At 69.2% G+C, this 115343-nt stretch carries 64 protein-coding genes and 1 pseudogene (1 of these 65 running past the window's edge); 35 read left to right on the top strand and 30 right to left on the bottom strand.

From position 1 onward, the window contains the following. Positions 1 to 129: 129 nt before the first annotated feature. Positions 130 to 888, bottom strand: coding sequence for a 2OG-Fe(II) oxygenase (locus LZ199_RS32945; protein ID WP_253997717.1), 759 nt, complete (start codon positions 886 to 888; stop codon positions 130 to 132). Positions 889 to 1058: 170 nt separating this feature from the next. Here LZ199_RS32945 and LZ199_RS46800 point away from each other — a divergent pair, with 170 nt between their 5' ends. From LZ199_RS46800 to LZ199_RS33000, 11 genes are all read left to right on the top strand, one after another. Further along, complete coding sequence (locus LZ199_RS46800) at positions 1059 to 2240, top strand: sensor histidine kinase (RefSeq protein WP_253997718.1); 1182 nt, start codon at positions 1059 to 1061, stop codon at positions 2238 to 2240. Next, on the top strand, positions 2237 to 3043 hold the full coding sequence (locus LZ199_RS32955) for a LytR/AlgR family response regulator transcription factor (protein ID WP_253997719.1): 807 nt from the start codon (positions 2237 to 2239) through the stop codon (positions 3041 to 3043). The genes LZ199_RS46800 and LZ199_RS32955 overlap by 4 nt, the downstream gene beginning before the upstream one ends. Before the next feature lie 173 nt (positions 3044 to 3216). Then, positions 3217 to 3969 (top strand): outer membrane lipoprotein-sorting protein, encoded by a 753-nt coding sequence (locus LZ199_RS32960; RefSeq protein ID WP_253997720.1) that lies wholly within the window; start codon positions 3217 to 3219, stop codon positions 3967 to 3969. Positions 3970 to 4087: 118 nt separating this feature from the next. Beyond that, entirely contained in the window at positions 4088 to 5458 is a 1371-nt protein-coding gene (locus LZ199_RS32965; RefSeq protein ID WP_323390035.1) for a TolC family protein, read from the top strand. Then, entirely contained in the window at positions 5446 to 6603 is a 1158-nt protein-coding gene (locus tag LZ199_RS32970; RefSeq protein WP_253997722.1) for an efflux RND transporter periplasmic adaptor subunit, read from the top strand. Before LZ199_RS32965 ends, LZ199_RS32970 begins: the two co-directional genes overlap by 13 nt. 22 nt (positions 6604 to 6625) lie before the next feature. Further along, on the top strand, positions 6626 to 9778 hold the full coding sequence (locus LZ199_RS32975) for an efflux RND transporter permease subunit (protein WP_253997723.1): 3153 nt from the start codon (positions 6626 to 6628) through the stop codon (positions 9776 to 9778). 287 nt (positions 9779 to 10065) lie between these two features. Then, positions 10066 to 10488 carry a hypothetical protein gene (locus tag LZ199_RS32980; protein ID WP_253997724.1) on the top strand — a complete coding sequence of 141 codons (423 nt, stop codon included), beginning with the start codon at positions 10066 to 10068 and terminating at the stop codon, positions 10486 to 10488. A gap of 84 nt (positions 10489 to 10572) precedes the next feature. Then, on the top strand, positions 10573 to 11025 hold the full coding sequence (locus LZ199_RS32985) for a TPM domain-containing protein (RefSeq protein ID WP_253997725.1): 453 nt from the start codon (positions 10573 to 10575) through the stop codon (positions 11023 to 11025). After that, positions 11022 to 11651 carry a LemA family protein gene (locus tag LZ199_RS32990; protein WP_253997726.1) on the top strand — a complete coding sequence of 210 codons (630 nt, stop codon included), beginning with the start codon at positions 11022 to 11024 and terminating at the stop codon, positions 11649 to 11651. Before LZ199_RS32985 ends, LZ199_RS32990 begins: the two co-directional genes overlap by 4 nt. Further along, positions 11645 to 13024, top strand: a complete 1380-nt coding sequence (locus tag LZ199_RS32995; protein ID WP_253997727.1) for a TPM domain-containing protein — start codon at positions 11645 to 11647, stop codon at positions 13022 to 13024. The genes LZ199_RS32990 and LZ199_RS32995 overlap by 7 nt, the downstream gene beginning before the upstream one ends. A 75-nt stretch (positions 13025 to 13099) precedes the next feature. Continuing rightward, positions 13100 to 13468 (top strand): hypothetical protein, encoded by a 369-nt coding sequence (locus tag LZ199_RS33000; protein ID WP_253997728.1) that lies wholly within the window; start codon positions 13100 to 13102, stop codon positions 13466 to 13468. Positions 13469 to 13489: 21 nt separating this feature from the next. On the opposite strand, the gene LZ199_RS33005 is transcribed toward LZ199_RS33000, so the two are convergent. Continuing rightward, positions 13490 to 14518 (bottom strand): trigger factor, encoded by a 1029-nt coding sequence (locus LZ199_RS33005; protein WP_253997729.1) that lies wholly within the window; start codon positions 14516 to 14518, stop codon positions 13490 to 13492. A gap of 182 nt (positions 14519 to 14700) precedes the next feature. Beyond that, positions 14701 to 15762: a hypothetical protein gene (locus tag LZ199_RS33010; RefSeq protein ID WP_253997730.1), complete on the bottom strand. Its 1062-nt coding sequence runs from the start codon at positions 15760 to 15762 to the stop codon at positions 14701 to 14703. A 262-nt stretch (positions 15763 to 16024) separates the two neighbouring features. On the opposite strand from LZ199_RS33010, the gene LZ199_RS33015 reads away from it, so the two are divergent. The 6 genes from LZ199_RS33015 (at position 16025) to LZ199_RS33040 (ending at position 21680) form a co-directional block, all read left to right on the top strand. Beyond that, positions 16025 to 16636 carry a TetR/AcrR family transcriptional regulator gene (locus LZ199_RS33015; protein ID WP_253997860.1) on the top strand — a complete coding sequence of 204 codons (612 nt, stop codon included), beginning with the start codon at positions 16025 to 16027 and terminating at the stop codon, positions 16634 to 16636. Continuing rightward, positions 16633 to 17766 carry an FAD-dependent monooxygenase gene (locus LZ199_RS33020; protein WP_253997731.1) on the top strand — a complete coding sequence of 378 codons (1134 nt, stop codon included), beginning with the start codon at positions 16633 to 16635 and terminating at the stop codon, positions 17764 to 17766. The genes LZ199_RS33015 and LZ199_RS33020 overlap by 4 nt, the downstream gene beginning before the upstream one ends. A gap of 119 nt (positions 17767 to 17885) precedes the next feature. Next, on the top strand, positions 17886 to 18107 hold the full coding sequence (locus LZ199_RS33025) for a helix-turn-helix domain-containing protein (protein WP_253997732.1): 222 nt from the start codon (positions 17886 to 17888) through the stop codon (positions 18105 to 18107). Between the two features lie 104 nt (positions 18108 to 18211). Next, positions 18212 to 18598 carry a hypothetical protein gene (locus LZ199_RS33030; RefSeq protein WP_253997733.1) on the top strand — a complete coding sequence of 129 codons (387 nt, stop codon included), beginning with the start codon at positions 18212 to 18214 and terminating at the stop codon, positions 18596 to 18598. Next, on the top strand, positions 18595 to 20064 hold the full coding sequence (locus LZ199_RS33035) for an ATPase domain-containing protein (protein ID WP_253997734.1): 1470 nt from the start codon (positions 18595 to 18597) through the stop codon (positions 20062 to 20064). Before LZ199_RS33030 ends, LZ199_RS33035 begins: the two co-directional genes overlap by 4 nt. Then, positions 20061 to 21680, top strand: a complete 1620-nt coding sequence (locus LZ199_RS33040; protein ID WP_253997735.1) for a hybrid sensor histidine kinase/response regulator — start codon at positions 20061 to 20063, stop codon at positions 21678 to 21680. Before LZ199_RS33035 ends, LZ199_RS33040 begins: the two co-directional genes overlap by 4 nt. 48 nt (positions 21681 to 21728) lie before the next feature. Here LZ199_RS33040 and LZ199_RS33045 read toward each other — a convergent pair whose 3' ends face one another. After that, positions 21729 to 22145, bottom strand: a complete 417-nt coding sequence (locus LZ199_RS33045; RefSeq protein ID WP_253997736.1) for a VOC family protein — start codon at positions 22143 to 22145, stop codon at positions 21729 to 21731. A gap of 175 nt (positions 22146 to 22320) precedes the next feature. On the opposite strand from LZ199_RS33045, the gene LZ199_RS33050 reads away from it, so the two are divergent. After that, positions 22321 to 22662, top strand: a complete 342-nt coding sequence (locus tag LZ199_RS33050) for a PadR family transcriptional regulator (RefSeq protein ID WP_253997737.1) — start codon at positions 22321 to 22323, stop codon at positions 22660 to 22662. An 18-nt stretch (positions 22663 to 22680) separates the two neighbouring features. Next, the gene (locus tag LZ199_RS33055) at positions 22681 to 25386 is read left to right on the top strand and encodes an ABC transporter permease (RefSeq protein ID WP_253997738.1); all 2706 of its coding nucleotides are present in this window, start codon (positions 22681 to 22683) and stop codon (positions 25384 to 25386) included. Between the two features lie 28 nt (positions 25387 to 25414). Here LZ199_RS33055 and LZ199_RS33060 read toward each other — a convergent pair whose 3' ends face one another. Beyond that, a complete protein-coding gene (locus LZ199_RS33060; protein ID WP_253997739.1) occupies positions 25415 to 25906 on the bottom strand; it encodes a DUF1772 domain-containing protein in 492 nt (163 codons plus the stop codon). 78 nt (positions 25907 to 25984) lie between these two features. Here LZ199_RS33060 and LZ199_RS33065 point away from each other — a divergent pair, with 78 nt between their 5' ends. Then, positions 25985 to 26773: a helix-turn-helix domain-containing protein gene (locus tag LZ199_RS33065; RefSeq protein ID WP_253997740.1), complete on the top strand. Its 789-nt coding sequence runs from the start codon at positions 25985 to 25987 to the stop codon at positions 26771 to 26773. 66 nt (positions 26774 to 26839) lie between these two features. Here the strand turns inward: LZ199_RS33065 and cml are convergent, their stop codons facing one another. From cml to LZ199_RS33095, 6 genes are all read right to left on the bottom strand, one after another. Then, positions 26840 to 28075 carry a CmlA/FloR family chloramphenicol efflux MFS transporter gene (gene cml, locus LZ199_RS33070; RefSeq protein ID WP_323390038.1) on the bottom strand — a complete coding sequence of 412 codons (1236 nt, stop codon included), beginning with the start codon at positions 28073 to 28075 and terminating at the stop codon, positions 26840 to 26842. A 1360-nt stretch (positions 28076 to 29435) separates the two neighbouring features. After that, positions 29436 to 30308 (bottom strand): PEGA domain-containing protein, encoded by an 873-nt coding sequence (locus LZ199_RS33075; RefSeq protein ID WP_253997741.1) that lies wholly within the window; start codon positions 30306 to 30308, stop codon positions 29436 to 29438. A 10-nt stretch (positions 30309 to 30318) separates the two neighbouring features. Further along, complete coding sequence (locus tag LZ199_RS33080) at positions 30319 to 31722, bottom strand: serine/threonine-protein kinase (RefSeq protein ID WP_253997862.1); 1404 nt, start codon at positions 31720 to 31722, stop codon at positions 30319 to 30321. Positions 31723 to 31847: 125 nt separating this feature from the next. Further along, positions 31848 to 33188, bottom strand: a complete 1341-nt coding sequence (locus tag LZ199_RS33085; RefSeq protein WP_253997742.1) for a sigma 54-interacting transcriptional regulator — start codon at positions 33186 to 33188, stop codon at positions 31848 to 31850. 60 nt (positions 33189 to 33248) lie between these two features. After that, positions 33249 to 34256, bottom strand: coding sequence for a serine/threonine-protein kinase (locus LZ199_RS33090; RefSeq protein WP_323390040.1), 1008 nt, complete (start codon positions 34254 to 34256; stop codon positions 33249 to 33251). Positions 34257 to 34321: 65 nt separating this feature from the next. Beyond that, a complete protein-coding gene (locus LZ199_RS33095; RefSeq protein ID WP_253997744.1) occupies positions 34322 to 37030 on the bottom strand; it encodes a collagen-like triple helix repeat-containing protein in 2709 nt (902 codons plus the stop codon). Between the two features lie 323 nt (positions 37031 to 37353). Between LZ199_RS33095 and LZ199_RS33100 the strand changes: the two genes are divergently transcribed. The 4 genes from LZ199_RS33100 to LZ199_RS33115 all read left to right on the top strand — a co-directional run bounded on the left by LZ199_RS33100 (position 37354) and on the right by LZ199_RS33115 (position 40360). Continuing rightward, entirely contained in the window at positions 37354 to 37749 is a 396-nt protein-coding gene (locus LZ199_RS33100; protein WP_253997745.1) for a GlcG/HbpS family heme-binding protein, read from the top strand. Positions 37750 to 37962: 213 nt separating this feature from the next. Continuing rightward, positions 37963 to 38904: a DUF808 domain-containing protein gene (locus LZ199_RS33105; protein ID WP_253997746.1), complete on the top strand. Its 942-nt coding sequence runs from the start codon at positions 37963 to 37965 to the stop codon at positions 38902 to 38904. A gap of 443 nt (positions 38905 to 39347) precedes the next feature. Further along, the gene (locus LZ199_RS33110) at positions 39348 to 39920 is read left to right on the top strand and encodes a hypothetical protein (RefSeq protein WP_253997747.1); all 573 of its coding nucleotides are present in this window, start codon (positions 39348 to 39350) and stop codon (positions 39918 to 39920) included. A 179-nt stretch (positions 39921 to 40099) separates the two neighbouring features. Continuing rightward, positions 40100 to 40360 (top strand): DUF3892 domain-containing protein, encoded by a 261-nt coding sequence (locus LZ199_RS33115; protein WP_253997748.1) that lies wholly within the window; start codon positions 40100 to 40102, stop codon positions 40358 to 40360. 48 nt (positions 40361 to 40408) lie between these two features. Here the strand turns inward: LZ199_RS33115 and LZ199_RS33120 are convergent, their stop codons facing one another. Next, complete coding sequence (locus tag LZ199_RS33120; RefSeq protein ID WP_253997749.1) at positions 40409 to 41491, bottom strand: helix-turn-helix transcriptional regulator; 1083 nt, start codon at positions 41489 to 41491, stop codon at positions 40409 to 40411. Between the two features lie 320 nt (positions 41492 to 41811). On the opposite strand from LZ199_RS33120, the gene LZ199_RS33125 reads away from it, so the two are divergent. Then, positions 41812 to 42870 carry a hypothetical protein gene (locus tag LZ199_RS33125; protein ID WP_253997750.1) on the top strand — a complete coding sequence of 353 codons (1059 nt, stop codon included), beginning with the start codon at positions 41812 to 41814 and terminating at the stop codon, positions 42868 to 42870. Positions 42871 to 42935: 65 nt separating this feature from the next. On the opposite strand, the gene LZ199_RS33130 is transcribed toward LZ199_RS33125, so the two are convergent. Continuing rightward, positions 42936 to 44765, bottom strand: coding sequence for an aspartyl protease family protein (locus LZ199_RS33130; protein ID WP_253997751.1), 1830 nt, complete (start codon positions 44763 to 44765; stop codon positions 42936 to 42938). Further along, complete coding sequence (locus tag LZ199_RS33135) at positions 44762 to 45598, bottom strand: TrmB family transcriptional regulator (protein WP_253997752.1); 837 nt, start codon at positions 45596 to 45598, stop codon at positions 44762 to 44764. The genes LZ199_RS33130 and LZ199_RS33135 overlap by 4 nt, the downstream gene beginning before the upstream one ends. Before the next feature lie 429 nt (positions 45599 to 46027). Here LZ199_RS33135 and LZ199_RS33140 point away from each other — a divergent pair, with 429 nt between their 5' ends. Then, on the top strand, positions 46028 to 47323 hold the full coding sequence (locus LZ199_RS33140) for a hypothetical protein (RefSeq protein WP_253997753.1): 1296 nt from the start codon (positions 46028 to 46030) through the stop codon (positions 47321 to 47323). Positions 47324 to 47411: 88 nt separating this feature from the next. Here LZ199_RS33140 and LZ199_RS33145 read toward each other — a convergent pair whose 3' ends face one another. Both LZ199_RS33145 and LZ199_RS33150 read right to left on the bottom strand, forming a co-directional pair. Further along, on the bottom strand, positions 47412 to 49871 hold the full coding sequence (locus LZ199_RS33145; protein ID WP_253997754.1) for an ABC transporter permease: 2460 nt from the start codon (positions 49869 to 49871) through the stop codon (positions 47412 to 47414). A 156-nt stretch (positions 49872 to 50027) separates the two neighbouring features. Then, entirely contained in the window at positions 50028 to 50600 is a 573-nt protein-coding gene (locus LZ199_RS33150; RefSeq protein ID WP_253997755.1) for a hypothetical protein, read from the bottom strand. A 346-nt stretch (positions 50601 to 50946) separates the two neighbouring features. Between LZ199_RS33150 and LZ199_RS33155 the strand changes: the two genes are divergently transcribed. Continuing rightward, on the top strand, positions 50947 to 52737 hold the full coding sequence (locus tag LZ199_RS33155; RefSeq protein WP_253997756.1) for an invertase recombinase-like protein: 1791 nt from the start codon (positions 50947 to 50949) through the stop codon (positions 52735 to 52737). A gap of 80 nt (positions 52738 to 52817) precedes the next feature. On the opposite strand, the gene LZ199_RS33160 is transcribed toward LZ199_RS33155, so the two are convergent. Further along, positions 52818 to 53858, bottom strand: coding sequence for a hypothetical protein (locus LZ199_RS33160; protein WP_253997757.1), 1041 nt, complete (start codon positions 53856 to 53858; stop codon positions 52818 to 52820). Between the two features lie 206 nt (positions 53859 to 54064). After that, complete coding sequence (locus LZ199_RS33165; protein ID WP_253997758.1) at positions 54065 to 54844, bottom strand: fatty acid desaturase; 780 nt, start codon at positions 54842 to 54844, stop codon at positions 54065 to 54067. An 86-nt stretch (positions 54845 to 54930) separates the two neighbouring features. On the opposite strand from LZ199_RS33165, the gene LZ199_RS33170 reads away from it, so the two are divergent. Both LZ199_RS33170 and LZ199_RS33175 read left to right on the top strand, forming a co-directional pair. Next, a complete protein-coding gene (locus tag LZ199_RS33170) occupies positions 54931 to 55569 on the top strand; it encodes a TetR/AcrR family transcriptional regulator (RefSeq protein WP_253997759.1) in 639 nt (212 codons plus the stop codon). 167 nt (positions 55570 to 55736) lie between these two features. Next, entirely contained in the window at positions 55737 to 56996 is a 1260-nt protein-coding gene (locus LZ199_RS33175; protein WP_253997760.1) for a GAF domain-containing sensor histidine kinase, read from the top strand. Positions 56997 to 57013: 17 nt separating this feature from the next. Here LZ199_RS33175 and LZ199_RS33180 read toward each other — a convergent pair whose 3' ends face one another. The 3 genes from LZ199_RS33180 to LZ199_RS33190 are packed head-to-tail and all read right to left on the bottom strand — an operon-like array spanning position 57014 to position 59293. Continuing rightward, the gene (locus tag LZ199_RS33180; protein WP_253997761.1) at positions 57014 to 57949 is read right to left on the bottom strand and encodes an alpha/beta hydrolase; all 936 of its coding nucleotides are present in this window, start codon (positions 57947 to 57949) and stop codon (positions 57014 to 57016) included. Positions 57950 to 57956: 7 nt separating this feature from the next. Further along, positions 57957 to 58313 (bottom strand): MerR family transcriptional regulator, encoded by a 357-nt coding sequence (locus tag LZ199_RS33185; protein ID WP_253997762.1) that lies wholly within the window; start codon positions 58311 to 58313, stop codon positions 57957 to 57959. Positions 58314 to 58360: 47 nt separating this feature from the next. Beyond that, positions 58361 to 59293 carry a LysR family transcriptional regulator gene (locus tag LZ199_RS33190; protein ID WP_253997763.1) on the bottom strand — a complete coding sequence of 311 codons (933 nt, stop codon included), beginning with the start codon at positions 59291 to 59293 and terminating at the stop codon, positions 58361 to 58363. A 104-nt stretch (positions 59294 to 59397) separates the two neighbouring features. On the opposite strand from LZ199_RS33190, the gene LZ199_RS33195 reads away from it, so the two are divergent. Next, positions 59398 to 59802, top strand: coding sequence for a RidA family protein (locus LZ199_RS33195; protein WP_253997764.1), 405 nt, complete (start codon positions 59398 to 59400; stop codon positions 59800 to 59802). 72 nt (positions 59803 to 59874) lie between these two features. Here the strand turns inward: LZ199_RS33195 and LZ199_RS33200 are convergent, their stop codons facing one another. The 3 genes from LZ199_RS33200 to LZ199_RS33210 all read right to left on the bottom strand — a co-directional run bounded on the left by LZ199_RS33200 (position 59875) and on the right by LZ199_RS33210 (position 63303). Further along, the gene (locus LZ199_RS33200; RefSeq protein WP_253997765.1) at positions 59875 to 60864 is read right to left on the bottom strand and encodes an aldo/keto reductase; all 990 of its coding nucleotides are present in this window, start codon (positions 60862 to 60864) and stop codon (positions 59875 to 59877) included. A 93-nt stretch (positions 60865 to 60957) separates the two neighbouring features. Continuing rightward, a complete protein-coding gene (locus tag LZ199_RS33205) occupies positions 60958 to 61530 on the bottom strand; it encodes a DUF1801 domain-containing protein (protein WP_253997766.1) in 573 nt (190 codons plus the stop codon). 177 nt (positions 61531 to 61707) lie between these two features. After that, complete coding sequence (locus tag LZ199_RS33210) at positions 61708 to 63303, bottom strand: PKD domain-containing protein (RefSeq protein WP_253997767.1); 1596 nt, start codon at positions 63301 to 63303, stop codon at positions 61708 to 61710. Positions 63304 to 63620: 317 nt separating this feature from the next. On the opposite strand from LZ199_RS33210, the gene LZ199_RS33215 reads away from it, so the two are divergent. Beyond that, a complete protein-coding gene (locus tag LZ199_RS33215) occupies positions 63621 to 65372 on the top strand; it encodes an ATP-dependent nuclease (protein WP_253997768.1) in 1752 nt (583 codons plus the stop codon). A 64-nt stretch (positions 65373 to 65436) separates the two neighbouring features. Here LZ199_RS33215 and LZ199_RS33220 read toward each other — a convergent pair whose 3' ends face one another. After that, positions 65437 to 108093, bottom strand: a complete 42657-nt coding sequence (locus LZ199_RS33220) for a non-ribosomal peptide synthetase (protein WP_253997769.1) — start codon at positions 108091 to 108093, stop codon at positions 65437 to 65439. 668 nt (positions 108094 to 108761) lie between these two features. Further along, positions 108762 to 109668 (bottom strand): annotated as a pseudogene (locus LZ199_RS33225) (LysR family transcriptional regulator). A 309-nt stretch (positions 109669 to 109977) separates the two neighbouring features. On the opposite strand from LZ199_RS33225, the gene LZ199_RS33230 reads away from it, so the two are divergent. Next, the gene (locus LZ199_RS33230; RefSeq protein ID WP_253997770.1) at positions 109978 to 110340 is read left to right on the top strand and encodes a cytochrome c oxidase assembly factor Coa1 family protein; all 363 of its coding nucleotides are present in this window, start codon (positions 109978 to 109980) and stop codon (positions 110338 to 110340) included. A gap of 19 nt (positions 110341 to 110359) precedes the next feature. On the opposite strand, the gene LZ199_RS33235 is transcribed toward LZ199_RS33230, so the two are convergent. Then, positions 110360 to 111244, bottom strand: a complete 885-nt coding sequence (locus LZ199_RS33235) for an SDR family oxidoreductase (RefSeq protein ID WP_253997771.1) — start codon at positions 111242 to 111244, stop codon at positions 110360 to 110362. Positions 111245 to 111366: 122 nt separating this feature from the next. Between LZ199_RS33235 and LZ199_RS33240 the strand changes: the two genes are divergently transcribed. Together LZ199_RS33240 and LZ199_RS33245 are read left to right on the top strand one after the other, a co-directional pair. Continuing rightward, complete coding sequence (locus LZ199_RS33240) at positions 111367 to 112089, top strand: TetR/AcrR family transcriptional regulator (protein WP_253997772.1); 723 nt, start codon at positions 111367 to 111369, stop codon at positions 112087 to 112089. Between the two features lie 65 nt (positions 112090 to 112154). Continuing rightward, complete coding sequence (locus LZ199_RS33245) at positions 112155 to 112409, top strand: hypothetical protein (protein ID WP_253997773.1); 255 nt, start codon at positions 112155 to 112157, stop codon at positions 112407 to 112409. Positions 112410 to 112450: 41 nt separating this feature from the next. On the opposite strand, the gene LZ199_RS33250 is transcribed toward LZ199_RS33245, so the two are convergent. Beyond that, the gene (locus tag LZ199_RS33250; protein ID WP_253997774.1) at positions 112451 to 113485 is read right to left on the bottom strand and encodes a DUF3592 domain-containing protein; all 1035 of its coding nucleotides are present in this window, start codon (positions 113483 to 113485) and stop codon (positions 112451 to 112453) included. Positions 113486 to 113562: 77 nt separating this feature from the next. After that, positions 113563 to 114345: an SDR family oxidoreductase gene (locus LZ199_RS33255; protein WP_253997775.1), complete on the bottom strand. Its 783-nt coding sequence runs from the start codon at positions 114343 to 114345 to the stop codon at positions 113563 to 113565. Between the two features lie 124 nt (positions 114346 to 114469). Here LZ199_RS33255 and LZ199_RS46805 point away from each other — a divergent pair, with 124 nt between their 5' ends. Beyond that, on the top strand, positions 114470 to 115210 hold the full coding sequence (locus tag LZ199_RS46805) for a helix-turn-helix domain-containing protein (RefSeq protein WP_323390048.1): 741 nt from the start codon (positions 114470 to 114472) through the stop codon (positions 115208 to 115210). Positions 115211 to 115270: 60 nt separating this feature from the next. On the opposite strand, the gene LZ199_RS33265 is transcribed toward LZ199_RS46805, so the two are convergent. Next, positions 115271 to 115343: the final stretch of a PQQ-dependent sugar dehydrogenase gene (locus tag LZ199_RS33265; RefSeq protein WP_253997777.1), read on the bottom strand. 2876 nt of this gene lie beyond the right edge of the window; 73 of the gene's 2949 nt are visible here — the last part of the coding sequence; the start codon falls outside the window, past its right edge — the gene reads right to left on this strand; the stop codon is at positions 115271 to 115273.

A 115343-nucleotide genomic window follows, 5' to 3' on the forward strand; every position in this document is an offset into this window, starting at 1 on the left:
CACCTGGGACTGCTTCTACTCCCGGAACGAAGGAGCGAGAGGCGCTACCCACGAGTCGTAAAGATAAAAATGAGCAACTACGACAAGAAGTGGGTGAAACGCCCCCGCCCTAACTGACCGGCATTGGGCCTAGGGACGCGGCGGCGCCCAGATGGCGCTGTGGGCCTCTGGCGCGTCGGGTGACTCCTGCGCGGTGTAGAAGTAGGCCGCGACGGCCGCGCGCCCCCGCCCCTCGGGACACTCCAGCGGGGTGGGGTGGCCATGCCAGTGCGTGTCGCCATGGGCCATCACGACCAGGCGGTCCAGCAGCGGCGCGATGCGCGTCTCGCACTGGGAGAGGTCGGCGGTCCACAGCTCCAGGTCGCCGCCCCAGGCGGACTCCCAGCCGGGGTTCAGGTAGTAGAGGACGGTGAGCCGCCGTGAGAGCGCGCGGAAGCGGTCGCGGTTGAAGTCGGCGTGCAGCGCGAGGTGGCCTCCGCGCAACGTGAGGTGCAGCCCGGCGCCCCGGAAGTGGGGGTCCGCGATGAGCCCCTGCACGCCGGTGAGCGTCTCCAGGAAGTCGATGAACGACATGCTGGAGAACTCCGACAACAGATGTCGGAGCGCTCCAGGCACGTCCTCGAACGCCTTGCGCTGAAGCTGTCCCAGGCGAGCCGCCTGTTCCTGGTGGTCGCGTCGCTTCCAGTTGGCGTCCGTGGCGCCGGGGAAGACTCCGGCCAGTCCTGACGCCAGCGGCTCCCCCAGGAAGCCATCGATGACGACGTGGGGATGTGGCCGTGCGCCGCCGTAGCGGTCGCGATGGGCCAGCGCGAGCGCTCGCAGCGCTGTCCGGCTGAGAAAGAAACCAGGCCCCCGCAGCGGGCCTTCTTCGAGGGTCGCGACGCTCACGGATGCTCCTTCACTCCACCATGCCTCGAACGCAGACGGGCCGCCTGCCAGCCGAGCAGGATTTCCGCTCCCCAGGCAAGGCTGCAAGCAGGCCCGTTCGCTGCACGCCGGAGCCCGTTGGCTGCTCCCGCTCGGACGGGGCCTGGGTTCGGGCGTAGAATCCACTGGCCGTGGAATCCACCTCTCCCGTCGCGAGCTCCGTCCTGTTGTCCTCCGCCGCGACCCTCCGGCCGGCTCCCTCCGCGTCCGCGCTGCTCCAGCTGGTGCGCGGCCTGCCGTGGTTGATGCTCATCTTCGCCGTGCCGGGCATCATCACCGCGAGCCACACGTGGTTCTACGCCCAGGCCAAGGACCCCACGTACCCCTTTACCCGGGCGCTGGTGATGCAGGTGCCGCCCTGGCAGTACTGGGCGTTCGTCACGCCGCTCATCCTCGCGCTGGGACGGCGCTTTCGCCTGGAGCGCGGCGTCTGGCCCCGGAGCCTCGCGGTCCACCTGACGGCCCTCGCCGCGGTCATGGTTCCCTACGCGACGCTCATCTTCTTCCTCTCCCGGGCCGTGGGAGAGAAGCTGATCAGCGATGGCTCCCTGGGCCAGCTCCTGCCCCTGTTGATGGCCAAGTACGTCGTGACCAGCCTGCTCGTCTACGGCGTCATCGTCGCCAGCGGCTCCGCCGTCGAGTACCACCGCCGCTACCGCGAGGGCGAGCTGGCCCAGTCCCAGCTCGAGACGCGCCTGGTCCACGCGCAGCTCGATGCCCTGCGCGCCCAGCTCCACCCGCACTTCCTCTTCAACACGCTCAACGCCATCTCCGTCCTCGTGCGCAAGCAGGACACCGCGGGCTCCATCCGCATGCTCACCGGTGTGAGTGAGCTGCTGCGCATGGCGCTCAACAGCACCGGCCGCCAGCTCGTCCCCTTCCACGAGGACCTCGACTTCCTGGAGCGCTACCTCGACATCGAGCAGACCCGCTTCCAGGACCGGCTCCAGGTGGTGCGTGCCATCGACTCCGCGACGCTCAGCGCGCTCGTGCCCAGCCTCATCCTCCAGCCCTTGGTGGAGAACGCCATCAAGCACGGCCTCGCCACCCGCTCCGGAGCGGGACGCGTAGAGCTGCGCGCCTCGCGAGAGGGGGCGCGGCTGGTGCTGGAGGTGCTCGATGATGGCCCCGGGCTCGCTCCTGGCTGGGACCGTCATGATGGCTGCATCGGCGTCGCCAACGTGCGCGCCCGCCTGAACCAGCTCTATGGCGCGGGCCACGTCTTCACTTTGGAGAACCGCGCTGGGGGTGGGGTGCGCGCCAGGTTGGAGCTGCCCTTCCAGGCGGCTTCGGCGGAGGCGCTCGCGACATGAACGCCGCCGTCGCCATCCGCACGCTCGTCGTGGATGACGAGCCCCTGGCGCGCGAGGGACTGCGCCTGCTGTTGGCCGCGGACCCCGAGGTCAGCGTGGTGGGCGAGGCAGGCAATGGCCCGGAGGCCGTGCGCCTCATCCGCGAGCAGCGCCCGGACCTGGTCTTGCTGGACGTCCAGATGCCGGAGCTCAACGGCTTCGAGGTGCTCTCCCACCTGGGACCGGGCGAGGTGCCCGCCGTCATCTTCGTCACCGCGTATGACCGCTACGCCCTGCGCGCCTTCGACATCCACGCGCTCGACTACCTGCTCAAGCCGTTCCGGGACGACCGGTTCCACGACGCCATCGGACGCGCCAAGGCCCAGATTCGCCTGGCGCGGATGTCCGACCTCAGTCAGCGACTGATGTCCGTGCTCTCCACCTATGGCGAGCGTGATGGCGCTCCTGCGCCGACGCCGGCTCCCACGGCGACCGAGCGATGGGTGCGCCGGCTCGCCATCCGAGACTCGGGCCGCGTGGTGTTCCTGGACGTGGACGAAATCGAATACATCGAGGCGGCCGACTACTACGTGCAGATTCACGCGGGCGGAAAGGCCTACCTCCACCGCGAGACGATGCAGGGGCTGGAGGCGCGCCTGGACCCGGAGCGCTTCATGCGCATCCACCGCTCGGCCATCGTCAACTCGAGCCGCATCCGCGAGCTGCGCAGCGAGGGCCGCAGGGACCTGGTGGTGGTGCTCACCGGTGGCGCGGAGCTGCGCGTCGCTCGCAGTCACCGCGAGAAGTTCCAGCACCTGCGCTGAGCCGCGAGGCTCGCGGCACGGACGCTCTCCGGTCGCGCGAGCCACCTGGCCCGTTCGCCGCACGGTGGGGCCGGTTCGCCGCATGTCTGTCCCCACCGGCTGAACACTCCGCCCGCGCGGCGCTCGCGAGTGCACTGTGCCTCCCGTCACCCAGTCACCCACGGAGGCACTCCATGCCGCGCAGGTCTCTTGTTTCCTCGTTGCTCGCCCTCGGTCTGATGTTCGCCCCCGCCCTCGCCACCGCTGGCGAAGGTGCCGAGTGCACCCAGGGCAAGTTGTCGCTCCAGACGGTCATCGACAAACACCTCAAGGCCCTGGGCGGCAAGGAGCGGCTCAAGGCCGCGAAGTCCTATCAGTTCACCGTCGTCGCCACGGAGGGTGACACCGTCACCACCACCACCGTGCGCCGGGCTCGTCCCAACCTCGTGCGCCACGACACCGTCACCAACGGCACCCAGTTCACCAAGCTGTTCGACGGAAGCCAGCTCTGGATGGTGGAGGGCTCGGCCGCGCCTCGACGGGTAGAGGGGGAGAAGAACAAGGCGATGGCCGAGGGCGCGTTCTTCGACGACGCCCTGCTGGACCCGAAGGGCCGGGGCGTCGCGCTGGCGATGGACGGGGTGGAGGAGGTGAACGGCGCTCCCACGTTCAAGCTCGTCCTCACCCGTGGCTCCACCACCGAGGTCCGCTTCATCGACCAGAAGTCCTTCCTGGAGGTGCGCCGCACCTATGCGGGAATCCACGAGGGCAAGCCGTACAACAAGGCCATCTCCTACTCCGACTTCCGCACCGTGGACGGAATCGTGGTGAGCCACCGCCTGAAGTGGGAGGGCGACGGCCAGCACGGTGAGAAGGTCCTCCATGCCGCGCGCTACGACGCGCCCATCGACGCCTCCGTCTTCAAGCTGGCGCCCCCGCGCGGCTAGCCGCACCGCCTGCCCTCGCTCCCGAGCGTGTCCTCCGCGCGCTCGAGCGTGCCAACCCCACCAGGGAAGGGAGCGCGACTTCGAGCGGTGGTTCCCTTCCTCCATCCACGTCTGGCGTATGGCAACCTCTTCCGTCCTTCTCCTCGCGCTCGTCGCCGCGTCCGTTCAATCCGAGCCTCCTCCCGTCGCCGCCCCACCCAGGGTGGAGGACGCGATGCTCGCCCCCGTCCCCGCCGCCGCACAGCGGGTGACGACCTGGGAGGAGGCGCTGGCCCTGGTGCGCGAGCGGTCCACGGACCTGCGCGGCATGGAAGCCGGGGTGCACCGCGCGAGTGGCCGCTGGCGCCAGGCGCTGTCGGCGCTGCTGCCCAACGCACGTGTCCAGGCCAGCGTGGCCCTGGACGTGCTCAACCCCGACACGCCCGCGGTGGTGAACCCGGGCCTGGGGACCGGCGCTGGCGCGAGCGGGCGCATGCCCACGGTGCCGCTGGGCACCGTCACCGCGACGCTGACGCAGTCCGTGGTGGACCTGAGCGCGTGGCGAGGGCTGTCGTCGTCCAGGGCCTCGGAAGAGAGCGCGGTGGCGAGTCTCCAGGACGTCCGGCGTCGCCTCACGCTGGGGCTGGCGCAGGCGTTGGTGGCCACCGTGGCCGCCGAGCGCGCCGCCGAAATCAACCGCGTGGGCCTGCGGCGGGCCCTGGAGAGCGCGGCCCTCACCCAGCGCACCTTCGAGCTGGGCGCGGGCACGCCGTTGGACGTGGTGCGCGTGAGTCAGGACGTGGCGGTGGCGCGCGGCGTGCTCATCGCCGGTGACGAGCAGCTGCGCCAGGCCCGCGAGGCGCTGGGACTCTCGCTGGGCTTCGGCCACGCGGTGGGGGTGGACCCGACCTTCAACCTCCAGGGATTGGTGGAGCAGACACGCCAGGATTGCGCGCCGCTGGAGCGCCTGGATGCGCGGGCGGATCTGCTGGCGGCGCGCGCGCAGGTGGAGTCCGCGCGTGACAGCCGGCGTCAGGCGTCCGCGGGCTATCTGCCCACGCTGGGCCTCTCCAGCACCCTCTTGGGGCTCACCACGGACCCGGGCTTCGGCCGGTTCGCCACCTGGAACGTCGCCGCCGTGCTGTCGGTGCCCCTCTGGGAGGGTGGCGGACGCGAGGGCCTGGTGCGCGAGCGCACGGGCGTGGAGGCGCAAGCAGCGGCGGCGCTGGAGGGCGCGCATCGCGATGTCGCGCTGGAGGTGACCCAGGCGCGGCGCGGTGTGGAGGTCGCCGAGGCGCTGGTGAAGACGGCAGTGGAGTCGAGAGCGCTCGCGGAGCGGACCGACAAGCTCACCCGCCGGGCTTTTGAAGTGGGCCGTGGCAGCAGCCTCGAGCTGGTGCAGAGCGGAGCGGCCCTTCGCCAGGCGGAGCTGAACCTGGTGCTGCGTGAATTCGAGCGAGTCCAGGCCCGCCTGGCCGCATTCCTGACGGAGGCCCGGTGCGACTGGTGAAGTGGGTGCGTCCCCTCGAGGCGCTGAAGAAGTCGGTGTGGCGTGTGGCGGTGCTGGCGACGGTGGCGGGGTGTTCGGGGCAGAAGGCGGCCCCGGCGGCGCCTCCTCCTCGCGAGGTGGAGGTGGTGGTGCTGGCTCCCCAGGAGGTGCGGGACACCAGCGAGTACCTGGGCTCGCTGTTGTCGCGGCGAAGCGTCACGGTGCTGCCTCAGGTGGCGGGCGCCGTGCGCCGCATCCCCGTGCGTCCCGGACAGCAGGTGGAGGAAGGCGCGCCGCTGGTGGAGGTGGACGCGAGAGAGGAGTCGGCCGCGCTCGACAGCGCCCAGGCCCTGCTCAGCTCGTCACAGGTGAACCTGGAGCTGTCGCGCCGCACGCTGGCCCGCACACAGGCGCTCCATGGAGAGGGCCTCGCGAGCGAGCAGGAGCTGGAGGGGGCCCGCGCCCAGGTGCAGGCCTCCGAGGCCGCGGCGCGCTCCTCCGCGGCGCAGGTGACGCAGCGCCAGGTGCAGCTCCAGCTCAACGTGGTGCGTGCTCCCTTCGCCGGCACCGTCGGTGACGTGCTGGTGCGCGTGGGCGACTTCGTCGGCGCCTCCACGGAGCTGACCAGCGTGGCGCAGGCGGAGGTCCTGGAGGTGAGCGTCTCCGTGCCGTCGTTCCGCGCACGCTCGATGAAGCCCGACACGGTGCTGGAGGTCCTCGACGCCCAGGGCAGGGTGGCGCTCACCAGCACCGTCTTCTTCATCGCGCCCCAGGCCGACCCGCGCACCCAGTTGGTGGAGGTGAAGGCCGCCTTCCGCAACACCGTGGGCCTGCGTCCCAGCGAGCTGGTGCGCACGCGCATCGTCTACTCCCACCGTGACGCCCTGCAGATTCCGGCGCTCGCGGTGGTGCGCCAGAGCGGCCAGCCCTTCGCGCTGGTGGTGCACGAGGAGGAGGGCAGGACGGTGGTGGCTCGCCGCCCCATCACCCTGGGTCCGCTGGGGGACAGGACCTATGTCGTGGAGGGAGGGCTCAAGGCGGGAGACCGCGTGGCCGTCTCGGCCATCCAGGCGCTGCGAGACGGCATGCCCGTGACGGTGAAGGCCGCCGCATCCGCCCCCCGCGCCGAGGCCGCGCGAAACACCCCTCACGAGAACCCGCGCTGAGCGCAGGGGACCCAAGCGCACCATGTTCATCGACTTCTTCATCCGCAGGCCCGTCTTCGCCATCGTCTGCTCCATCCTGTTGACGTTGGTGGGGGCCATCGCCATCCCGACGCTGCCCATCGCCCAATACCCGGACCTGGCTCCACCGCAGGTGACGGTGACGGCCAACTATGTGGGCGCCAGCGCCGAGGTCGTGGAGAGCGCCGTCACGATACCCCTGGAGCAGGAGCTCAACGGCGTGGAGGGCATGCGCTACATCACCTCCACCAGCAGCAACGACGGCTCCAGCCAAATCATCATCACCTTCGAGTCCACGCGCGACATCGAAGTCGCCGCCGTCGATGTGCAGAACCGTGTCAGCCGCGCGGCCTCACGCCTGCCCTCGCAGGTGAACCAGACGGGCATCGTCGTCAACAAGGCCTCCAGCCAGATTCTGTTGTCCGTGGCGCTCTTCAGTCCGGATGACCGCTACGACGTGAGGTTCCTCAGCAACTACGCCGATGTGAATCTCAAGGACGCCATCAAGCGCGTGAAGGGCGTCGGTGAAGTCCGCATCTTCGGCGAGCGCAAGTTCTCCATGCGCCTGTGGTTGGACCCGACGGAGCTGGCGCGGCGCAAGCTCACCCCGCAGGACGTGACGCGCGCGTTGCAGGAGCAGAACCTCCAGGTGGCCGCGGGCCAGGTGGGCCAGCCTCCCTCCGCGGCGAACCAGCCCTACCAGCTCGCGGTGCGGGCCCGGGGGCGACTGGTGGAGCCGGAGGAGTTCGGGGACATCGTCCTGCTGCGCCAGGATGACGGCAGGAGCGTGCGGGTGAAGGACGTGGGCCGCGTGGAGATGGGCGCGGAGAACTACAGCACGCTCTTGCGCTTCGACGGCAAGCAGGCCGTGGGAATCGCCACCTTCCAGCTGCCCACCGCCAACGCGCTGGACGTGCGTGACGCCGTCTTCAAGGAGCTGGAGCGACTGTCCGCGCAGTTCCCCCCGGGCATGACGTACCGGACGGGCACGGACACCACGCTCGCGGTCCGCGCCACCGTCCACGAGGTGCTCCGGACGCTGGTGGAGGCCATTGTCCTCGTCATCCTGGTCATCTTCCTGTTCCTGCACGGCTGGCGCAGCGTGCTCATCACGGCGCTCACGCTCCCTGTCTCGCTGGTGGGCACCTTCGCCTTCGTGCGGTTGATGGACTTCTCCATCAACACCCTGACCCTGTTCGGCCTCACGCTGGCCACGGGGCTGGTGGTGGACGACGCCATCGTGGTCATCGAGAACATCGAGCGGCTCATGGTGGAGCGGAAACTGTCGGCCGAGGAGGCGGCTCGCGAAGGCATGAAGGAGGTGTTTGGCGCGGTCATCGCCATCTCCATCGTGCTGGTGGCGGTGTTCGTCCCGGTGGCGCTCTTTCCTGGCACCACGGGCGCCATCTACCGACAGTTCGCGCTGACCATCGCCGCGTCGGTGGCGCTCTCCACCTTCTGCGCGTGCACCCTCACTCCCACCTTGAGCGCGCGGATGCTCGTGCACCACTCCGGGGAGAAGTGGGGGGGCTTCCGGAAGGTGGACCAGGTGCTCGACGGGATTCGCGTCGTATACGGCCGGAGCCTGCGCGGGCTGCTCAAGCGCCCGGTCATCCTCCTGGTGGCGTTCTTCCTGTGCATCGGCGCCACGGTGGCGCTCGTCCGGGCCACGCCCAAGGGCTTCATCCCCGACGAGGACCAGGGCTATCTGCTCGTCTCCGTGCAGGGACCGGAGGGGACGTCGCTGGGCGAGACGGAGAAGGTGATGGAGCAGGTGGAGGAGGTGCTGAGGGCGCAGCCGGAGGTGCGCGCCATCTTCGCCAACGGGGGGTTCTCCTCCCATGGCACGGGCCCCAACATGGCCAACATCTTCGTCCCGCTGAAGTCGTGGGACGAGCGTCCGGGGAAGGACCAGTCGGTGGCCGCGCTGGTGGAGCGGTTGCGCGAGCCGTTCGGGCGCATCGAGGGGGCGCGGGTGATGCCCTTTCAGCCTCCGGCCATCCGGGGCGTGGGCAGCGTCGGTGGCTTCCAGTTCATGGTCGAGGACGTCGCCGGTACGTCTTCGTTGGATCAGCTCGCCGCCACGGTCCAGGAGCTGATGACGAGGGGCAACGAGGAAGGCCAGCTGCGCGGCGTCTTCACGGGCTTCAACGCGGACACGCCGCTGTTGGACGTGGAGGTGGACCGGCAGAAGGCCAAGGCGCTGGGGGTCCCCATCGAACAGATTTTCAGCACGATGCAGGTCTACATGGGCAGCCAGTACGTCAACGACTTCAACTACGCGAATCGCGCGTACCGCGTCTATGTCCAGGCCGAGCAACAGTTCCGCGACAGCCCGAATGACATTGGCGCCTTCTACGTGCGCAGCGACAGCGGGGACATGATTCCGCTGGAGTCGCTGGTGAAGGTGGTGCCCACCGTCTCCGCGCAGGGCATCCGGCACTACAACCGCTTCCGCGCGGTGGAGCTGAGCGGCCAGCCGGCGCCGGGTGTGTCCTCCGGTCAGGCCATGGACGCGATGGAGGCGCTCGCCGCGCAGGTCCTTCCGCAGGGCATGAGCGCGGAGTGGACGGGCATCAGCCTGGAGCAGCGACAGAGCGGGGGAGAGACGCTGGTCATGTTCGGCCTGGGGCTCTTGTTCGTGTTCCTGGTGCTCGCGGCGCAGTACGAGAGCTTCAGCCTGCCGCTGGTCATCATCCTCTCCGTGCCCCTGGCCATCCTGGGCGCGCTGGGCCTGCAGTGGATGCGGGGGTTCGCCAACGACGTGTTCTGTCAGTTGGGGCTCGTCATGCTGGTGGGCCTGGCGAGCAAGAACGCCATCCTCATCGTGGAGTTCGCGGAGCAGCTGCGAAAGAGCGGCAAGAGCGCCGTCGACGCGGTGGTGGAGGCGGCGGAGGTCCGCCTGCGCCCCATCCTCATGACGTCGCTGGCCTTCCTCCTGGGCGTGGTGCCGCTGATGACCGCCGAGGGCGCGGGCGCCGCGTCGCGCAACTCGCTGGGGACGGCCGTGTTCGGCGGAATGCTCGTGTCCACGGTGGTGAACTTCGCCTTCATCCCCGGCCTGTATGTGTTGATGCAGAAGCTGCGTGGCGAAGCGCGACGCCCTGTCGGTGTGGCCAATGGCGGCTCAGGGAATGCGCTGACGCAGGTCACCTGACGCCCTTGGGGTGTTCGTTTGATTGCATTGCACTTTTACCAGCCCTGCCCGGAGGGAATGTCTTGAGCTGATTGTGCTTTGGAATGAGAGGCTCCGCATGGATGCGGCGTGGCCTTGTTTCGATGGCCCTCTGGGAGGCAGTCATGGTGCGACGTGCTCTGTTGATTGGCTTGTGCTCTTTCGCTGCTGCCTGTGGCGGGCCTCAGGAGGCGCCCGTGAGTCCCGAAGCGAATCGTGTGGAGGCTCCCAGCGGGGACAGCGCCGCTCCCTCAGATGGGGTGGGGAGCATGGACGTCCCGGGGTGCAACAACACCGACTGGGACTCCGGCGTCACGGTCGTCCTGAATCCCCACAATGTTCCGGCCTATGCCAACCAGGTCGGTTGGACGGGCGCCGCGGCCCATGTCACCTCGAAAATCGAGTGCGAGCTGACGCCGTGGGGCTCGGACAACGATGACCTTTGGATCTACTGGGACAACGCCTACGTCGCGAACCCCGCGAACAAGAACAACATCCGCCTGCGCTATCAGGGGACGAACACCGCCTGTCGGAATCGAATCGCGAGTGGCGGCGCCGGGGTCTACTTCAACGATGGGGCGCCAGGCAGCGCCGACAACGTGTACATCAGCGGCCGCAAGCCCTACCTGCGCGTCGTCCTTGGCTACGCGTGCATCTACGAGGCCCACAACATCGTGATGGTCTGGCCGTGATTCAGCAGGGCACGGGAGGCACGGCACAGCGGTCGTGCCTCCCGTGCCCTGGTTGAGGGAGGCCCGCTGGCATATCGTTGCTGGATGGTCTGGCAGTGGTCTCGTTCGAAGCGGATTCTGGGGAAGGCGCAGGAGGCGGAGCTGGTGGACGCCATCCGCCGCGCCGAGTCGGGCAACCGGGGGGAGGTTCGCGTCCACCTGGAGCACACCTGCGAGGGCGGTGATGCCTTGTCTCGCGCCCGGCTCCTCTTCGCGCAGCTGGGAATGCGCCGCACCGCGAAGGACACGGGCGTCCTGCTCTACGTGGCCGTGAAGGACCGCAAGGTCGCCGTCTACGCGGGCCGGGGAGTGCATGGCGCCGCGCTGCCGGGCTTCTGGCAGGACGTGGTGGAGCTGGTGGCGAAGGGCTTCCGTGAGGACGCGGCCGTCCCCGGGATGGTGTCGGCGGTGGAGCGCATCGGCGAGCTGCTTCGCACGGCGGCCCCAGGGCTCGATGTCGCGGGGAACGAGCTGCCGGACCAGGTGAGCCAGTCATGAGCACGTCGCAGCGGACCCCCGGGGCGCCGCCGACACACGTGGCCTATGACGACGTCAACGAGCTCCTCGCCACCGCCACGCGGCTGATGCAGAAGGACGCCGCGCCGGAGACGCTCACGGCGGAGGACCTGCGGCGCATTGGCGCGGAGCTGGACATCCCCGCGCGCTATGTGGACCAGGCGTTGGAGACCCTGGCGCGCCGTCGCGAGGAGCAGGTCCAGGAGGCTCGCGCCCGCGAGGCGCAGGCCCGGCTTCGGTCGGTGAGGCTGCGTCGGGGCGCCTGGGTGGGGGCCGCGCTCATGGGGCTGCTCGCTGTGTCGGGGCTGGTGGTGCGCAACGGCCTGACGTCCTCGCTGTCGGAGGTGGCTCGGCAGCGGGCCCAGGTGCGCAACGTCCTGGAGCGTCGCGAGGCGCTGCGCGCGCGGCAGGACACCCTCACTCCCGGGCCTGAGCGCGACGCGGAGCTGACGGGGGCGGACAACCGCGTGTCCCTGGAGCGGCGCAGGTATGACGAGCGCGCCGCGGACTACAACGCCTCCGCCGCTTCGTTTCCTTCCGGCTGGGTGGGTCGCCTGAGCGGCCTGCCGTCCGCATTGCCTCTGTCGTCGGAGATCTCCACATGGTGAAGGCCGCCCTGCTGACGCTGTTGCTGCCCGCCGTGCTGCTGGGCTCCTCGCCGACCATCGAGCGGCCCGTGACGGATGAGCACGGGATGTTGAGCGCGCAGGAGAAGGAAGCCGTCGCCCAGTCCCTGGTGGCGTTGCGCTCCGCGGAGCAGGTGCAGCTCGCCGTCCTGCTCGTGCCCACGACGGAGGGGCAGCCCATCGACGACTTCGCGGCGCGGGTCTTCCAGGAGTGGAAGGGCGGGGAGGAGGGCAAGGACAATGGCGTCCTGCTCGTCGTGGCGCGCGATGACCGGAGGATGCGCCTGGAGGTGGGCTACGGCGTGGAGACGCGCCTGACGGATGGCGAGGCGCGGGCCCTGTTGGATGCCCAGGGGCCGCTCATGCGTGATGGCCGGCTCGCGGACGCGCTGTTGGCCATCGTCGCGGGGGTGCGGGAGCAGGTCTCGGAGGCCGAGCCGCTGGCACCTGTCGTGGGGGAGCACTCCGAGCATGCTCATGACCACGTGCACGAATCCGGGCCCGTGGATGCCCGCCCGCTCGTCTACGGCATGCTCCTGGTGAGCCTCGCGCTGGGCGGAGTGCTGGCCCGCTGGAAGCTCATCTCCGTCCTGGGCCGGTGGAAGGAGGGGGGCGTGTGGGCTGGGTGGAAGACGCTTGCGCGCAAGGACCGGAGCGTCGTCTCCAAGGGGGCGATGCTGGTGGCTGGGAGCGCGGTCCTCGCGGGCGTGCTCGCCATGGCCCAGCAGCTCTCGCCCGTGCTGGTCATGCTGGGCTGTGTCGGGATGCTGGCCCTCGCTGCCGGTGGGTGGCATCTGTGCCTGTCGGGGTACTGGGGCATGGGCGGCGCACTGTTGATTGCTCCGCTCATCACGGCCTTCATGAACGAGCAGGACACCCGGCCCGCCACCGAGCTGTTGGCGCTGTTGGTGGGAGGCGTGGCGCTGTCGATTCCCTCCGGACTTCCCCTGTTCTTTGTCCTGCACATCGCCCAGGAGGTCTTCGAAGGGTTGGGGAAGCACCTGCGTCGGGCGGCCGAGGTCTCGGCCCGCCATTCCCCGCCTGCCCACCATCGTCCCTCCAAGAAGCGCTACAAGAAGGGGAAGCGACGCTCCGGCTCGGGGAGGCGGCAGCAGTTCCAGCCCGCTGAGCCGTCTCGCCCTGGCGGCGGGAGCAGCCGGCCCTCGTTCCTCTCGGCCTTCTTCTCCTCCCTGGCTTCGACCTGGGGTTCTTCCTCGTCGTCCTCGTATTCTTCGTCGTCTTCCTCGTTCAGCAGCAGCTCGTCGTCCTCGTCGTCATCCTCTTCCTCCTCGTCCTCCTCCTGGAGTGGCGGAGGTGGCTCGTCGGGCGGAGGCGGGGCGAGCAGCTCCTGGTAGTCGCCCATGCACCGCCGCCGACTTCTTCAAATCAGCGTCGTGCCGCACTAGAAGGTGTCCCAGGAGTCCCCACGCGTGCATCCCACTGAACCCCGACGTCGTCGAGAGCAGCACCGCTCCGGGTGGATGAAGTTCCTGGACTTCATGGAGCTGGACTCGCCCGAGGGCCGGTGGGGCCTGGGGCTCGTCATTGGCCTGCTCGTCATCGGCTTCTGGCCATTGCTGCTGCTGGCCGTGCTGGATGTGAGCGGCACGCCGCGCAAGCTGCTGGTGGCCCTGGGGCCCGCCTCCATCTGCCTGGGGCTGGCCCTGCTCATCCTGGTGTGCGGCCACCGGTATGGCGAGTCGCTCCGGTGGTCGCGCGGCCAGACGTGGGGGCTCGCCGCGCTGTTCCTGGGGCTGGGCCTGCTGGGCGGCGTGGGCCTGTGGTTCAGCGAGAGCTGAGGCTCGCTCGCGCGAGGCGCCTCAGCCCTCCTCCGCGCCCTCGAAGGTGACCTTCGCCTTGTTCATGACGTGCTCCACGGCGAGCAGGTACCAGGCGAGCTCGGTCAGCCGCTTCGTCGTCTCCGGCGACTCGCGCAGGGCGGCGTGGACGTCCTCCGCCGTGAGTCCGAAGGGCGCCGTGTGGTCGCGGACGAGCTGCTCGAGCTTCTCCGGCGTGAGCTGAAGCTTCTCCGCCTCGGTGACGGCCTTCAGCACGATGCCGATGTGCAGCCGGCGCTCGGCGTCCGCGCGCGTGAAGGGGTCCGTGAGCCAGCCCTGGAGCGCCTCGCGCTGCTCATCGACGTCGAACTGGTACTCGACCATGGCCTGTCCCTCGGCCTGGACCCAGCGGCGGCGCAGCTCCTCGTCCACCAGGGCGGGGGGCAGCTCCACCGGCGCACGCCGGGCCACCTCGTCCAGCACCATGTCCCGGGCCTGCACCCAGAGCTCCGCGGCGCCCTCGTCCTCCAGCTCGTCACGCAGGCGGAGCATCACCTCGTCCAGGGTGGCGCCCATCCCGAGCTTCTCGAGGAACTCGGGGCTGGTCTCCGGCGACATCGTCACCTGGTGGGCGCCGATGATGTCCACGAGGAAGCGCGCGGGCTTCCCCCGCATCGACTCCACCGGATAGTTGTCAGGCAGCTCCAGGGCGACCTGCATGGACTCGCCCACCTTGCCACCCTCCGCGATGGCCTCGCAGAACCCGGGCAGCGCTTCGATGGGCGCCAGCTCCGTCTTCATGCCGAAGCGCGCGGAGAAGGGGATGAGGTGCCCGTCGCAGTAGCCCACGATGTTGAGCTGCACGTCGTCGCCTGGCTCCAGCGACTCGCCCGGTTGACGCTCGCGCGTGGTGGCCAGGTCCCGGCGCTTCTCGTGGAAGGCGCGCAGGAGCTCTTCTTCCGTCAGGTCGTCCGGGGTGGGGACGCGCACCGAGATTCCCTCCAGGGAGGGGGCCTCCACGCTGGGAAGCTTGAGGGCCTCCTCGGAGACGGTGCTCACCACCGGGCTCATCTTGAGAAGGCGCTCGACTCCGCGACCTGGTCCTTGAGTCCGTTGCTTGCTGCTCACGAATGCTCCCGGGAGATAGGCGTGCCAGCGTCCGCGCCAATGGGGGGAAAAGCGACGGCTCGGCATGGACTATTGCTTAGTCCAGCCGAGCCGCTCTGACAAACCCCGATGGGAGGGGTCGCTGCCTAGAAGAAGGCGCCCACGATGCTGGACACCGTGGAGACCGCGGCGCCGACCTGGCTGACAATCGGGATGTTGGTGGCCGCGGCGATGGAGCCCACGGCGGTGATGACGGACGTCACCTTCTTGCCCGTGCTCGCGTTCTTGTCCATCAGCGTCGCGCCCGCGTTGGCCACGTCGATGGCCGCGATGGCCACGTTCACGCCCGGAGCGAAGCGGCCCAGCGCCTTGGCGGCGGTGGTGCCAGCGGCCTTCGCGCCCTGCTTCAGGGCGGCCTCGCCGACCTCCGTGCCCACCTTGGTCAGCGCGGCCTTGGCGGCCTTGCGCGTGCCGGTGCCCAGGATGTTCTCGGCGATGGTGCCGCCGGTCTTCTTCGCCACGTCGAGCGCGGCTTCCTTGGCGCCCTTGGTGATGGCCTTCGCCGTGGCGCCCTCGAAGACGCCGTTGGTGGCGACGTTCTTGACGGCCTTGAGCACGTCGTCGCTGGCGTTGGGGAGCGTCTTCTTGAACGCGTCGACCGCCTTCTTGCCGGCCTCCAGCTTGTCCTTGAAGACGGTGCCGCCGAGCACGCCGCCCATCACCTTGCCGCCGACGATGCCGCCCGTCGCCGCGGTGATGCCCGCCTTGGCCGCGTCCAGGCTGGAGCGCGTGGCCGCGAGGATGTCGTCCTTGCTACCGGTGCGGATGGCCTGGCGGATGTCCTTGACGGCCGTGGCGCCCGACGCAATCGCGCCGGGGATGCCCGCGTAGCGCGCGACCGCCTTCAGGTTCGCGCCCATCTTGGTCAGGCCCTTGAACTCGCCCTTGGCGTAGGTGGGGTTGCTGACGAAGTCGAGGTTCTTGCCCGTCAGCAGGCCCTCGGCGCCCTTCTTGATGTTCTTGATCTGCTGGAAGGCGTCCTTGCCGAAGCCGAAGGCCTTCGCGCTCTGGGTCGCGACCGCCGTGCCGCCCTTGATGAGCTCCTTGTTCTCCGAAACAGTCTTCTGGACGGTGTTCTGGACGTCCTGGACCTTCTTCTGAACGGTGGCGCGGGCGGTGTTGAGCGTCTTGCGGATGTCGAAACCCATGGGGGGCCTCACGAAATATTGGATGGAACTTGCCTGGATTATCGCGATCACCCGGCGCGAGTTGCGTCGCACCTGTCACGCTCTCGAATTTAGCGAAGGGGGCGCGATGGGCTCAGCAAGCCATTGAAATCATTCGACTTCTGATGAAGCAAACGGGGTCGAAGTCCCCCCTGGCGAGTCCGCCAATCCCAGAATTCTCCCGTGGAATTGACGTCAGGGTGCGTCGTCGGTATGAACGCGTTCAAGTTTGAACGTGTTCAATATGTCCCTGCGCGAGCGAGCGAAGAGCGAGAAGTGGGAGCGGATCCGCGCGGCGGCGAAGCGGCTGTTCGTGGAGCGCGGCTACGCGGGCACGACGGTGCGCGCCATCGCGGAGGCGGCGGGCGTCGCGACGGGCACGGTGCTGGTGTACGGCGAGACGAAGGACGCGCTCCTGCACGAGCTGTGGCGCTCGGAGGCGATGCCGCTCGTGGAGGAGGCCGTGTCCTCCTTGCCGGAGGGGACGTTCGTGGACCGGTGCATGCACCTGTTCTCGCCGCTCCTGGCGCACTACGCCTCGCAGCCGGAGCTGGCCCGCGCCGTCGTGAAGGAGTTGCCGTGGCTCACGGGCGCCGCCGAGGCGCTGCACCGTCCCGCGCTGGCGCGACTGGTCGGCGCGCTGGCTCGGATTGTCGACGAGGCGAAGGCGAAGGGAGAGCTGCGCGCGGAGGTGGAGGGGGAGCTGGCGGCGGGGCTCGCCTTCTCCGTCTATTACGCGGCCGTCGTCCGCATGCTCTCGCCGCTGACGAGCTCGAGCGTGGACGAAGCGCGAGACGTCCTGCGCCGCACGCTGGCCACGGTGCTCGTGGGACTGGGTTCCGGGAGGTCGTCGTGAAGGTCCTGATTGTCGGCGGTGGAATCGGCGGGCTCGCGCTGGGCGCGGCCCTGGCGCGTCGCGACGTGGAGGCCGACCTCATCGAGCGGCGGTCCACCTCCGGTGACGAGGGGGCGGGCATCGTGCTCGGTCCCAACGTGATGTCGGTGATGAAGGGCCTCGCGTTGCACGAGGCCGTCGTCGCCGCCGGGCATCCGGTGGGCCTGGCCCGAATCACCGATGCTTCAGGACGCGTCCTCCAGCAGACGGCGTACGCGATGCCGGACCTGCCGCTCCCGGCGACGACGATTCACCGCAACCATCTGCTTCGCATCCTGCGTGCCGCGTCACCCGCGCCGCGTCTCGGTGTGACGCTCTCCCGCATGGAGAGCGGCGCGGACGGCGTGGACGTCGCGTTCTCCGACGGCACGGCGGGCCGCTACGATGTCGTGGTCGGCGCGGATGGCATCCGCTCCGCCGTGAGGAGCCAGGTCTGCGGGGCCGAAGTCTCCTCGCGCTACTCGGGCTACACGTGCTGGCGCTTCGTGGTCGACGGCCACTTCGAGGACGCCGTGGTGGAGATGTGGGGCCGTGGCAGGCGCGTGGGCGTGGTGCCGCTGGGTGAGGGAAAATCCTACGTCTTCCTCACGCTCAACGCCCCGCGTCGCGCGCCTCCGCCGTGGACGGACCTCGCCGGCCTCCGGGCCACCTATGCGGGGTTCGCGGACCCGGCCCGCTCCGCGCTGGCGGCGCTCGAGCGCATGGACGGCGTGCTGCACAACGACATCGAGGACTGCTCCGCGCCGCGCTGGTGGAGGCCTCGAGTCGTCCTGCTGGGTGATGCCGCGCACGCCGTGACGCCCAACCTGGGGCAGGGGGCGGGGCTGGCCATCGAGGACGCCGCCGCGCTCGCGCAGCTCCTCGCGACGATGGGCCCCTCCGACGCGGCGCTGGCCCGCTACGAAGGCCTCCGTCGCCCGCGCGCGGAGCGGATCCGCGACCGCTCGTGGACGCTCGGAAAGGTCGCCCAGTGGGAGAGCGGTCTCGCGCGGAGTTTGCGCGACGCGGCGCTGGTGTGGACACCGGAGTCGGTGGCCCGCAAGGAGCTGGAGAAGGTCGTTCGCGACATGCCCGGCGTGCCTGTCGGCTGATCCAGGGCGGCCTCCGGGCCTCCGAAGCTACATGCCCTCCCTTGCAGGATGGGCGTTCAGTGCCTAACTCCTCCCGGCATCCAGGAACCTGGATCTTCGCTCCGTGAGCGGGAGGCATCTTGTCGTCGAATCGCGACCCCGAAGAGCTCTTGACGCCGACGGAGGCCGGGCATGTCCTGGGCCTCTCGCCGGACACGGTGCGCGTGCTCTGTGACAAGGGCCGCCTGCCCGCGCTTCGCACCATGAGTGGCCGCCGGCTGGTGCGCCGGTGTGACGTCGAGCGCCTGGCCGAGGAGCGCCGCCGCAATGCTCCGCCCGCGAGGCCAGTGAACAGGACGTGACGCCCTCGCTCAGGTCACCCCGAGAGGCCCAGAGGCGAAGCTCCCGAAGATAGACAGCGAATCGTGGCACGGGGCTGCTCGTACGGGCCCGAAAAGGATGGCCCGTGAATTTGAAGAACGAGCGGCCCGAGACAGTCCCGCCGCCCGGCGGTGAAGCCGCGGTGTTGTTCGAGCTCATCTGGGCGTCGCTGGTCGACCTCCTGGGGACTCCGGCCACGGCGACCCTCCTGCGCCGCAGCCTGAAGCTCGCCGCGCGAAACGCGCCCGAACTCCAAGGCGTCTCCGTCAGCAGGGAGCGCTTCGAGTACTGCCTGGTCCTTCCCCCGGAGTGGCGGGACGGCACCCGTGGAACGCTGGACGGCCTGCGCGCGGTCGCACGTGAGCTGCAGCCGCTCCTGCAGGAGCTGACGGGTCCGGTGGTCATCCGCAGGCTCCGCGGGATTCCCGAAATCGAGCGCTGCCGCCTGTTTCCTCCAGAGGATGAGTCATGATTGCCAAGAAGACCTCTCTCGAGTTCGAGACCACGGGTGACGTGGCGCTGGACCGGATTCTCGGGGGCGGAATTCCCTCCCGCTCCATGGTGGTCATCGCCGGTGAGCCCGGGGCCGGGAAGACGGTGCTGACGCTCCAGATGCTCTTCCACGCGGCCCGGCAGGGAAAGAAGTGCCTCTACTTCACGACGCTCTCCGAGCCGGCCCTCAAGGTCATCCGCTACATGCAGCTGTTCGACTTCTTCGATGTCGAGCTGCTCGACAAGCAGGTCATCTTCGTGGACCTCGGCGCGTGCGTGCGCGAGGGGGCGGAGCGGACGCTCGCGGAGATTGAAGCGCGCGTCGAGAAGCATGAGCCGGGCTTCGTGGCCATCGACAGCTTTCGCGCCATTGGCGAGCTGCTCCAGCACCAGGGCATCGGGGCGCGGCCCTTCATCTATGACCTCGCGGTCCAGACGGCGAGCTGGGGCGCGACGACGCTGCTCGTCGGCGAATACACCCGGGACGAGTTCCCCGCCTTCGCCGAGTTCGCCGTGGCCGATGGCATCATCCGGCTGGGCAGTGAGCGACAGGAGCTCACCTCGGTGCGCGAGATGGAGGTCCTCAAGCTGCGCGGCGCGGGCTACACGTCGGGCCGGCACTTCTTCGACATCAGCAAGGCGGGCGTCTCTTTCTACCCGCGCGTGAGCACTCCCGAGGACACCCAGGTGCAGCCCAGCGCGGACGCGGGAGTGCGCGCCACCATGGGCGTCGAGGGCCTGGATGACCTGCTCGGCGGGGGGCTTCCGAGCGGAAGCGCGACGGTGGTGCAGGGCGGAACGGGGAGCGGAAAGACGCTGCTCAGTCTCCAGTTCCTCCTGGAGGGGGCCCGCAAGGGCGAGAAGGGCGTCCTCTTCACCCTGGAGGAGTCCCCCGACCAGCTCCGCACGATTGCCCGCAGCGTGGGATGGGACCTGGCCTCGTTCGAGGCGCAAGGCAAGCTGGTCATCAAGTATGCGTCACCCGTGGAGCTGTCGACGGACCGCTTCCTCTATGAGGCTCGCAAGGAGGTGCGCGAGCTGGGGGCCACCCGCGCGGTGTTCGACAGCCTGACCACCATGTCCCTGGGGGTGCCCTCGGACCGTCGCTACAAGGAGATGGTCTACGCCATCGCCAAGCACATGCGCGGGGCTGGCGTCACGCTCCTGATGACCGTCGAATCCGAGCAGCTGCTGGGCACCGCCTCCATCTCCGGTCACGGCGTGTCCTTCATCGCCGACAACCTCATCCAGCTTCGCTACGTGGAGATTGGCAACAGGCTCGAGCGGGCCATCTCGGTGCTCAAGGCCCGCGGCATCAAGCACAACTCCGAGCTTCGCTCGATGACCGTGGGAGCTGACGGCTTGAAGGTGATTGAAGGGCGCTTCAGGGACCTGCGAGGCGTGCTGACGGGCCTGCCCACCCGGGAGCCGAGGGAAGGCTCATGAGCGCCGACTACGAGGTCGAGCTGGGGCGCATCTCGCGGACGCTCTCCGAGATTGCTCGCACGCTCGAATCGGCCGACGGGGCCGAGGAGCGCGTCCAGCGCACGCTGGAGCTGACGCGGCAGCTGGTCCCCTATCGGCGGGTCTCGCTCCTGAGGGCGTTCGCGGGCACTCCGTACACGCTGTTCGTCGTCCCCGAGCTGCCCGCCGCGGAGCGCAACGCGCTGCTTTCGACGCTCACCCGGCTCTTCCGCCTCATCGCGCACTCCGACGAGATTGGACGCTCGTCGGATGCGAATCCGCACCTGACCTTGCCGTTGATGGGGCTGGACGAGGTCATCGGCCTGGTGCGCATGGAGCCGTCCGCGAACATCTCCTACGACGTGCAGCATCTTCGGCTGCTCTCGGTCATCGCGGCGCAGCTTGGCGCCTACTTGACGATGATAAAGCTGCGCGACGAGGACACGCAGCGGACCCGCGAGCTCGCCGCGGCCCATGACTTCCAGCAGATCCTCGTGGGCGTCGTCAGCCATGATTTGCGCAATCCGCTCTCGGTCATCACCACCGTGGCCTCCCATCTGTTGCGCAAGACGGAGGACCCCCAGCGGGCGAAGGCCATCGAGCGAGCCCTCCGAAGCGCGGAGCGCGCCAACCTCATCATCAACGACCTCCTGGACGTCACCCACGCTCGGGTGACCAGCCACCTGCCGGTGACGCGGCAGCGCATGGACCTCCTGGCGCTCCTCAAGGAGGCGATTGACGTCATGCGCCTGTCCAACCCCGGGCGGGAGCTTCAGCTGGTGACGGAGCAGGAGGCAGTCCCAGGCGACTGGGACCCTGGCCGCCTCATGCAGGTGGCGACCAACCTCATCACCAACGCCCTGCAGTACGGAGCCGCGCGAGCGCCCGTGTGCGTCACCCTCCAGGCGGACGACGACCAGGTCGTCCTCGCGGTGCACAACCAGGGGCCCGCGATTCCCACGGACCTGGTCCCGGTGCTCTTCAATCCCTTCCGACAGGGACAGCACGCCAGGCAGCGCATGGTGGGCGGAGGCCTGGGCCTCGGGCTCTACATCGTCGAGCAGATTGCTCGCAGCCACGGTGGCACGGTGGCCGTCCGCTCCTCCGAGGCCGAGGGGACGACCTTCACGGTGGTGCTCCCCCGGTCGGAGACGAGTCGGCGCGCGAGCGGAGACGCTTCCGCGCGGGGCGCTGAGCTTGGAGCCGAGCTCACGTCCACGGAGCGTGGGGGCGCTGTCTCCACCACGGTGATGGTGGTCGAGGACGAGGACGAAGTCCGGCTCGGCATCTCGGAGATTCTGGAGAGCAGGGGCTACAAGGTGGTGCTCGCGCCGAACGGCCAGGTGGCGCTCGAGCTGCTTCAACAGGGCCTGCGCCCCGGTCTCATCCTCCTGGACATTCGAATGCCCGTCATGGATGGCGAGGCGTTCTACAACGCCTGTCGTGACGACCCCGAGCTCTCCTCGATTCCGCTCCTGGTCATCTCCGCGGATGCCGCCACCGCCGTGAAGCTGACTCGCAGTGGCGCGTCGGGCTACCTGCCGAAGCCCGTCCAGCCGGAGACGCTGCTGCGCGCCATCGAGACCTACTCTCAATAGGCTTGTGCCCCGAAGCCCACCGCTTCGGGGCGAGGCCTCCAGGGGAGGCTACTGCTGCTGCTGCGGCGCGGCGGCGGCGGGGTCCATCCAGAAGCTCTCCCACTGGTGGCCGTCCAGGTCCTCGAAGCTGCGCTGGTACATGAAGCCGTGGTCCATCTTCTCCTTGGACTCCTTCGCGCCCGCCGCGAGCGCCTTCTCCATCAGCGCGTCGACGGCGGCCCGGCTGTCCACCGTCAGCGCGATGATGACCTCGGTCGACTTCGTGGCGTCGGAGATCTCCTTCTTGATGAAGCTCTTGAAGAAGGGCTTCACCAGCAGCATCGCGTAGATGTGCTCGTTGATGACCATGCACGTCGCGTTGGCGTCCGTGAACTGGGGGTTGAACGTGTAGCCCAGCTTCGTGAAGAAGCCGACCGAGCGCTCCAGCGACTCGACGGGGAGGTTGACGAAAATCTTGGTACCCATGGTGTGGCTCCTTCGAAAGGTTGGAAGAGGTGAACGCCGCCTTCAACCTCACGACGAACGTGTTTCCGGGAGATCGACACGGGATTTATTTTCCCCGGAGCGGCCCGTGACTCTACTCCCCTTGACGTTCTAGGGGAGCCGTCGGTACTGTCCCCTAGACACTCTAGGGGACTCGATGCAAGTCGACTTGCTGCAGGGCACGCTGGACATGCTCATCCTCAAGACGCTCACGGGCGGGCCCATGCATGGCTACGCGGTGGCGAGCTGGCTCCAGCGCACGACGGATGACGCGCTGTGTGTGGAGGAGGGTTCGCTGTACCCGGCGCTCCACCGGATGACGCGGCGGGGGTGGGTGAAGGCGGATTGGGGGGTGTCGGAGAACAACCGCCGCGCGAAGTTCTACACGCTGACGGCGGAGGGACGGCGGCAGCTGAAGGAGGAGTCCTCCTCCTGGGAGCGGCTGACGCAGGCCGTGGCCAAGGTGCTCCACGCCCAGCCGGCGACGCAGGGCGCTTGAGAGTGAGGACACCTGGCCATGCGCTGGATTGAAGACCGCTACCACGCGCTGCGCGCCCTGGTGCGGCGTGGGCAGTTGGAGACCGATGTCTCCGACGAGCTGGAGTTCCACCTCGCCATGCGCACCGAGGAGTACGTCGCGCGCGGCATGACGCCCGAGGCGGCGCGCGCGGAGGCGCTCAAGCGCTTCGGCAGCGTGGACGCCTATCGCCAGGAGACTCACATGATTGACCGGGGCCTGGCGCGCGAGGTGCGCCGCACGGAGCTGTGGGACATGGCCCGGCGTGAGACGCGGCAGGCGCTGCGCTCGCTCTCGCGCAGCCCGTCCTTCGCCTGGATGGCGGTGCTCACGCTGGCGCTGGGGCTGGGCGCGACGACGGCGCTGTACTCGGTGGTGGACGCGGTGGTGCTGCGCCCGCTGCCGTACGCGGCGCCGGAGCAGCTCGTCTGGCTCGACAGCCCGGTGCCCAAGCTGGGACCGGACGCGAAGTGGGACTTGTCCGAGGCGGGCTTCCACCACTTCGCCCGCGAGGCCCGCGCCTTCGCGTCGCTGGGGGCGTTCGACCAGTACAACGGCAGCCTCGCCGCTGACGACGGCGCGACCCGGGTGGACGTCGCCACGGTGTCGGCGGGAATGATGGACGTGCTGCGCGCCCGCCCGGCGCTCGGTCGTCTCATCACTCCGGACGTCGACACGCCCGGCTCCCCGCGCGTGGTGGTGCTGGGCCATGACTTCTGGGTGCGGCGGTACGGAGCGGACCCGCGCGTGGTCGGCACCTCGATTCGCCTGGACGACGAGCCCACGGAGGTCATCGGCGTCATGGCGCCGGGCCTCCATCTGCCGGATGACACCGTGGACCTCTGGGCGCCGCTGCGGATGGACCCGACGAGTCCGCCGGTGAACTCGCACTGGGTGCGCACCGTCGGCCGGCTGAGGGAGGGCTTCACCGTGGAGCAGGCCCAGGCCGAGCTCACCGGGCTGACGGGGCGCCTGCCGGAGCTGTTCCCCCGGGCGTACCAGGAGAGCTTCATTCGCGAGACAGGGTTCACCACGCGGGTGATGCCGCTCGCGCGACACGTGGTGGGCGACGTGGGCCGGGTGCTGTGGATTCTGCTCGGCTCGGTGGCCCTGGTGCTGCTCATCGCTTGCGCCAACGTGGCAAACCTCTTCCTCGTGCGCGCGGAGGCGCGCAGGCGCGAGCTGGCGGTGCGCTCCGCGCTGGGCGCCGGACGCGGGGACCTGGCCTGGCATGCGCTCACGGAGAGCCTGCTGCTGTGCGGGGTGGCGGGCGCGCTGGGACTGCTCCTCGCGCACGGGGCGCTGCGCCTGCTGGTGTCGCTGGAGCCGACGGGGCTGCCGCGCCTGCGGGAGGTGGGGCTGGGCTGGCACGGCGTCCTGTTCGCCAGCGGGCTGGCGCTGCTGGCCGGAGGGGTCTTCGGGCTCTTTCCGCTGCTGACGGGCAACAAGGACCTGGCGAGGCTGCGCGAGTCGGGGCGAGGGCTGACGGCCTCGCGCCGGAGCAACCTGGTGCGCGGAGGCATGGTGGTGGGGCAGGTGGGGCTGGCGGTGGTGCTGCTGGCCGCCGCGGGGGTGATGCTGCGCAGCTACTGGACGCTGCACCGCGTGGACCCGGGGCTCGACGCGAGGAACGTGCTCACGTTCGACATCGTGCTCCCGCGCACGCGCTATACGAACTACGACGAGGTGAACCGCTTCCACCGGGAGATGCTCGCGCGCATCGAGGCCCTGCCGGGCGTGACGAGCGCCAGCGTCTCCACCCACCTGCCGCTGCGGCGCTTCGGCGGGTGCGCGGCCATGGCCGCCGAGGGCCAGTCCACGGAGCCCAACAAGCAGCCCTGTGTCACGTCGCCGGGGGCGGCGCCGGGGTACTTCAAGGCCCTGGGAATCCCGCTGGTCCAGGGGCGCGAGTTCACCTGGGACGACCTGGAGCAGAAGGCGGACGGCGTGCTGGTGACGAAGGCGCTCGCCGAGCGGCTCTGGCCGGGACAGGACGCGCTGGGCAAGGGCATCCGGGGCAATGGCCTCGGGCCGCCGTACTACAGGGTCATCGGCGTGACGGGGCCGCTCAGGGCCCAGGGATTGGACAAGCCTCCCTCGGAGGCGGTGTTCTTCCCGCTTGCGCCGGCCGAGGGCCTTCCGCTGTGGGGGCCCCGTCGCTCTCCCACCGTGGTGGTGCGCACGGCGACCTCGCGCCCGGAGCTGCTCACGCCCGATATCCGGCGCATCCTGGCGGAGCTGGACGACACGGTGCCCATGGCCAACGTGGAGACGATGGAGCGCGTGGTGGCGAAGTCGCCGTCGGTGGCGCGGGCGTCCTTCACGCTGTTCCTGCTGGGCATCTCCGGGGGCATGGCGCTGCTGTTGAGCGCGGTGGGGCTCTACGGCGTCATCGCCTTCATCGTGGGACAGCGGCGCGGGGAGCTGGGCATCCGCCTGGCCCTGGGCGCCCGCGCGGCGCAGGTGGCCGGCATGGTGGTGCTCCAGTCACTGCGCTTCACGGGGCTGGGAATCGTCCTTGGGCTCTTGGGCGCGCTGGCGATGGGGCAGGTGCTCGGCGCGCTGCTCTTCGAGGTGAGCGCGGCGGACCCGCTCGTCCTCGCGGGTGTGTGCGGGCTGCTCGTCACCCTGGCCGTGCTGGCCAGCTACGGGCCCGCGCGCCGCGCCTCTCGCGTGGACCCGGCCGAGGTGCTGCGCTCGGAGTAGCCCGGGGTTGCCGCCATGCCGATGGCGGTCATTGGCCTGGTTTCACCCGAAGCCAGGACAGGGCCTGGAGGGACGAGAACCAGGCACCCGCGACGAGGAGGTGGCGCAGGTGGTTCAGCCGCGCCCAGAGCAGCGCGCTCTCCACGGACGCCGGGCTGTCGGGCGCCTGCATCAGCCGCATCATGGTGGGGATGAAGTACGAGAAGGTGAAGAGCCTGTCCACGAGCGCCACCAGCGCGGCCCCAAGCCACCAGAAGCGCAGCGGCCCCGTGGCGCGCGTGGCGAAGTAGAGGCTCGCCAGGGTGAGCAGCGTCAGCGGCCCGGTGCTGACGAAGGCCCAGAAGCGCCGCCCCACGTCGTCTTGTCGCGCCGCCTCCGCGAGCCAGTGCGCGTTCGTGGTGTCCAGCCACCTGGGAAGCACGATGCGGTGCTCGTAGAGCCCCGCGCCGAACGAGACGCCCAGGTTGAGCACGAAGAGCCACAGGAAGAGTTCCGCCGCCGACGGCTTCAGGTTCATCATGCGGGCAGGATGCGCCCCGTGGCGCGCGAGCGTCTTTCGTACCCTTGTGCTGTTTTTCTGAATCCTGCGGTGTTCCCCATGGACCCCCGACACGCCCTCCTCGCGCAGATTGGCGCCGACATCGTCCGCTTCCAGGATGCCTCCGCGGAGTTCGACGCGGCCGTCGGGGAGGTGCTCGCGCTCGGTCGCGCGGAGCTGGCGTGCCTGGCGCAGCTGCACTTCGGAGGTCCCACGCCCTTGAGCGCCGTCGCGCGAGGCACCGACGTGGCCCGGCTGGAGCTCGCCGGCTATGTCCGGCGGGAGGCCGCTGGAGGTGGCAGGCGGCTCGCGCTCACCGAGCATGCGCGCGAGTGGATTGAGACGCTCTGGGGGCCCCTCCGCGTGGATGGGTTCCAGTTGATGTCCGCCCTGCCGGATGCGGACCTGAAGCTCATCGCGGGCTTCCTGACCGCGGCCAGGGCGGTCCAGGACCGTCATGCCACTCGGGTGGCGAAGCTGCTCCAGGCCCCGGGAGGCTCGAGGGCGGCGCGACGGCGGGGTGGTCTCTCCGCCGCCGCGCTCCACCGCGTGCAGCTCTTCATCGAGGCGCACCTCGCGCGGAAGCTGCGCGTGGAGGAAATGGCCCAGCGCTCGGGGTTGAGCGTCTTCTACTTCACCCGCGCCTTCCGTCAGTCCATGGGGATGACGCCGCATGCCTACGTGCAGCAGCGGCGGGTGGAGCGGGCGCGTGAGTTGTTGAGCCGCACGTCCCGCTCTCTGGGCGACATCGCGCTGGAGGTCGGCTTCAGCTCGCAGAGCCACTTCACCACGGTCTTCCGCCGACTCACGGGGCTCACTCCCGCCGTCCTCCGGCGCGGGGGCGGGTGAGCCGCGCCGCGAGGGCGTGTCCTCGCGGCGCGGTCTGTTTCGATGAGCAGGCGCTGTCCGGCGGGCCTAGGTGGCGTCGGGCCTCGTCGCTGACACGGAGGCCTCCGGGACGTGCTGACGGCGTTGGAGGTGCCACAGCGAGGTCAACGTCACGCCGGCCATGAGCGACGCGTACCCCACCAGGGGCCACGCGGTGTCGCCGTCGAGCGCGACGACCAGCACCGTACCGAGGACGCCGACGATGAGGCTCTGGACGCAGAAGTAGAGGGCGACGGCCGTGCCCGCCATGGCGCCAAAGGCCTGGAGCGCGCCATTGGCGGTGACGGAGGCGGCGAACACGATACCGGCCGCGATGACCCACATCGGCGCGACGAAGGTCCAGAGTGACGGAGGCGCGAGGAGCTGCCCGGCGGCCAGCAGCGCCGCGCCGAGCAACAACAGGAGCATCCCCCGGGTGAGGCTTCCCGCGAGTCCCCACGTGCTCACGAAGCGCCTGGCGAAGCGTGTCGTGAGGATCATCGCGAGCGCGGCGGTGGCGAAGGCCAGGCTGAACCCGAGCTCGGAGAAGCCCGCCTGTCCGATGAGGACCCGGGGCGCCGTGGAGAAGAAGACGAAGAACGAGCCCATGGCCGCGCTGAATCCCAGGGTGTACGTCCAGAACGCGGCGCTGCGCAGGATGGGTCGGAACGCCACGCGCGGGTGTGTTCCGCCGGAGGGGCGCGTCTCGTGCCATCTCGGCAAGGCATTCAGCAGGGCCACCGTCGCCAGGAGGCCGAGGGTGACGAAGATGGCGCGCCATCCGAGGTGCTTCGCGAGCAGGGCCCCGGCGATGGGACCGAGCGCGGGAACGAAGGCCAGCATGGCGCTGAACAGGCTGTAGATGACCGTGCCCTCGGGCCGGTCCGCATAGACATCACGGACGGTCGCGAACGTGGCGACGAGGGCCGCGGACGCTCCCATGGCCTGCAGGAGCCGGAGGCCGACGAACATCGCGGCATCGGAGGTGCCCGCGAGCAGGAACGAGGCGGTCGCGAACGACAGCGCGCCTCCCAGGAGGACTCGACGCCGGCCGATGCGGTCCGACACGGGGCCAAACACCATCTGCCCGAGCCCGAGCACGGCCATGTAGAGGCTCAGCGTGAGCTGGATGATGGAGGGGGAGGTGTTGAGGATTCCGGTCATCGCCGGAACCACGGGCAGGTAGATGTCCATGGCCAGCGAGGCCAGGAGGTCGAAGGGGGCCATCAGCCACAGCGCTGCTGGCACGGAGTGCTTCCACGACAGGGTTTTGTAGTCAGGCACGATTGCATCCGCACAAATGAGGAACATCTGGCGGCGCTCTGCCTCTCCAGGAGAACTGGGATGAGCTGGTGCAGAGGGCCGCGGCAACGGTTGACGTGTCGCCGCGGCTCACTCATCTGCGGATTCGGCTGTTCCCATCCGGCTGGCTCCTACGGGCGTCGTGTCTGCGCACGAAGGCCGGGTGCGGGTATAGCAACCGTGACGGTGCTGCTCAACCCGCCGGTCGGGTGCTCAGCCGCACCACAGGGGAACGCATTCCTCGTTCCGGCAGGCACTGGAAGGCGCGCAGTCCCTGCTCTCCGCACAGAAATCTTCCTCGGGGCCGTGAGCCAGACACACGGAGGGGAGGAGGCTCAACTTGCAGCGGGCCTGCAGGCAGTCGACGTACTCCCCGTTCAATCCACCGAGGTAGCCACAAGAGGAGCCAGCCTTCGGCGCCGAGACACAGGTCTGGGACCCCAAGTCGCAATAGGAGAGCGGCGCGCAATCCAAGGCGCCCGGCTCACACGCCTCTCCCAGTGCCTTCACGGCACGGCACTCCTTGGGAGAATCCTTTCCCAAGGAGGGCTGTTTCCTCGCACATCGGTACCGGAGCGAGCACTGCTCGTCGTCCGTACAAGGGCCCTCCGTCCTGCGCACGACGCAGCGTTCATTGTCGCACTGCGTATCCGAGTCCGACGAACACTTCACTCCCAAGGCACAGCGTCCGCCCGACCCCACGTCGAGGAGACACTGTCCGCCTGAGCAGGATGCGCCCTTTTCACACCGTTCCTGTGCGGTACACGCCGCGCTGGCGGGGATGTATGCGCGGCACACGCCGGGACACCCTTCGGTGGGTTTGGTGTCGCACCACCCGCCCTGGCAGTCGGCGGTGTTCGCACACGAGCCTCCCGTGGCCACCAGGGGCGTGAAGGCAGGGCAGTCCTCCAGCAGTGTTCCTTGTGCAAGCGCCTCGAGATGTCGCTCTCCCTCGACATTCGTCTCCTCGAGGCTGAACTCTCCACAGGCCTTTGTCCGGAGGTGTTGCACGCATGCGCCAAACTCCTCGGGCCGGAACACCTGTCGCCCCGCCGCCACGCTCGCTTCGACCGAGCGACATACGACGTCCGGGTCCAGCAGTCGCACGAAGTCCTCCACGGTTCCGCCCAGGCACTCGCTCGCGCGGGACGCGACAGTCCGAATCGCCATGTCACAGGACTCGTGCAGCATCTGCGTCGTCCGCACCCCATCGACACACACCGCCTCCTGCCCACAGTGCTGTGAAGGGAGGCACTGGAGGTCGTCCAGACACGGCACCGGCGAGAGCTGAACGGAGCAGCCCAACCACAACACACCCAGCACCATCCAGACCGCGCGCATGTCAGAAGCTCCCCTCGACGAAGAAGAGGGTGACGCCCGCGGCCGCCGCCACGCCCGCCACGCCATACAGGACGTTCGCCGTCCGTGACTTGCCTTGCGCCGAGTCGTGCAGCCGCTGGACCTCGGCCCCCTCATGCGGACGGCGGGTCAGCTCCCGCGCATCGGCGCGCGCCATGCTCCCGAGCAGCACCGCTCCCGCTGTCGCCGCCCCGGTCGCTCCAGCGGCCACCCAGGTCCAGATTCGCCCCCGCGAAGGTGCTTCCTCCGTGACGACAGACACCGGTCCGGTGGCCACTGCCGGTGTCGGCGTGAGCGCCAGCTGCAACTGGATGGGTTCGCCCGCGCGCACCTCCAGCCCTCGCTTCAGGGACAGGTGGTCCGGCAGGGTCAGCTCCAGCTCATGTCTGCCCACGCCCACCGGCCCGCTCCAGGGTGTCTGCCCACGGGCCTGACCATCCAGCAGCACCTGGGCCCCCGAGGGCTCGCTGGCCACCGTCACAAGCGGCCGACGCGTGGCCTCCAGCCGTGTCTCCAGGTTGGCGATGAGGTTCTGGACCCCCTCCCGGTCCTGCGCCTTGGGCACCAGTCGCAGGTACTCGCGATAGGAGCTCAGCGCCTTGTCCAGCGCACCGAGCTTCTCGTAGCACTGGCCGAGGTTGTAGAGCACCACGCCGTTGGGCACCCGCCCATACGCCTCCTCGAAGGCCGTCGCGGCCTCGGCGTAGCGAGCCTGGTCATAGAGGCGGGTTCCTCGCTCGAAGGCACGGCGTGCCTCGGTCCGAGCAGCGGCATTGGCCGCGACCGCTGGCGTGCCCGTCAGGGTCAACAACAGCGCGAGAAGGACGCGAGACGTGGCTTTGGAGGGGGAAATCATCATCATCGGCTCAGAAGGGGTTGGGCTTGAGCTCCCGCACCTTCTTCAGCTCGGAAGCGGGCGGTTTGGGAGCTCGCGGCGCGGGCAGCTTCTTCAACGTCACGTCCACCTGTCCGCTCGGCGGAAGGCGTTCCACGGAGGCCGGGGCATGCCCTGCCAGTGAGATGACCCACGGTCCTCTGTCTTCCGTGCTGTCCAGCTCCAGTGGCGTCATCCCGAGGACGCGGCCTCCCACGCTCACCGTGGCGCCCGGAGGCTCGGAGATGATGGACACACGAAGCGGAGGTGCTGGTGTCGGAGCCTGCACCGGGGCTGATGGCGAGGGGGTCGGAGGAGGCGGGCGCGCGGCGACTGGAGGCGCTGTCTCCGGAGCTGCCTGCGTCACCGTCATCGGAGGCTTGTGATGGACGAGCAGCCAGGCTGAGGTGCCGAGCAAGGCCAGCACTCCCCCCGCCATCACCCACCGCCAGGCCCGCTGCGAGGACGAGGTGCGCTCAGGCGCCGCCACCGGGACAATGGCCGGCGGCCCCGTCATGGGAGCTGAGGTCTCGACCCGTCCTGTCACCCGTTCGAGCGGCCGGGCCTCAGACGCGAGCGCCTCCAGCTCCACGCGGAAGCGCGCCATGGAGGGGCGTACTTGGGGCTCCTTGGCGAGTGCCCGCAGCACCAGCGCATCCAGCGCTTCGGGCAGGCCCAGGTCCGGGCGTCGCAGGCTGGGGGGCTCCACCTTCGCCTCCAGGTGCTGGAGCATGGTGGCGAAGGAGTTCTCCCCATGGAAGGGAGGCGTGCCGGTGAGCAGCTTGTAGGCGAGGGCGCCCACGGCGTAGACGTCCGTGTGCGGACCCACCGCGCCGCCAGAGACCTGCTCGGGCGCCATGTAGTCCGCGGTGCCCAGGATGGCGCCCGTCTCGGTGAGCCTCTCCCCCTCCGGCAGGTTCATCTTGGAGATGCCGAAGTCCACCACCTTGACGAAGTCCGGCCTGCCTTCGCGCGACACCATCATCACGTTCTGCGCCTTCACGTCGCGGTGGATGATTCCGCGCGCGTGCGCCGCCTCCAGCGCCCGGCATATCTGCGCGAGGATGGGGGCGGCCCTCGCCAGTGACAGGACACGCTCACGCCGCAGCAGCGCGCCCAGGCTCTGGCCTTCCAACAACTCCATCACATAGAAGAGCTCGCCGCTGGTGGTGCGCCCCAGGTCCGTCACGTCGACGATGTGCTCATGGCCAATCTGGCTGGCGGCAATCGCTTCCAGCTCGAAGCGGCGACAGAAGGTGGCATCGCGAGACAGCTCACCCCGCAACACCTTCACCGCCACGCGCTTGCCCAACCCCATGTGCTCGGCCAGGTAGACGACGCCCATGGCCCCCTCGCCCAGGGGAGACAGGAGCCGGTAGCGCCCCTGGAGCACCATGGGCAACAAGGCGTCGCCATCCTGGGCGCAGAAGACGATTCCCTCCCCATATTCGCTCTGGCACCTCGGGCACCGCGGCATCGTGGAGCGGGACGTTAGCACGCGGGACATTCCTCGCAGGTGACTCAGCGCACCGCGTGTTTGCGCAAGAGCTTGATGACGTGGGCCCGGTCTACCTCGGCTTCGCGAGCCATCTGACTCACATTGCCACCCGCGGCGCTCAGGCGCTGGCGCAGGTACGTCTCCTCGAAGTGGGCCAGCCAGGCCTCCTTCGCGTCCTTGTATGGGAGGTCCACGCGCACCGACGGCGTGCCCTGCGCGGAGAGCGGCGGCGCCGAGCCCTGGACGAACGCCGCATCCAGCGCGCCGGACATGGCCACGCTGCGCTCCACGAAGTTGCGCAGCTCGCGCACGTTGCCTCGCCAGGGCATGGACATGAGCTGATGCAGCGTCTCCGCGCCGGGCGGCGTGTACGGGCGCGGCGGCAGCCCGAGCGTGCGGAAGGTCTCCTCCCACAGGTGCAGGAGCAGCAGTGACAGGTCCTCCAGATGGGCCCGCAGCGGGGGCACCGTCACCATGCCCACCGCGAGGCGGAAGTACAGGTCCTCCCGGAACCCGCCCCGATTGACGGCGGCGCGCAGGTCCCTGTGCGTGGCGGCCACGAAGCGCACGTCCACGGGCCGGAAGGCATCCGCTCCCACGCGCTTCACCTGGCGACGCTCCAGCGCGCGCAGCAGGCGGGGCTGCACCGCGAGAGGGAGCTCGCCAATCTCGTCGAGGAAGAGCGTCCCGCCTTGCGCGGCCTCGAACGCCCCGCGCCGCTCGTGGGTGGCGCCGGTGAAGGAGCCCTTCTCATGGCCGAACAGCTCGCTCTCCACCAGCTCCGCGGGGATGGAGCCGCAGTCCACCACCACGAAGGGGCCGGAGGCGCGCGGGCTCTGCTGATGGAGCGCCTCCGCCACCAGCTCCTTGCCCGTGCCGCTCTCGCCCTCGATGAGCACGGTGGCATCCGTGACGGCCAGCCGCGCGAGCCGCGCGAACAACGCCCGCATCGCCGGGCCCTCTCCCACCAGTCGTCCAAAGCGTGGCTCGGGGTGGAGCGGCACCACGTCCTGCTCGGCCACCCAGGTGAAGCGCACGGAGGTGTTGCCGAAGGCCAGCGTGGAGCCATCCACCACGAAGGCGTCCATCGTCCGGACGTGGTCCACCCGCGTGCCGTTGGTGCTCTCCAAATCCCTGAGCCGGTAGCCGCCGCGCTCCCTCACCAGCTCCGCATGGAAGCGGGACACGGTGGGGTCGGTCAGCACCAGGTTGTTTCCCGGCGCGCTGCCGATGGTGAGCGTCTCGGAGGAGGAGGCCACCTCCGCGCCCGCGTCCGGGCCCACGGAGACCTGGAGCCGCACCCGCCGGACGGACAGCCCCCCCGTCATGTCCTGGGAGGCGATGACCTCGGTATGCCCTGACATGTCTGTGTTCATTTCCTTGTCACGGCGCAAAGCCTGTCCGACGCCAGGGAAGCCGCCGCTTCATGACTCCTCCTCACGCAGCGCGAGCAGTACGGCCGAGAATGGACCGCGGTGACTTGCCTCACGTGAGGCGCCAGGCGCCGTGGCTTCCGAGGCGAGCGTCTCCGCCACCATCTCCGCCACGCGCCAGGGCTGCTCACTCTCTCCCTGGCTGTCCACGGCCGCCAGCGCCCGCGCCATCTCGCCCGCGGAGGTGTAGCGCTCCGCGGGGTGTCGCCGCAGGGCGCGCAGCAGCACGTCCGCGAGGGCGGGGCCCGCCGCGCGCCGCAGGTCCTCCGTGGGCGCGAGCCGCGCATCCCGCACGGCGAGCAGGAGCTGCGCGTCATTGGTGGCGGAGAACGGCCCCTGGCCCACCACCGCTTCATGGAGGAGCACCGCGAGCGAGAAGAGGTCCGCGCGGCCGTCGAGCGGCCCGCCCTGGACCTGCTCGGGGGACATGTACCGGAGCCTGCCGCGCGTGCTGCCCGGCGCGGTGTGCGAGCGAGTCCGCAGGCCCTTGGCGATACCGAAGTCCGCCAGCTTCACGTCCCCGGTGCGGCCCAGCAGCACGTTGGCCGGGCTGATGTCCCGGTGGACGATGCCGAGCAGCTCGCCCCGGGAGTCGCGCAGGCCATGCACATGCTCCAGCGCGTGAAGCAGGCTCAGCCCCACGTAGCGCACCAGCGGTGGAGGCAACGCGCGCTTCGCGGCGAGGACGCGGCCCAGGTCGACACCGTCCACGTATTCCAGCACCAGGTAGGGGCTGCCGTGCTCCACGCCGTAATCCAGCGCGGAGACGACATGCCCATGCCCGAAGGTGGCCATGAGGCGGGCTTCCTCGGCGAACATCTGTCGGTAGGTCTCCTGGGCGGCGAGCCCCGGCAGCATGCGTTTGATGACCACGGGCTTCTCGAAGCCGTCAGGCCCGGGGAGCACCGCGAGGAACAACTCCGCCATCCCACCGCGCGCAAGACGCGAGCACAGCCGATATCGGCCGAGCCTCTCGGGTTGCTCTGGAAGCTCCGCCACATGCGCAGCATATCCGGAGATTTCCGCGAAGGGAGGCGAGTCGACTCACCCATCCAGGGCGTGAATCAGAGGCGCTCGGCGGCCCGGATGGCGTTCTTGTAGGCCGGGTCGAAGGTCGGGAGGAAGTCCGGCTGCCCGTTGTGAAAGGGGTCCTTGGGGTTGAAATCCTTGTAGGCCTGCTTCAGCGCGGCGACCAGCTCGTCCTTGTTCTTCGCCTCACTCACCGGGTCCGAGTTTCCCGGCACGAAGTGCTGGAGGATGGTTGACAGGGCCCACGACGGCTTCTCCGTTCCCTGGGTGATGCCCTCGACGAAATCGACGAGCTGGCTGGAGTCCAGCTTGAGCCGGTCCGCGACCTGCTTCAGTCCATCGAGCTGCTCGAGCGCTCTGTCGTCTCCATTCAGGAGGCCTGGAATCTTCTTCGTGAGTCGCTGGACATCCTTGGGGTCCAGCTTCAGGTCCTGGGTGAGCTTCTGGGCGACGCGGCCATCGGTGTTGAGGAGGATTTCCTCCAGCTTGGGCTCGTTCACCGCCGCGTGGAGGTACTCGGCCCGCTTGTCGTTGAATGCCTTCTCCTTGCGAGCGGCCTCCTTGTCGTCCTTCTCTCCCGAGATGTGGCTCGCGAGGATTTCACCGCCCGCGTTGATGACGGCCCCCAGCCCTCCTACGAGGGCGCCGGCGGGCGCGGTCACGGGGAAGGCCTCCAGTCCGCTTCCGACGATTCCGATGACGTCTCCGCAGAGCGCGATGACATTGCCCACGTTGCCGTCCCCGGATGCGAGCTCGCTGGCGTTGACCCAGGCGGAGGCCGAGTTCGCGAGGAGGCCGAGCCCCGGCGTGACCCTGGCCACGAAGTCCGCGTGCTTCGCGGCGTTCGTGTACTGCGTCCACTTTCCAGCATTGACGAGGCTCTGGGTGGCTCCCGCGAAGAGCTCGGCACCGCCCTGGGTGGCCTTGGAGAACTCCTTGATGGCTTCCGACGTGCTGGAGTCGTCCCCGGCGCCGTTCTCCACGCTCCAGGCGATGAGCGTGGCCTTCAGCAGGCCCCTGCCCAGGGGATTCTGGCCTTCGAACTCCTTGGCCAGGTTCTTCAGGAGGGTCGCACGCTCGCTCTTGGGAAGCTTCTGGTCTTCGAAGCCCTGCATGAACTTCGACACGCCTGCCTGGATGTCGAAGAGCGGCTTGACGTTGTCATCCGCGAACCGCTTGAGCTCCTTCAGCTTCTCCGTGAAGTCCGCGATGGCGCTCTTCGGATCTCCTGAATTCTCGGCGATGTGCTGGGAGAGGCCACCGGAGATGGCGGGCCCGGTGATGTCCTTGTCGAAGTCCTTGAACCCGGCGAACGCCTCCTTGAGGGCCGGGTCCTTCTTGATGTCGATGACGAGGTCCAGGGCTGTCTTGGCGGCGCCCGAGTTGGCGAGGGTCTGGAGCGACTTGTAGAGGTCCTTGGCGCCACTGGGGTTGGTGGAGGCGCTCTTGAAGATGCCCTCCTTGTGCTTCTCGACGGTGGCGGCCAGGTCCTTGGCCGCCTGGGCCTCGGCCGCGAAGACGGCCTTGTTCTCGGGCTCGTTCTTGAACTTCGTGATGAGCTTCTGCTGCTGGGCCGTCGTGAGCGCCGGGCCGAAGCCCGCCACGAGCTTCTGCAGCTCCTGGCTCTTCTCCTTGGCCTTTTCGCGCGCCTGGTCGAACCGGCCCTGGGCGCTGCGGATTTCCGTCCCGGCGACCCGGGGGCCGGACCAGCCGGGCTGCATCTCCTGGACGATGCTGCCCCAGGCCGCGCTCTTCTGGGCGAGGCCGCCCATCTCCGGGTCCGTGAGGGTGCCCCTGGCCTTCGCGGCATCAAGGGCAATCAAGACATCGTTGCGGCATTCGCCCGCTCCAGGGTTGGTGGGGTACTGGCCCTTGTCATCCTTGTCGAAGAGGCTGCGGTCCAGGGGACTGTCTCCCTTGGAGAGGCGTGGGTCGACAATCTCAGCGAGGGTGCCGTCCTCCTTGGCGCACTTGACCAGCTGCGCGAGGTACTCGGGGTCGTGCCGATGCCGCGACACCAGCTCGGTGAACGGGCTGCTGCGCTCGGCCTGACTGGAGAGGCCCTTGATGCCCTGCTCGTAGTCCTGGGTGGCCTGCTCCGTCGGAGTGGCCGGCTTCTCCGAGTCCGCCACCATCATCTTCTGCAACCCCGGGGGCACCTTCGCCCGCTCCAGCGCGGTGGCCCGCTCGGCGGAGCCCGGGGGCGCGGCGAGGATGTTCTTCACGTGGTTGGCGGAGAGGCTCCCCGCTTCCTCGTAGTGCGGCTGCGCCTTCTTGAAGGCCTCCAGCGACTCGTAGGACTTCTTCGTCGTCGGGTCGAAGACCGACTCGCCCTGGCGGACGACGACGTGTCCGGACTCGCCCTCCGCGCCTGCGCGCGTGTCCTTGAGGAAGACCATCTCCGAGCGCCCGCGCAGCTTTGGCGTGGCCTTGTTCGCCCAGTCGGCGGCGACGTCCAGGCAGTTCACCTGTCCGTCCTTCGCGTCCTCCGTGAGGAGTGACGTGGCCGGGGCCTCGGTGCCCAGGCGCTTGTCGAACTCCGCCTGTCGGGACGGCGTGGCCTCGAAGGCCGTGCCGGACTTGAGCGCGGCCTCCGCGGCCTGCTGGGCCTCCGCCGCCTTTCGCGCGGCCTCCGCCGCCCTGCGCGCCGCCTCCGCCGCGCGTCGGGCCTCCTCGGCGGCGCGACGTGCCGCCGCATCCTGCTCACTGACGCTGCCTCGACTGCTCGCGGGTCCGACGCTCATGAAGGGGCTCCAAGGGGATGGGGAACTCTTGACGTCCCCATGAGCAAGGTCCGGGCCTGCGCGCAAAGGCGCGAAAGGGCGAGGTATGCCCACCCTGGCCTGTAGGCCGCGGACTACAACGCGCGGCGGAGTTGATGGCTGCCGCCTGCGATGGGCCAGGGCCTTTCGAGGACCGGCGCCGGGACAACCGTCACCTGGCGGAACAACCTCCCGCCGCCCTCATTGCGTCCAGGACACTCGTCCGTGCTCGCGCGAGCACGGCCTTGTCTTTCATTGGGGACAGAGGCGTCCTGCGCGCCTGCAACCCCACGCAGGAGGTGTCCATGGTCCGTCTGGAAGACGCACGTCGCATCATCGCCGCGGCAGAGAAGAAGGCCCAGGAGCTGGGCCAGCCCATGAACATCGCCGTCGCGGACGAAGGCGGCAACCTGGTCGCCCACGTGCGCATGGACGGGGCGTGGCTGGGCAGCATCGACATCTCCATCAAGAAGGCCTTCACCTCGCGCGCCTTCGACATCTCCACGCAGGACCTGGCGAAGGCCTCCCAGCCGGGAGGTCCGTTCTACGGCATCCACGCGTCCAACCACGGGCAGGTGATGATCTTCGCGGGCGGTGTCCCGCTGAAGAAGAACGGCAAGGTGGTGGGCGCCGTCGGCGTCAGCGGCGGCTCCGGAGACCAGGACCACGCCGTCGCCACCGCGGGCGCGTCCGCCTTCTGAGCGGCACGGAGGACCCGTCAGGGGGTGGGGCTGGCCGCCCCGGGAGGACGTGGTGGGGCCCCCCGGCGAGGAGGGGCTTCCCTGTTCTCCTGGCGCTGGAGGCCCCGGAGGGGGACCGGTGCGCAGCGAAGCCGTGCCCCGGCCCTGCCCCTGTGCTAATTCGGGCGGGTCGCAAGGCGACGATGTCCCACCCCTCCCTCCGGAAAGACCTCCATGGCAGGCAGCAGCCTGATTGCGCTCCTCGACGACATCGCGACCATCCTGGATGACGTCTCCATCCTGACGAAGGTGGCGGCGAAGAAGACGGCGGGCGTGCTCGGAGACGACCTGGCGCTCAACGCGCAGCAGGTGACGGGCGTCAACGCGGACCGCGAACTGCCGGTGGTGTGGGCGGTGGCGAAGGGCTCACTGGTCAACAAAGCCATCCTGGTGCCGGCGGCGCTGGCCATCAGCGCGCTGGCGCCCTGGCTGGTCACGCCGCTGCTGATGGTGGGCGGCGCCTTCCTCTGCTTCGAGGGCTTCGAGAAGCTCGCCCACAAGTTCCTGCACAGCGAGGAGGAGGACAGCGCGCACCGGGAGGAGCTGCGCGAGGCGGTGTCCAACCCGAGCGTGGACCTGGTGGCGCTGGAGAAGGACAAAATCAAGGGCGCGGTGCGCACCGACTTCATCCTCTCCGCGGAAATCATCGCGATTACCCTGGGCACCGTGGCGACGGTGGGCTTCGCCACCCGCGTCTCGGTCCTGGTGGGAATCGCCCTCATCATGACGGTGGGCGTGTACGGGCTCGTGGCGGGCATCGTGAAGCTGGACGACGCGGGGCTGTACCTCAGCCGCCAGCCGGGAGCCTTCCAGAAGAGCCTGGGCGCCGGCATCCTCCGCACCGCCCCGTGGCTGATGAAGTTCCTCTCCGTGGCGGGGACGGCGGCCATGTTCCTGGTGGGCGGCGGCATCCTCGTGCACGGCGTCTCCAGCCTGCACCACGCGGAGGAGTCCCTCACCCGGTGGGCCGCGGGCGTGCCGGGCGTGGGAAGCATCCTGGGCGGGCTTGCCCCCATGTTGCTCAACGCGGTGGTGGGGCTGGGCGCTGGCGCCGTGACGGTGCTGCTCTTCACCCTGGGCAAGAAGCTGGTGAAGGGGCAGGGCGCGAAGAAGTAGCGCGAGTTCGAGCGCCAGCGCGGTCGAGGGACTCGCCACTCGCGAGTCTCTCCCCCTGGCGCTCCTGGAGTGAGCCGACCCGTGCGTGGGCCTCCGGGCGGTGACGCTCGATATTTCTCGCGGGGCTTTCCCGCCGGGATTCGGGGTCCACGTTTCCGCCCGACCAGCAGCTTCTTGAGCCTGCTGTTCTCCTCCGCCAGGGGTGACTTCGACCTCGGGGATTCCGGTAGAGCCAACCCTGTATCTTTGACTGTCGAGACGTATGTCTTTGCGGCCCCGTGGAAACCCCTTAGTCTGACATTCGATGCCATTGGTGTGACACGGCCGGAGCACAAAGATTCATGTGTGCTGGAGTTCCCTGTTTTGATTTGTAATTGAATCAGGAGCGGTGTTAGTAAGGCATTGGCTTCGGCCACCCCGCACAAACAACACAGGAGAAGTCCATGACGAGGAACGTGAAGCGCTTCCTGGCTGGCTCGCTGCTGTCTCTCATCCCGTCCATCGCCCTCGCCGGACAGGTGGAGCACGGGTTCCCTGATCTCCTCTCCGAGCGTACCGAGTACGTCAGCCTCCGCGCCGAGGGAGTCCAGGTTCCCGTGCGCGAAGGTTCCGGTGGCAACTCCGTCGCCGCGGCGAACGAGGACCTGCTCGTCTTCAACAACAGCGGCCTCAGCCTCACCCTGGGCATCCAGGTGCTCACGGGCGGCCTGAACGGCGTCTACAATCCCTATCCCTGCCCCCCGGCCCTGGGCAGCCTGTGTGGGTACCAGGTCGCTGCTCCCGCCCCCACCGTGGCGGCCCCGGTCGTACAGCAGTACTACTGGACGGCCAACGCGGCGAATCCGGCGGCCGGGAAGACGTGTGTCTGGCGGGTGGAGGTCACCGACGTCGCTGGCAGCTGCGCGGCGCAGGTGTTCTTCGGCACCTACGGCGGCGCGGTCTGCACGCTGGACGCGGTCAATTCCTTCATCGACCCGACCACGTGCTACGCGCAGATCGTCACCAACATCCAGTAATTCGAAGCTCGCGCCGTCAGGGGCCTTGCATGAGGCCCCTGGCGGTGTCTTGTCGTTGCGAGTGATTGACCTGGGGGCGCGCCGCCGGTCGTAATACCTCCCGGGTGGTAGAGACAGGGTTGTCCGCGTGAGGCCATCCTCCCATTCCAATCGTGGCATCTGGACTGGGAGTCGACTTCATGCGTTACATCACCGAAATCCAACTCGAGGGCGGTGCGCTTCACGAGCACATCTCACGCCTTCGCTGGAAGGAAGAAGCCGGGACGGGCGAGAGCAGCCACGCGGAGCTGGTCCGGTGGGTCCAGGAGGGAGGCGATGCCCGGGTGCGCGTCGGGTCCACGGACGTGAAGGTCGCCGTGGTGGACGCCGCGCGGCCCCATCTGAGGACCAAGGCCAACGGCATCTTGACGGACAACCTGCTCGAGCTGCCACGGTTCTAGGACGGGCCGCGGGGCCTCGCAGGCGTGGGACTGGCGAGCGCGCTCGGGTCAGACCGGCTTGTTGAGGTGCGCGGCCTGGTAGATGAAGTCCGCGCGACTGTCGACGCCGAGCTTCTCGAAGATGGACCGCACGTGCGTCTTGACGGTCTGCACCGAGATGCCGAGCTCGCTGGAGATCTGCTCGTTGGACCAGTTCCTGAGCAGGCTCATGGCGATTTCGACCTCGCGGCGGGTGAGCTCCTTCTTCATCGCCTCGGGGAGGGGAATGGACAGGGGAATCTCGGTCAGGACGAGGGCCCACTGGCGAGGCCCCTCGGCCTCAGGCAGCTCGACGAAGCGGACGACCCGGTAACCGTCGTTGTGGAGGGAGACCCAGACGTCGTTCTGGAGTCGCGCATCCGCGTCCATGCGGGTCAACGCCGTCAGTCGCTCCATGAGGACGGAGGGGATTCCCGAGGAGTGCAGCTCGGAGCGGGCGTACCACCGCTCCAGCATCACCGCGGCGCGCGGCGAGCGCAGCACCTCGCGCGCGGGAGGCGCCGCGATGAGGTAGGCGGAGTCGGGGCTGTTGTAGAGCACCTCCAGCAGGTTCGCGCCGGAGGAGACGACCTGCATTTCGCGGCAGTTGCGTATCGTGTTCAGCAGGTGGCGCGTGAGGCTCTTCAAGCGGGCGGCGTCCTCCACCGAGAAGGCGAGTCGGCGGTCCCGATAGAGGGTGAAGGCCCCGAGCAGGTCGGCGTTCGCGGGGAGCAGGATGGCCATGACGTGCTCCAGGCTCAGGTCCAGCTCGCGGCTGCGCTGGTACAGCGCGCTGTGCTCCAGCTCCCTGCGGGTGAGCATGTCCGAATCCCGGAGCACCTCATTGGGCCGGGCGAAGATGGGGGGACGCACGAAGTCATGGTCGACCCATTTGGAGTACTCATCCAGGAGGGCGAGCCGGTGGCCGGGGACGAGCCATTGGAAGTCGACGGTGGTGCCGAGCGTGATGAGGCACAGGCCCATGTAGTCGGCGGGGGTGAACTCGAGGAGGGGGCCGCGAGCGGCCTCGAGGGCCTTGGGGAGGGACAAGGAGCTGTTGAGCGCCTCGATGACCCTGTCCCTGAGCAACCAGTCACGTGAGCTGAAGTTCATCGACGAGAGCGTCCTTCCCGCGCGGTCGGGCCGCCTTGCGGCGCCCTGCGTGTGGTCCGCCATCAATAGGCGCGAGCGCGCGGGCTGTCCCTCCCCCATCGGGGGGAGTCCCCCGGGCTTGACTCAGGGCCCTGTCGCATCGTGTGGGCCACCAGGGGCTGGCACCGCGAAGCGGCGGTGGCACCCGCGTAGGGGATTCGCCATGACGAGCCCGTCAGAATCCGCCGAGCCCGGGTTTCGGGTTTCAGAGGGAGCGGCGCGCTGCACCGATATTGCACTGGGGGCCCGGCTCACTGAAGGGGGAGGTTCCCATGCGATGGATGCACACGTTGGCTGTGGGTGTACTGGCGATGGCGGGCGGCTGTACCGGGAGCAAGGTGGAGAGCGGGCAGGACATCGTCCTGAGCGGCAGGTTCATCGACGAGTCGGGCGCGCCGCTCCCGGAAGCGCAGTTGAAGCTCTACCGCAGCGAGAACTCCTCGTGCGCATTCGCCGCCTTCACGTCGAGCTGGAAGTCGGTGAAGACCCGGGCTGATGGCACCTTCGAGCTGGAGTTGCTGGGGGCCGACACCCGCATGGGGAGCATCGCGCGCTGCTTCGTCGCCCGCTCGCCCGACCGGGCCGAGGGAAGGAGCCTCTCCGCCTACTTCCTCATCCAGGAGTCGAAGGTGGAGCTGCCGACCTTCCAGGAGTGGAGGGGCGCGCTGACGGCCACCGAGGAGGCGCAAGGCGTGAGCGTGGGCTTCAAGCCCCTGTCCGCCACCCACGGGGCCGGGAGCGATGAGCACGTGCTGTCCGTCGGCCCTTCGAGCATCGAGGTGGCCTGGAAGGTGACCCAGACCTCCTCGCCCGTGCGGCTGAGTGACTACGTCCTCGAGGACGCGCAGGGGCTCAAGGCCTTCGTCAGCGTGGACCGCCAGGCGAAGGTGGGGGACGTGACGGTCGGCCTCTCCTACTCCAGTGATGATGTCGCCATGCCCCGGCGCGCGCTCATCCCGGCGAGCCGGGGCGCGGCGTGCACCTACGTGGGCTCCGACACGCCCTGCCGCATCACCAACGGCGACCTCGATGGGCTCGTGCTCTTCCAGTCGGGAGTGCAGGAGGTCTCCGTGCAGCTCTCGCGGTCCGCGGTGCTTCGCAAGGCCGTGCTGCGCAACTTCGAGGTGTCGGGCGCCATGACGGAGCTGGTGCTGGAGGGGAGCGCCGACGGCACCCAGTGGCTGCCCCTGGCCAACCTGCTCGCCGGTGCCGGCGTGCGGCCCTTCATGGAGGTGGACCTCACGGGCACGACTCCCGTGTCGCGGGTCCGCGTGCGCGCCACCCCGCGGGAGACGACGGGCCAGCTGCGCTCGCTGGGCCAGCTCTCCCTCTTCGAGTAGCGACGCGCCCGGGAGGAGGCCGTCGTCGCCTGGGGGGCTCGGGCGACGGCGGCTGGCGGCGAGCCCTAGTAGTAGTCGCGCAGGGTGAGCCGGCGCTTGCTTCCATCCTTCAGCGTGAGCACCACCGTCTGCCCGGCGGGGCGATATCGCCAGCGCGCCAGCTCCGTGCTCGCGTAGTCGGGGCCGATGGGCTTTCCGTCGATGGCGATGATCTCCTCATCCACCTTCCAGCCCGTGGTGGCGGCGGGGCTGCCGGGGGCCACCAGCTTCACCACGAGGCGTCCCTCGGTGGGGAGGGCAATCAGTCCGGACCGGTCCTTGCGGAACGGCTGCCGCAGCGCGCGAGCGTCGGGGACGAGCATCAGCGTGTCCGTCGCATAGTCGGTGATCATCCGGAAGCGCCCGAGGACGGCGAGCCCCAGGTTGCCGGAGAGCCGGTCCGAGGTGGAGATGCTGTTGCCCGCGTCGTCGAACACCGTGGGCACGTCGCGCAGGGTGACGCCCGCGAACTGGATGGACTTGAGCGTCGCCACGTCGCGCTCCCGCAGCCCGCCCACGGCGCCTGACAGCGTCTTGGACCCGCGCCGGCCCTGGAGCAGCCCCGCCTGCTGCCAGTACGCGGGGAAGAGCGAGAGCGCCCCGCCATTGCCCACGTCGAACAGCACGGGAATGGCGGGTCGGCCCTCGATGGAGAGCTGGACGGCGCGCTGTCCGCCCGCGGATTCGACGAGCGGGACGCGCACCGCGCGCGGGGGCGCCTTGAAGTGGGAAGGCTCATGGAAGGCGATGCGCCGGTGGGGGAAGTCCACGTCCACGACGAGCTGGTTGAAGGCTTCCTTGCCCAGGATGACGGGCAGCGGATGGCCTATCTGCCGCGCGACCTCGGCCAGGTCGATGACGGCGACCGTCAGCCCCGTCAAGCGCAGCTCGCCCAGGGTGATGTCCACGCCGCCAGCGAACTGAGCCTGCGCCTGTCCACCGCTGCCGACCGCCGCGACTTGTCCCTGCGTCTTCAGCCCCAGCTCGCGGGCGTACGCCGCGTCGACCACCGTCATCGCGGCACCACTGTCCAGCAGCACCTGCGTCGCCTGGCCATTCACCTTCGCCGGAATGTAGACGCGGTTCTCGTTGAAGAACTCGAAGGGCATGAGGCCGGTGCCGTGGCGGCCGTTCGCGAAGGTCGCCTTGCGGACGTCCTCGGGCCGCTCGAAGACGGCGGGAGCCAGGGGCACGTTCAGCTCCAGCGTCTCCACCACCGTCCGCGCGTCGGAGTCCGGGTTGTCGGTGAGCTCCTCCTCCAGGAAGGGCATGCGCACGCCCTGGACCTGACGCCAGTCGCCCAGCCGCACGAAGCGGGTGACGTTGTCCTCGCGGATGCGAAGGCCGTGGAGCGCCCCGCTGGCCTCGTCGAGGAACACGTCGTAGAGGTCCTCGTCGCCGAAGGTGACGCGCACCACCTTCCAGGTGCGGCCATCCCGTGGCGCGTCGGGCTGCGGGACGAGCTTCGCGCCGGCGCTCCCTCGCAGCGCCGTTGCGAAGTCGAGCGCCACCCGGTGCCGTGCATCGCGCGCGTCGGTGGGCGAGGCGTCCTCGACCTGGCCGCTGGGGTTCAGCTTCCAGCCGCCCTCGGAGGTGATGGCCATCGATTCGCGCACCACGCCGTAGTCCGCATCCCTGCGGACCCGTCCGTCCCGATGGCTCCAGGACTCCATCGTGCCCTGGAGGCCGCCCGTCGAGGTCTTCCCCCTGGCGTGGACGCTCTCCAGGCGCGTGAAGGCGTCCCCGCCGCGCCAGGCGAGGTGTCGGGCGAGGAGCGACTCCAGGGCGTCCGCTTTTGCCGCGGCGGGGACGGGCAGGAGGATGAGTGCCAGCAGGACGGGGAGGAGGAATCTCATGGAAGGGCTCCGCGCGTGGAAGGAGGAGGAGGGGGCTGTCCGACGAGCTGGCGCAGGCCGGGCGGGCTCGAGCCGATGAGGGAGAAGGCCCGCGACAAGCGCGTGCGCACGGACGGCGCCGCGCTCAGCCGGACCTCCGCGGACAGTCCGCTGTGCTGCAGGCAGGAGAGATAGGTGCTGTCGCTCCAGATGGCCTGCTTGACGCCGGTGCCATCCGGGGTGAGCAGCGCCACCAGGAACTCGCGGGCGTCGACCACGAGCGTGAGCTGCGCGCCGGGCCAGCGCTCCCGCACGAAGTCCGCGTCGGATGAGCGCACGCAGTCGAAGGGCACCTTGGGCGTCTTGTCGTAGACGAGCCCCGCGATGGCCACGCCCCGGGTGCTCGCTTCGGTGAGCGAGGGGGCGAGGGCTCCGAAGGGAGGAGGGAAGAGGTCGAAGAGCAGCCGCTCGGTGGCGCCGGCAATCATCACCCGGGCGCGCTCCATCACCTGGGCGGTGCTCTTGAGGTGGTAGATGCGGTCGTCCTGCGCCGGGGCGTGGAGCTTGCGCAGCGCGCTCGCTGCTTCTCGGCTGCGCGTCTCGAAGCTCCGCTGGAGCGCGGCCACCACCTCGTCCGGAGGCACGGGCCGGAAGGAGCGGGGCTCACCCTCCTCGACGAGCACCGCCCCCTTGTGCTCCAGCGAGGCGAGCGCCTGGTAGATGCTCGGAGGCGCCTTGCCCAGCGCCTGCGCGAGCCGGTACCCGGTGGCCGGCGCGCCCTTGAGCAACTCGCAGTACACCCGCGCTTCGACTTCGGTGAACCCCAGGGCCACGAGCCCTTCATCCGCGTTCATGGGGGCTTGTTATTACCCAAGGATAATAATGGTCAAGCCCGAAGCGCTGACGCGGGGGGGTGGCCCGCAGCGCGGAGCCGGGCGTTGACAGCGATTCACGGCAAAACCGCTTCATCGTCATTTCGAGCGCACCGCGTCTTGAGGCCAGACAGAGGCCTGAATCCTGGAAGTTCTGAGTGTCTTTCGTATGGCGTGGCATGTTGTTGCCGTTCAATATTTCCGTCTCCGGGCGATGATGGGTCCCCTGCTTGGGTTGATGTTTTGTTTGTGTTAGAGATTGGCTCGCAGTGAAGAGGTCAATCGCAGGGGGGATTCATGAAAAACGACAGGCGTGTCATTGGGGTGACCCAAATCCTCGGGTTGCTCTCCCTTTTCCTCATGGCTTGCGAGCCCGCGGCCAGGTCCATCCCGGACCTGGAGGTCGTGGCCGTGGGTTCACAGCAGGAGGCGCTTTACGGAAATCCCGCGGCGTACTGGCCCACGAGCGCCGCGGGCTTCACCGATGTACCCGTCTGTTGGCTCGCTGCGGGCTCGAACTCGGAGAAGACGTGGGTGCGGCAGACCGTCGAGGCCCAGTGGGACACCCACAGCAGTGTGCGTTTCACGGGCTGGGGCACCTGTGATGGGAGTACTCCCGCCCAGGCCATCCGCATCCAGGTGGATGAGAGCGGCCCGCGCTCCTACGTCGGCCGCTCGAGCAACAACCCCAGCATGTGGCTCAACTTCAACTTCGCCAACTGGAGTCACGTCTGCAACGACGGCGTGGATGACGCGACGTATCCAGGCGATGACCGCGAATACTGCATTCGCGGCGTGGCTTTGCACGAGTTCGGCCACGCCCTGGGCTTCTGGCACGAGCAGGACCATCCGGCCAATCTTCCCAACACGCCGGGCTACTGCGGCAACACCATCGTCCAGCAGCCGAATGGGCAGATCATCACCGGGTACGACCCCAACTCGACCATGAACTACTGCGCCTTGTGGGGCCGGCCGACCTTGAGCGCCCTGGACATCCAGGGCCTGCGCCAGGTCTATGGCGTGACGCCCGTGGAGTTCCAATACCAGGCCTACACGTTCCCCGCATGCACCCTGGTCAACGAGCCGGGTGACCCGCACGGCTGGCATGACAACTACCTCTGCACGGCGGGTCTGGAGGGGGTGAGCTGGTCCTATGCGGGCGCCATTTCAGGCCAGCGCTGCACGCTCATCAACGAGCTCTTCGACGCCAACGGCTGGAATGACAACTACCTGTGTGTGCCCAACCACAGCCCCCTGAACTTCGTCTGGTCCTCGTTGCTGCCGGTGCCCTTGATGCGGTGCGCGCAGTGGAATGAGCCCGCGGACCCCAACTCCTGGAACAACAACTACCTGTGCTACACGCAGCGGTTCGCGTTCTCACCCTCGGGGAAGATTGCCGGCACCACGTGCATCTCGGTCGACGAGCCGTCCGATTCCGCCGCCTGGCGCGACAACTACCTGTGCTCCGAGACGAACGAAGGCGTGCAGTTCAGCTTCGGGGGGCCCATCGCGGGCATGCGGTGCACGTCCGTGAACGAGCCCAGCGACCCCAACACCTGGAATGACAACTACGTCTGCGTGCCCAACCTCAGTCTCATCAACTTCCAGTGGTCCACCACGGGCCCTGTCTCCGGGAGGACCTGCGTCGCGTGGAACGAGCCCGCGGACGCCGCTCACGGCTGGGGCAACAACTACCTCTGCTATTGAGCCTGTCGGAGCGCGGTTGAAGTGACGCCCGGGGTCCTGAACGAGGGGCCCGGGCGTTTGTCGTCAGGCAAGGCTCATGGACGCGGGCTCAGCCGTCCGAGCGCAGCGCCGTCATCGGGTCCACCCGCGAGGCGCGTCGGGCCGGCAGCCAGCTGGCGAGCAGCGCCACGCCGAGCAGGAGGAGCGCCACCGAGGCGAAGACGAGCGGGTCCGTGGTGCTCACGCCGTACACGAACCCCGCGAGCACCCGGCTGAGGCCCATGGCGCCCAGCACGCCGAGCGCCACGCCGAGCCCCGCGAGCAGCGCGGCCTGCCGGAGCACCAGCCGCAGCACGTCCCCCGCCGTCGCCCCCAGGGCGAAGCGGATGCCGAATTCCTGGGTGCGCTGTGCCACCGCGTAGGACACGACGGCCGCGAGTCCCGCGACGGAGAGCAGCAGCGCCACCGCGCCGAAGGCCCCGAGCAACAGGAGGCTGAAGCGCCTGGAGGCGAGTGAGTCCGAGAGCAGGCTCTCCACCGTGCGAAGGCGCGAGGGCAGCTCTGGAGCGAGCTCGCGAAGCACCGGCCGCGCCTCGGTGACCAGCGTCTGGGAGTCCACCGGACCGTACACGGCGACGTGGAAGCGGGAGGACGCGCGGGGCCGCTGCCGGGAGCAGCCATAGAACATGGGCTTGGGCGCCGCATCCAGTCCCTGCTCGCGCACGTCCGCCACCACGCCGACGATGGTGAAGGGGCGCAGGTCTCCGTCCATGTTGCCGAACTGGATGAGCTTGCCCAGCGGGTCCTCGCGGGGCCAGCGGGCCTTCGCGAGCGACTCGCTGATGATGGCCACGTGGGGCGACTCGGAGGTGTCGCTGGCATCGAAGAGGCGTCCGCTCACGAGCGGAATGTCGAGCGCGCGGAAGTAGCCCTCGCTCGCCACGCGGTACTCGGCGGAGCCGGCGCGCTCGGGCTCGTGGGCCAGCCGTCCGAAGTCCTCGAAGTTCTTGACCTCGTCGGGACGGTTGAGCACGAGGAAGGTGCCGTCCCCCGCGGGACTTCCCTCGAGCGGGAAGCTGCTCGTGGCGCCCACCGCGCGCACGCCGGGCAGCGCGCCCAGCCGTGCGAGGAGGTTCTCCTGGAGCTGGAGGTTGTGCTGCCACCCCGCCTCGTCCTCGGCCGGGGGCAGGACGAGGCTGAGCACCGCGACGTTCTCGGTGCGGTAGCCCGGGTCCAGTGAGAGCAGGCGCATCAAGCTGCGTCCGAGCAGCGCCGCCCCCATCAGCAGCACCAGCGCGAGCGCGAGCTGTCCGACGACCAGGGCCCGGCGCGTGCGCTCCGCCGCGCCTCCTCCGGCCTGCGTCTGCCCTGCCTGCACCAGCGTGGCCCAGGGGCTCTGGCGTGCCGCGCGCAGCGCCGTCACCAGCCCGAGGCCCAGCGCGAGGAGCAGCGAGAGCCCGAGTGCGAAGAGGAGCGCCGTGCCATTCACGGACACCTCGCCCGTGCGCGGCAGGTTGCCGGGTTCCACCGCGAGCAGCGCGCGCACGCTCCAGTCGGCGAGCAGGGTGCCCAGCGCGCCGCCCGTGAGAGACAGCAGCAGTGACTCGGTGAGGTACCGTCGCGCCAGGGCGCCGGGGCCCGCGCCCAGGGCCACGCGGACGGCGAGCTCGCGCCTGTGGGTCGCGGCTCGGGCGAGCAGCAGGTTGGTGACGTTGGCGCCCGCCACCAGCAGCAGGACGGCCGCGGCGCCGAGCAGCACATACAGCGTGCGCTGGGCATGTCCCACCAGGCTCTCATGCAACGGCACCATCGCGATGTCCTGCATCCCGATGTCCCGGCCGTACCGGGCCTTGAGCTCCCGTGCGATGGCCGTGAGCTCCGCTCGCGCGGCCTGGGAGTTGACGCCGTCGGCCAGCCGTCCCACCACCGACCAGTTGTGCGCGGTCCGGCTGGGCAGGGGGGCCTCCAACTCGCGAGGAATCCACAGCTGCGTGCCCACCGGGTAGTCGAAGGACTCGGGCATCACTCCCACCACGGTGTAGGCGCGTCCCTCGAAGGTGAGGGTGTCCGACAGGGGCAGGGGCCGGGCGCCCAGGTGCCGCTTCCAGAAGGTGTGGCTCACGACGACCACGGGGGGGCCTCCCTCCTGCTGCTCCTCCTGGGCGAAGAGGCGACCTTGCACCGGCTGCATCGCGAAGGCGCGGAAGAAGTCGCGCGAGGCGAGCACCAGCGTGGCGAAGGTCGGCTCGTCCGTCCCGGTGACGGCGACGCTCGCGGGTCCCGACACCTGGGCCAGCGCCGTGACGGTGCGACTCTGGGTCCGGACGTCCTCGAAGTTGGGGTCCGAGAACCGCATCGCGTGGCCGTCGGCCGCCAGCTCCGACAGCTGCACGAGGCGCTCGGGGCGAGGATAGGGCAGGGGGCGCAGCAGCACCCCCTCCACCACGCTGAAGAGCGCGGTGCTCGCCCCGATGCCCGCCGCCAGCATCAGGACGCAGCTGAGAGTGAAGCTGGGGCTGCGGCGCAGCGAGCGCAGCGCCTGGCGCAATCCACCCAGAAAGGTGTCCACGGGGGAAGTCTCCTGGAGCCTGAGGGGGGCGGCTCGCGAGGGGACTACGTCCCTGTCATCGAACGATTGCCGCGCCGGATCGAGGCGCGAGGGCTGGCGGAGAACAACAAGGGCCGACCGCACTCACGGTAGGCCCCTGGCCGCGCTCGGCGCGGTTCACTGGATGTAGGTGACGAGTTGCATCGCACACGTGGCTGGGTCGATGCCGGAAGAGCCCAGGGAGAGGGAGCAAACGGCGCCGCCATACGCGCTGGGGGTCACCAGGGCCGTGCAGTTTCCGCCGACGTCGCTGACCTCCACCCGCCAGAGGCATGTCTTCGCGCCCCCCGGATACGCTGGGTCGACCGTCCAGTAGTAGTGCTGTAGGAGCGGGGCCGCCACGGTGGGGGTGGGGGCGCTGACCTGGAAGCCGCCAGCACTGCTGGTGGGTACGGGGTAGGGGCTGTACGTGCCGTTCAGAGTCCCCGACAGGGTCAGGATGCCGAGGTGGATGTCGAGGCCGGTCTGGTTGACGACGAAGAAGTTCTCCAGCGCCGGTCCGACGGCCTGCGCGGAGGCTCTCCGCAGCGAGGGAAGCTGGATGGCGGCCCCCTCACGGACGCTGACGTATTCGTCGCGCTGGGAGAGCAGGTCGGGGAACCCGAAATCCACCACCGGCCCGCCGAGCGCGCTCAACGGCGCGAGGGACAGCAGCGAACCCACCAGGAAACGCATTGTGTTCCTTGTCATGGACTTCTCCGGATGTGTCTGTGTGGAATGGCCCAGCGCCAATGCCTGCCAGGATTGTCCTTGATCTGGTTTCGGATGGGAATGCGTCTGCCCATGAGAGGCGCCACGGCTCGCCCGAGGGGCCCTGTCGCTGTCGTGGACATCAGCGGCCAGGGCCACTCCCTGGCCAGCAGCACCGCCGGTCCCGGCGGAGTCTTCCGAATCGTGAACCCGCCAAGACCTCGCCCCGTGTGACGCCCCCGCCACCCTGGTTGCCAGAAAATTGTGGTACGAGAGGAAAATCGCTGGGAACCGGAGGCTTGCTGTGACGTTGTTTCGAGGGTGTCTGACTGCGTTGGTTGTCTTGATGGTCGCCTGTGGTGATGGTGATTCGGACCCTGTGGTGCTTCCCGATGCGGGAGGAACCCGGCCGGATGCGGGAGGCCAGACGCAGGACGCGGGTGGCGGGACTCCGGATTCGGGTGAGGGGACGCCGGACGCGGGCGGGGAGACGCCGGACGCAGGCGAGGAGACGCCGGACTCGGGTGGCGGCACCCCGGACGCGGGCGAGGAGACGCCGGACTCAGGTGGCGGCACCCCGGACGCGGGTGAGGAGACGCCGGACTCTGGTGGCACTCCCGATGCGGGTGAGGAGACGCCGGATTCAGGTGGTGGGACTCCGGATGCAGGCGAGGAGACGCCCGACGCGGGCACCGAGACGCCCGATGCCGGTGGAGGAACGCCGGACGCAGGTGCGGAGACGCCGGACGCAGGCTCGGAGACGCCCGACGCGGGCAGCGGGACTCCCGACGCGGGTGAGCCTCCCGTCTTGAGCGTCATCGACAACTGGGGCTTCGAGGAGTGGACCGGTGCGCTTCCGGAGCAGTGGTTCGGCAGCAAGTCGAACATCGAGTCCGGCGCGGTGCAGAAGGTGACGACGAATGCCTTCGAGGGCCTGAACGCCGTCCGGCTGACCAACGCCTCGGCCACTCACCGGCGGTTCACGACGCTGGCGAAGTCGATGTCCGCCGGCCGCTACTCCTGCACCTACCAGGCACGGGGCACGGGCGACGTGCGCAATGCCTTCTTCGACGACGACTACTCGTCGTACTCGGCCTACACCTCGGTCAGCGGCTCGTCGTGGACCCAGGTGGCGTACAACTTCAACCTGGCCACCGACGTCTTCGACACGTTCGAGCTCATCTTCAGCGTGCGCAATACGAGCGGCGACCACGTCATCATCGACGACGTGCGCTGCGCGCGGGCCGCCGAGCCGTGTGACCTGGTCAGCTGCGAGTCGTGGCAGCGCTGCGAGAACGCCACCGCGACCTGCGAGCCGCTCTCCGGTCGCTGCGATATCGGCGGGGACTGCGACGAGTGGGAGGCCTGCGATGACGCCCACGCGTGCGTCGTCGCCGAGGACCGCTGCGTCCGCCACGCCGATTGCGCGAGCACTCCGCAGACGCCGGTCTGCGATGTCGGCACGCACCTGTGCATCCCGGGTGACCCGTGCGCGGGCGTCGTGTGCAACAACCCGGCGACGACCTGCAATCCCACGACGGGCGTGTGCGAGCTGGCCGAAGGGGCCTGCTTCACGACCTTCGACTGCCTGGGCGCCTTGCCCGCCTGCGACCCGGCCACTCGCCGCTGCGTCGCCGCGGACCACCCCGCGAACATCGTCCGCAACGGCGGCTTCGAGTCCTGGAATGTCTATTCCATTCCCTATCAGGGCAACCATCTCATCCCTGACTACTGGTATGGCCTCGACAACGGCGTCGCGGACCCGGGCACGGAAATCAAGGCCTCGCGCCTGGTGCGCTACACGAACGCGGTGCATGGAGGCACGGCGGCGATGCAGTTCGTCGTCCCCATCCAGGTCGCCGAGCGCTTCTCCACGGAGAAGTTCAACGTGCCCAGCGGCAACTGGTCCTGCTCGTACCGGGTGCGAGGCCACGGCACCCTCCGGCATCGCACCTATTCGAGCGGCGGCTGGAGTCCGCAGACGGACTTCCTCGTCATCGACAGCGACGAGTGGCAGCCGGTGTTCTTCCGCTTCACCGGCAACGTGCGCGACTGGCGCCTGTTCTTCTACCCGAGCCGCAGCGAAGCCGACCGCGACCACCTCCAGGTCGACGACGTCGTCTGCACGAAGGACTAGCGTCGCTCGGAGTCCTTGAGCAAGAAGGGGCGAGCGCCGCCAACGGTGCTCGCCCCTTCGCTCGTCAGGAGTGCTTCGGGTCAGAAGCCGAAGAAGCCCTTGATGCTCTTGCCGACGTCCTTGGCGCCCTCGGCGACCTTGTCCGTGACGTCCTTGGCGCCCTCGGCGACCTTGTCCGTGACGTCCTTGGCGCCCTCGGCGACCTTCTCCGTCACGTCCTTGGCGCCCTCGGCGACCTTGTTCGTGGCCTCCTTGACGACCTCGGAGGCCTTGCCGCCGGTGACGTTGTCGACCGTGTTCTTCAGCTTGTTGAAGTCGATGGTGTACGAGGTGCCGATGCCCAGGCCCACGCCCAGCGCCGCCTTGGCCTTGCCGCCGATGGTCAGCTTGCCGTCCTCGAAGGCCACCTTGCCGTCAATCGCCGCGCCCACGCCAGCGATGGCGCTGCCCGTCACGGAGCCCTGCACGGGGCCCAGCTCACCGCGGGCCGTGGCGCTCGCCTCGGCGCCGACCAGGGCTCCGGCCCCTGCCTCCAGGCCCATGTCGCCGTCCTTGAGGTTCAGGTCGGCCTTGGCCTTGGCGTCCGCGTTGGCGCCCACCAGCACCTCTCCGTGCACGCCGCCGTAGACCTTGCCGTCAATCTTATCGAGGCCCTGGATGTCCTTCAGGTCCTTGCCGTAGCCGGCGTCGCCGCGCAGGCTGACCAGGTTGGCTTCGCCTCCGGCCCGGGCGCCCACCTCCCACGGGAGGATGCGGTAGGACGCATCGCCCTGGATTTCGGCCGCGCTCGCCTCGAACTGCGCGCCCGTCCCGTCCTGGTTGAAGCCCGTGCCCGTCTTGAACTCCGCGACGTCCTTCTGCCAGCCGACGTAGTTGCCGCTCTCGTTGCCCGCCACCTGGCCGGGGCCGGTGTTGCCCTGGGTGACCTGACGCCCGTCCTTCCGCGCCGCGCTGTCGGCCGCCTTGTCGCCCTTGCTGGGGTCCAGGAAGATGTCCTGGCCCCACTGCTGGTTCCACTTCGTCTCCGGCTGGACCTTGTCCAGGACGTTGCCCTTCTTGTCCGGGGTCGCCGCGCTGGAGGAGGAAGCAGGGGCGGACACGGGGCGGTTGGCGACGCGCATGGGAGTGCTCCGGGGGGGCGACGGCGAGGTTGGGGGAAGGGCCGGAAGTCGTCCGGTCCGTGACGTGCCTTCCCTAGAGCACGGCGTGTGCCAGCCTCTCGCCGTCCTCCCCGTGTGCCGTTTCCCCTCTGAAGCGCCTCAGCCCGCGCCGCCTCCGGGACGCGCTGCCCGGTGTCTGCGGTCATCGAGGGTGATGACCGCTGTCATCAGGCCCGGGCCTGCGTCGCCTCCAGCTGCTCGGGCCTGGGGATGAGATAGGCGCGGTCGATGGTCGCCAGCCCCAGCCGCTCCAGCGCGAGGCAGGCCACGAAGCCCAGGTCCACCTCGTAGCGGTGGTGCGAGAAGGACGCCGAGCCCGGATAGGCGTGGTGGTTGTTCTGGAAGCCCTCGCCCATGATGAGCCAGGCCGTCAGGTGGTTGTTGCGCGAGTTGTCCCGGGTGTCGAAGTTGCGCCCGCCCACCGCGTGCCCCAGCGCGTTGACCAGGCCGCCCTGCACAGGGTGGCTCATCATCCCCAGGAAGTACGCCCCACCCAGCACCCAGCCCACGCTCAGCGCGAGCGCCAGTCCCACGCCCGCGTGCAGCGCGTACGGCAGCCACCAGAGGTTCTTGCGGTTGAGGGCGTTGAGCGGGAAGTCGAGGTCCTTCGCGTACTTCGTGTACTCGGGCTTCTCGCGCATCAGCCCCACGATGACGCGCTTGTAGTTGCGAAGCTGCTCGCCCGCGATGCCCAGGAGCCCCACGTTCATGGGGGAGTGTGGATCCAACGGGGTGTCGGAGTGCTCGTGGTGCAGCCGGTGCATCACCACCCACGCCTTGGGGTCCAACCCGGTGAACCAGTTGCCGCCCACCACCAACAGGCGCCGCAGCGCCGGGTGCAGCCGCACCGCCTTGTGCGCGAGCCCGCGGTGGTAGCCCACGGTGATGACGAGGATGTTGAGCAGGTAGGCGCCGGTGAAGACGAGGCCGCAGAGGATGAGGTACACGGAAGGTCTCCCGAAAACCGGCGGGTAGCCTACTTGCCGGTAACTTACGATTCGGTAACCTACGCTCCAGTAGCCTAGAGGTCAAGGTGACCAAGAAGCAGCGTTTGACGGGGCCGCAGCGGCGCGCCCAATTGCTGGAGGTGGGCCGCGAGCTCTTCGCCTCGCGGGGCTACGAGGCGACGTCCATTGAAGAGGTGGCGGCGCAGGCCGGGGTCTCCAAGCCCATCGTCTACGAGCACTTCGGGGCGAAGGAGGGCCTCTACGCGGCCATCGTCGAGCGGGAGATGGACGGGCTGGTGCAGCGCATGTCGGACGCCATCGCGCAGGGCAGCGCGCGCGAGCGCTTCGAGGGCGCGGTGGTGGCCTTCCTCTCCTACGCGAAGGAGGAGCCGGCGGGCTTCGCCGTGCTCACGCGCGACTCGCCCACGTCCAGCGCCCGGCGTGGCCTCACCCGCGTCATCGACGACCTGGCGCAGCGGGTGGGAGACATCTTCCAGGCGGAGTTCAGCCGCGCGGGCTTCAACCCCAAGGTCGCCCCGGTGTACGCCAACGCGCTCGTCGGCATGGTGACGCAGGTGGGGGTGTGGTGGGCGGCGGAGGGCCGTCCCCTCTCGCTCGAGCACGTGGCGAAGCACGTGGTGGCGCTGGGCTGGATGGGCCTGCGGCACTTGCCGAGCGAGCCCGCCGTGCAGGGTCCCCGGCCCAAAGGCAGACACAAGGGCTGAGCCGCGCGGTGTCCGGGCGTTTTTCTCTTCGCTCCGAGTGAAGACACGGGGGCCGCGTCGCGAAGACTCCCATTCCCCGTGTCTCAAGTAGGCTGGTCAACAGACGAGGGAGCGGGCCGGGACATTCCAGCCGTCCTCCGCCGGGCGCCTCGCATTAAAATCACCCCATGAAATTTCTGGGCGAATTGGACGAGGCCTCGCTGGCTCGGACGCAGCGGTGCAATCGCCGCCTTGGGGACCCGAACCGGCTGAAGGCCATCCGGGAGACAGGGCTGATGGACACGCCGCCGGAGGAGGCTTTTGATCGCCTCGCCCGCCTGGCGGCGCAGCTCCTCGATGTCCCGCTGACCATCATGTCGCTGGTGGACGCGGACCGGCAGTTCTTCAAGGCGGACTACGGCCTGGCCTCTCCGTTCAAGGAGACCCGGACGTTGCCGATTGACGCTTCGCTGTGCCGCTACACGCTCGAGGGCGAGCCCATCATCTCCTCGAACGCGCCCGCCGACCCGTTCCTGAAGTTCCATCCCTCGACGGGGCCGTGGGGAATCGTCGCCCTCATCGTGCTCCCGTTGATCAACCCGGACGGGCAGGTGCTGGGGACGTTCTGCTGCATCCAGCCCAAGGTGCGCGAGTGGACCGAGCAGGACCTCACGGTGATGCGGGAGCTGACGGCGTCCATCATGACGGAGGTCAACCTCCGCAATCAGCTCAAGAAGCTCAAGACGGAGCAGAACCTCCGGGACACGTTCGTCGCGGCGCTCACCCATGACCTGCGCACGCCGCTGACGGCGGCGAAGATGAGCGTGCAGCTGTTGGGGAGGCGCCATGCGGACCTTCCGACGGTCCAGACGTCCGTGGCCCGTGTCAGCGGGAGCCTGGACCGCGCGGAGCGCATGATTCAGAACCTGCTGGACGCAAGCCGCATCCAGGCCGGCAAGCGGGTGGCGCTGGAGATGGGCGAGTGCGACCTCCACGCCGTCACGGCGCAGACGCTGGACGAACTCGCCGCGCTCTATCCGGAGCGCTTCGTCCTGAAGGCGGAGGGCGTGTTCAAGATGAAGGCGGATCCGCTCGGGCTGCGCCGAATCGTCGAGAACCTGGCCACCAACGCGGCGAAGTACGGCGCGCCGGGCACTCCGATTGAAGTCCTGCTCGACCGGACCGAGCGCCACGTGTCGCTCCAGGTGCGCAACCAGGGAGACCCCATCGCCGCGGACGAACTGCAGACCATCTTCGAGCCGTTCCACCGCACGAGGTCCGCGACGGAGAGCGCCGAGAAGGGCTGGGGACTCGGGCTGCCCCTGGTGAGGGGACTGGCCGAAGCACACGGAGGCAAGGCCACGGTGACGAGCTCCGCCGAGCAAGGCACCTGCTTCACCATCACCCTCCCGCTCGACACGACGTCCGAGCAGCGGCGCTCGGCCTGAGGGGCCCGGCGTCTGGTTCAGCGCAGCCCGTCCAGGAGCGCCGCGAGCGCTTCGGGCCGTGAGGCGAATGGAGAGTGAGAGGCCTCCAGTGACTCGACGGTGAAGGCATTGCCGGGAGTGAAGGCGTTGGCCTCGCGAATCATCAAGTCCTGGAGCTCGGGGGCCAGGGCGCGGTCCTGGGTGCAGCGGATGTAGCCGCGAGGGATGCGGCCCCAGCGCTCCTTCGTCGCTCCCACCTTGGTGGTCCAGAGCGACAAGGGGAGGTCCGGCGTCAGGGAGAGCGCGAAGGGCAGGAAGTCCGTCATCGGCACGTCCTGGTAGTACGCCGCGCGAAGGGCCTCCAGGTACTCCGTGCCGCCGCGCGGGTTGATGCGCACCGCGCCCAGCTTCCCCGGGTCGCCGAGGAACAGCGTCTCTCCATATCCGGTGCGAGCCTCGGGCAGTGCTCCGTAGCCGGCGGGGCTTCCCAGGCGCAGGGGACAATACGCGCTCAGGTAGACGAGCCGGCCGATGTGCTGTGGCGCCAACTCGCCCGCCCGGGTGATGACGGCGCCGCCCACGCTGTGGCCCACGAGGACAGGCTTCGCTCCGCCTGCGCCCTGGCGCAGCTTCTCCAGCGCGGAGACCACGGCGGTGGCGCAGTCGTCCAGGGTGAGGTCCGCCAGAGGTGAGCGCTCTTCGCGGAGGCTCGCCGCGTCGCCCTTCACGTAGGCCGAGGGAAAGCGCGCATTGAGGCCGTGCCCGGGCAGGTTGATGGCGACCACCTGGTGGCCCCGAGCGGACAGTGCCTCCGTGACGCGCGTCCAGTGGAGGGCGTTGTGCCAGGCGCCATGCACGAGGAGGAACGTGCGACGAGGTGGCTTGCCCCGCTCGGGCGCGGCGGCGAGGGAGGTTCGCAAGGGGAGCGTGCCCGCGCCCACGAGGGTGGTCTTCAGCAGGTCGCGACGATTCATGGGGTGCTCATTTGGTGGAGGGGGCGCTCGTTCCGAGTGCGCGCGCGAGCCGGTCTCGACGACCCGTGAGCTCCAGGAGTTGCCGGTCGAACTCCGCCAGTCGCTTGCGGTGGAGCGCGAGCGCCTGCGGGCAGACGACATCCGTGACCTCGCGGAGCATGCAGGGGGGAAAGGTGGTGATGTCCACCAGGGAGAAGCCCAACTGGATGAGGTGGGCCACCTGCATCACCCGGGGGACCGACTGCGCGTCGAACTCCCGGTAGCCATTCGCGCGTCGATTCGACGTGAGCAGCCCCGTCTTCTCGTAGTGACGGATGGAGCGCGCACTGCAGCCCGTGCGCCTGGCGAGTTCTCCGATGTTCATCCTGCTCTCCTGGAAACGAACGCTAGCCCCTGACACCCGTGTCAAGGTCAAGGCCTGTTGTCGACGGGTTGGATGGGCGGTGACTTCGCGCTCCATTGCTCGGCCATCAGGTCGATGAAGCGCCGCACCTTCGCGGGCAGATGCCGCTTGTTCGGGTAGAGCGCCATGATGGGGACGAACTCCGTCTCGCAAGACGGCAGCAGCGCCTCCAGCCGCCCGCTCGTCAGGTCCTCGTCGACCAGGAAGTCGGGCAGGTAGGCGATGCCGAGCCCCGCGACGGCCGCGTCTCGAATCGCCTCGCCGCTGTCGAGCCGAAGGCGGCTCTTCCCCTCCACCATCACCCACGCGCCGCCCTTCTCGCGCAGCCGCCAGCGCTGCCTGCGCGACCGGCTGCTGAAGAGCAGACACTCATGCGTGGCGAGTTCCTCCAGCGTCTCGGGCTCACCACGCGCATCGAGATAGGAGGGCGCGGCGCAGATGACCACACGGTGTTGGGTGACGACTCGGGAGACCAGGCGCGTGTCCGTGCTCGTCACGTTGATGCGCACGGCCAGGTCGTAGCCCTCCTCGATGATATCCGCGACGCGGTCGCTGAAGCTCACCTCCGCCTGCACCTCGGGCCAGGTCCGCAGGTAGTCCCGCAGCAAGGGGAGGACGAGCAATCTGCCGAAGGCGCCGGGCAGGGTGAGCCGCAGCACTCCCCGGGGCTTGCTCGTTCGTTGACCCACGCTGGCTTCCGCGTCGTCCAGGGCCGCGAGGACGCGCTGGCAATGCGCATGGAAGACGCGGCCATCGTCGGTGAGGCTGAGGTGGCGCGTCGTGCGATTCAGCAGGCGCACCCCAAGCCGGGACTCCAACCGGGCCAGGGCCTTGCCTGCCGCCGAGCGAGTCAGTCCGATGGCCCGGCCACCCCCGACGAAGTTGCCCGCCTCCACGACGGACATGAAGGTGAAGATTTCATCCAGCTGGGCGCGTTTCATCGTGGCCGGACACTGTAGCGCCCGCGTCGCTGGAGTGGGGAATGCCATTCGTCAATGGACTGGGTATACGAGTCCCGACAATCACTCCCTCATGGAGACAGCACATGCCCGTGACACTGCTCAACCCCGACGGACTCATGAAGACCGACGTGTACCGACAGGTGGCGATTGCCACCGGCACGCGGCAGGTGCACATCGCGGGGCAGGTTGCGTATGACGCCGAGGGGCAGCTCGTCGCGCCGGGTGACCTGGCGGGACAGGTGGCCCAGGCCTATCGCAACGTCGCCATCGCGCTCGCCGCCGCCGGGGCGACGTTCAGCGATGTCGTTCGACTGACGTTTTACGTGGTCGACTGGAAGCGTGAGCTGATGCCCGACTTCCTCGCGGGCGTCGCGCGGGTCTCCGAGGAGTTGAAGATTGTGCCGGCGCCGGCCTCGCTGATTGGCGTCTCCGTGCTCTTCGAGCCGGGGGTCCTCGTGGAGATTGAAGCCACCGCCGTCGTGGGCTGACCCAAGCGGCTCCAAGCGCACGAGTGCCCCACCACCGCTGCATCCGAGGGTGGGGCGCAGCGCTGGTCGACCTCAGAGGCCCGTGCGCTTCTCCATCGCTTCGGTGTAGCGCTCGCCCTGCACGGTGATGCGCGCGGCCTCGTCGTCGAGGGTCCGCAGCTCGTCTGGCAGGAGCTGGAGCTCCGCCGCCCCCAGGTTCTCTTCCAGCCGGTGCAGCTTGGTCGTCCCGGGGATGGGCACCACCCAGGGCTTGCGTGCGAGCAGCCAGGCGAGGGCCACCTGGGCGGGCGTGGCGTTCTTCTGCTTCGCCACCTGCCCGATGAAGTCCACGAACCGCTGGTTGGCTTTGCGGGCCTCCTGGGTGAAGCGCGGCACGGTGTTGCGGAAGTCGCCCTTGGCGAAGGGGGTCTTCTCGTCAATCGTGCCGGTGAGGAACCCCCGGCCCAGCGGGCTGAAGGGGACGAAGCCGATGCCCAGCTCCTCCAGCGTCGGGATGACCTCCTCCTCGGGCTTGCGGAACCAGAGCGAGTACTCACTCTGCAGCGCGGTGACGGGCTGCACCGCGTGCGCGCGGCGGAGGGTCTTCATGCCCGCCTCCGACATGCCGAAGTGGCCCACCTTGCCCTGCTGGATGAGCTCCTTCACCGCGCCCGCGACCTCTTCGATGGGGACGTTCGGGTCCACGCGGTGCTGGTAGAAGAGGTCGATGCGGTCGGTCTTCAAGCGCTTGAGCGAGGCTTCAGCGACACGCCGGATGTTCTCCGGCCGGCTGTCGTTGCCCACCTGCCTGCCGTTCCCGTCGTAGCTGAAGCCGAACTTGGTGGCGATGACGACCTGGGCGCGGACGGGCGCGAGCGCCTCGCCCACCAGCTCCTCGTTGGTGAAGGGGCCGTAGGCCTCGGCGGTGTCGAAGAAGGTGACGCCGCGTTCGACGGCGGCGCGCAGCAGCGCGATGGCATCCTTGCGCGCCATCGCCGGCCCGTAGGCGAAGTTCAGGCCCATGCAGCCGAAGCCGATGGCGGAGACCTCGAGGTTGCTCTTCCCCAGTTTGCGCTTCTGCATGGTTCGCTCTCTCTCTCCGGCCCTGAAGCCCAGGTTCACAAAGTGCGGAGTGTTTCCGTTCCCAGGCTATTCAACTGGCGCCCCGCTGGTCACCTACATGCGTACGCCGGGCAGTTTGCTGGCCTGCTTCACCCAGGCGGTGAGCTGGGCTTCGTCGAGCGCGTCATCCTCGCGAATGTCGAAGTAGCGCGTCTGCGGAGTCTTTGACTCGCCGGGAGGAAGGGGGCGCAGCGAGCTGCCGTTGAGGAAGGCCACCTTGACGTACTTCGTGAAGCAATGGAGGACGAGGAACCAGCCCTGGCCCTCGACCTCGTACATGGGCGAGTTCCATTTGACCGCCTTCTTCACGCCGGGGACGGCGCGAACGATGAGCGCGTCGAGGCGGGCTCCGAGGTCGCGTTTCCAGCCCGGCATGGCCGCGATGTAGGCCTGCACGGGAGCATCGCCGTAGCCCTTGGCGATTTGAGGATTGCCGCCAGACAAGAGGCGCGGCTGCGAGGACTTGGGCGCCGAGGCCTTGGCGGCCACCTTGCGCGGGCTGGCTGCCTTGCGCGGCTTGGCTGTCTTCGGGGTGCCTCGTTTGGCGACGGTCTTCTTCGCGACGGTCTTCTTCGCGGCGGTCTTCTTCGCGACCTTCGCCGTCTTCTTGGGGGTCTTGCCGGCCATTGTGCCACTCCAGGGGTGCGGTGACTGGACCTCGAAGAGGTACGCGGGAACGACGAAGCAGGTCAACCTTCACGTCGAGCCCCCGCGGCGCCTGCCTTCCGCAAGCAGGGGGCAGGGTGACTCCAGGGACAGCGCCGACCCGCGAGGAGGTCGCGGGCCGGTGTCTTCCTCGAAGGCTCAGCGAACCTCGAACTCGTAGAGGCGCGTCGCCGGGTCTCCGTTCTGGGTCGGGGTCGTCACGTTGAGCTTGATGTAGCGCGCCGACGTCGCGGTGATGGCATGGGTCGACGTGCTGTCGGTGTTGCCAGTCACCGTGACGGGCGTGCTCCACGTGGTTCCGTTGCTGGAGGTCTGGATGGTGAAGGCCCTGGTGTTCCAGCCCGTCGACTCACCGCCCGCGCCCGCATGCTTGAGGGTGAAGCTGCTGACGGTCTGCGCCGAGCCCAGGTCCACCTGCATCCACGACGGCGAGACGAGCGAGCAGAACTTGTCGGTGGTGCCGCCCGAGACGCTGCCGTTGACCGCCTTGGCTGCCGACTCGCTGCTGTTGCACGCCGTCGAACTGGTGGTGGGCTTGTTCAACGCCAGGTTGGTGAAGCCCGCGCCGACCGACACCGTCTGCGTCTTGGTATGGCTGGCGCCGGCGTTGTCGGTGACGGTCAGGGAGACGTTGTAGTTGCCGGCGCTCGCATAGGTGCGCGAGGGGTTGGTGGCGGTGGAGGTGGTGCCGTCGCCGAAGTTCCAGCTGCGCGAGGTGATGGTGCCGTCGGCGTCGGTGGAGGAATCGGTGAAGGTGGCGGTGAGGCTGCTGACGGTGACGCTGAAGTTCGCCACGGGCGGGGTGTTGCCGCTGACCGCGGTGTTGATGGCCGCCGCGTACTGCGCGCTGGTGCCCTGCGCGGAGCAGCGCTGGATGTCGTCGTACAGCCACATGAAGCCGCCACGGATGCCCGCGCTGGTCTTCCATCCGCTCATCCGGCTCTGCACGGAGGCGGGGCTGTCGCCCGAAGTGCAGCCAGTGCCATGTCGGGACCAGAGGCCCGGGTCCACCGTCATGCCCATCGCGGTGTTCCAGCTCGCCGGGTTGTTGCCGGCGCCGCCGTCGTAGACTTGGAGATAGATTTTATCGACCGAGCCGCCGAGGTTGTCCTTGAGGTTCCGCCAGAAGGTCTGCTGGGTGTACGGCGCGAAGGTGATTTTGTAGCCCAGGCCGATGAGCATCTGTCCGAAGGTGGTGGTGGGGGCCAGGTCGTAGGCGCTCTCGTCATCGAAGTTCACGGCATCCGCGCGGGTGGCGGTCTTCAGGGCCTGGAAGTTCCTGTACAGGATGCTGTTGGTGCCAGTGCCGCAGACGAGGGTGGTTCCACAGCCGGCGGCGGTGCCGTTGACCAGTCGGGCCATGCGCTCGAAGTCAGGGACGCTCCACGCGCCGATGGACACTTCGATGCGATTGACCGAGGTCGGCGCGGTCTTGAGCGTGGCGAGACGGGTCGGCCACGCGGCATCGCCGATATAGGCGCCGTTCCTGACCACGGGGATGTCGTTGTAGACGAGGTCGCCGTTGTCCTCGATGTGGAAGCTCCAGAGGATGATGGTGGTGAAGCCCGACGCGCGCAGGTCGTCCATGACAGCAGTGCCGCCGGAATAGAACGGGCCGCCGCCGTACACCGCCGAAGCAGCAGTGGCGGTGGGCGCGGCGGTGACCAGGGCGAGCGCGGCGAGTGCTGGCAACAGGCGGAAGAGTGGTGGCGCGGACTGGCTGGGTTTCGACATGGATGGCTCCTCGGAATCGAACGGCGCGATGGACGGCGATGCGCGTTCACGGGTGAGGGCCATTGCGCTCGCTCACACCCGCACGCGCTCCGGGTCGCCAACGTCGGCGACAGGCCCACCTTGGGAGCGGCGAATTCGCTGTGTCAATCTTTGGATGGATTCAAGCCAGACAGGAACGTTGAAGTGCGGGTAGAGAATGGGCAGTCTCTGAACGGTCAAGACACGACCCACTGGCCTGGCGCTGCTCGCTCCATGGGTAGGAGGAACACTCCTATTCACTCGCTGAACGTGTCAGCATGGCACCACAAGGTGACTTGATGATCCCGACCGTCTTCATTGAGCAGCTCACGTTCAGCGGTGGCGCGAGCGTCACGCTCGAACCCGACTCCATCGTCGTCATCGTCGGTCCCAACAACGCCGGAAAGAGTGCGACACTTCGCGATATCCTGCGACTTGCGCCCTCGCGGAGGCATGGCGGAGCGGCGAACCACGTCGTCACTGACCTGATGGTGGGTCGCTCCGGGACGGTCGATGACTTCCTGGCGCTGATGGCTCCCTATCGTCTGCCGAACTCTCCGCTTTATAGCCTCAAGGCGCTTGAGGAATCGAGGCCACCCTTGTCGCCGCATGAGATGAAATTCCGGGGACTCAACGTCGAACAAATACACGAAAAAGATCTCCGAACGTTCTGGGAGCGGAAAGAGGACTCTAGCGCACTCACCGAGCTTTTCTTCTTCCTGCTCGAGCCGTCTACTCGCTTCACGGCCATTGAGCCTGCCAAGGTCTTCAACCTCGCGACAGACATTCCGTTCCTTCCCATCCAGAAGATGTGTGTGGATTCAGCCCTGGCGAATCGACTTAGTCGTTACTTTCAATCCGCTTTCGGCCAATCACTCATCGTGAATCAGACTGCTGGCTCCAGGATGCCGCTCCATTGCGGAGAGATTCCCAGCCTGGAACCCGGCGAGGACCGGGTCTCCCTCAGCTACGCCCGCAAGCTTGAGAAACTCCCGCAGCTTCAGCATCAGGGAGACGGGATGCGCAGTTTCGCCGACTGCCTTCTTCATGTCGCGGCGGTCGACAAGACAGTTGTCATGATCGACGAGCCAGAAGCTTTTCTCCATCCGCCCCAAGCTCGATTCCTCGGAACGCTGTTGGCCAGGGAGAAGCCCGCTGGCCGCCAGTTGATCATCGCGACCCACAGCGGAGATTTGCTTCGTGGCCTCCTGGATGCCAATCCCTCGTCCCTCAAGGTCATCCGGCTCACGCGCGAGGGGGATCTCAACCATGCTCGTGCACTGGATACGGACAAGATCCGCACGCTTTGGGATGATCCCATCCTTCGCTTCTCCAACACCTTGGACGGCCTGTTCCATGAGCAGGTCGTACTCTGCGAGGCAGATGGAGATTGCCGCTTTTATGCAGCGCTTCTGAATGCAATCCAGCCCGTGGACACGGGCGAGCGTAGGCCCGACGTGATGTTCACGAGCACCGGGGGAAAGCACAAAATTCCAGAGATTGCGGCAGCCCTTGTCGGCATTGGTGTCCCTACGCGCGCCGTCGTGGATTTCGACATCTTGAACGATATTACCCCGCTCAAGGAGGCCGTCAGTGCATTTGGCGGCTCATGGGTCGACTTCGAGGGACGCTGGAAGCAGGTCAAATCAGGTGTCGAGCAACGCAGGCCGGAATTGGAGACCGATCACGTCCGGAACGAGATCGGAAAGCTTTTGAGCGAGGTAAGTACCTCTACCTTCCCGGGCGATGTGGCCAAGCGCATCAAGGATGTACTCAAGCGTGCCTCTCCCTGGGACTTGGCGAAGGAGCATGGTCTGGACGCGGTACCTAAGGGACAGGTGCGTCAGGTGGCCGAGCTACTCCTCGTTGACCTCAAGCAACTCGGTCTCTTCGTCGTTGATGAGGGCGAGATGGAGAGCTTTGACCCCACCGTAGGTGGTCATGGAAATGCTTGGCTGGAGGATGTGCTGAGCAAGGACCTCCAACGCGATCCTCAGCTTGAACATGCGAGGAGGTTCGTTCGAGGACTTCTTTCTCTTCCCCCTCCCTGACTGGTTTGGACCTCAAATGATGAGGAGCGCCCGGGCTCGTGGCCCGGGCCCTGTGTGAATCACATCACGAGGACGTGTCCTCCAATTCCCGAGCGAGCTGCTCCACCAGCTCGGAGACCCGAGGGCCGCTCAACATCGTGAAGTGGTCGCCCGCGACGTCGTGCACCGTGAGGCTTCCGGTGAGCCACTCGCGCCAGCCGAGGTCCTCGCTCTCAGGGGCTTCATCAGGAGCCCTGGTGGCGCGGAAGAGCATCGTCTGACCTGTGTAGACACCGCCGGGTACATGGCGACGCTGGGCCTCTGTGAGGCGCTGGTAGACATTGAAGAGTCGCTCGGCCGTGTCGAGCTCCAGCGTGTGCAGGGCCGGAGTGGAGCGCCGCAGGTGTGGCAGCACCTGGGCCAGCACTTCGCGCGCGCCCAGATGCTCCAACTGCTTCACATCCAGGGAGAGGTCCTCCCGGGACACGCCGAGCATTTGTCCGAAGCCCGCGAGCAGCGTGAGGGTGTCGGGCTCGGGCAGCGGCAGCCGCGTGGGGGCGTGGCTGTCGAACATCACCAGCAGGTCCACCCTCTCTCCCGTGGCCTGGAGCAAACGCGCCATCTCGTGGGCCACGACGCCGCCGAAGGACCAGCCTCCGAGGAGGTAGGGACCCCGTGGCTGCACGGTACGGAGCTGCGCGAGGTAGTCGCGCGCCAGTGCCTCCACGGAGGGTTGGGGCAGCTCGCCGCCGTCCAGCCCGGACGCGGAGAGGCCGTACACGGGCCGCTTCGTGCCGAGCCCACGGACGAGGTCGGTGTAGCCGAGCACCGTGCCTCCGCCTCCGTGGACGAGGAATAGAGGCCGCTCCGTCGACGTCCCCGTGTCCAGGCGCACGAGGTTGGGCGTGGGCCTCGGGCCCTGCTCCCGCTGCTCCACCCGTCGGGCCAGGCGCTCCACTGTGGACGCCTGGAAGAGCGCGGACACCGGCAGCGAGACACCCAGTCGCTCACGCAGCAGCGCCATCAGGCGGACGGCCAGCAGGGAGTGACCCCCCAGTGCGAAGAAGTCATCGGTGGCACCGACCTTCCTCGCACCGAGCAGCTCCCTCCAGAGCGCCGCGATGGTCTCCTCGCCGGGGTTGCGCGGGGCGACGTACTCGATGCTCGTGTCGAATGCGTCCGGAGCGGGCAGGGCCCTCCGGTCCACCTTGTCGTTGGCGTTGAGCGGGAGCGCCGGCAGGAAGACGAAGGCGGAGGGCACCATGTACTCGGGGAGCGACTGGTGCAGCGCCTCGCGCACGGCTGAGAGGTCCAGGGCACGGCCTTCGTCGGTGACGAGGTAGCCGACGAGACGCTTGTCTCCAGGACGGTCTTCCCGCGCGAGGACGACGGCGCGGCGGACTCCGGAGATGGCTTCCAGCGTGGCCTCGATTTCCCCCAGCTCAATCCGGAAGCCGCGCAGCTTCACCTGGAAGTCGAAGCGGCCGAGGTACTCGAACTCGCCGGTGTCCAACCTGCGCACCTTGTCTCCCGTCCGGTAGAGACGGGCGCCAGGCGAGGACGAGAACGGGTCCGGGAGGAATCGCTCGGCGGTGAGGTCGGGCCTGTCGAGATAGCCGCGCCCGACGCCCGCGCCTCCGAGGAAGAGCTCGCCGGGCACCCCCAGGGGAACGGGCTGCATGCGCGCGTCGAGGACGTGCGCCTGGATGTTGAGGAGCGGGAGGCCGAGGACCGGCCGGCGTGTTCCGCGTAACGGGTGGCAGGAGGCTTCCACCGTGCACTCGGTGGGGCCGTAGACGTTGAAGGCTTCCAGATGCGGATGGGTGGAGAGCTTCTCCCAGAGGGCCTCGTCGATGGCCTCTCCGCCCACGAGCACGCGCAGACGTCGGTGTGCGGCCAGCCCCTCGTCCAGGAGCAGACGCAGGTGCGAGGGCGAGCAGTCCATCGTGTCGATGCCGTGCTTCTCCACCCAGGCGCACAGCAGGGCCGTGTCCTGTCGCTCGGCCTGGGGCACGACCCCCAGTGCATGGCCGTCCGTTAGCTGCACCAGCTGCTGGACGGAGGCGTCGAACGCCAGCGGGGCGTTGATGGCGAGCCGCAGCGGGCCCTCGCCCTTCGCGAAGACCCTCTCGCCCACGGCGACACGCAGGTTCATCACGGAGCGGTGCTGAATCATCGCCCCCTTGGGCTGGCCGGTGGAGCCCGAGGTGTAGATGACGTAGGCGAGGTGCTCGGGTTCGGAGACCCGGCTCGGATTGCTCTCGGACTCTCGGCTCAGTGTTTCGGTGATGCGCGGGTCGTCCAGGCACACGACCTCCACGCCCGGTGTTTCGAGCCGCTCGGCCAGGTGCCGCTGCGTGAGGACGAGGCGCGCGCTGGAATCCTGGAGGGTGAAGGTGAGGCGCTCACGCGGGTACGTCGAATCCATGGGCACGTAGGCGCCACCGGCCTTGAGGATGGCGAAGAGCGCGACGAGCACGTCCGCGCCACGCTCCATGCACAGGGCGACGCGGACCTCGGGCCCGACTCCCCGCGAGCGCAGCCAGTGCGCCAGCCTGTTGACCCGACGGTTGAACACCTCGAAGGAGAGCGTCCCGCTGTCCTCGAAGATGGCCAGGGCGTCGGGAGTCCGGAGGACCTGCGCCTCCAGCCGCTCGTGCATGGCGCCATCCCAGGGCAGCTCACGGTGCGTGTCGTTCCAGCGCGTCAGCAGCTGCTCACGCTCGGCGACGGGCATCAGCGGCAGCTCGCCCACGTGTGTCTCTGGAGTGTGGATGACGGCTTCCAGCAGCGTGGCGAAGTGCCCCGCCATGCGAGTGATGGTGGACTCCTCGAACAAGTCGGTCCGATAGGTCAGCGCGCCGGAGAAGCCCTCCGGCGTCTCGGCGAGCGACAGCGTCAGGTCGAAGTGGGTGGACCGCACCTCGGACGCGACGGGCTCGACGCTCAGCGCAGCGGCTCCTTCCCCGGCCTCCAGCGCGCCCGTGGGCGTGTTCTGGAGGGTGAACATCACCTGGAAGAGCGGCGAGTAGCTGAGGCTGCGCTGGGGCTGGAGCTCCTCGACGAGCTTCTCGAAGGGGACGTCCTGGTGCTCGTAGGCGGCGAGCGTGGAGGTGCGCACCTGGGAGAGCAGCTCCCGGAAGGTGGCGCGCGGGTCGACGTGGGAGCGCAGGACGAGCGTGTTGACGAAGAAGCCGATGAGGCCCTCCAGCTCGGAGGCCCTGCGGCCCGCGATGGGCGAGCCGACGGAGATGTCGTCCTGCCCGGAGTAGCGCGAGAGCAGGAGCTGGAAGGCGGCCAGCATGCCCATGAAGAGCGTGGTGCCCTCTTGCTTGCAGAAGGCTTCCACCGCTCGGAAGAGGGCCTTGGGGAGCTGGAAGTCGACGGTGCGACCGTGGAACGACTGGAGCGACGGTCGTGGGAAGTCGGTGGGCAGGTCGAGGACGGCGGGTGCCCCGGCGAGCTGGCGCTTCCACCAGGCGACCTGCCTGGAGAGGACGTCGTCCTTGAGCCACTGACGCTGCCAGACTGCGTAGTCGGCGTACTGGAGCGGCAGCTCGGGAAGGGGAGACGGGAGGCCCTGACGGTAGGCCTCGTAGAGGGACGTCACTTCCCGGACGAGCAGGCCCATGGACCAGCCGTCGGAGACGGCGTGGTGGAGGTTGAGGAGCAGGACGTGCCGCTGGGAAGCCAGGCGCAGCAGGGAGGCTCGGAGCAGGGGGCCGCGACTCAAGTCGAAGGGACAGGCGGCGTCCTGGTGTGCCCGCTCACGTGCGAGGGACTCACGCTCTTCAACAGAGGAGAGGTCCTCCAGCGAGAGGGTGAAGAGGGCCGGCGGGGCGATGCGCTGGAACGGCTCGCCGTTGTCCTCGACGAACGAGGTGCGGAGGGCTTCGTGGCGGCGGAGGAGCTCGGAGAAGGCGCGCTGGAGCGAGGTTACGTCGAGAGGGCCCTCGAGGCGGAGGGCAGCGGGCATGTTGTACGTGGGGGTGCCGGGCTGGAGTTGCTCCAGGAACCAGAGGCGCTGCTGCGCGAAGGAGAGGGGCAGCGGCGCGCCGTCTCTCGGTGCGGGGCGCAGCGGGGGGAGCGTGGTTGACTCGGTGGCGTGCTCGACGCGGAGCGCGAGCTGTTCGAGCGTCGGTGCCTCGAAGAGGGCGCGCAGGGGGAGTTCCAGCGAGAAGGCGGAGCGGATGCGCGCCATCAACTGGGTGGCCAGCAGCGAATGTCCGCCGCGCTCGAAGAAGTGGTCATGGCGGCCCACGGAGGGGAGCCGGAGGACTTCGGCCCAGAGGGCGGCGAGGCGCACCTCGGTGGGCGTGAGCGGAGCGACGAAGGCGTCGGCACAGGGTGTCGCATCGGGAGAAGGCAGGGCCTTGCGGTCCACCTTTCCGTTGGGCGTCAGCGGGAAGGAGTCCAGGCACACGAGCGCGCCGGGGACCTCGTAGGCCGGGAGTCTCTTGGCGAGGTAGGCGCGGAGGGCGGCGGGCTCGGGAGGGCGTGACTGAGAGGTGAAGTAGGCGACGAGGCGCTGGTCGCCGGGGACGTCCTCGCGGAGGAGGACCAGGGCCTCATGAACGGCGGGGTGGCTCGAGAGCGTGGCCTCGATTTCACCCAACTCAATCCGGAAGCCACGCAGCTTCACCTGGAAGTCCATGCGGCCGAGGAACGCGAGCTCTCCGTTCGGGAGCCAGCGGGCCTTGTCGCCCGTGCGGTACATGCGCGCGCCGGGGACGGAGCTGAACGGATTGGGGAGGAAGCGCTCGGCGGTGAGTGACGGGCGTGCGAGGTAGCCACGCGCCACGCCGTCGCCGGCCAGGAACAGCTCTCCGGGGACACCCACGGGGACGGGCTGGAGGTGGGCATCCAGGACATACGCCCGCACGTTCGCCAGCGGCGTGCCGAGCGAAGGACGCGTCGCGCCTCGCACCGCACGAGTCGTGGAGTCCACCGTGCACTCAGTGGGCCCGTAGACGTTGAAGGCGGTGATGCGCGGATGGGTGGCGAGCTTCTCCCAGAGGGCGTCGTCCACCGCCTCACCTCCGACGAGCACGCGCAGGGAGCGACTGGAGGCCAGTCCTTCTCCGAGCAGCACTCGCAGGTGGGAAGGCGCGCAGTCGAGCACGTCGACGTGGTGTTGCTCCACCCAGTTCACCAGGAGGGCCGCGTCCTGGCGGACGGCCTGGGGCACCACGCACAGGGTGTGGCCATCGGAGAGCTGGACGAGCTGCTGGACCGACGCATCGAACGCGAGCGGCGCGTTGAGGCTGACTCGCAGCGGGCCCTCCAGGCCGGCGAGCGCCATGGACGCGAGGGCCGCACGCAGGTTCATCACGGAGGCGTGCTGAATCATGACGCCCTTCGGATGGCCGGTGCTGCCCGACGTGTAGATGACGTAGGCGAGGTGCTGTGGCGAGGAGACCCGGGGCGGCGCGGTGTCCGCTTCACCGGTGAGCGTCCTGGCCACGCCCGGGTCATCCAGGGAGATGACCTTGACGGAAGGAGCCTCCAGCCGCTCGGCGAGGAATTGCTGCGTAAGGACGAGCGTGACGCCGGAATCACGGAGCACGAAGGCGAGCCGCTCGCGAGGATGGGCGGGGTCCATGGGGACGTACGCGCCGCCCGCCTTGAGGATGCCCAGGACGGCGACAATCATGTCGACGCCGCGCTCCATGCAGAGGGCGACGCGGGACTCGGGTCTGACGCCGTGAGCGCGCAGCCAGTGGGCGAGCCTGTTGGCCTGACGGTCGAGCTGGCCGAAGGTGAGCGACGTCGCGCCGTCGAGGACGGCCAGCGCATCGGGCGTGCGTGCGGCCTGGGCCTCGATTCGCTCGTGCAGCGCGCCTTCCCACGGCAGCTCCCGGCTCGTGTCGTTCCATGCCACGAGGAGCTGCTCCCGCTCCTCGTCGGAGAGGAGTGACAGCGAGCCCAGGTCCGCATCGGGCGTGGTGAGCACGGCCTTGAGCAGGGTGACGAAGTGCTCCGCCATGCGCGTGACGGTCCGCTCGTCGAACAGCTCCACGCGGAAGTCGAGCGCTCCTCCGAGTCCCTGGGGCGTCCGGGCGAGCGAGAGCGAGAGGTCGAACTTCGCCGCCAGGCCCTCCGCCGCCATCGGCGTGAGCTTCAGTGCGTCCAGCCCGCTCTGTCCGGAGCGAAGCGCCAGCTCCTGGCGAGGCGTGTTCTGGAGCGCGAGCATCACCTGGAAGAGCGGCGAGTGGCTCAGGCTGCGCTGAGGCTGGAGCTCCTCGACGAGCTTCTCGAAGGGGACGTCCTGATGCTCGTAGGCGGCGAGGGTGGAGGCGCGCACCTGGGCGAGCAGCTCGCGGAACGTGGCGCGCGGCTCGATGCGGGAGCGCAGGACGAGGGTGTTGACGAAGAAGCCGATGAGGCCCTCTGTCTCCGCGCGGTTTCGGCCGGCGATGGGCGAGCCGACGGAGATGTCGTCCTGTCCGGAGTAGCGCGAGAGCAGGAGCTGGAAGGCGGCCAGCACGCCCATGAAGAGCGTGGCCCCTTCCGCTTGAGTGAAGGACTCCAGGCCTTGGGTCAGCTCCTCCGGCAGGTGGAACGGCAGTGCGCCACCCCTGGAGGACTGGACCGCGGGGCGGGGCCTGTCCGTGGGCAGCTCCAGCACGGCGGGCGCATCCGCGAGCTGGTGCTTCCAGTAGTCGAGCTGCCGCTGGAGCACCTCACCGCGCAGCCACGCACGCTGCCAGGCGGAGAAGTCGGCGTACTGCACCGGCAGGGGCGCGAGGACGGAGGACGTGCCCGTGGCCAGGGCCGAGTAGAGCGCGACGAGCTCGCGCACCAGCACCTCCATGGACCAGCCGTCGGAGACGATGTGGTGCATCGTCACCAGCAGCACGTGCTCCTTCGCATCCATCCGGAGCAGCGAGGCGCGCAGGAGCGGGCCAGTGGCCAGGTCGAAAGGCCTGAGGGCCTCTTCGTTGATGAGGCCCTGGGCTCGAGTCTCACGCTCTTCCCCGTGCGTATCGCTCAGGTCCACGAGCGGCAGCGAGAAGGCAGGGGCCGGGCGGATGACCTGCACGGGCTCGCCCTCCCGCGAGGAGAACGTGGTGCGGAGGGCCTCATGGCGTCGCACCAGGGCGTCGAAGCTGGCCTCCAGTGCATTTGTGTCCAGCGCCCCTTCCAGCCGCAGCGCGGCGGGCATGTTGTAGAGGGCACTGCCGGGCTCGAGCTGGTCGATGAACCACAGTCGCTGCTGCGCGAAGGACAGCGGGAGCGCACCGGTGCGCGACACGGGAACCAGCGGCGGCGCCGTCAGCGGATTCGGTTGGGAGGCGGCGTCGATGCGCGCGGCCAGGGTCGCCGGTGTGGGACTCTCGAAGAGGGCGCGCAGCGGCAGCTCGACGTGGAGTGACGCGCGAATGCGGGAGACGAGCTGGGTGGCGAGGAGGGAGTGGCCGCCGAGCGAGAAGAAGGAGTCGCTCGCTCCGACGCGCTCGACGCCCAGGAGGTCGGCCATGAGCCTGGCCAGGGTCTTCTCGGTGGGAGTCGACGGCGCGCTCCACGCGGGCTGCTCAGAGGCAACGGCCGCGGGAGGAGGCAGGACGCCGCGGTCCACTTCTCCATCGGGCAGGCGGGGCAGTGCCGCCAGGGACACGAAGGACGACGGCACCAGGTACTCGGCGAGCCGCTCCTTCAGGAAGGTGCGCAGCACCGTCAGGTCGAGCGCACCCTGGGGCACGAGATAGGCGACGAGGCGCTTCTTGCCGGGGACATCCTCGCGGACGAGAGCGACGGCCTCACGGACGTGAGGGTGGGAGCGCAGCGCGGCCTCGACGTCGTCGAGTTCGCCTCGCACGTCTCGCGGTGTAGCGCGAGGGGCGACCTGGCCCAGGTTCTCGAGGGAGCCGTCCGCGCGCCAGCGGACCTTGTCGCCGGTGCGGTACAGGCGCGCACCGGACAGGCCACTGAGTGCATCCGGGAGGAAGCGCTCAGCCGTGACTTGCGGACCCTGCCCGTAGCTGAGCGCGTGGTGCACTCCGCCCAGGAACAGCTCCCCGGCGACGCCCACGGGGACGGGCTCCAGGTTCGCATCGAGGACGTAGGCTCGCGTGCTCGAGGTGGTGTCGTTCCACTCCACTAGGAGGCGGTGCCGCTCGGTGGAGTCCATGAGCGGCAGCGTGGAGACAGGCGCCTCCGGGTGCTTCACGGCGGCGCGGAGCAGGGTGAGGAAGTGAGCCACCATGCGCGTGGCCGTGGAGGCATCGAAGAGCGCCGTGGCGACCTGGAGCGAGCCCTCGTAGCCAGAAGGCGCTTCGGCGAAGGAGAGGTCGAGGTCGAACTTGGCGGGCGCGTCACCTCGGTCGACGGAGAGCAGGCGCAAGCCGGGCAGTTCCAGGTCTCCCATGGGCGTGTTCAGCAGCGAGAACATGACCTGGAAGAGCGGGGAGACGTCGAGGCTGCGCTCGGGTTGAAGCTCCTCGACGATCTTCTCGAAGGGGACGTCCTGGTGTTCGTAGGCTCCCAGCGTCGTGGCGCGCACGCGCTCCACCAACTCGCGGAAGGACGCTCGCGGGTCGATGCGCGCGCGGAGCACCAGCGTGTTGACGAAGAAGCCGATGAGGCCCTCGGTCTCCGCGCGGTTGCGTCCCGCGATGGGCGAGCCCACGGAGATGTCGTCCTGCCCGGAGTAGCGTGAGAGCAGGAGCTGGAAGGCGGCCAGGAGCGTCATGAAGGGCGTCGCACCCTGGCGCTGCGCGAGTGACCTGACGGCGTCGGACAGCTCGGCCCCCAGCGAGATGGGGAGGATGGCGGCCTCACGCGACCCGAGGGCGGCGCGCGGCCTGTCGGTGGGCAGCTCCAGGAGCGCGGGGGCTCCACGGAGCTGCTGCTTCCAGTAGGCCAGCCGTGTCCGCAGGGCTTCGTCACGCAGCCAGCCGCGCTGCCACGCCGCGAAGTCGGCGTATTGCACGCTCAACGCCGGAAGCCTGGCGGGTTCGCCGGACAGATGCGCCGCGTAGAGCGTCCCCAGCTCGCGCACCAGCACGCCGGAGGACCAGCCGTCGGAGACGATGTGGTGGACGTTGGTGATGAGCAGGTGCTCGCGCTCCGCCAGCTTGACGAGGCAGAGGCGGAACAGGGGCCCGGAGGTCAGGTCGAAGGGGCGTTCCACCTCTTGGGCCGTCAGTCGTCGGGCCTCGGTCTGTCGGTCGGCCTCATCCAGGTGCTGGAGGTCGATGAGCGGAATGGAGACGGGCGCCGCGGGGTGGATGACCTGGGACGGCTGTCCGTCGATGGAGGCGAAGGTGGTGCGGAGCGCCTCGTGGCGCGAGACGACGTCGGAGACCGCGCGCTCCAGGGAGGCGAGGTCGAGCGCTCCTTCGAGGCGAAGCGCCGTGGGGATGTTGTAGAGGGCGCTGCCGGGCTCGAGCTGGTCGATGAACCACAGGCGCTGCTGCGCGAAGGACAACGGCAGGGCACCAGTGCGCGGCACGGGCGTCAGCGGTGGGACTTCCAACCCCTGTTGCTCCTGCCGCGAGGCCTCCAGGTACCGGGCCAATCCGGCGACGGTGGGCGCCTCGAAGAGCTCTCGCAGCGGCAGCTCGACGTTGAACGTGGACCGGATGCGGGAGACGACCTGGGTGGCGAGGAGGGAGTGGCCTCCCAGCTCGAAGAAGTCGTCCATCGGACCCACTCGCGGGACACCGAGCACCTCGGCGTAGATGCCCGCGAGCGCTGCTTCCGTGGCGGTGCGTGGCGCCTCGGGCGCCTCCTGGGTCGGAGCGCTGGCTCCGGGCGGCGGGAGGGCCTTGCGGTCGACCTTGCCATTCGCGGTGAGCGGCAGCTCCATCATCGTGACGATGGCCGACGGCACCATGTACGCGGGCAGCCGCTCCTCCAGGAAGCCGCGCACGGCGCTCGTGTCCAGCCCGTGTTCCGAAGGCACCATGTAGGCGACGAGCCGCTTGTCGCCCGGCAAGTCCTCGCGCACGACGACGATGACCTCACCCACGCCGGGGTGCTGGCGCAGGGCGCTCTCCACTTCACCGGGCTCGATGCGGAAGCCACGCACCTTGACCTGGAAGTCGGCGCGGCCCTGGAACTCCAGCGTGCCATCCGTCCGCCACCGGGCCCTGTCACCCGTGCGGTAGAGCCGCGTGCCCGGAGCCCCGAAGGGATGGGGCACGAAGCGCTCCGCCGTGAGGTCGGGCCGCCCGAGGTAACCCCACGCGAGGCCGTCGCCTCCGACGTAGAGTTCTCCCGTCACGCCGGGAGGAACCAACTGGAGGGCACCGTCCAGCACGAAGGCGGAGGAGTGCGGCACGGGCCGGCCGATGGGGACGGAGTCGCCCACCACATCACCCGCGCGCAGGGCGTGGGTGGCGGAGAACGTGGTGTTCTCCGTGGGGCCATAGCCGTTGATGAGCACTCCGCCCGGAGGCAGCAGCGCGAGGTGTTCTCGCACGCGCCGCGCGGGCAGCACGTCTCCGCCCGCGAGCACCTGGGAGACGCCGGCCAGGGCCTGCGGCTGGTACGTCACCATCTGCTCGTAGAGGGCCGCGGTGAGCCAGAGCGAGGAGACGCGGTGTCGCGCGAGCAGCGCTCCCAGTTCCTCCAGGGACAGCGCGCCACGGGGCGCGAGGACGAGCCGGGCGCCGTGGAGCAGCGCGCCCCAGATTTCGAGCGTGGAGGCATCGAAGGCGACCGGGGCCGCCTGGAGCCAGACCTCGTCGGGCCCGAAGCGGATGACGCCGTGGGGCTGCACGAGTCGGACGACTCCCCGGTGCGGGACGGAGACGCCCTTGGGCTCGCCGGTGCTCCCCGAGGTGAACATGACGTACGCCAGGGCATCCGCGCTCGCGGGCACCTCCGGAGTCGAGTCCGGCTGGCGGGCGATGTACGCGGCCTCTTCGTCCAGGACGACGAGCACGACGCCCAGCTCCGGCAGCTCGTCCGCCACCGAGGACTCCGTCAGCAGCACGGCGGCGGAGGACTGGCGCAGGACCCACGCCATGCGCTCGGTCGGCCAGGTGGCGTCGAGCGGGACGTAGGCGGCTCCCGCCTTGAGGGTTCCCAGCAGTGCGACCACCAGGTCCACGGAGCGCTTCAGGTGCACGGCGACGCGGCTGCCGGGCTGCACGCCCAGTCCGCGAAGATGATGGGCGAGCCGGTTCGCGCGTGCCTCGAGCTGCGCGTACGTGAGGAGCGCGTCCTCGGACTCGACGGCGACGAGGTCCGGCGTGAGCGCGGACTGTCGAGCGAAGAGCTGGTGGATGGCCGCGTCACGCGGGTACTCCGCGACGGTGTCGTTCCACTGCACGAGGACCTGGTGCCGCTCCTCGGAGGACAGCAGCGACACGAGGCCCAGCGGGCGCTCCGGTGCGGCCGTGACGGCCTCCAGCAGCACGGCGTAGTGGCGCATCAGCCGCCTCACCGTGTCCGCGTCGAAGAGGTCGGTGTTGTAGTTGAGGGCGCCGGAGAAGCCCTGGGGACCCTCTTCCAGCAGGAGGCTGACCTCGTACTGCGACGTGGTGACGTGCGCGGTGAGCGGAGCGAAGGAGAGCCCGGGGAGCGGGGTGGTCTCGACGGGAGTGTTCTGGAGGGTGAGGGTGGCCTGGAAGAGCGGGCTGCGCGCGAGGTCGCGCTGGGGCTGGAGTCCCTCGACGAGCTTCTCGAAGGGGATGTCCTGGTGCTGGTACGCGGCCAGCGTGGCACCCCGCACATGGGCGAGGAGCTGGAGGAAGGAGCCTCGGGCGTCGATGCGCGAGCGCAGGACGAGCGTGTTGACGAAGAAGCCGATGAGGCCCTCCGTCTCCCCCTGCTGGCGGTTGGCGATGGGGAAGCCGACGGAGACGTCGTCCTGCCCGGCGTACCGGGAGAGGACGAACTGCCAGGTCGCGAGCAACACCATGAACGGCGTGACGCCCTCACGCTGGGCCAGCGCGCGCACGGAGGCGCTCAGCCCGCCTGTCAGCTCGACGGGGAGGAGGGTGCCCTTGTGGGATTGGACGGCGGGACGGGGCCTGTCCGTGGGCAACTCGAGGACTCCCGAGGCTCCAGAGAGGTGCTCCTTCCAGAAGTCGAGCTGGCGCTGGAGCACGTCGCCGCGCAGCCAGGAGCGCTGCCACGCCGCATAGTCGGCGTACTGCACGGGCAGCGGTGGGAGCCGGGCCGGGGTTCCCGTGGTCCGGGCCACGTACAGCGTGGCCAGCTCGCGCACGAGGACGCCCGTGGACCACGCGTCGGAGACGATGTGGTGCATCGTCACCAGGAGCACGTGGGCCTGTGGGCCATGCTTCAGCAGCGAGGCTCGCAGGAGCGGCCCCGTCGAGAGGTTGAACGAAGCGAGGGCGTCCGCTTCGATGAGGGCCTGCGTCCGCGCCTGTCGCTCCTCTTCGGACAGCGCGCTCAGGTCCACCACGGGCACGTTGAAGCCCGAGGCGGGACGGATGCGCTGCACGGGCTCACCATCGCGCACGGCGAAGGTGGTGCGCAGCACCTCGTGGCGGTTCACCAGGGCGTTGAGGGCGTGCTCCAGCGCTCCGACATCCAGCGCTCCCTCCACGCGCAGCGCCGTGGGCAGGTTGAAGAGCGGCGTGCCCGGGGAGAGCTGGTCGATGAACCACAGACGCTGCTGGGAGAAGGAGAGCGGCAACGCCTCCGTGCGAGGCACGGGCACCAGGGGCGGCACCACCGGAGTCGTCTCCCCCCGGCTGGCGTCGATGCGCGCGGCGAGGCCCGCCACCGTGGGGTCCTCGAAGAGGGCGCGCAGGGGCAGGTCCACCCGGAACGTGGCCCGGATGCGAGAGGCGAGCTGGGTGGCGAGCAGCGAGTGGCCTCCCAGGGTGAAGAAGTGGTCCTCCGCTCCCACCTGCTCGACGCGGAGGATGGCGGCCATCAGGTCCGCCAGCGTCTGCTCCGTGGGCGTACGCGGAGCAATCCACGCAGCCTCCTCGTCGACGTTCGCGTCCGGCGCTGGCAGCGCCTTGCGGTCCAGCTTGCCGTTTGGCGTGAGGGGCAGCGCCGCCAGCACCACGAAGGCCGCGGGCACCATGTACTCCGGCAGGCCCGTCAGCAGTCCTCGCCGGAGCTCCGTGACGTCGAGCGTGCTCTCCACTCGTGGCACCACGTAGGCGATCAGCAGGTCATCGCGCACCAACACGGCGGCCTCCTGGAGGCCCGGCTGACGCAGGAGCGCGGCTTCGACTTCACCCAGCTCGATGCGCAGGCCGCGCAGCTTCACCTGGAAGTCGATGCGGCCCAGGTAGTCGAGCGTGCCATCCGCCCGCCACCGCGCCTTGTCGCCCGTGCGGTAGAGGCGCGCGCCGGGCCGGAGCGAAAAGGGGTCGGGGAGGAACCGCTCGGCGGTGAGGTGGGGCTGATGCAGGTAGCCGCGCGCCAGACCCTCGCCGCCCAGGTACAGCTCGCCGGGCACACCCGTGGGAACCGGCCGCAGGTCCCCGTCCAGGACATAGGCCTGGGCGTTGGCCATGGGCCGGCCGATGGGGGCCACCGGTCCGGTGAAGTGCTCCACCGACCACGAGGTGGCGTCGATGGTGGCCTCCGTCGGGCCATAGTTGTTGTCCAGGCTCACGCTCGGCAGCACCTCGCTCACGCGCGGCGGCAGGTCCGCTGGCAGCGCCTCGCCGCCGGAGATGATGCGGCGCAGGCTCGTGGCGGCGCGCAGTCCGGGCTCCTCCAGCAGGACTCTCAGCAGCGACGGCACCACCTGGAGCACGGTGACGTGGTGTCGCACCACGGTCTCCACCAGGAGGGATGCGTCGCGGTGGGCCTCGAGCGGTGCGACGACCAGCGTCGAACCGGACAGGAGCGTGGCGAACAGCTCGGCGACGGAAACGTCGAAGCTGAGCGAAGTGAGCAGCACCGGCCGTGCACCGGGCCCCAGGTCGAACCGGGAGCGCATCCACGCGGCGTGGTTGGAGAGGGAGCGGTGGGTCAGCACGGTGCCCTTGGGCCGACCCGTGCTGCCCGACGTGTAGATGACGTACGCGGCGCTCTCGGAGGGCACCCACTCACTCAGGGGCTTCTTCGCGTCGGCGAGCCCGGTCTCCCAGCCGGCATCGAGGCACACCACGGCGGGGCCCTCGGGCAACACTCCGAGGAGGTGACGCTGGGTGAGCAGCACCGGGGCGGAGGTGTCCTGGAGCATGAAGGCCAGCCGCTCGCGCGGGTAGGCCGGGTCCAGCGGCACGTAGGCGCCACCGGCCTTGAGCACGCCGAAGACGGCGACGGGCACCTCCAGCGAGCGCTCCATGCACAGCGCCACGAGCGTCCCGGGCTTCACGCCCAACGCGCGCAGGTGCGCGGCGAGCTGGCTGGAGCGCGCATCGAGCTGGGCGAAGGTGAGCGAGCCCGTGTCGGAGACGACGGCGAGCGCGTCCGGAGTGAGACCGGCCTGGGCGGAGAGCTGGTGGTGGACGCAGGCGTCAGCGGGGACGGGCGCCGCGGTGTCGTTCCACTCCCGGAGGACGCGTCGCAGCTCGGCCTCGTCCATCAGCGGCAGAGCGGAGAGTGGCTGCTCGGGGTTGGCCACGGCCGCGCGGAGCAGGGTGCGCAGGTGCTCCACCATCCGCTCCATGGTGGCGGCGTCGAACAGGTCGACGTTGTAGTCGAGCGAGCCCACGAAGCCCGCCGGCGTCTCCACCAGGGAGAGGTCCAGGTCGAACTTGAGGGGCATCTCGTTGTCCCCCAGCCCCTCCAACCGCAGCCCGGGCAGCTCCAGCGCGCCCATGGGGGTGTTCAGCACGGAGAACATGACCTGGAACAGCGGCGAGTAGCTGAGGCTGCGCTCGGGCTGCAGCTCCTCGACGAGCTTCTCGAAGGGCACGTCCTGGTGGTCGAAGGCCTCCAGCGTGGTGCGCTTCACCTGCGTCAGCAGCGACGCGAAGGAGGCATGTGGCTCCAGTCGCGCGCGCAGCGCCAGGGTGTTGACGAAGAAGCCGATGAGGCCCTCGGTCTCCCCTCGGTTGCGCCCGGCGATGGGCGAGCCGACGACGATGTCGTCCTGGCCGGAGTAGCGCGCCAGGAGCACCTGGAACGCGGCCAGCAGCGTCATGAAGGGCGTTGCGCCGTGCCGCTGGGACAGGGCCTTGATGGCGTCGGAGAGGTCCGATGACAGCACGACGGCGCGCTGCGCGGCGTTGCGCGTCTGGACGGACGGACGGGGCCTGTCGGTGGGCAGCTCCAGCAGCGCGGGAGCGCCTTCGAGCTGCCGCTTCCAGTAGCCCAGGCGCGTGTGGAGCGCCTCGTCGCGCAACCAGCCCCGCTGCCACGCCGCGAAGTCGGCGTACTGCACGGGCAGCGACGGCAGCTCCGCGCGTGTTCCGGACAGATGCGCCGCATAGAGGGCGCCCAGCTCACGCACCAGCACGCCCGTGGACCAGCCGTCGGAGACGATGTGGTGCATCGTCGACAGCAGCACGTGCTCCCGTTCCTCCACGCGCAGCAACGCGACGCGGAAGAGCGGACCCGTGGTGAGGTCGAAGGGCCGCAGGGCCTCTTCACGGGCACGGCGGTGCACCTCGGCCTCTCGCTCGGCGGCGGGCAGGGCGCTCAGGTCCACCACCGGCAACCGCACGGGCTCAGCCGGGTGGATGTGCTGCACGGCCTCTCCGTCGCGCGAGGCGAAGGTGGTGCGCAGCGCCTCGTGGCGTTCAACAACGTCGGAGATGGAGCGCTCCAACGCCTCCACGTCCAGGTCGCCCACCAGCCGGAGCGCGGAGGGCATGTTGTACAGGGGGCTGCCCGGCTCCAACTGGTCGATGAACCACAGGCGCTGCTGCGCGAACGACAGCGGCAGCGCCTCCGTGCGCGGCACGGGCACGAGCGGCGGCAGGCCCAGGCCCCGCCGCTCCAGTCGCAGGGCATCCACCTGCCCGGCGAGCGAGGAGAGCGTCGGGGACTCGAACAGCTCACGCAGGGCCAGCTCCAGGTCGAACGTCGCCCGGATGCGGGAGACGACCTGGGTGGCGAGGAGCGAGTGTCCGCCCAGCTCGAAGAAGTCGTCATGGCGCCCCACGCGCGGGACGCCCAGCACGTCGGAGAAGATGCCGGCCAGCGCCACCTCGGTGGCACCCACGGGCACCGCGAAGGCGTCGCCGCCCGAGCCCTCCAACTCCGGAGCCGGCAGGGCCCTGCGGTCCACCTTGCCGTTTGGCGTCAGCGGCAGGGACTCCAGGCACACCAGCGCCGAGGGCACCATGTACTCGGGCAGCTTCTGGCGCAGGAAGTCCTTCAGCCCCGCCACGTCGACGTCGGGCGCCACGACATAGGCCACCAGGCGCTTGTCGCCGGGCGCATCCTCGCGCACCACGACGATGGCCTCGCTCACGCCGCCGTGCAGCCGCAGGACGCTCTCGACTTCGCCCGGCTCGATTCGGAAGCCGCGCACCTTGACCTGGAAGTCCGTGCGGCCGAGGAACTCCAACGTGCCGTCGTCCGTCCAGCGCACCTTGTCGCCCGTGCGGTACAGGCGCTCTCCAGCGACGAACGGGTGGGGCACGAAGCGCTCGGCCGTGAGGTCTGGACGGCCCAGGTAACCCCAGGCGAGTCCGTCTCCTCCGGTGAACAGCTCACCGGGAGCTCCGGGGAGCACCGGCTCGAACCGCTCATCCAGCACGTAGACGCGGGTGTTGGAGATGGGGCGGCCAATGGGCACGGAAGCGCCGACGACGTCGCCTGCCTCCAGGCGGTGGCACGCCGTGAAGGTCGTGTTCTCCGTGGGGCCGTAGCCGTTGACGAGCACCGCGCCGGGAGCCACGCGAGACAGGTGCTCGCGCACGCGCCGCACGGGAAGCACGTCGCCTCCCGCCAGCACCTGGCGCACCGAGGCCAGGGCCTCGGGCTGGTGGATGGCCATCTGCTCGAAGAGGGCCGCCGTCAGCCACAGGGTGGTGATGCGGTGGCGCACCAGCACCGCGCCCAGCTCTTCGAGCGTCGGCGTGTGCGGTGGGAAGAGGACCAGGCGAGCGCCATGCAGCAGCGCGCCCCAGACCTCCAGCGTGGAGGCGTCGAAGGAGCTGGGGGCGAGCTGGAGGAAGACCTCCTCGGGCCCGAAGTGGATGAAGTCGCCGCTCATCACCAGCCGGGTGATGCCTCGGTGAGGAATGGCGACGCCCTTGGGCTGTCCCGTGGAGCCCGAGGTGAACATGACGTACGCGAGGCTGTCCGCGTCCGCGCAAGGCGCGAGCGGCGTCACGGGCTGAAGGGCCACCTGCTCCCACTCGGAGTCGAGGCAGACGAGGAGCGGGACGTAGGCGGGCAGCTCATCGGCGAGCCGCTCTTGCGTCACGAGGACCGAGGCCCCCGTCCCCGCGAGCATGGCGTTCAGGCGCTCCGCCGGATAGGCGGGGTCGAGCGGAACGAAGGCCGCGCCCGCCTTGAGGATGCCCAGCAGCCCCACGGGCAGCTCCAGGCTTCGCTCCAGGCACAGGGCCACGCGCGTCCCCGGCGTGACGCCCAGGGTGCGCAGATGATGCGCGAGCTGGTTGGAGCGCTCGTCGAGCTCCCGGTAGGTGAGCGTGCCCGCCGTGGACTCGACGGCGATGGCGTCCGGTGTGCGTGACGCCTGCGCGGTGAAGAGCTGGTGCACTCCGGCCTCGCGCGGGTAGTCGCGGTCCGTCTGGTTCCACTCCACCAGCACGCGCTCGCGCTCCTCCTGTGTGACAAGGGAGAGCGAGGACAGGAGGGCCTGGGGCCGGGCCAGCATGGATTCGACGGCCGTGGCCCAGAGGCGCACCACGCGCTCCAGGACCGACGTCTCGAAGCGCTGCTTGTCGTAGACGAGGCGCAGCTCCATCCGGGGACCGGGCAGGGCGATGGCCACGAAGGGCATGTCCGACTGCTCGGTGCTGGCGAGGTCGCGGACCTGGAAGTCGCTGCCACCGGAGTAGACGGCGTCGTCCACGGGGTAGTTCTCGAAGACGTACAGGCTCTCGAACAGGGGCTGTCCGCGAGGCACGTCACTCCAGCCCTGGATGCGCGCCAGCGAGGCGTGCTCGTGCTGATTCAGCGCCTGCATCTGAGCGTGATGCGAGGCGAGCCACGCCACCACCGGAAGGTCAGGCTCCAGCCGGGTGCGCAGGGGCAGCGTGTTGATGAACAGGCCCACCATGTGCTCGATGCCGCTCACGTCGGCGGCGCGGCCCGAGACGGTGGTGCCGAAGACGACCTCGCGCTCACCGGAGTAGCGGGCGAGCACCAGCGCCCAGGCGCCCTGCAGCACGGTGTTGGCCGTGAGCAGGTGCTGGCGCGCGTACGCATTCAGGGCTTGGGTTGTCTCCGCGCTCAGGAAGAACGAGCGCTCTCCCTGCGCGTAGGGCGCGTCCTGCGTGTCAGGGAGCCGGGCGCCCGGGAGCGGCGTCGGCGCGGTGAAGCCCTGGAGGGCCTCGCGCCAATAGACTTCGCTGCGCGCGGGAGAGTCTTCGCGCAGCCAGGAGATGAAGTCCCGGTACGCGGGAGCGGTCGCCAGCGCGGGACGCTCGCCCTTCGACGCGGCGTCGTAGGAGGCGAACAGCTCCTTGAAGACGAGGCCGAGGCTCCAGCCGTCCATCAACAGGTGGTGCGAGGACCAGAGGACGCGGTGCAGCCCATCGTCCAGCTTCACCACCGTCAGGCGCATCAGCGGCGACTGGCGCAGGTCGAAGCCCCGGACGCGGTCCGAGGCCATGAGGGCGTCGAAGCGGGCCTTCTGCTCGTCCGAGGTCAGGCCGCGCCAGTCGAGCTCCTCCCAGGGCAGCGTGACGCGAGGACTCACCACCTGGAGGGGCTCATCCAGCCCTTCCCAGACGAACGCGGTGCGCAGGGGCGCGTGGCGCTCCACCACCGTCTCCCAGGCGCGGCGGAAGAGCCCCAGGTCGATGCGCGCGCCGAAGGTCCAGCCGAACTGCGTGACGTACACGCCCGAGCCCGGCCCCATCAGCGAGTGGAACAGCATGCCCTGCTGGAGGGCGGACAGCGGGTAGACGTCCTCCACGGGCACGCCCGGTGGCAGCACCTTGTCCTGCGTCACCTGTGTCAGGCGCGCCAGCGGGAAATCGGCCGGGGTGTAGCGCAGGGCATCGGGCGTCGCCCGTCCGGAGATGAGCAGGCGCAGCGCGTCCCCGAAGGCTTCCACGAGAGCGCGCGCGGTGGCCTCGTCGTGGAGGTTGCGGCTGTAGGTGAGGGAGAGGCGGAGCTGGCCTCCCTGGACGACGGCCGACACGTCGAGCAGATGAGCGCGTGGCGCACGAGGGCTGATGGATGGGCCCTGGGACTCCGGAGCGAACGTGAACAGCGAGGCGTCGCTGGAGGTGGAGTCCACCTGGCCCAGATAGTTGAGGGACACCTCGGGGACGGGCAGGGCACTCAGGCGTGCACGGGTGTCGTCCTCGCGCAGGTAACGAAGCAGGCCGTGTCCCAGGCCGTTGGCGGGCAGGGAGCGCAGCGCGTCCCGAGTGGTGCGCACGGTGTCACCAGGGCTGTCCCCGGCGCCCACCTGGAGCAGCACCGGGTACAGGGACGTGAACCAGCCCACGGTGCGTGACAGGTCCACGTCGGTGAAGAGGTCCTCGCGGCCGTGGCCCTCGGCCTCGACGAGGAAGCGCGACTGTCCCGTGCGAGCGGCCAGGGCGCGGCCCAGCGCGGCCAGCAGGACGTCCTGGAGCCGGGCGCGGTACGCCGCGGGCACCTCACGCAGCAGCAGGCCCGTGTCCCCGGCATCCAGGCTCGTGGAGACGGTGTGCGAGGAGGCGACGGTGTTCGCTCCTTCCGCCCTGTCCCGAGGCAGCGAGACGACGCGGGCGCGGGCCTCGTCGAGCCAGTAGGCGCGCTCGGCGTCGAGCGCTTCGGAGCGGGCATGTTTGTGCAGGCGTTCGGCCCACGCCTTGAACGACGTCGTCTTGGCCGGGAGAGAGGGCGCTTCGCCACGCCGGGCCTGTCGGCAGAGGGTCTCCAGGTCCTCGACGAGGATGCGCCAGGAGACGGCGTCGACGACCAGGTGATGGGCCACGAGCAACAGGCGTGCGGGCTCACCCGGGCCGAAGTCGAAGTGGACGGCCCGCAAGAGCGGCGCCGAGCCCAGGTCGAAGGAGCGCTGCGCCTCGGTGGCGATGGCCTCCACTCTGGCGGCCCGCGCCTCGCCAGACAGTGAGGACACGTCCTCGCGGCGCAGGGAAGGAGCGTGCTCCAGACCCGTGTTGTGCTGGCTCCACCGGCCGTCCTCCTGGACGAAGCGCATGCGCAGGGCGTCGTGGTGCTTCACCAGTTCGCGCAGGGCGGCTTCGAGGACCGAGGGCTCCACCGGCTCGCGCAGCCGCAGCATCAGCGCCTGGTTGTAGTGGTGCGGCTCGGGATTCGCGTCTTCGAGGAAGGCGCGCTGGATGGGCGTGAGGAGCACCGGGCCGACGACAGGCGTCTGCTCGGCGGTGACGGCCTGCAGCCGGGAGACCTCGGGGGCCAGCGTGGCGACGGTCTGCGATTGGAAGAGCTGTCGGGGCGCGAAGTGCAGCCCGGCGCGGCGGGCGCGTGCGACGAGCTGAAGGGTGATGATGGAGTCGCCGCCGAGCTGGAAGAAGTTGTCGTGGATGCCGACACGAGGGACGCGCAGCACCTGGGCCCACACCGTGGCGAGGGCCTCCTCCACCTCGTTGCGAGGCGCGACGTAGGAGTCGGTGCTCACCGAGTCCGGCGAAGGCAGCGCGGCGCGGTCGACCTTGCCGTTGGACGACAGGGGCAGCGCCTCCAACGCGAGGATGGCCGAGGGCACCATGTACGCCGGGAGCCGCTCACCCAGGTGTGTCCGCAGCACGTTGATGTCGGGGAGAGGTGCCCCGGTGTGTGGCGCGACGTAGGCCACGAGCCGTGCGCCCGAGGGGCCGTCCTCGCGTACCACCACGACCACGTCGCCAACGGAGGCCTGTGTCCGCAGCGCCGATTCAATCTCTCCCAGCTCGATGCGGTAGCCACGCACCTTCACCTGGAAGTCGGCGCGGCCCAGGTACTCCAGCCGCCCGTCGACGCCCCAGCGGACGCGGTCGCCGGTTCGGTACAGCCGGGCCCCGGGCCGCGTGCTGAAGGGGTCGGGGATGAAGCGCTCCGCGGTCAGCTCGGGCCGCCGCCAGTAGCCTCGCGCCACGCCCGCGCCGCCGATGAACAGCTCGCCCACGACTCCCACCGGGACCGGGCGCAGGTGCGCATCCAGGACGTACAGCCGGGTGTTGGCGATGGGACGGCCGATGGAGATGGGACCGCTCGCCGCGTCCCCAGGGGCCACCGTGTGGATGCTGCAGCCAACCACCGTCTCCGTGGGGCCGTACTCGTTGATGAGCAGGGTCTCCGGGGCGTGCTGGCGCCAGAAGGCAACGCCCTCGGCTGTCAGGGCCTCGCCACCGATGACGAACGCACGTGTGCGACCGGCTGCCTCGCCGGGCGTGAGCTGGGATGCGAGCAGGTGCAGGTGCGTGGGCGTCAGCTTCACGAGACTGAAGTCGTGGCCTTCGCGCAGGGCCTCACCCAGTCCCTCCACGCCCGCCTCCTCGGGCACGAGCACCACGGGCCTTCCCGCCACGAGGGGAGCGATGAGGCTGGTGACCGTCAGGTCGAAGGAGAGCGGCGAGTGGACCGGGGAGCCGGAGCCCTCCGCGATGCGGTACGTGCGCAGGGCCCAGGTGAGGTAGTTCACGACGCCCCGGTGCTCCACCATGACGCCCTTGGGGAGACCGGTGCTGCCGGAGGTGTAGATGAGGTAGGCGAGGTCTTCGGCGGTGGCGAGGGGTGCCGGTTTCGTCGTGGGCTTCTTCCCCGCCGTAGCGCCCCAGTCCTCGTCGACGCGGAGGACGTTGAGCGCGCTCGCGGGCAGCGCATCCGCGAGCACCGACTCGGTGAGGACGATGGCGACGTGGGTGTCGTCCAGGAGGAAGGCGATGCGCGAGTCGGGCAGGGCCGGGTCGAGCGGCAGGTAGGCGGCCCCCGCCTTGAGCGTGGCCCAGAGGGACACGACCATCTCCGGCGAGCGGCGGAAGTAGAGGCCCACTCGGGACCCTCGTCCCACACCCAGGTCTCGCAGCGCGTGCGCGAGCTGGTTGGCCCGGGCCTCCAGCTCACGGAAGGTGAGCCGTGCTTCGCCCATGGTGACGGCAATGGCATCGGGAGTGCGAGCCACGGCCTCCTCGAAGAGGGCGTGGACGGTGGTGTGCGCCGGGAAGTCCGCGCGCGTGTCATTCCACTCCACCAGGACTCGGCGCTCTTCGGCTTCGTCCATGAGCGGCAGGGACGCGACGGGCGCATCCGGCTGGTCCACCGCGGCGCGGAGCAGCGTGAGGAAGTGGGACGCCAGGCGGGAGATGGTGGAGGCGTCGAACAGCGCAGTGGAGAACTGGAGCGCGCCCTGGAAGCCCGACGGCGTCTCGACGAGGGAGAGGTCCAGGTCGAACTTGGCGACGGCGTTGCCGAAGTCGACGGGGAGGATGCGCAGGCCCGGCAGCTCCAGGTCCCCCATGGGGATGTTGAGGAGCGAGAAGAAGACCTGGAACAGGGGAGAGAAGCCGAGGCTGCGCTCGGGCTGGAGCTCCTCGACGAGCTTCTCGAAGGGGACGTCCTGGTGCTCGTACGCCTCCAGCGTGGAGGCGCGCACCTGGGCGAGCAGCTCGCGGAAGGAGGCGCGCGGGTGGATGCGCGCGCGCAGCACGAGCGTGTTGACGAAGAAGCCGATGAGGGGCTCGGTCTCCGCGTGGTTGCGGCCTGCGATGGGCGAGCCGACGGTGAGGTCGTCCTGCCCGGAGTAGCGCGCGAGCAGCAGCTGGAATGCCGCCAGCAACGTCATGAAGGGCGTGGCGCCTTCGCGCTGGGAGAGCGCCTTCACGGCCTCGGAGAGTCGCGAGCCGAGCGAGAGTGGATGAACCGCGGCCTCGCGCGACTGGATGGCGGGACGAGGCCTGTCGGTGGGCAGCTCCAGCAGGGCCGGTACCCCATGGAGGTGTTGCTTCCAGTAGTCCAGCTCCGCGCGGAGCACCTCGTCGCGCAGCCAGCCGCGCTGCCATGCGGCGAAGTCGGCGTACTGCACGCGCAGCGGCGGCAGTGTCGCCGGCACCCCGGACAGCTGCGCCGCGTAGAGCGCGCCCAGTTCTCGCACCAGGACCCCGGTGGACCAGCCATCCGAGACGATGTGGTGGACGGTGAAGAGCAGCAGGTGCGCGTGCTCCTCCAGTCGGAGGAGGGAGAGACGGAAGAGCGAGTCCGAGGTCAGGTCGAACGGACGCGCGGACTCCTCCAGGGCCAGGGTCCGCTCCTCGAATGAACGGGAGGCCGGGTCGAGGTGGCGCAGGTCGACGCGAGGAATGCTGACGGGAGCCGCCGCGCGGACCCGCTGGAGGGGCTGCCCCTCGGCGGAGGGCGCGAAGGTGGTGCGCAGCACCTCATGTCGGGCGACGACCTCGGAGACGGCGCGCTCGAGGGCGGCGACGTCCAGGGCGCCTTCGAGGCGCAGGGCGATGGGGATGTTGTAGAGGGCGCTCCCCGGTTCGAGCTGGTCGATGACCCACAGGCGCTGCTGCGCGAAGGACAGCGGCAGTGCCTCGGTGCGAGGCACGGGGACGAGGGGAGGTGTCGCCGACGTGCCCCCGCGAGTGCTCGCGTCGATGCGCGCGGCCAGGGACGAGACGGTAGGGGCCTCGAAGAGGGCGCGGAGCGGCAGCTCGACCTGGAAGGCCGCGCGGATGCGTGAAGCGAGCTGGGTGGCGAGGAGCGAATGTCCTCCGAGCGCGAAGAACGAATCCTCGGCGCCGACGCGCTCCATGCGCAGCAGCTCCGCCATGAGAGAGGCCAGCGTGCGCTCGGTGTCGGTGCGAGGCGCGACGTAGGTTTCGGTGAGAACCGCGTCGGGAGACGGCAGGGCGCCTCGGTCGAGCTTGCCGTTGGCCGTGAGGGGCAGGGCCTCCAGCGGCACCAGGACGGCGGGCACCATGTACTCGGGCAGACGCGCCAGGAGGAAGGTGCGCAGGGCCGCGACGTCCAACGTCTCGCGGGCCACGACGTAGCCCACGAGGTGCTGGTTGCCCGGCGAGTCCTCGCGAACCAGCGCGACGGCTTCACGGATATCGGCGTGCGCCAGGAGCGCGGCTTCGACTTCACCCAGCTCGATGCGCTGGCCACGCAGCTTCACCTGGAAGTCGAGGCGGCCGAGGTACTCCAGGGTGCCGTCCGCGAGCCAGCGCACCTTGTCTCCGGTGCGATAGAGGCGGGCACCAGGCTCGATGCTGAACGGGTCCGGGATGAAGCGCTCCGCGGTGAGGTGCGGGCGGTGGAGATAGCCGAGCGCGAGCTGGGCGCCGGCGAGGAACAGCTCACCTGGGACACCCGTGGGCACGGGCTGGAGGAGCGCGTCGAGGACGTAGGCCCGGGTGTTGGAGACGGGCCGGCCGATGGGGATGGCCGCGCGAGACTCCGACGGTGAGGCGTAGGCGAACGTCGCGTCGATGGTGACTTCGGTGGGGCCGTAGAGGTTGAAGAGATGGGTCCTGGGCAGCGTGGCGCGGAGGCGGCGAGCGAGGTCGGAGGGCAGGGCTTCGCCACCGCAGAAGAGGAAGCGGAGGTGGGAAGCAGTCGCGAGGCTGTCTTCTTCGAGGAGGAAGCGCAGCAACGAGGGGACGACCTGGAGGACGGAGACGCGGTGTCGCAGGACGCTGGCCAGGAGCGCGGCCGGGTCGCGATGCGCGTCGACGGACGCGAGGACCAGGGAATTTCCCGTGAGGAGCGGCGCCCAGATTTCCCAGATGGAGGCGTCGAAGCTGAGCGGCGTCTTGAGGAGGACCCTCTCGCCGGGCAGGAGGGGGAAGGTGGAGAGGAACCAGGCCATGTGGTTGGCGAGGGCCTGATGCGAGACGAGCGTGGCCTTGGGCTGGCCGGAGGAGCCGGAGGTGTAGATGAGGTACGCGGGGCTGGAGGGCGCGACGGCCACCTCGGTGACGTAGCTGCTCATGCCTTCATCCGCCTGCGCGCCCCACCGCGGGTCCAGGCAGATGACCGTGGGGCCCGCGGGCAACGCCGCCTGGAGGTGGGGCTGGGTGAGGAGCACCGGAGGCGCGGCGTCCTGGAGCATGAAGGCCAGCCGCTCCCGGGGATACGCCGGGTCGAGCGGGAGCCACGCGGCGCCCGCCTTGAGGATGGCGAGCAGGGCGATGGGCAGCTCGAGTGAGCGCTCCATGAAGACCGCGACGAGGGAGCCCGGACGGACACCGGCCTGGAGGAGCCGGGAGGCGAGACGGCTGGCGCGGGCCTCGAGCTGGGCGAAGGAGAGAGCGCCCTCGTCAGAGATGACCGCGATGTTGTGAGGCATGAGCCCGGCCCAGGTGGAGACCTGACGATGGACGGGGCTGTCGAGCGGGAAGTCGATGCCGGTGTCGTTCCACTCGACGAGGAGGCGGTGCCGCTCGGCGGCGTCCATGAGCGACAGGGAGGAGACAGGCACCTCCGGCTGTTCCACGGCGGCGTGGAGCAGGGTGAGGAAGTGCGTCGCCATCCGCGCGACGGTGTCCGCGTCGAAGAGGGCGGTGGAGAACTGGAGCGCGCCCTCGAAGCCCGTGGGGGACTCGGAGAGGGTGAGGTCGAGGTCGAACTTGGCGAGCAGCCCCGTCGGCGCGAGCGGGCGCAGGCTCAGTCCAGGAAGCTCCAGCTCGCCGGTGGGCGCGTTGAGCAGCGAGAAGGTGACCTGGAAGAGCGGAGAGAAGCCGAGGCTGCGCTGGGGCTGCAGCTCCTCCACGAGCTTCTCGAACGGCACGTCCTGGTGCTCGAACGCGCCGAGGGTGGACTGCTTCACCTGGGTGAGCAGCTCGGAGAACGTCACGCGCGGGGCCACCCGGGCGCGCAGCACCAGGGTGTTGACGAAGAAGCCGATGAGGTCCTCCGTCTCGGCGCGGTTGCGTCCCGCGATGGGCGAACCGACGACGACGTCGTCCTGTCCGGAGTAGCGCGAGAGCAGGAGCTGGAACGCCGCCAGCAGCGTCATGAACGGCGTGGCGCCATGGCGCTGGGAGAGCGCCTTGACGGCCTCGGACAGCTCGGTTCCCAGGGAGACAGGGTGGAGCGCCGCCTCGCGTGAGGGCAACACGGCGCGGGGCCTGTCGAGGGGCAGCTCCAGCAGGGCGGGAGCGCCCGTCAGCGCGTCACGCCACCACGCGAGCTGCTCCTCCAGGGCCACGTCTCGCAACCAGCCGCGCTGCCACACGGCGAAGTCCGCGTACTGCACGGCCAGCTCCGCCAATGGAGACGGACGGCCCTCGCGGAAGGCCGCGTACAGCGCGACCAGCTCGCGCACCAGCACGCTCATGGACCAGGCGTCGGCGACGCCGTGATGCAACGTGACGAGCAGCACGTGCGAAGTCGTGGCCCGCCGCAACAACGTGGCCCTCAGCAACGGACCGCGTGCGAGATCGAACGGGCGCAGGGCCTCCTCCGACGTCAACCTCCGCGTCTCGCGAGCCTGCTCCTCGTGCGCGAGCGACTCCAGTGCCACCACGGGCAGCGGGAACGGCGCGGCCGGGTGGATGCGCTGGACGGCCTGGCCTTCCACGGCGCCGAAGGTGGTGCGCAGGGACTCGTGGCGCCGCCGAAGCTCGGTGAAGGCGCGCTCCAGCGCGGGGATATCCAGTGGCCCCTCCAGCTCCAGGGCCGTGGGGATGTTGTAGAGCGAGCTGCCGGGCTCCAACTGGTCGATGAACCACAATCGCTGCTGAGCGAAGGACAGCGGCAAGTCTCCCGTGCGCGGCGCGGGAGTCAGCGCGGGAACCTTCGTGGTGCTCTCGCCGCCCTGGGCGAGCGCCTCCAGCCGCAGGGCAAGCCGCGCCACGGTGGGGGCCTCGAAGAGCTCGCGCAGGGGCAGCTCGACGCCAAAGGCGACCTGCACGCGCGAGAGGGCCTGGGTGGCCAGGAGCGAGTGGCCACCCAGCTCGAAGAAGTCGTCATGGACGCCGACGCGCTCGACGTGCAGCAGTTCCTGCCACAGCGTGGCGAGCCGCGACTCGGTCTCACCGCGAGGCGCGACGTACTCCCGCGCCTCTGCCTCACCCGCGCCTTCGGGCGGAGGCAAGGCCTTGCGGTCGACCTTCCCGTGGGCAGTGAGCGGCAGCGCGGGCAGGACGGCGATGGCGGAGGGCACCATGTGCTCGGGCAGCCGCTCCTTGAGGGCGGCGCGCAGCGAGGCCGGGTCGACCGACTCGTCCTCCTCGGCCACGACATAGGCCACCAGCCGGGTGAGGCCGGGGACATCCTCGCGCACGATGGCGACGGCCTCGCGCACGGAGGGAAGCCGCGAGAGGACGGACTCGACCTCGCCCAGCTCAATGCGGAAGCCGCGCAGCTTCACCTGCGAGTCGAGGCGGCCCAGGTACTCGAGCGTTCCATCGGCGCGCCACCGCGCCCGGTCTCCGGTGCGGTAGAGCCGCGCCCCGGCCACTCCAGAGAGCGCATCCGGGATGAAGCGCTCGGCGGTGAGCGCCGGCTGTCCCAGGTAGCCTCGCGCCAGACCGACGCCACCCACGCACAGCTCGCCGGGCACGCCGACGGGCTGCGGACGCAGCGAAGCGTCCAGTACGTACACCTGGAGGTTGGCCCAGGGGCGACCGATGGTGAGGGGCTGTCCGGCCGTCAGCGGCTCGGTGATGGAGGCGCAGACGGTGGTCTCAGTGGGGCCGTACGCGTTGAGGAAGCGCACGTGCGGAGCCCAGCGGCGCACCAGCTCCGGCGTGCACGCCTCGCCAGCGGAGACGAGCGTCTCCAACGCGGGGAAGTCCTCGGGCGACAGCTGCGCGAGGACCGAGGGAGTGAGCGTCACCGCGGTGATGGACTCGTCGCGGGCCAGTGCACGCAGGGGTGCTCCGGGGAGGAGTCGCTCACGAGGTGCCAGCACCAGGGTGGTACCCGAGAGCAACGCGCCGAAGAACTCCCAGACCGACGCATCGAAGCCAGCGGAGAAGAACTGGAGGACGCGGCTGCCGGTGCCGAGCCCCATGGCGCGGCCTGTCTGGAGCGCCGTGTTGCACAGGCCCCGGTGCTGCAAGAGCGTGCCCTTGGGTCTGCCGGTGCTGCCCGAGGTGTAGATGATGTACGCGAGGTTGTCGGCGGTGGTGGCCGGCTCTGGCGCGTGAGTGGGCTGAGCGGCGATGAGGGCCGCGTCCACATCGAGCAGGACAAGCTGCTCGCTCCCCGCGGGGAGGTCGTCGGAGATGGCCTCGGTGGTGACGAGGACCGGAGCCGCGCAGTCGCGCAGCATGAAGGTGAGGCGCTCGACGGGATAGCTGGGGTCGAGTGGGACGTAGGCTCCGCCTGCCTTGAGGATGCCGAGGATGGCGACGGCGGTGTCGAGCGAGCGCTCCACGCAGAGGGCGACAGGCACGTCCTCTCGGACGCCAAGGCCTCGCAGGTGGTGTGCGAGCTGATTGGCGCGGGCGTCGAGCTGCGCGTACGAAAGCTGCTGGTCCTCGAAGCGCACGGCGATGGCGTCTGGCGTGCGCGCGGCCTGCGCCTGGAAGAGCTGGTGCGCGCCGGCGTCACGCGGGAAGTCCTGCGCGGTGGCGTTCCAGTCGACGAGGAGATGGCGCTGCTCCACCTGGGCCATGAGGGGCAGGTCGGAGATGCGCGTGCCGGGGCTCTCCGTGGCGGCCTCCAGCACCACGCCGAGGTGGCGCACGAGTCCGTCGATGGTGGCCGCCTCGAAGAGGTCCGTGCGGTACTCGCACGTGCACTCCAGCCCGGCCTCCGTCTCGACGATGGCGAGCGTGAGGTCCAGGCGCGAGGTGCCGGACTCCGAGTACTCGGGGCGCAGCGTGAGGCCGGGCACCTCCAGCGCGGCGGCCGGCTGGTTCTGCAGCACCAGCTTCACCTGGAACAAGGGGGTATGGCCGAGGCTGCGCTCGGGGTTGAGGGCCTTGACCAGCTCCTCGAACGGCAGGTCCTGATGCGCGTGGGCACCGAGCGTGACGTCGCGCACCTGGGCCAGCAGCTCGAGGAACGTCATCCCCGGCGTGGTCCGCGCGCGCAAGGCAAGCTGGTTCACGAAGAAGCCGATGAGGCCCTCCGTCTCAACACGGTTGCGGTTGGCGATGTCCGTGCCGACGACGAGGTCTTCTTGCCCTGAGTACCGGGAGAGGACGATGTCGAAGCCCGCCAGCAGCGCCATGAAGAGGGTGGTGCCCTCCCGGCGGGAGAGGGCCTGGAGCGCCACGGCCAGCGTGCGCGGCAACGTGCGGGTGAGGGTGGCACCCTGGAAGCCCTGGATGGCGGGCCGAGGGAAATCCGTGGGGAGTTCGAGGAAGCGAGGCGCGCCCCGGAGGTGCTCGCGCCACCAGGAGAGCTGCGCTTCGAGCGCATCGCCCTGGAGCCAGCCGCGCTGCCAGGCCGCGTAGTCCGCGTACTGGATGGACAGCTCGGGGAGCGGAGACGCACGGCCCTCGCGGAAGGCCGCATAGAGCGCGGCGGACTCACGCACCAGCACATCGACGGACCAGCCATCCGACACGATGTGGTGCAGGGTCAGCAGCAGGACGTGCCGCGACTCGGACAGCCGCAGCAGCGAGGCGCGCAGCAGCGGCCCGCGAGTGAGGTCGAACGGACGTCGTGCCTCTTCGCGAGCAAGGCGCCGGGCTTCCGCCTCACCTTCATCGGAGGAGAGCGCGGAGAGGTCCACGCGAGGCAGCGGAACCGGGGCCGCTGGATGGATGACCTGGACGGGCCCCTCACGGAAGGTGGTGCGCAGCACCTCGTGTCGGCGTACCAGCTCGGTGAAGGCGTGCTCCAGCGCGGGGAGGTCGAGGGTCCCCTCCAGCCGGAGGCCCACGGGCATGTTGTAGAACGGGCTGTCCGGCTCCAGCCTGTCGAGGAACCACAGGCGCTGCTGGGCGAAGGACAGGGGCAGCTCACCCGAGCGCGAGACCTGCTGAAGCGGCGGCGGGGCATGACGCTCCACCGCATGCGCCGAGGTGTCGACCCGACGCGCGAGCTGCGCGACGGTCGGTGCCTCGAAGAGGGTGCGCAACGGAAGCGTGACGCCGAGCGCCTCCCGGACACGTGAGACGACCTGGGTGGCGAGCAGGGAGTGTCCACCCAGCTCGAAGAAGCTGTTGGTAGTACCCACGCGCTCCAGCCCGAGCACCTGGGCGAAGAGTCCGGCGAGGACTTCTTCCGTGGGAGTGCCCGGTGCGACGTAGACACCCGAGGACTCGGGCCGCTCGGGGATGGGGAGCGCCTTGCGGTCGAGCTTGCCGTTGGGAGACAGGGGCAAGGCCGGCAGCGTCACGAAGGCCGAGGGCACCATGTACTCGGGCAGTCGCTCCGAGAGGACGGTGCGAAGCACCTGCGTGTCCGGCGCGGTGGAAGCACCGACGACATAGGCCACGAGGCGCTGGTCACCGGGAGAGTCCTCACGGGCGAGGACGACGCAATCGCGGACGCCCGGTGCGGCGAGGAGCGCGGCCTCGATTTCGCCCAGCTCGATGCGGAAGCCGCGCAGCTTCACCTGGAAGTCGGCACGGCCGAGGTACTCGAGAGAGCCATCAGGCAGCCAGCGAGCGACGTCTCCAGTGCGGTAGAGGCGCGCGCCCGGAGTGCCGGAGAAGGCGTCGGGGAGGAAGCGCTCGGCGGTGAGGGAGGGACGGTTGAGGTAGCCGAGGCCGACCTGGATGCCGCCGATGAAGAGCTCGCCCGGGACGCCGACGGGCGTGGGAAGGCCCGAGGCGTCGAGGACGTGGAGCCAGGTGTTGGAGACGGGGCGGCCGATGGGGACGAAGTGACGGGAGTCGCCGCGAGCGCAATGCCAGAAGGAGACGTCGACGGCGGCTTCGGTGGGGCCGTAGAGGTTGTGGACCTCGGAGGAGGAGGGAAGGACGGCATGCGCGCGGCGGACGAGCTCGGCGGGGAGTGCCTCACCACTGCACACGACGTGGCGCAGACTGGAGAGCGCATCGAGCCCCGGCTCCTCCAGGAAGGCGCGGAGCATGGAGGGGACGAAGTGGAGCGTGGAGACGCGCTGCTCCGCGATGAGGCGGACGAGGTAGGCGGGGTCCTGGTGACCGCCGGGCTTCGCGAGGACGAGCCGTGCACCTGTCATGAGGGGCCAGAAGAACTCCCAGACGGAGACGTCGAAGGAGAAGGGGGTCTTCTGAAGGACGGTGTCGGAAGGCGTCAGCGCGTACTGCTGCTGCATCCACAGCAGGCGGTTGACGACACCTGAGTGGGCATTCATGGCGCCCTTGGGGCGGCCGGTGGAGCCAGACGTGAAGATGACGTAGGCGAGGGCGTCGGGACCGGCCAGCAGCTCGGGCGAGGAGGAGGGCTGGCGAGAGACAGCGTCCCACTCGGAGTCCAGGCAGAGCACGCGAGCGGTGTGCTCGGGGAGCACGGCCTTCAAGCGCTCATGAGTGAGGAGCACGGGCGCGTCCGCGTCCTCCAGCATGCCGGCGAGACGCTCGCGCGGATACGCGGGGTCCAACGGGACGTAGGCGGCGCCGGACTTGAGGACGGCGAGCAGCGCGACGACGAGGTCGAACGAGCGCTCCAGGCAGACGCCGACGAGGACGCCGGGGCGAGCACCGAGGGCACGCAGGTGGTGCGCGAGCTGATTGGAGCGTGAGTCGAGCTGGGCGTAGGTGAGGACACTGTCCTCGAAGCGAAGGGCCTCCGCGTCGGGAGTGCGGCGAGCCTGGGCGTCGATGAGCGAGTGCAGGCACACGTCGCGCGGAAGGTCGGCCGTGGTGTCATTCCACGTCCTGAGCTGCGCGAGCTCGTCACCCGTCAGCATCCCCAGCCCGCGCATGGGCCGGTCCGCATCCGTGGTGACGGTCTCCAGCAGCACCCGGTAGTGATGTGCGAGCCGCTCCGCCGTCCCCGCGTCGAACAAGTCTGTGTTGTAGGTCAGCGACGCCGTCAGGACGCCATCGACCTCCTCGACGCCCAGGTCGAGGTCGAACTTCGCCGTCTCCGACTGGGGCGGCAGCAGCTCCATCTCCAGACCCGGGAGCTTCAGCGGCTCGGTGGGGGCGTTCTGGAACGTGAGGGTGACCTGGAATAGCGGGCTGCGACTGAGGTCTCGCTGGGGCTGGAGTTCCTCGACGAGCTTCTCGAAGGGGACATCCTGGTGCTCGTACGCGGCCAGCGTGCGCTCACGGACCTGGGCGAGCAGCGCGCGGAACGACTGGCGGTCATCGATGGTCGACCGCAGCACGAGGGTGTTGACGAAGAAGCCGATGAGGCCCTCCACCTCCGAGCGGTGCCGGTTGGCGATGGGCATGCCGACGGAGATGTCGTCCTGCCGCGAGTAGCGTGAGAGCAGCAGCTGCCACGCCGCCAGCATCACCATGAAGGGAGTCGCGCCCGCGCGTTGCGCCAGCGTCTTCACCGCGTCGCTCGCCTCACGCGGCAGCACGAGAGGCAGCGTGGCACCCCGGTACGTCTGCGCCGAGGGGCGTGGCCGGTCCGTCGGCAGCTCCAGCGCCTGGGATGCGCCCGCGAGCTGCTGGCGCCACCAGTCGAGTTCCTGCTTCAGCACCTCACCCCGGAGCCACTGTCGCTGCCAGAGGGAGAAGTCCGCGTACTGCACGGGCAGCGGAGCCAGCGCGGAGGGAGGCCCTCCCGTCAGCTCGCGGTAGTACGCACCCAGCTCCCTCACCATGACGGCCGAGGACCAGCCGTCCGAGATGATGTGGTGCAGCGTCACCAGGAGCACATGCCGGCGAGGCGCCAGCCGCACCAGCGAGGCGCTCACCAGCGGCCCCCGGGCGAGGTCGAACGGACGCTGGGCCTCCTCGCGTGCCAGCCGCCGCGCCTCGTCGTCACGTACGCCATCGGCCAGCGAAGACAGGTCCACCACCGGAAGCTCCAGGGAGAGCTCGGTGTGGATGTGCTGCACGGGCTCACCGTCCCGCGCGACGAAGGTCGTCCGCAGGGCCTCATGCCTGCGCACGAGCGCATGCAGCGCGGCGCGAAGGGCCTCCACGTCCAGGACGCCTTCGAGCTTCAGCGCCGTGGGGAGGTTGTAGGCGGCGCTGCCCGGCTCGAACTGGTCGAGGAACCAGAGCCGCTGCTGAGCGAACGAGAGAGGAATGACGCCATCGCGCGCGCCCGGGCGCAGCATGAGGCGCACCGCCCCCGTGCCCTCGCCGCTTCTCGCCGCAATCCGCCGGGAGAGCTGCTCAATGGTGGGCGACTCGAAGAGGTCGCGCAGCGGAAGCTCCACCCCCAGCACGGAGTGGATGCGCGAGACGACCTGGGTCGCGAGCAGGGAGTGGCCACCGAGCGCGAAGAAGCTGTCCGTCGCCCCCACGTGCTCCACGCCCAGCACCTGCGCGAACACCTGGGCGAGCTGCTCCTCGGTCCGTGAGCGCGGCGCGGTGTAGCGCGAGTCGCTCTGCATCGGTGTGGCCGGGGCCTTGCGGTCAGCCCTGCCGTTGAAGGCACGAAGGACCTGCTCGCGCTCCTCTCCCGTCAACAGGGCGATGGAAGCGAGGCGCGCCTCCGGGGCGGCCATCAGCGCCTGGAGCGCGACGCTCCAGTGGTGGAGGAGGCGCTCGGGGATGGAGGACTCGAAGCGCGCGGCGTCGAAGAGCAGGCGCAGCTCCAGCGAGTCCCCAGGGATGACGTACGCCTCCAGCGGCGTGTCCGTCTGGTCCACGATGGTGAAGTCGCGGATGCCCAGCGCATCTCCGGCGGAGTTTACCGCGGCGTCGACGGGGAAGTTCTCGACGATGAAGAGGGACTCGAAGAGGGGCGTTCCGCGCGGTACGTCACTCCACCCATGCAGCCGCACGAGGGACGAGTGCTCGAACTGGCGCAGTTCGAGCTGTTGGGTGTGGAGTTGCTGGAGCCAGGAGAGGGCGGTGGTGTCGTCGTCGACGTGGATGCGAACGGGCACCGTGTTGATGAAGAGCCCGATGGCGCGGTCGATACCGGAGACCTCGGCGGAGCGACCCGAGGTGGTGGCGCCGAAGACGATGTCGCTCTCACCCGTGTGACGCGAGAGCACCAGGGCCCACGCGGCCTGGACCAGCGCATTGAGGGTGAGGTGGTGCCGGCGGACGAAGGCCTGGAGGTCCGCGGTGAGTTGCGCGGGCAGGTGGAGCTGGAGGCGCTGACGCTGGAGCACCGCGTCCGGGTCGTGAGGAAGGGCACCGGGCAGGGGAGTGGGCGAGGTGAATCCACGCAGCGTCTTGCGCCAGTAGAGCTCCGCGGGCTCCATCGGCTGACGCTGGAGCCAGGTGATGTAGTCGCGGAAGACCGTCGCATCACTCCGGACCCACACCAGGCCCGCGCGAACCTGCTCGTAGGTGGTGAAGAGGTCCTGGAAGAGGAGGCCCATGCTCCAGCCGTCCATCAACATGTGATGCGTCGTCCCGAGCGCGCGCCACGTCTGCTCATCGGTGCGGATGACCGTCAGCCGCAGCAGCGGCGGCGTGCGCAGGTCGAACCCGCGAGCGCGGTCCTCGGCGAGCAGGGCCTGGAAGCGGGACTGCTGCTCCACGTCCCCCACGCCACGCCAGTCGAGCTCCTCCCACGGCAGGGCCGCACCCGGGTGGACGAGTTGGAGGGGTTCCTGCGAGCCGCCCGTGAGGAAGGACGTGCGCAGCAGGGGCTGACGCTGGATGACGGCTTCCCAGGTGCGCCGGAACGCATCCAGGTCCAACGCGCCACCGAAGCTCCACGTCAGCTGGGTGACGTAGACGCCGGAGCCCGGCGCCGCGAGGGTGTGGAAGAGCATGCCCTGCTGCAAGGGCGACAGCGGATAGAGGTCCTCCACCGGCGTGCCCGGGGGAACCAGCCGGTCCGCGATGGCCTGCTTCAACCGGCTCAGGACGAGGTCCGAGGACTCATGGCCCTTCGAGTCCGTCAACGTGCGCTGGGTGAGCGCGAGCAGTGCGGAGTCCGACTGCTCGGCCCATGCGCCGCCTTCGAACTTCACGACCCGGGCAAGGGCCTCCAGCGTCGGGTGCTGGAAGAGCTGCTGGGTGGTGAGCTGGAGGCCCGCGTTGCGTGCGCGGGAGACAATCTGGATGGAGAGGATGGAGTCGCCACCCAGCGCGAAGAAGTTGTCCTGGCGTGTGACACGCGGCGCGCGCAGGGCCTCGGACCAGATGGCGGCGAGGACCTTCTCCTGGGTCGTCCTTGGTTCGGAGTCGTCGGGGACGGCGGACTGCGGGCTCTGGCTCAGCGGCGAGGGGAGGGCCTTGCGGTCGACCTTGCCGTTGGGAGTGAGAGGGAGCGCGGAGAGCGAGACGAAGAGGGAGGGCACCATGTGCTCGGGCAGGTGCCGTTGAGCGAAGTCGCGCAGCGCGGAGGCGTCGAGCGAGTGGCCGGGCTGAGGGACGAGCCAGGCGACGAGGCGCCCGTCACCGGAGGCATCGAGGTGGACACCCGCGACGGCCTGGAGGACGGAGGTGTGGCGTGAGAGGGCAGCCTCGACTTCGCCCAGCTCGATGCGGAAGCCGCGCAGCTTCACCTGGAAGTCGGCGCGACCGAGGAAGTCGAGCGAGCCGTCAGGGCGCCAGCGAGCGAGGTCACCCGTGCGGTAGAGGCGAGCGCCGGGGATGTCGGAGAAGGCGTCGGGGAGGAAGCGCTCGGCGGTGAGGTCGGGGCGGCCGAGGTAGCCGCGAACGACACCTTCGCCAGAGATGAAGAGCTCGCCGGGTGAGCCGATGGGGCAGGGCTGGCCGGAGGCGTCGAGGACGAAGAGCCGGTTGTTGGTGAGGGGCGTGCCGATGGAAAGCGTGGAGGCGCCTTCGTCGGAGGAAGAAGCGGAGTGGGAGGAGGACCAGACGGTGGTTTCCGTCGGGCCGTACATGTTGAGGAGGGAGGAGTGTGGAAGCGCTGCGCGAAGCTGGGAGGCGAGCGGGCCGGGGAGTGCCTCACCGCCGACGAGGAGGTAGCGGAGCGAGGAGAGGGCGGCGACCGAGTCCGTGGCGAGCACCCTGGCGCGCGCGAAGGAGGGCGTGCACTGGAGGTGGGAGACAGGGTGGCGGCGGAGGACCTCGGGCAGCGTCAGCGCGGTGCCGAGGCGAGAGGCGGCACGCTCGTCATGGAGGACGACGTGGAAGCCTCGGCAGAGCGTCCAGAGGAGCTCCAGGACGGAGATGTCGAAGGAGATGGAGGTGACGGCGAGCCAGGTGCCGGGAGAGGAACCCAGCCGGTCATCCATGGCGGCGAAGAAGTTGGCGGCGGTGCGGTGCGGCACCATGACGCCCTTGGGCCTGCCAGTGGAGCCCGACGTGTAGATGACGTACGCCAGATTCGCCGCGTCCGCATCGCCGGGAGCCCGTGCCTCCTCATCGCCCGTCTCATCGAGAAGCAGGACGTGCGCATCCGAGGCAGGCAGTGAGTCGCGGAGGTGGCGCGAGGTGAGGATGAACGGAGCGCGAGAGTCCTGGAGCATCCAGGAGAGGCGGTCCGAGGGGTAGTCGGGGTCGAGGGGAAGGTAGGCGCCGCCCGCATGGAGGATGGCGAGCATGGCGGCGACCATGTCGGCGGAGCGGTGGACGAAGAGACCGACGGGAGCGTCCGGACGGAGCCCGAGCGACTGGAGTCGATGGGAGAGCCGAAGGACGCGCTGGCGGAGGTGACGGTAGGAGAGGGAGACGTCACCGAAGGACAGCGCGGTGGCGTCGGGAGTGCGCGCGGCCTGTGCCTCGAACTGGAGGTGGAGGCAGGACGGGTCGAAGTCGCGTGAAGACGCGTTGAAGGAGCGAAGGACCTGCGCGCGCTCCTCTCCCGTCAGAAGAGAGAGCGTCCCCAGGCGTGAGTCGGGACTGGAGACGAGGGCCTGGAGCGCGACGCGCCAGTGGCGCAGGAGGCGCTCGGGAGTGGAGGGCTCGAAGCGCGCGGCATCAAAGAGCAGGCGCAGCTCCAGCGAGTCCCCGGGGATGACGTACGCCTCCAGCGGGGTATCGGCCTGCTCACGCGCGCTGAAGTCGCGAATCCCCAGGTCGGCGCTGGCCGAGTTGACGGCGGCGTCGACGGGGAAGTTCTCGACGATGAAGAGGGACTCGAAGAGGGGCGTGCCGCGCGGCACGTCGCTCCACCGCTGGAGGTGGGTCAGCGGCGTGTGCTCGAACTGGCGCAGTTCGAGCTGCTGGGTGTGGAGCTGCTGGAGCCAGGAGAGGGCGGTGGTGTCGTCGTCGACGAAGATGCGAACGGGCAGGGTGTTGATGAAGAGCCCGATGGCGTTCTCGATGCCGGAGATCTCGGCGGAGCGTCCCGAGGTGGTGGCGCCGAAGACGATGTCCTTCTCACCGGTGTGACGTGAGAGCACCAGGGTCCATGCGGCCTGGACCAGCGCATTGAGGGTGAGGTGGTGCTGCCGGACGAAGGCCTGGAGGTCCGCGGTGAGCTGCGCGGGCAGCCAGGCGTTCAGGTGCTGACGCTGGAGCACCTGATTCGGATTTCGGGGAAGGGCGCCAGGCAGGGGCGTGGGCGCTGTGAAGCCACGCAGCGTCTTGCGCCAATAGAGCTCCGCGGGCTCCAACGACTGCCGCTGGAGCCAGGCGATGTAGTCGCGGAAGGAGGTCGCCTCACTGCCGGACAGGCGCCGACCGGAGCGAACCTGCTCGTAGGTGGTGAAGAGTTCCTGGAAGAGGAGCCCGAGGCTCCAGCCATCCACGATGAGGTGGTGCAGCGTCCAGAGGACTCGCCACTCACGCTCCTCGGTGCGAACGACTGTCAGCCGCAGCAGAGGAGGCGTGCTCAGGTCGAAGCCACGAGCACGATCCTTGGACACGAGGGCTTCGAAGCGGCTTCGCTGCTCGGCCTCGTCCACGCCGCGCCAGTCGTGCTCCTCCCAGGGGAGGGTGGCCTCAGGGTGGACCCACTGGAGGGGCTCGGCGGCGCCCTCGGCGATGAAGGACGTGCGCAGCAAGGGTTGCCGCTGGATGACGGCTTCCCAGGTGCGACGGAAGGCGGTCATGTCCACGGCGCCGCCGAAGGTCCACGCCAACTGCGTGACGTAGACACCGGAGCCCGGGGCCGTGAGGGTGTGGAAGAGCATGCCCTGCTGCAAGGGCGACAGCGGATAGAGGTCGTCCGCCAGCGTCCCCGCTGGCAGCACGCGGTCGAGCACCGATTGAGACAGCCGGGCCAGGGGGAAGTCGGTGGGCGTGAAGCGACGAGCGTCTTCGGAGCCGCGGTCGTCGATGAGCCGCCGCAGCGTGTGCAGGCACCGCTCGGCCAGGGCTTGAATGGTCTCTTCCCGGTGCGCGGCCTCGCTGTACGTCCACACCAGGGTCAGCCGGCCCTCGAAGACGTAGCCGTTGATCTCCAACAGGTGGGAGAGCGCTGCACCGGGAGCGCGCAGTGCGCCCAGGGGCTCGCGCGTCGCGGTGAACGGATTCAGCACCGAGCCGTCACCACCGGACTGGTGGAACTGGCCCAGGTAGTTGAAGAGCACCTGCGCACAAGGCAGCGCGCGCAACTCCCTCGCCTGCTCCTCGTCCGCCAGGTGGCGCAGCAGGCCGTAGCCCAGGCCCTTCCGAGGAAGGCGCCGCAGCGAGTCCCGCACCGCGCGCAGCCGGTCACCCAGGCTGTTGGTGCCCGAGACGTCCAGCGTCACGGGATACAGCGTGGTGAGCCAGCCCACGGTGCGAGACAGGTCCACGTCGTCGGAGAACGGCTCGCGACCATGGCCCTCCAGCTCCACACGCAGGCGAGGTTGGCCCATCCAATGCGTGAGGCTGTCGGTCACCACCGTCAACAGCACGTCGTTGATGTGCGCCCGCCAGGAAGACGGAGTCTCCTGCAACAGCAGCCGCGTCTGGGTCTCGTCCAGGGAGACCTCCACCGTGCGCGCGGAGGCCACGGAAGCGGCACCACCCGCTCCATCCCTGGGAAGGGAGGGAACTTCGAGCCGCCCCTCTTCGAGCCACCAGGCCCGCTCCCGAGAGACTTCCTCGGAGCGAGCGAAGTCGCTCAGCTTCGAGGCCCACGTCTTGAAGGACGTGGACCTGGGCGGCAGCGCCACCGGGCGGCCCTGTCGCGACTGCACATACGCCGCGCCGAGGTCCTCCAGGAGCGTGCGCCAGGAGACGCCATCCACGCCCAGGTGGTGCACCGACAGCAGGAGCCGTGAGCCTCGCTCGGCGCCGAGGTGGAAGAGCGCGGAACGCAGCAGCAGCCCTTCGTCAAGCCTGTGGCTCGCGTGGAGACGGGAGGACTCGGACGCCAGGGCTGAAGGCAGCTCCGCGTCGGGCACGGAGGAGAGGTCCACCTGCTCCAAGCGGACAGGGACCTCCAGGCCAGTGAACTCCTGGAGCCAGGTGCCGTCCTGTCGGCGCGTGAAGCGCAGGCGCAACGTGTCGTGGTGGGTGACGACGGCGCGCAGCGCTGCTTCCAGGCACGGGACGTCCACCGGCTCGCTCGACGCGAGCATGAAGGCCTGGGCGAAGTGATGCGGTTCGACGAGCTCCTTCTCGAAGAAGTCGAGCTGGATGGGTGTCAGGAGAGAGGTGCCGAGCACCGGGCCCTGTTCGACCTGGAGTCCACCCTGCTGCTGCGCCACGCGCGCCAGTGCTTCCAATGTCTGGTGTTGGAAGAGCTGGTTGGCGGCCAGGTGCAGTCCGGCCTGACGCGCGCGTGAGACCACCTGGATGGCGAGGATGGAGTCGCCGCCCAGCTCGAAGAAGTTGTCGCGGAGGCCAATGCGCGACACGCCCAACAGCTCGGTCCAGATGGAGGCCAGCGCCTGCTGCCGAGGCGTCTGGGGTTCGACGAAGTCTCCCGCGTCGCGGGACTTCAGCTCCGGAGCCGGCAGCGCCCGCCTGTCGACCTTGCCGTTGGGAGAGAGGGGCAGCGCCGGCAGCGACACGAAGGCCGAGGGCACCATGAACTCGGGCAGGCGCTCGGAGAGGGAGTCGCGCAGGGCCTGCAGGTCGAACTCGGCGGAGGCGACGAGGTACGCGACGAGGCGGGGAGAGGACGCGTCCTCGCGAAGAACGACGACGGCATCGGAGACACCGGAGAATGCGAGGAGCGCCGCCTCGATTTCACCGAGCTCGATGCGGAAGCCACGCAGCTTGACCTGGAAGTCGGCGCGGCCGAGGTACTCGAGAGAGCCATCAGGCAGCCAGCGAGCGACGTCTCCAGTGCGGTAGAGGCGCGCGCCCGGAGTGCCGGAGAAGGCGTCGGGGAGGAAGCGCTCGGCGGTGAGGGAGGGACGGTTGAGGTAGCCGAGGCCGACCTGGATGCCGCCGATGAAGAGCTCGCCAGGAACGCCGACGGGCGTGGGAAGGCCCGAGGCGTCGAGGACGTGGAGCCAGGTGTTGGAGACGGGGCGGCCGATGGGGACGAAGTGACGGGAGTCGCCGCGAGCGCAATGCCAGGAGGAGACGTCGACGGCGGCTTCGGTGGGGCCGTAGAGGTTGTGGACCTCGACGGAGGCGGGAAGGACGGCATGAGCGCGGCGGACGAGCTCCGCGGGCAGGGCCTCACCACTGCACACGACGCGGCGCAGCCCGGAGAGCGCTTCGAGCCCCGGCTCCTCCAGGAAGGCGCGGAGCATGGAGGGAACGAAGTGGAGCGTGGAGACGCGCTGCTCGGCGATGAGGCGGACGAGGTAGGCGGGGTCCTGGTGACCGCCGGGCTTCGCGAGGACGAGCCGCGCACCTGTCATGAGGGGCCAGAAGAACTCCCAGACGGAGACGTCGAAGGAGAAGGGAGTCTTCTGAAGGACGGTGTCGGAAGGCGTCAGCGCGTACTGCTGCTGCATCCACAGCAGGCGGTTGACGATTCCTGTGTGTGTGTTGATGGCGCCCTTGGGGCGGCCGGTGGAGCCGGAGGTGAAGATGACGTAGGCGGGAGCGTCGGCCCCGGCGACGAGAGGCAGCGTGTCGCGGGAGCACGCGGCGACGTCATCCCACTGGGAGTCGAGGCAGAGGACGCGCGCGGAGGAGGGAGGCAGGCTCTCGAGGAGGTGCTGATGGGTGAGAATGACGGGAGCCTGGGCATCGTCGAGCATTCCGACGAGGCGCTCGCGCGGATACGCCGGGTCCAGGGGCACGTAGGCGGCACCGGACTTGAGGACAGCGACCAGCGCGACGACGAGGTCGAGCGAGCGCTCCAGGGAGACACCGACGAGAGTGCCAGGGCGAGCACCAAGAGAGCGCAGCTGCCAGGCGAGCTGGTTGGAGCGTGAGTCGAGCTGCGCGTAGGAGAGCGTCTCGTCCTCGAAGCGGAGGGCCTCCGCGTCGGGAGTGCGGCGAGCCTGGGCCTCGATGAGCGAGTGCAGGCACACGTCCCGTGGGAAGTCGTCCTGGCGGCCCTGGAAGTCGGAGCGCAGCTGGAGCTGCTCCTCCTGGGTGAGCAGGGGCAGCTCGGACAGACGCGTGTCTGGGTTTTCCGCCACCGCGCCGAGCAGCGTGTAGAAATGCCCACGCATCCGCTGGATGGTCGCGACGTCGAAGAGGTCGGTGTTGTATTCGAGCCAGCCGAAGATTTCGTCCGGCCGGTCCTCGCGCAGCTCCAGCAGCAGGTCGAACTTCGCCGAGCCCGGGTCCACCAACAGATAGGTGGACTGCAACCCCGGCATCGACAGGTCCTGTCGCGGGGTGTTCTGGAAGCTGAACATCACCTGGAACAGCGGGTGGCGGCTCAGGTCACGCGGGGGCTTCAGCTCCTCGACCAGCTTCTCGAAGGGCAGCTCCTGGTGCGCGTACGCCGCCATGCACACGTCCTTCGCGCGACGCAGCAGCTCGCGGAAGGTGGGGTTGCCGTCCAGGTCATTGCGCAGCACCAGCGTGTTGACGAAGAAGCCGATCAGCGACTCCAGCTCCGGCACGCCGCGGCCGGCGATGGGCGAGCCGACCGTGATGTCCGTCTGCCGCGAGTGCCGGTGCATCAACGTCTGGAACGTGGCCAGCAACGTCATGAAGAGGGTGGCCCCCTCCTGCTGGCTGAGCTCCTTGAGCGTGCGCGTGAGGGCCACCGGGAGGGTGACGAACTGGCGGGAGCCTCGGTACGTCTGCTCGGGAGGGCGAGGCCTGTCGGTGGGCAGCTCCAGCGGCGCGGGCAGTGTGCGCAGGTGCTGCTTCCAGAACTCCAGCTCCGCGCGCAGCCGCTCGCCCTGCATCCGCTCGCGCTGCCAGACGGCGAAGTCGGAGTACTGGATGGCCGGCTCCGGCAGCTCGGGCGACTGGCCGGTGACTCCCGCGGCGTAGAAGGCCATCAGCTCGCGGACGAAGACGCCCAGGGACCAGCGGTCCGTCACCAGGTGGTGCATGGTGACGAGTGCCACGTGGTTGTCGGGGCCCAGGCGCAGCACCTTGCCGCGCAAGAGCGGCCCGCGCGCCAGGTCGAACAGGCGCTGGGACTCCTCGCTGGTGCGCCGCTCCACCTCGACGTCCTGCTCCTCCTTGGACAGGTGGGAGACGTCCTCCACCGGGACGTGCAGGCGCAGCTCTGGCAACACCACCTGCACGGGGATGCCGTCCTCGCGCGCGGCGAACACGGTGCGCAGCGACTCGTGGCGCCGGACCACCTGATTCACACACCGTTCCAGCAGGGCGATGTCGAGCGCGCCGGTGAACTGGACGGTGATGTGGACGTTGTAGGCGAAGGCGCGACCGCCCTCGAGCTGGTCCACGACCCACAGTCGCTGCTGGGAGAAGGACGCGGGAGCGGGCCCGGTGTCCTCGCGGCGCGGAATGGTCCGCTCCACCGCCTTGGTGGTCGCGTCCTGGAGCTGGCCCTTCTTTTCCTTGAGGAGCAGCTCGTACAGGGCGCGCTGCTTGGGGGTGAGCTTCTCGAGATTCTTGTTCCCACCGCTCATACAGACTCCGAGCGCCAACCCTGAGGAGGCCAGGTAGCGCGAGCACTTGCCGACCGACGCGCTGTCGGTGCGGCGTCACGGGGATGAAAGGGGCCGGGCTCCGTCGTCAAACCAGCTTCACGGATGACTGACGTCCTGGCGGAGGCACTCGGTGGTCGAGCCACCCATGAAACATTTCAACAGTTGTATTCAAGTATCCGCGAAGCGCGCGGCAATACGAGACACAGTCTGTCGGCGGGGCTGCGGCGAGTGTCGGGGTTGTAGGACATGCTCCCTGCACAATCCCATTGTCCTGGAGATTCTCCAAAATTGGGCACGCACTAGAATCTCAGCATGTGGGACTTTCCAGGCGAGCAAGGGGGCGCGGGAATGACGGGGGCTTCCCAGGGGGAGTCGCTTCACTGTGCGCCATCCAGAGCACGACGTGCGGTGCTGGGGCCCTGCCGTGGTTGCCAGGAGGGGTACACGGTCAGTGATTCGAACGAGTGGCCCTTCCCATTGCGTGGAATTCTTGCTCCGCCACTCGCGAGCGGTGGGGGCCAGGCGCCTGGCCGCCCAGTCATCCACGGCCCAAGCGAGCCTGGAGTGCCGCGGTTCGTCTCGCGCATTGGGGCCAGCAGCAGACGGACCTGCGGCTTGCCGACGTCTGGGTGCAGGCACGACGGGCCTCACACCGTCTTCACCGCAAACTCCTTGGCCACCTCGATGAACAGGCGCAGGGGCCCCGAGCGTTGTGCCCTGCTCGGAAAGTAGAGGAAGAACCCGGGCACGGTGGGCGCGTACTCTTCCAATACGCGCACGAGCCGTCCGGTGCGCAGTTGCTCCTTCACCGCCGGCTCGACGACGTAAGCCAATCCCTGGCCCTGTTCCACCAGGGCCAGCGTCAGTGCGCGGTCGTTCGTGAGCACGCTGCCCCGCACCGGCACCCGCCAGTTCCTGCGCCCGCGCTCCAGCGCCCAGGCATAGAGCCCTCCACTCGAAGGCATGCGGATGGTGAAGCACTCGTGGCGCAGCAGGTCCTCGGGACGTTGGGGCGTGCCGTGTCGCGCGAGATACGAGGGCGCGCCCACCACGACGAAGCGGAAGGCATTCGTGAGGCGCACCTGCACCATGTCGCGCTCGAGGGCCTCGTGCAGGCGCACCCCTGCGTCGTAGCCCTCCGCGACGATGTCCACGAGCCGGTTCTCCGCGACGACCTCCACCTCCACCCGAGGGTGTCGCGCGTGGAAGGTCGGCAGCACCGGGGTGATGACGTAGGGCACCGCGACTTCCGGCACCGTCAGCTTCAACTGTCCCACCGCTTCACCCGGCTGCGCCGCCACCTCCGTGAGGCTCGCGAGCGCCTGGCTGAGGCCCGGCCCCGCGCCCTCCAGCAGTCTCCGTCCCGCGTCGGTGAGCGCCATGCTGCGGGTGGTGCGAGCGAAGAGCACCACTCGCAGCTGGGCCTCGAGCTGGCGCACGGACTGGCTCACCGCGGGCCGGAGAGACATTGAGCTCGCGAGCCGCCGCGCTGAAGCTCTTCAGGCGCGCCACCACGAGGAACACCTGAAGCTGTGGAAGGAGCGTCGTCTTCATGGGGAATGTCCGTGTGGGCCACCGAGGTCTCGCTCCGCGGACTCGCGCGCCCGAGCGTCGGTGCCCGTTCAAGCCCCCGTCTTAGCAGCCCACGGTTCTCAGACCTCAACAACGTGGAGCGCGCGGACCTCCTGCCGAGGTTCCTCGCCGACAAGAACCTGGACTGAGAGGCCTCACGGGCCCACCCCTTGCCGTCGCCAATGCCGTTCCAGAGGACGTCAGGGGCCCGGTCTGTTTTTGCAAAGGCTGGCAGACGCTTAGTGTGCTCCCATCCACGTCGTCAGGCCTTGTGCGGGCCGGGAGCCAGGAATGTCGCCGACGCTGAAGTGGGTGCTCGGAGCGCTGGTAGGACTTCCGTTGATGTGCTGCGGCTGCGGTGGCATGTGGTTCCGGGGCCAGTTTCCCCACGAGGAGGCACTCGCGAGAGTGGTGAACCATCGTCAGGTCGTCCAGGCACTGGGCGCGCCCGTGAGTGGCAGCTTCTTCTTCTCGGGGAAGACGCAGGCTCGCGACGATGCAGCGGTCGCCGAGATGGAGATTGCTTTGTCTGGAAGCAAACAAAACGGCGTGCTGCAGGTGAAGGCAGTTCAGACGAGCAAGGTCTGGGGATTCAGCCGCCTCCGGGTGATGGCGCAAGATGGCAAGGTGGTCGACGTCGTCGGAGGGTTCTGAGCGCTCTTCCGCTGTCGCGTCACCCCTTGCCGCCGTCCGTTCGACCCAGCGTCCTGGCAATCACCTCGCGCATGCTCGTCGGCGTGCGCCCGAGCAGCTTCTGCAGGGTGGGGTCGACGGCCGCGAACTCTCCATCGCGGCTCGCGCGGTAGAGGCCGAGCGAGATGGCGACCGCCGAGGCGGGCATGCCGGACGCCCCGAGCTTCGCGCGCAGCGCGTCCTCCGACACGGTGCTTCGACGGAGCGGACGTCCGAGGATGCTCGACGCGAGGCCGCACAGCGCTTCGAAGTCGAACGCCTCCGAGGCTGTGAGTGGCGGCGTCGGACCGTCGTACTTCCCTTCGTTCGCCAGGATGACGGCTGCTGCCTCCGCGAGGTCCGCGTGCGTGGTCCAGGAGACCTTGCCGTCCGCGGGCGCCTCGAAGACGCCGGTCTCCCAGCCCTTCGCCAGCAGGAGCATCGCACTCGACGCGTAGAAACCGTTGCGAAGCGCGGTCCACTTCAGGCCGGAGTCGCTCAGCAGCTGCTCCGTCTCCGCATGGTCGAGCATCGGGGGAAACGCGGACGAATGGCTCGCCGCCATGTGGCTGGTGTAGACGATGCGCCGCACACCCGCGGACCGCGCGGCGTCGATGGCGGAGCGATGCTGGGCGAGGGTGTCGCCGCCATACGCCCGCGCATTCGACGAGACGAGCAGGACCTGGGAGGCCCCCTCGAAGGCCTGCGCGAGGCTCGCCGGGTCCGCGAAGTCTCCGCCGCGCACCCGGATGCCGCGTGCCGCCAGCTCCTGGGCCTTGCGCACGTCGCGGACGCTGACGGCGACCTGGTCCACCGGCACACGGGTGACGAGGCTCTCCACGATGAGTCGGCCAAGCTGCCCCGTCGCTCCAGTCACCACCATCATCGGACGCTCCTCGCGTTGCCGGCGGAAACAAATTTCCGTTTCCATGGATAACATAGAGGCCGTTAGCGGCGATATCAACTCGGCATTATCGGTGCTTCGGGGCTGTGTGCTATCTCCCTCCCATGAAGGACCGCGAGAAGTTCGTCGCCGAAGACGCGGATGGCTCCGAGGTGCGGGCTCGCATCATCGAGGCCGCCGCCGAGCTCATCTCCTCCGGAGGGCCTGAGGCCGCGACCACGCGGGCCGTGGCCTCCGCCGCGGGAGTGCAGGCTCCGACGCTGTACCGGCTCTTCGGAGACAAGCGCGGCCTCCTGGCGGCCGTCATCGAGCACGTGATGAAGCGCTACGTGTCGGAGAAATCCAAGCGCAGGCCGCACCCGGACCCGCTCCAGGACTTTCGCGACGGCTGGGACATGCACGTCGCGTTCGGTCTCAGCCATCCCGGACTGTTCGCGCTCATGAGCAGCGACCCCCAGTTGTCGTCGCACTCGCCCGCCCAGGGCGACGGGGAGGCTGTCCTGCGGCGCCGCATCCGGAACATCGCGCTCGCGGGCAGGCTGCGCGTCAGTGAGGAGCGGGCAGTCGGCCTCGTGTCGGCGATGGGCACCGGGGCCGTGCTCACGCTCCTGTCTCAGCCCGAAGGCAAGCGCGACCTGGGGCTCGCCGACGCCGCGCGCGAGGCGGCCGTGGCCGCGATAACGAGCGAGGCAGCGACACCGGCGAACGCGGAGGTCCGCGCGGTGGCCACGGCCCTGCGTGCGTCCGTCGCCCGGCTCCGTGTGCTCTCGAAAGGCGAGAGCCTGCTGTTGAGCGAGCTGCTCGAGCGCATCGCTGACGCCGAGTGACGAAGGGCGCGGGGCTGCGGACGCTCCTGCTTCGTCAAGGCAAGGGCCTGGGATAGCTTTCGCGCATGCGCGACCTGCAATCGCACCGCTGGATGTGGGTCAAGGCCGTCCTCTTCGTCCTCATCGGCCTGGTGGCGTCGGCGCTCATCCTCATGGAATTGCCAGACTGGCGCACCCTGGTGCTGCTCCTCCTCGCCATCTGGGCTTCCTGCCGCGCCTACTACTTCGCCTTCTACGTCCTCGAAAAATTCATCGACCCCTCGTTCCGCTTCTCCGGCCTCACCTCGGTCCTCCGCTACCTCCTCAAGAAGAATCCCTGACCCGGGGTTCCTTGAATGTGATTGCGAACGGGTGGTGAGTCTCAGGCGGAGCGCTGCTCTTCCGGAGCGGCCTCGCCCACCTTGAGGTGTTTTCGCAGCCAGTGCGCCAGCGCGTCGGCCTGGTCCTGGCGGGTGAAGCTGGTGATGGCTGCCTGGCGCGCCTCGCCCTCGTCGGTGGAGAAATCGAGTGTGAGCTGGTAGCTGCCCACCTCCTTCTCCGAGGGCTTGCGAAGCTGGGGGTCGACGCGGAGTGACAGCACGTCGCGCCACCGCACATCGAGCCGGTGCTTCCGTTGGAGGTAGGGCGGCAGGGAGAGGCTTCGAGTCCGGGCGTTGAGGCGCAGGTCGTAGTACCCGGACTTCACTCGCGCGCGCGACCACCGCCAGGCGTACACCCCACAGGCGATGACGACGGCCCAGGCCCCCACGCCCACGGGCAGGGGTGCGTCGAGGCCCATGGTGCCCGCCGTGAGCAGGAAGCACACCACGGCGGAGCCAAACAGGACCAGGGACACCAAGATACCCGTCCACGGCCCTTCGAGCGTCACGCACTCGCTGCCGTCCTCCCAGGCGAAGGTGGACAAGAGCGGCGGCTCCGCCCTCCAGGAACTCACCACGCCGAAGCCCAGCCAGAGCGCTATCAGGTTGAAGGGTATCAGGAGCATGAACAGGAACAGCTCCGAGCTGTCCAGGCCCGGCTCCAGTATCGCCTCCGAGGGCTGACCGGGCTGGTAGTACACGGGAACGCGGGTCCCGACGGGGTAGCGCGCCAGCCGCTTCTCCGCGAACCCGCGGTCCCCCGACATCGACTGGGTGGATTGGACCTTGCTGCCCTCGTGGAGCTGCCCGTCGACGGAGTAGGCATAGGCCAGCTTCAGGCCGTAATGGGTGGACTTGTTCTTGCGCTCCTCCACCACCTCGCTCCGGGTGATGGTGCCCTGCACGGAGGGCCAGCTCGCCGTCTGTGCCTGGCGCACCAGGTTGGAGGCGGCGAAGTAGTCCGCCGCCACCGTCATGCCCACCCACGGCAACACGAACACGAGGAAGAAGAAGAACGAGCCCAGGCGAGAAAGCATGGCCTCAGTCTACAGCGATACGCCGGAACGCGGGGAAGGCCGTCGTCGCCTCACGACCACGTAACGCGGATGCAGTTTCAACCCGGCTGCTTCTCCAGGTACTCCCGCACGCGAGCGAAAGCGTCCGGCTGCGTATAGACGTCCCCTCGGCTGTTCAGGGCCGCGTCGCACACCACGCGAGCGACCTCCTCCGCAGTCTGGGGCGCGCCGCCGATGGCCGCGAGGACCTCGGCGGGGAGCTTCCCGCTGTCCATCATTCGCTGACCCAGCGCGTTCTGGCCGAAGTCGGTCGTGATTCGCCCGGGGTAGACGACCACCACGCGGAGGTGGGGGTGCGAGCCCGCCAGCTCGATGCGGAACGCCTCGGAGAGCGACATCATCGCCGCCTTGGCCGCGGCGTAGGCGGCGCGCGAAGGGAGCGGGGTGCGGCCCAGCAGCGACGACACGTTCACGATGGCGCCCGTGCCGCGCTCCTGGAGATGCGGCGTCACGACCTGCATGCCGTAGAGCACCGACTTCATGTTGTCGCGAATCATCGCGTCGACGTCGTCGTCGGTGATTTCGAGCAGGGGGCGGCCGATGCCTCGACCCACGTTGTTGATCCAGATGTCGACGCGGCCGAACTTCGAGATGGCCTCGTCGAAGATGCGCCGCACGTCGTCGCGCTTCGTCACGTCGGCGACGACGGCGTGGGCCAGGTCTCCACAGCGCCTGGCCACTTCTTCGAGGGGACCGGCGCGGCGCGCGGCCAGTACGACTGATGCGCCACGGCGGGCGAGTTCCTCGGCAACGGCGGCTCCGACACCTCCGCTCGCTCCAGTGACAACCACGACGCGGTCCGCGAAATCTCGATGGCTCATGCTGTCCCTTGTACCCGCCACCGCCGTCCTCGGATTGGAAGGACCGGACATCTTCACCCGTCTTCCCGCGCCCCGGCTTGAACGGCCGAGGGGGCCGCGCGAGAGTACGAGGGTGCCGCTCACGATGGACACTACCGCCTCGACGTTCTCTCTTTCACGCTTCGTCGAGGACGCTCGCGTTGTCGCGCCAGTCGCTGGCCGCGCCAGTCACTTCGCACGGCTGCCTGACGGGAGAACCACCCTGGTCATTCGAGTGCTCGAGGAGGGGCGGAGAGGGGATGTGTGCGTCGCGGGCCCGCGAACGCGGGCGCACTTCAAGAATGTCACCGGTGGCACGCGCGCGGTCATCCTTCAGTTCAAGCCCGGCTGGTCTGCTCCGCTCCTGGGCGTGGGAGCGAGCGCGCTGACGGACCGCATCGTCCCGCTGGAAGACCTCTGGGGCCGCTCGGGCAGAGAGCTCGGCCACGAGCTCCTCGCGGCGCGAAGTCTGCCGGAGGTGCTTGACCGGCTCTCCCATGCGGTGGCCCTTCGCACCCGTCAGGGCTTCGAACCGGCCTCGGCACGGCTCGCTCGCCGCGCGGTTCGCCTGCTCGAAGCAGACGAAGTTCGAGTGGAGAGCGTGGCGGCGCGGCTGGGCGTCACCGCGCGGCATCTTCGACGCGCCTTCACGGAGAGCATCGGCATCGGGCCCAAGGACTTCGCGCGGAGCGTTCGCCTGCGGCGCGCCGTGCGGATGGCGGAGACCTCGAAGGACTGGGGCCGCATCGCCGCGGAGGCGGGCTACTACGACCAGTCGCACCTCATCGCCGACTTCAGGGAGCTCATCGGGCTCACACCGGGACAGTTCGCGCGCTCCGTGCAGTGACACCCGTCCCACCCGCGGCCGGACCCTGATGGCCCGGCCGCGAGTCATGACTCAGGTCCGTCACGCACCCGGGCAGGTCGCGGGCTCCAGGTAGAAGCCCTCCCACGAGCCAGCGTCGGCGGGATTGCAGATG

The organism is Myxococcus qinghaiensis (genome assembly GCF_024198215.1).
GTDB lineage: Bacteria > Myxococcota > Myxococcia > Myxococcales > Myxococcaceae > Myxococcus > Myxococcus qinghaiensis.

Coding starts and splice junctions, on each gene's coding strand:
- LZ199_RS32955 (WP_253997719.1), top strand. CDS start 2,237: ATGAACGCCGCCGTCGCCATCCGCACGCTCGTCGTGGATGACGAGCCC.
- LZ199_RS32960 (WP_253997720.1), top strand. CDS start 3,217: ATGCCGCGCAGGTCTCTTGTTTCCTCGTTGCTCGCCCTCGGTCTGATG.
- LZ199_RS32965 (WP_323390035.1), top strand. CDS start 4,088: ATGGCAACCTCTTCCGTCCTTCTCCTCGCGCTCGTCGCCGCGTCCGTT.
- LZ199_RS32975 (WP_253997723.1), top strand. CDS start 6,626: ATGTTCATCGACTTCTTCATCCGCAGGCCCGTCTTCGCCATCGTCTGC.
- LZ199_RS32980 (WP_253997724.1), top strand. CDS start 10,066: ATGGACGTCCCGGGGTGCAACAACACCGACTGGGACTCCGGCGTCACG.
- LZ199_RS32985 (WP_253997725.1), top strand. CDS start 10,573: ATGGTCTGGCAGTGGTCTCGTTCGAAGCGGATTCTGGGGAAGGCGCAG.
- LZ199_RS32990 (WP_253997726.1), top strand. CDS start 11,022: ATGAGCACGTCGCAGCGGACCCCCGGGGCGCCGCCGACACACGTGGCC.
- LZ199_RS32995 (WP_253997727.1), top strand. CDS start 11,645: ATGGTGAAGGCCGCCCTGCTGACGCTGTTGCTGCCCGCCGTGCTGCTG.
- LZ199_RS33005 (WP_253997729.1), bottom strand. CDS start 14,518: ATGAGCCCGGTGGTGAGCACCGTCTCCGAGGAGGCCCTCAAGCTTCCC.
- LZ199_RS33010 (WP_253997730.1), bottom strand. CDS start 15,762: ATGGGTTTCGACATCCGCAAGACGCTCAACACCGCCCGCGCCACCGTT.
- LZ199_RS33015 (WP_253997860.1), top strand. CDS start 16,025: ATGTCCCTGCGCGAGCGAGCGAAGAGCGAGAAGTGGGAGCGGATCCGC.
- LZ199_RS33035 (WP_253997734.1), top strand. CDS start 18,595: ATGATTGCCAAGAAGACCTCTCTCGAGTTCGAGACCACGGGTGACGTG.
- LZ199_RS33040 (WP_253997735.1), top strand. CDS start 20,061: ATGAGCGCCGACTACGAGGTCGAGCTGGGGCGCATCTCGCGGACGCTC.
- LZ199_RS33045 (WP_253997736.1), bottom strand. CDS start 22,145: ATGGGTACCAAGATTTTCGTCAACCTCCCCGTCGAGTCGCTGGAGCGC.
- LZ199_RS33050 (WP_253997737.1), top strand. CDS start 22,321: ATGCAAGTCGACTTGCTGCAGGGCACGCTGGACATGCTCATCCTCAAG.
- LZ199_RS33055 (WP_253997738.1), top strand. CDS start 22,681: ATGCGCTGGATTGAAGACCGCTACCACGCGCTGCGCGCCCTGGTGCGG.
- LZ199_RS33060 (WP_253997739.1), bottom strand. CDS start 25,906: ATGATGAACCTGAAGCCGTCGGCGGCGGAACTCTTCCTGTGGCTCTTC.
- LZ199_RS33065 (WP_253997740.1), top strand. CDS start 25,985: ATGGACCCCCGACACGCCCTCCTCGCGCAGATTGGCGCCGACATCGTC.
- LZ199_RS33075 (WP_253997741.1), bottom strand. CDS start 30,308: ATGATTTCCCCCTCCAAAGCCACGTCTCGCGTCCTTCTCGCGCTGTTG.
- LZ199_RS33080 (WP_253997862.1), bottom strand. CDS start 31,722: ATGGTGCTCCAGGGGCGCTACCGGCTCCTGTCTCCCCTGGGCGAGGGG.
- LZ199_RS33085 (WP_253997742.1), bottom strand. CDS start 33,188: ATGTCAGGGCATACCGAGGTCATCGCCTCCCAGGACATGACGGGGGGG.
- LZ199_RS33095 (WP_253997744.1), bottom strand. CDS start 37,030: ATGAGCGTCGGACCCGCGAGCAGTCGAGGCAGCGTCAGTGAGCAGGAT.
- LZ199_RS33100 (WP_253997745.1), top strand. CDS start 37,354: ATGGTCCGTCTGGAAGACGCACGTCGCATCATCGCCGCGGCAGAGAAG.
- LZ199_RS33105 (WP_253997746.1), top strand. CDS start 37,963: ATGGCAGGCAGCAGCCTGATTGCGCTCCTCGACGACATCGCGACCATC.
- LZ199_RS33110 (WP_253997747.1), top strand. CDS start 39,348: ATGACGAGGAACGTGAAGCGCTTCCTGGCTGGCTCGCTGCTGTCTCTC.
- LZ199_RS33115 (WP_253997748.1), top strand. CDS start 40,100: ATGCGTTACATCACCGAAATCCAACTCGAGGGCGGTGCGCTTCACGAG.
- LZ199_RS33120 (WP_253997749.1), bottom strand. CDS start 41,491: ATGAACTTCAGCTCACGTGACTGGTTGCTCAGGGACAGGGTCATCGAG.
- LZ199_RS33125 (WP_253997750.1), top strand. CDS start 41,812: ATGCACACGTTGGCTGTGGGTGTACTGGCGATGGCGGGCGGCTGTACC.
- LZ199_RS33130 (WP_253997751.1), bottom strand. CDS start 44,765: ATGAGATTCCTCCTCCCCGTCCTGCTGGCACTCATCCTCCTGCCCGTC.
- LZ199_RS33135 (WP_253997752.1), bottom strand. CDS start 45,598: ATGAACGCGGATGAAGGGCTCGTGGCCCTGGGGTTCACCGAAGTCGAA.
- LZ199_RS33150 (WP_253997755.1), bottom strand. CDS start 50,600: ATGACAAGGAACACAATGCGTTTCCTGGTGGGTTCGCTGCTGTCCCTC.
- LZ199_RS33155 (WP_253997756.1), top strand. CDS start 50,947: ATGGTCGCCTGTGGTGATGGTGATTCGGACCCTGTGGTGCTTCCCGAT.
- LZ199_RS33160 (WP_253997757.1), bottom strand. CDS start 53,858: ATGCGCGTCGCCAACCGCCCCGTGTCCGCCCCTGCTTCCTCCTCCAGC.
- LZ199_RS33175 (WP_253997760.1), top strand. CDS start 55,737: ATGAAATTTCTGGGCGAATTGGACGAGGCCTCGCTGGCTCGGACGCAG.
- LZ199_RS33180 (WP_253997761.1), bottom strand. CDS start 57,949: ATGAATCGTCGCGACCTGCTGAAGACCACCCTCGTGGGCGCGGGCACG.
- LZ199_RS33185 (WP_253997762.1), bottom strand. CDS start 58,313: ATGAACATCGGAGAACTCGCCAGGCGCACGGGCTGCAGTGCGCGCTCC.
- LZ199_RS33190 (WP_253997763.1), bottom strand. CDS start 59,293: ATGAAACGCGCCCAGCTGGATGAAATCTTCACCTTCATGTCCGTCGTG.
- LZ199_RS33195 (WP_253997764.1), top strand. CDS start 59,398: ATGCCCGTGACACTGCTCAACCCCGACGGACTCATGAAGACCGACGTG.
- LZ199_RS33200 (WP_253997765.1), bottom strand. CDS start 60,864: ATGCAGAAGCGCAAACTGGGGAAGAGCAACCTCGAGGTCTCCGCCATC.
- LZ199_RS33205 (WP_253997766.1), bottom strand. CDS start 61,530: ATGGCCGGCAAGACCCCCAAGAAGACGGCGAAGGTCGCGAAGAAGACC.
- LZ199_RS33210 (WP_253997767.1), bottom strand. CDS start 63,303: ATGTCGAAACCCAGCCAGTCCGCGCCACCACTCTTCCGCCTGTTGCCA.
- LZ199_RS33215 (WP_253997768.1), top strand. CDS start 63,621: ATGATCCCGACCGTCTTCATTGAGCAGCTCACGTTCAGCGGTGGCGCG.
- LZ199_RS33220 (WP_253997769.1), bottom strand. CDS start 108,093: ATGAGCGGTGGGAACAAGAATCTCGAGAAGCTCACCCCCAAGCAGCGC.
- LZ199_RS33230 (WP_253997770.1), top strand. CDS start 109,978: ATGTCGCCGACGCTGAAGTGGGTGCTCGGAGCGCTGGTAGGACTTCCG.
- LZ199_RS33235 (WP_253997771.1), bottom strand. CDS start 111,244: ATGATGGTGGTGACTGGAGCGACGGGGCAGCTTGGCCGACTCATCGTG.
- LZ199_RS33240 (WP_253997772.1), top strand. CDS start 111,367: ATGAAGGACCGCGAGAAGTTCGTCGCCGAAGACGCGGATGGCTCCGAG.
- LZ199_RS33245 (WP_253997773.1), top strand. CDS start 112,155: ATGCGCGACCTGCAATCGCACCGCTGGATGTGGGTCAAGGCCGTCCTC.
- LZ199_RS33250 (WP_253997774.1), bottom strand. CDS start 113,485: ATGCTTTCTCGCCTGGGCTCGTTCTTCTTCTTCCTCGTGTTCGTGTTG.
- LZ199_RS33255 (WP_253997775.1), bottom strand. CDS start 114,345: ATGAGCCATCGAGATTTCGCGGACCGCGTCGTGGTTGTCACTGGAGCG.
- LZ199_RS46805 (WP_323390048.1), top strand. CDS start 114,470: ATGGACACTACCGCCTCGACGTTCTCTCTTTCACGCTTCGTCGAGGAC.